Source organism: Mesorhizobium sp. M0011 (genome assembly GCF_040324155.1).
Lineage (GTDB): Bacteria > Pseudomonadota > Alphaproteobacteria > Rhizobiales > Rhizobiaceae > Mesorhizobium.
In genome coordinates this window covers 1-114213 of sequence record NZ_JAMYVQ010000018.1, presented here as the reverse complement: position 1 = coordinate 114213, position 114213 = coordinate 1, and the positions used below count along the sequence as shown (strand labels likewise).

Here is a 114213-nt window from a genome sequence, read left to right as displayed (position 1 = left end):
AGCCTGTAAGGCATTGACGGGTTGAAGATGATTGCCCACCAGTCGACCGCATGCGCCACGCCGTCGCGCATCTCGAAGCCGGCCGGCGTCTGCATCCAGGAATTGAGCGCGATGATCCAGAATGCCGAGACGGTGGTGCCGCCGGCGACCAGCACCGTCGCCAGCGTGTGGATGCGGTTGGAGACGCGGCGGAAGCCGAACAGCATGATGCCGAGGAAGGCCGCTTCGAGGAAGAAGGCGGTGAGGATTTCGTAGGCCAGCAGCGGCCCGGCGATGTTGCCGACCTTTTCCATGTAGCCCGGCCAGTTGGTGCCGAACTGGAAGCTCATGGTGACGCCCGAAACCACGCCCATGGCAAAGGACAGCGCGAAAACCTTCACCCAGGTGAAATAGGCGCGCATCCAGGCGGAATCGTTGGTCGCGTTGTAGCGCAGCTTGAAGAACAGCAGCACCCAACCCAGCGCAATGGTGATCGTCGGAAATAGAATATGGAATGAAATATTCGTGCCGAACTGGATACGCGAAAGTATGAGCGGGTCCATGATGGGCTCCGGCTGCTGCAAATACTCGCGAAGGATAGGCCCGAAGCGAGTTCACGTCAAAGCGGCGTCCTGCCGCGAGGCTGAACGCCACAGGACAATTTTGCCGGTTGCGTGCCGCGCAACTCCGGGCCTGTGCGCCGCACCTGCAACGGCCGGCCGGCACGATTGTCGAGAACTGTCAGCAGGGCATTGACTTGCGGTTGCAAGCACCGACATTCGGCCTATATCAGGGGACCTCTTTCAAGCAGCCGTTTTCATCCATGCCTTCCATCCTGTCCATTTCCGGGGTCTCCAAGACCTACGCAACCGGTTTCACCGCGCTCAAGGAAGTCAATCTCGACATTCAGCGCGGCGAGATCTTCGCGCTGCTTGGACCCAATGGCGCCGGCAAGACGACGCTGATCTCGATCGTCTGCGGCATCGTCAACCGTTCGTCGGGCACGGTCACCGTCGACGGCCACGACATCAACAAGGATTATCGCGCCGCGCGCGGTCTGATCGGGCTGGTGCCGCAGGAACTGACCATCGACGCCTTCGAGAGCGTCTGGGCGACGGTCAATTACAGCCGTGGCCTGTTCGGCAAGCCGGCCAACCCCGGCTTTGTCGAGAAGGTGCTGCGCGACCTGTCGCTGTGGGACAAGAAGGACGCCAAGGCGATCACCCTGTCGGGCGGCATGAAGCGCCGGCTGATGATCGCCAAGGCGCTGTCGCATGAGCCGCGCATCCTGTTCCTCGACGAGCCGACCGCCGGCGTCGACGTCGAGCTGCGCCAGGACATGTGGGCGATGGTGCGCCGGCTGCGCGAGGACGGCGTCACCATCATCCTCACCACGCACTATATCGAGGAAGCCGAGGCGATGGCCGACCGCGTCGGCGTCATCAATCGCGGCGAGATCATCCTGGTCGAGAACAAGGCCGAACTGATGCGCAAGCTCGGCCGCAAGCGGCTGGTGCTGGAGCTGCGCAATCCGCTGACGGCCGTTCCCGAGGCGTTCTCGCGCTATGCGCTGGAATTGTCGCCGGATGGCGGGCAGCTGACCTACACCTATGACAATCAGGCCGAGAGGCCCGGCGTCGCCTCGTTGATGCGCGATCTCGAGGCCGGCGGCATCCAGTTCCGCGATATCGACACGCAAAACTCTTCGCTCGAGGAGATCTTCGTCAATCTGGTGAGGAGGGAGCCATGAACCTGCGCGCCGCCATGAACCTTCGCGCAGTATGGGCGATCTACCGGATGGAAATGGCCCGTGCTTTCCGCACCGTGCTGCAGAGCATCGTCTCGCCGGTCATCTCGACATCGCTGTATTTCGTCGTCTTCGGCTCGGCCATCGGCTCGCGCATCACCGAGATCGACGGCATCAGCTACGGCGCCTTCATCGTGCCGGGTCTGATCATGCTGTCGCTGTTGACGCAGTCGATCTCCAACGCCTCCTTTGCCATCTATTTCCCGAAATTCGTCGGCTCGATCTACGAGCTTCTGTCGGCGCCGGTCTCCTATCTGGAGATCGTCATCGCCTATGTCGGCGGCGCCGCGACCAAGTCGATCATCCTCGGCCTGATCATCCTGGCCACCGCCTCGCTGTTCGTACCGCTGACCATCCTGCATCCGTTCTGGATGCTCGCCTTCCTGGTGCTGACGGCGGTGACCTTTAGCCTGTTCGGCTTCATCATCGGCATCTGGGCGAAGAGTTTCGAGCAGCTGCAGCTGGTGCCGCTGTTGATCATCACGCCGCTGACCTTCCTCGGCGGCAGCTTCTATTCGATCAACATGCTGCCCGAGATCTGGCGCACGGTGACGCTGTTCAACCCGGTCGTCTATTTGATCAGCGGCTTCCGCTGGAGCTTCTACGGCAAGTCCGACGTTTCGGTCGGCGTCAGCCTCGGCATGACGGTCGTCTTCCTGCTGGTCTGCATAAGCATCGTCGCCTGGATCTTCAGGACCGGTTATCGGCTGAGGAATTGAGCGGCGAAAGTACAGGTCTGTTGAGATTCAGGTCAGGCCGAGACGAAAATGGTGGATTCCGAGAACCGGAGCGGAGCGTACTTTTCGTACGTGAGCACCGGAAGCGCAGGAAGCCGCCATTTGCAGGCCGGCATCACCTGAATATCAGCAGACCTAGATCGCCTTGACCAGCCGCAGCAGCCCCAGCATCTCGACATACGTTCCCTTGCGGAAGGCGATATAGACCGGCTCTTCGACGCCGTGGAAGCGGCGCTTGAAGGCCGCCTGGCCCTGCAGGTTGAACCTGCGGCGGTTGACCCAGGGCGAAGAATAGGCGCGCTGGAAGGCATTGCGCCAGAAATCGCTTTCGGCAAATCCGCTCGGACCCACATCGACGAGCGGCGACAGGCCGAGCGTGACCACCGAGATGCCCTCTTCGCGAAAACGGTCGACGGCGAATTTGGTCAGGCCGACCTCGGCATGCGGTGAAGCGTCGAGATGCTTGCGCTTGAAGGCGGTGGTGTAGCCGATGACCTTGCCGTCGGCAAACAACGGGTCGAAGTCGAGCAAAGCGACCAGTTCGCCATCGGGACCGTGCAGGACGAAACGGCGCATGTCGGTGCCGAGATGGTCGGCGAAATGGCGGTTGAGAAAGCCCATCTCCCAGCGCTTGACGATGCGGTCGCCGCGCCAGTTTTCCGAAAGCCGGGCGATCTCGTCGAGGTAGATGGTGCGCTTGTCCTCTTCGAACGAAAAGCCTTTCTTCAGCAGCCAGCGCTCGGAGTAGCGCACGGTCTCGTTGCGCTTCCCGGAAAAATCATGCTCGGGCAGGGCGAGGCGGGTGTCGATGCCGAGGCGATTGACCTTGTAGCCAAGGCCGGCCAGCACGCGTGCGGTGTCCTCGCCGACCTGCACGAACCATGGGCTGCCGGCGGTCTCGACGAAGCGCTTGATGTAATCGGCCCGACGCGCCGGAGCCGCCATCGGGTCGCCGAGCGCGAAATGGTGCTTCATCTTGGTACCGAAGGCGATGTAGCCGTCGGCGTCGCCGAAATAGGAAAGCTTGCCTTGCACGGCGGTGGAATAGGCGAGCGAGAAGTCGCCATAGCGGCGCACCAGTGCCAGGCGTTCGACATGGGTCAGCGCCTGCCGCTCGACCTCGGGCGCGGCAGCCTCAAGGATCTTGTCGAAATGGAACCGCAAGGAGGGCATGGTCGAGATTCCGCGTGCCGCCTACAGCGCCGGCCGTCCAGGACGCGCCAAGGTGCTGTAACACTTTGATTCTGCGCATGACTCGAAAATCGGACTCGATTTCGGACATGCGCGTGGGGGATAACCGAGACCCGCCAGCCACCCAAGGCCTCGAATCAATCACATTGCCGCGACCTGATTACCGTTGATATCGCGCATATGCCATATAGAGCGCAACCGCGGCCCGGCGTTTGGCTCTAAATCGCATCGCTCGAAATTCGGCCGCGGTTTGCTGCAGGGATCCTGCGCGCGATCAAACGGTTACAGCGTCCTGCGAGCCTTGCGGCGGGACGTCCAATGGGATTCGAGTGAATGACGGATACGACAATCAGATCGGTTGCGGATCTGCCGGCCATGGTCGAGCCGGCAATCGTCGTCGGCGCCGGTGCTGCCGGGCTGGCCGCCGCGCATGCCTTGATGAACGCCGGCGTGCCGACGGCGATCCTGGAAAAGGAAAGCCGGCTGGCCGAGCCCTGGCACCGGCGCCACCAGCAATTGCATCTCAACACCCATCGCGATCTTTCTTCGCTGCCTGGTCTCGCCTTTCCCCCTGGCACGCCCGCCTTTCCGCAAAGGATGGTCGTCATCCGCCACATGAACGATTTCCAGAAGGAGAACCGGCTGCCGGTGCAGTTTGGCGTCGCGGTCGAAGAGATCACCTTCAAGGGCGATCACTGGGCATTGCGCACCAGCGCCGGACCGCGCTTCGCCCGCAATGTCGTCATCGCCACCGGCCGCGACAGGCAGCCATTCACCCCCGAATGGAAAGGCATGAAGGATTTCGCCGGGCGCATCGTTCATTCGGCGGATTTCGGTGACGCGCAAGCCTATGCGGGCCAAAGAGTGCTGGTCGTCGGCGCCGGCAATTCGGGTTTCGACGCGCTCAATCATCTGGCCGGCATAGACACGGCCGCCATCTGGCTGTCGGCCCGCAGCGGCCCCGCTTTGCTGCCCAAGCGGATTGCCAAGATCGCCGTGCATAGGCTTTCGCCGCTCATGGCGCGCCTGCCTTTGCGGATCGCCGATGCCGTGATGGCGGCAACGCAGCGGCTGGTTTTCGGCGACCTGACCAAATTCGGCCTGCCGCCCGCGCCTGCGGGCGGCGCCAGCCGCCTGACCTCGGACTATACCGCGATCGCCGCCGATGACGGCGCCGTCGGCGCCATCAAGGCCGGCAAGATCACCGTCGTGCCGGGCATACGGGAATTCACCCGCGATGGCGTGATCCTGGCCAATGGCAGCCTGATCTATCCCGACATCGTCATTGCCGCGACAGGCTACCGCACCGGGCTGGAGCCCATGGTCGGCAAGCTCGGCGTGCTCGACGCCAAGGGCGTTCCGCTCTTCAACGGTGGCCAAGCCGATCCAAAATTGCCCGGTCTGTGGTTCACCGGCATGCGGCCAAGCATTCGCGGCTGCTTCGCCAATGCCGGCATCCTGGCCAAGGCGATCGCCAAACGAATTGCAAGGTCGGCCCCGCACCAATCCAGCGCATCACGCTGATTTCGGTTCCAGCCGCCGGAAACCGACGGCTTCCATCAGCATGTCTTCTTCCACCATGCCGGCATTGTGCAGGGCGAGCAGGTTAAGCGCGATTTCCCGCGCGTCGGCGGAATCGGGATGTGCCTCGCGCCGCCGGCAGGCCTCGTCGAACACGCGCTGCAGCTTGGCGATATCGGCTGGCTTGAGCAAGCCACGGTCATAGACAGACTTCGACATGGCGATCTCCTGATAAAGACCTAGAGCGCCACGTTTAAATTGCCAATCTCTCCCGAGGCTTGACCGACTTCCCCCGTCGCCTCGTCATCCTGGGGCGGAGCAAGGAGCGAAGCGACGCGGCGCAGACCTCTGGAGCTGCTCCGCAGCCCAAGGGATACATGCCGCGGCTTCAAGGCGCAGCAGCGGCGCAAATTCTGCTCCGCTGCTGCCCATGCGAGTGGGCAATCAGACCGCGATCTTGCCGCCGCCTTGTCTGGTGATGGCGACCACCGACGGCCGCACCGGCATGTCGGGCTTGAAGTCGGGCCAGCGCGTCGACAGGTCCTCATAGTAAGAGGGGCGCCCGAACGCTTCCCAGTCCTCTCCGCCGTCGCCCGGATGCTGGACGGCGACGAAGGCGGTCTGGTCGTCGGGCGCAAACAGCGGACCGCACATCTCGGCGCCGATCGGCACGCGGAAGAACAGTTTCGAGGTCGCCCGCGCCGCCCCCTCGGTGTCCACTGCCCACAGGCCATCGGTGCGGCCGGTGGCCTTCGGCCCCTGTCCGTCGGTTGCGACCCAGAGACGCCCGGCCGAATCGACCGCGCAATTGTCGGGCATGCCGAACCAGCCATTGGCCGTCGTTGCTGTCGAGAAGGTGGCGCCGACATCGGCAACCGCCGGATCGCCGCATTTCAGCAGCACTTCCCACTTGCCCTTGGCGGCGGTGAAATCACCGCCGTCCTCGGCGATCTCGATGATGTGACCGAAGGCGTTTTCGGCGCGCGGGTTGGCGGCGTCGACCTGGTCGGCCTTGCGCTTCGAATTGTTGGTCAGCATGACATAGACCTTGCCGTTGACGCCATTGGGCTGGATGTCTTCAGGGCGGTCCATCTTGGTGGCGCCGAGCAGGTCGGCGGCGCGGCGCGTCTCGATCAGCACGTCGGCCTGGCTGGCAAAACCGTTTTCAGCCGTCAGCGGCCCCTGGCCGAAGACGATCGGCAGCCATTCGACCGTGCCGTCTTCGGCGAACTTGGCGACATGCAGCGTGCCATCGTCGAGCAGGTCCTTGTTGGCGGCACGATCGTTCGGATTGAACGCGGCCCTGGTCACGAACTTGTAGACATAGTCGAAGCGCTCGTCGTCACCGAGATAGAAGACGACGCGGCCGTCCTTGGCGACGATCGATTCGGCGCCCTCATGCTTGAAGCGGCCCATGGCGGTGCGCTTCCTCGGCGTCGAGGTCGGGTCGTTGACATCGACCTCGACGATCCAGCCGAAGCGGTTGGCTTCGTTGGGTTCCTTGGCGAGGTCGAAACGCTCGTAATGCGCCGCCCATTCATAGGCGCCTTCGGGAATGCCGAGACGCTTGTAGTTCGCGGCTTCCTTGTGGCCTTCCGGCAGCTCGCCGGAAAAATAGCCATGGATGTTCTCCTCGGCCATCACATAGGTGCCCCAGGGCGTGACGCCGCCGGCGCAATTGTTGAACGTGCCGAACACCTTGGTGCCGGACGGATCGGCATTGGTCTTGACGCGGTCATGGCCGGCAACCGGGCCGGACAGCGCCATTTCGGTGTTGGAGGTGATGCGGCGGTTGAGCTTGCCGTCGCGCACCACCTGCCATTTGCCACCGTCCTTGCGGATCTCGACGATGGTGCCGCCATGGGCGGCCATCTCGACATCGACCTGCTCCTTCGAGAGGGGTGCGACTTCGGCCGACTTCTTGCCGTCCTTTTCGACGATCTTCACGATGCCCGGGAACATCAGATGCGGATTGGTGTATTCGTGGTTGACCACCAGCAGGCCATGTTCGGCCGAGCCGTCGATCGGGATGTAGCCGACATAGTCATTGTTGTAGCCGAACTGTTTCGCCTGGGCCTCGGCCGACTGTTTCATCGGGTCGAAGTCGGGCGAATCGGCAAACAACGGATCGCCCCAGCGCAGCAGGACATCGGCATCGTAACCCGACGCGACATGGTGCTTGTCGTCGATGCCGGCCTCGAGTTCGTCGAACGCGAAGGCAGAGCCTTCCGCTGCCCTGGCCTCGTCGGCGCTGATCAGCGCCAGCGGGCTGACGGTGGCGGCGATGGCCGAGACGGCCAGCGAGCCCTTGAGGAAGCCGCGGCGCGAGAACCGCGCGGCGATGATCTCGCCCATGGTGCGGTTGTCGGAGGCGTTGATGGCCGGACCGTCGTTTTCCTCAAGCAGGCTGGTGCGGAATCGGGTGTCGGGGGAGCGAAGGTCAGTCATCGTGGCTTGCCTCTGGCTGTCGGGTTGGCTGGAGCGTGGGGTACCTGTTTGACCCCCCTTATAATCGCCGGGTCACATTTTCGTGACATCGGGAGGCCTTTCAGAGGCGACAGGCACTACGCGCAGCGCTGGCTCAGCATTCCCGAAGGCCGTGAACTGCTCCGGAATCGTCTTTTCGAGATGAAGGAGACCTTCGGCGGCATGTTTCGCCGCGCATCCATGACGTCAGTCGTTGCAAACGGATCAACGGACAAAGCCGGCTCGACAAGTCACCTCCGCCGCCCCCGGCGGAGGTGACTTGATGTTCGGCGTCTGCCGTCGTCAGGCGTCGGGAAAGCGAGTCTCCCGTTTAGCGATGGCGGTCGCGGCGCCGTTCATGCAAAGCTAATGTAGCATACGCTTGGGACTTTAGTCCAATCTTGCGCTTCCAAAGGTCCTGGTTGACAACCGCAACGGTCGGAGGTCGCTTCCGGGCGCCGCGTCTTTCGGCAATGTTGTTGCACTGCAACGTTGGGGTGGGGCGCGCCGGGCTCAGTCGTCGGAGATCAAAATGCACAGATCGGTCACGACCCGTTGTTGCCGGCTGGCGCTCAAATCGGCAGCGGCGCTGGCGTTGACGATTGCTCCCTACCAAATTGTCCTGGACGGCTCCGTTTCCGGCATCCAGACCGCCAGCGCATACGCCGGCAAAGGTGGCGGCGGCAACGGTGGTGGTGGTGGGGGCGGAGGCAACAGTGGGGGCGGCAACGGCGGCAATTCCGGCGGAGGCAATAGCGGGAACAGCGGCAACAGCAATGGGAATGGCAACAGCGGCAAATCAGGATCCAATCAGGGTAAGAGCGGGAGCCATGTCAATGCAAAGACCGGTGACAACGTCGACGTGACCGGCAACAAGATCACGGTCCGGCATCCCGACGGCATAACGGAAAAGCTCGAGAACGGTCGTTTCAGCATGAAGGACGCTCTCGGTCGCACGATCATCGACCGCCAGGCCACGCCGGCCGATGCCAATCGTCTCAAGGCCTTGTGAAGCTGGCCAACAGGCAACGGTCAGTTTTGCACGTCACCTCCGCCGCCCCCCGGCGGAGGTGACCTCGTTTTTGGCCAGCGTCCCCGTTTTCGGCACCGCAATGGCTGCAGTCCCGAGGCGCGACGCGCTTTTGCGCAATCCGGGACGGGAAACCGTTGCGCATTTCCCCGTACCTGGCCTGGAGCAATTCTAGGAAAAGTGTGAAGCGGTTTTCCGTCTAGAATCGCGTCAAAACAAAGAATTAGAGCAGCTCGCCGTTTCCGTGAAACGGTGAAATGCTCTAAGAAGGCCTGTCGCGGTCGCGCAACTCACGCATCATCAAGGCCGCTTCGGTGCGGTTTCGCACATTGAGCTTCGACAGCACCCCGGTCATGTGATGCTTGACGGTCTTCTCCTGCAGCTCAAGCCGCAAGGCGACTTCCTTGTTGCTCAGCCCCTCCGCCACCAGCCGCAGGATTTCCGTCTGCCGATCGGTGAGCTGCCGCAGCCGTTCCGCAATGCCGTCGGTCGGCTGCTGGGACTGGAGATCCGAAAGCAGCCGGGCCGACAGCGTCGGCGACAGATAGCTTTCGCCGGCTGCAACATTGCGCAGGATGTCGGCGAGCCCGCGCGACCCGACGCCTTTGAGGACATAGCCATTCACCCCTGCGTTCAGCGCCTTTGTCACATCGGCATTGGCCTCCGAAACGGTCAGCATGACGATCTTCTGGGCGGGATGGCTGGCGAGGATGCTTGCGACCGCGGTCAGCCCGCCGCCCGGCATGGAGATATCGAGCAGCAAGATGTCGGGCCGCACCGTCGTGGCGAGGCGTTCGGCATCCTGCGCCGTGGCGCCCTCGCCAACCATCTCGAAGCCCCCGATCTCCGACAGGCTGCGCGTCACACCTTCGCGAAAGAGGGGATGATCGTCGACAATGGCGATGCGGATGGTACCAGTCATGCTTGCTCCTCGACCGACAGACGGATCACCAAACGCGTACCTTGCGGCCCGGTCAAGGTTTCGAACTGTCCGCCAATGCTTTCGACCCGCTCCCTGAGGCCGGCGAGGCCGAGACCCTCGACCCGTGCCGCCGGATCGAAACCCGGCCCGCCGTCCGACACTTCGACAAAAAGCCTGCCACCTTTCATCCCGGCGCTCACTGCCTGATCCTTGCCTAGCCCGTGGCGATAGGCGTTGTTCAGCCCTTCCTGAACGAAACGATAGATGCTGATCTTCTCGGAAGCGCCGGGTTCCGGCAACTGTCCGGCCAGCGTCAGCGTCACCGACGTTCCCGTCCTCTGCTCGTGTTCCTTGACGGCCAGCCGCAGAATGTCGTTTGCGGCAGCCGTCTCGATCTGCGGAAGGACAAGGCCGGTGCAGATGCCGCGTATTTCACGCATCGCATCCTCCAGTGTCTTGCGGATCATCGCGACCTCGGTCGAACGGCTTACGCCCGAATGGCCATCGCTGGAAAATATCGGACTATCCATGCGCAGTGCCGCCAGGGCCACGAGTTGGGCCGGGCCGTCATGGAGGTCGGCGCCGATGCGGCGCAGATATCTTTCGTTGAGCGCGGTGGCGCGGCGAGAGGCCCGTTGCACGCGCAGTCGCAAGGCACTGTTTTGCGCCACCAAATCCTGCAGCTCCGACACCTGGCGGCGTAGCGCCCCACGCTGGTCGTCGATGGTGCGGCTGCCGCGCAGGACGATGCCCGACAGGAGCAGGAATGCCGCCAGGGTCGCGCCGGCCACGATCAGCCAGCTCGACCACAGAGCGGACGCCAGGGTGGCCTGGAAATCGTCGGCGATCTCATAGAACTCGGTGACCGCCACCACCTCGCCCGACCAGGGCTCGCGCACGGGATTGTAGATCTCCAGCAAGGGCAAGCGGGTAGCCTTCTCCTCGCGTTCATCATCATCGAATGTATTGAATTCAGCGACGACGTTGCCTTCGAAGGCGGAACGCAGATTGTCGCTCGGACCGAAGCGGCGGCCGATCAGGGCCGTCTCCTTGGCGTAGAGAACCGTCCCGTCGCGGCGCCAGAGCACGAACGATTCGAGGCGCTTGCCAAGCGCGCCCTGGCCAAGCGTCTCGTCCAGCGCCTGCTTGACGGACTCGCTGAGCTCCTGCTCCTTGCGCAAGTCGGGAAGCAGCGGCGCAATCACGCTGTCGACATAGAGCGCCGTCGTGGCGGCCGAATTGCGGATGACGCCGTCCCGGATCTGCGCCGTCACCCAGGTGCCGACCACCAACATGACAGCCAGCAGGCCAAAGCCGCCGGCAATGACGAATTGCAGGGCAAGGGAAAGCTCGCTCCAGCGCCGCACCAGGTTTTGAAAACTGCGAATCATGAGCCCCTGACCGCCCTTCGAACCGACAGATTGGGCGATGGTAGTACTTTGAGCTTCCGGCTTGCCATTGCCAAGAGCTTCGTTTGGTCGAGGTCGCTTGACGTCCCGGCGCGCTTGGGAAACAACGTCCGCGACACACGCGGCGGGAGCCGCTTCGAGAGGGGACGGAGCGTTGAGTTTTTCAGGATTGCTGCAGCTCGGCTTTTCGACGGTCATTTTCCTGCTGGCGGCGACAGCCGCCAAGCAATGGGGCCTGGCGCCGAGCCTTGGCAAGATCGCGCTGACGCTGGCACTCTATTCGCTGGGCAATCTGATCATGCTGCGGCTGATCCGCGAATTCGGCATGTCGGTGTCGTTCAGCCTTTCCGCCGTCATCCAGCTGGTCTCGGTGAACGTCGTGGCACTGGTCTTCTTCGGCGAGCGCGTCAATGCGCTGCAGGCGACCGGGATCATGCTGGCGATCGCAGCGGTGGCGCTGATCACGCTCGGACCCTATCTGCAAGGCCGGCTGTAACGGGCGAATTGCCGATGAAGAACGCCGCGAACGCTTTGCTCAACCGGGTTGAATTCCCGGTGCTGCTGGCCGGCCTGGTCATCGCCGCCGGCCTGTGGGGATTCGAGGAGCTGATGGAGATGGCGCGCGCCACCACGCCGCACGCCTTCGATACCGAAATCCTGCTCGCCTTCCGCCAGGCGGGCCGCCCTGACAGCCCGGTCGGCCCGCTGTGGCTGCAAGGGGCGATGCGCGACATCACCAGCCTCGGCAGCGGCAGCGTGCTGGTGCTGATCGTGACGGCGGTCATCGTGTATCTCCTGCTTATCCGCAGGCCGGCGACCGCCCTTTTCATCTTCGTGGCGGTGGCCGGGGGGCAGGTATTGTCGAGCCTGCTGAAAGCCGGCATCGACCGGCCGCGCCCCGAACTCGTCTCGCATCTCGTCAACGAAACGACGCTGTCTTTTCCGAGCGGCCACGCCATGCTGTCGGCGGTGACCTATCTGACGCTCGGCGCGCTGGCGGCACGCTTCCTGCCCGGTCGAACGACGAAGATCTATGTGCTGTCGCTGGCGGTGCTGACGACGCTGCTGGTTGGCGTCAGCCGCATCTATCTTGGCGTCCACTGGCCATCGGACGTGCTTGCCGGCTGGTGCGCGGGCTTCGTCTGGGCGATGCTTTGCTGGCTCGCTGCCCGGGCGTGGCAGCGATGGCGTGGGCAGCACCCGGACGGCGAGACTGGAGACTAGATCAGCCGGTTGATCAGCCCGGGAAAGTATCTGAAAAAATGGTCAGTCAATGCGCCGCGCCTTACGTCCCAGACGTTCATACTAATGCTTGAAACATCACAATGATGGTATTATACCTCATTTCTGCAGACTCAGACGGGGATTCCGGCCGATGATCACTGCCGCGCAGATGCGTGCCGCAAGGGCGCTGGCCGGCATCGATCAGAAGACGCTCGCCGAGCGCGCCGGCGTTTCGCTTCCGACCATCCAGCGCATGGAGGCGAGCGATGACGTGGTCAGGGGCGTGGTCGACACGCTGATGAAGGTCATCCAAGCTCTCGACGAGGCCGGGGTGGAGCTGATCGGCGAGAACCAGGCCAGCGAGCGCGGCGGCCGGGGCGTGCGCCTCAAGCCTGCCGTGCCGCGGGGTCCCAAGGCTGAGCCGGCATAAAGTCGCGACGGCGACCGCCGACAGCCCTGCCGACGATCCCGCCGCCTTTCAGGGTGCGAAAGGCAGTCCATGGATCAGACGCAGCGGGCAGTGCATGAACCGGCCCACAGGTCGGTAAAGCCGACATTTTCCGAATTGTTCACACCGAAGCTGGTGACGGTCTGGCGCGAGGGCTACACGTTCGCCGACTTCAAGGCGGACGCCATTGCCGGGCTGACGGTCGCCATCGTCGCGCTGCCCTTGTCGATGGCGATCGCGATCGCATCGGGCGTCGCTCCCGAGCGCGGCCTCTACACCTCGATCGTCGGCGGCTTCATCATTTCGGCGCTCGGCGGCAGCCGCTTCCAGATCGGCGGTCCGGCCGGCGCCTTCATTGTGCTGGTGGCAGCGACGGTTGCCCGTGTCGGCATCGATGGGCTGCTTTTGGCAACGATGATGGCAGGGGTCTTCCTGCTCGCCATCGGCTATCTTCGTCTCGGCACCTACATCAAATTCATTCCCTATCCGGTGACGGTCGGCTTCACCGCCGGCATCGCCGTCATCATCTTTTCAGGACAGATCGTCGAACTGTTCGGGCTGAAGCTTGCCGGCAAGGAGCCGGGACCGCTGGTGCCGAAGCTGATCGCGGTCGCCGAGGCGGCCGGCACCATCAACCCGGCGGCGACCTTGGTGGCGGTGTTGACCATCGTCACCATCGCCGGCCTGAAACGCTGGCGGCCGACATGGCCCGCAATGCTCATCGCCATCGGGCTGGCATCGCTGGTCGTGGCGCTTCTCTCGCTGCCCGCCGAGACGATCGGCACCCGCTTTGGCGGCATCCAGCGCAGCCTGCAAATGCCCGCTCTGCCACCGGTCAGCCTGGACAGGATGATTGACGTGCTGCCGGATGCCATCGCCTTCGCCTTGCTGGGCGCCATCGAATCGCTGCTGTCGGCGGTGGTCGCCGATGGAATGACCGGCCGGCGGCATCGCTCCAACTGCGAACTGGTGGCGCAAGGCTTCGCCAACATCGCGTCCGCCCTGTTCGGCGGCATCTGCGCCACAGGCACCATCGCCCGGACGGCGACCAATGTGCGGGCCGGCGCCCACGGACCGGTTTCGGGCATCGTCCACTCAGCCATCCTGCTCGCTTTGATGCTGGTGGCGGCGCCGCTCGCCAGCTACATCCCGCTCGCCGCCCTTGCCGGCGTGCTGGCGGTCGTGTGCTGGAACATGTTCGAGAAACAGGCCTTCGCCACCTTGCTGCGTGCCTCACGCGGCGACGCGCTGGTGCTGATGGCGACCTTCCTGCTCGTCATCTTCCGCGATCTCACTGAAGGCATCGTCGTCGGCTTCGTGCTGGGGTCGATCCTGTTCATCGACCGCATGGCCAAATCGATTGCGGTCGAGGCCGATCAGCCGCTGGTGCAGGAGGATGTCGCCGACAGCACCAACGCCTACGATGCCAGCGAGGCGACCGACGCCGACACCGTGGTCTACCGCATCTCCGGCGCTTTCTTCTTCGGCGCCGCGTCGACCGTCGGCACCGTGCTCGACCGCATCGCCGACCAGCGCAAAAACTTCATCCTCGATTGCTCGGCCGTACCGTTCTTCGATTCGACGGCGGCCAACGTCATCGAGGGCGCCGCCCACAAGGCGAAACGCGCCGGCGTCCGCTTCATCATATCAGGTGCCGCGCCGCAGATCCGGCGTATGCTGATCAACCACGGCGTCAAGCGCCCGCTGGTGACCTATGCCGCCTCGATCAAGGATGCGCGGGCGCAGCTGAAAGGGAAGCTGGAGGCAGAGTAGAAATCGGGATTTGCCGGTCGGCGGGCCACACAGGTGTCCGCCGGTTGAACGCAAACGTTTTGGCCCTGGGTTGACTCACGCACGGCGCGACGTGAACGGCCGCTTTGCGCCCTCGTTTCCGCCATTCAGACTATCGTTGCAGCTTCCCGAAAGCTGACGGTCTGCTAAGCCAGCACTAAGGCCTCGAATGGGGTGGTAGCAGGTTACGCCGCCGGTCAGCCCGCTGCCCAACGATAATAGTCGCGTTGATGTCAATGCGAGCCCCAAATATCATGCAAGTACTCCTGGGCTATCCGCCCGGGTGGTCGTGCCACCGTGCGCGGCGATGAACATGGCGACGGCCGACCGGCAATAGGATTCGATTTCGTTGTCGTCCTCTGCTCTCGCCTCATCGAAGCGTGCGATAATCAGGAGATCGGATCCTTTGATAAGCGCGGCAAACAGGCGGGCGGACCGGAGAGGATCGGTCACGTTCAGAACCGCCTTCGCGTGCAACTGACGCAACAGGGCCTCGATTTGGGCGATGACATGGGCGGGGCCGGCTTCGTAATGGAGCTTGCTTAACGACTTTTGATTCGTCTTGTCGGCCATGATCATGGCTTCGACACTGCGGACGTCCGGGTTCAACAGCGTGCGAAGCAGGGATGATCCCACCACCATGAGCTGATCTTCGGCCGAACCGTCGACGCCTTCAAAAAGGGCCTGTGGTGCAAACTGATGGCAGCGGGCCGCGATGGCCGCGCTGAACAGCGCCTCCTTGTTCTCGAAGTGCCGATAGATGCTGAGCTTGGATATCTTCGCTCTCTGGGCGACCTTGTCCAATGTCGTCGCATGAAAACCCAATTCCTCAAAGAGTTCGCACGCGGCGTCGACTATCGTTTGGCCAAGCGCCTCATTGGCGGGCCGGCCGCGCCGGCCCTGGCTGTTTTCGGTCACGACAATTCCAGTCCTTGACAGTATCATAATTCTTGAATTGCGATACCACGCAGTGTCAAAAATGTGCAAGCCAGGCCAAGCCATCCCTCATCCACACACGGAGCCCATCACCATGGATGACGTCATCATCATCGGCGGCAGCTTTGCCGGTCTCGCCGCCGCCCTGCAGCTCGGACGTGCCCGCCGCAAGGTCACCGTTCTCGATACCGGCCTGCCGCGCAACCGCTTCGCCGGCCACTCGCATGGTCTGCTCGGCCACGATCACAAGCCACCGCTGGACATCCTGGCCGAAGCGCGGAAGCAACTGGCGCGTTATCCCACGATCAGGCTGGTCAATGGCCGGGCCGACAGCATCTCCGGCACCATCGACGATTTCTCGGTCCTCACTGGCGATGGCGAACGCCTTGGGGCGCGCCGCCTGATCCTGAGTTATGGCGTCGCCGACCAGATGCCGGATGTTCCGGGCTTTGCCGAAAGCTGGGGCACATCCATTGTGCCCTGCCCCTATTGCGATGGCTTTGAAGTCGCCGACCAGCATTGGGGCCTCGTCTGGTCCGGCCCGCCGTCGCACAATTATGTCAGGCTGTACCACGACTGGACCGAAACATTGACGGTCTTCGCCGATGGTCACGACATTTCACCTGATGTTCGGGCCGATCTGGCGCGCCGCAACATACCTGTCGTTGATGGCCGGATCGCCGAAATCGCCCATCACCGGGGCCATATCACCACCGTTAATCTCGAGAGCGGCCGCAATGCCGCGGTCGACATCCTGTTCGCGCATCCGCGCAACAAGCCGTCCGCAAGCCTGCATGAATTAGTGGGCCTCGCCACGGTCAATACGCCCCTCGGCATCGCCATCAAGGTCGATGAGCGCCGCGAAACCAGCACAGCCGGCATCTATGCTGCCGGCGATCTTGCGAACCCGGCCATGGCCTCGGTCACCACGGCAATATCGCAAGGCGCGACGGCGGGTATCTCCGCCCAGCAGTCGATGCTGGTTTGAGAACACAGATTCCCCTCTCCGCACCGGCCTCCCTACGTCGTCGCCACCGTCGGCTGCCCGACAATACCAGCCAGTCTGCTGCCGGCCCCAATTGAGCCGTCGGTACGCCCGCAACCCGATGTCCGCTTTCGATGCCTCTCCACTAGAAGCTGACGGACTGCTACCGGCCCAAAGGCGACATCAAAATATCTGCTTGGCAATGTACGCTATTGGCGCTTGGCGGGCCGATCCGGGCGACGTCGTTTACTAGCCACAATAAGAGTTCGAGTTGGCCATCCTCGCCGATGAACGACAGGGGCTGTTGGCGAACGTCTCAGAGATCGGCCCTGAGGCACCGATCATGGCTCTCAGTCGAGCTTCAGCGCAGCCACTTCGCCCTCGTTCATCAACGGCACATAGAGGATCGACTTGCCGTCGGTGCCGATGTCGGCGCTGCCCGGTTTGAAATGCGCCAACGCTTCCGGCGCGCCGCCGGCTTGATAGCGGTAGAGCGTGCCGGTCATGTAGGCGGTGGCGTAGATGGTGTCGCCGATGGCTATGACGCCATCGAGATCGGCGAATTTCTGCGCGCCCGGCAAGGGCGAAACCACCTTGCTGGCGATGTCGACCGACAGCAGCCCACCCGGCTCCGCCGTGCTGAAGTCGGACTTGATGTCCTTGCCCCAGGAGGCGACGATCAGCCTGTCGCCATCGGCGAAGACGCCGTTGGGCGAAGCCAGCATCGGGTCCCTGACGAACAGTTCCGGCCGGTCGCTGTCGATGCGGTAGATGGCGTCGGCCAGCATATCGGTGACATAGACCTTGCCTGATTGGTCCGATGTCATGTCGTTCAGGAAAACAGCGTTCGGTACCGTGATGCTGGCGACGAGCTTGCCGCTAGCGAGGTCGACGACGCGAACCTTGGTGATGTCGGCGACATAGAGCTTGCCGCCCGCTATCGCCATACCCTTGGGCGCGTCCATGCCGTCGGTCCAGTGCCGGGTGACCGTCCTGCCGTCCACGGACAGCACGCTGAGATAGCCGTTGCCGTCGGCCTCGCCGGGATTGCCTGATATGTTGGAAACGATAAGGCGATTGTTGGCTGCGTCGAACAGTGCCGATTCCGGTTGTTCGAGGCCGGTGGCGCGCCAGAGTTCTCCAGCCTCGGCGGCAGGCGCGGCTGCGATGCCGATGACGGCGAGAAAGGCTGATGTGACGAGGGTGTTCATGGCTGCTCTCCTGTGATGACGGCGGAGAGCTATGATTTTCGATACTTTCCGGAAAGGCCGATAACCGCTAGTATCGAAAGTCGATACGAAACCCACGGCAAGAGGTGCATTCCATGAACGGCCTTATCTTCGACGCGTTGAAGCGGACGCTGAAGGCGAAGGGCGTCACCTATCGCGAGCTTGCCGAACGCATGGGGGTTTCCGAGCCGACGGTGAAGCGCATCTTCCACGAGCGCAACTGCAAGCTCGACCGGCTGGTGGAGATCTGCGCTGCCGCCGGTGTCGAGCTGGAGAACGTGCTCGGCTCGATGAACCGGGGGCCAGGGCCGGTCAACCACATCGCGCCGGAGATCGAACGCAGGCTCGCCGGCCGGCCGGCACTGCTGTTCATTTTCGTCATGCTGTCGGAAAAATTCACGCCCGAGGGCATCATGCGCTCGCAAGGCCTGAGCGAAGCCTCGATGTTCCTCTATCTGCGCGATCTCGAGGAGCTCGGCCTGATCGCGCTCGGCCGCGGGCTCACGGCGAGATTGCTTGTCGAGACGCCGATCCAGTGGAATTTCGAAGGGCCGCTGCGGCCGCTGTTCGAGATGACCAACAAGAACTTCATCGGCTGGGCGATCACCCATATCGACAAGGAAGCGACCTTCGTCAGCTTTAGCAGGCGGATGCGGCCGGAGACGGCGGAGATGGTGCGACGCGAGGCGCAGGACCTCGCCGATCGCGCCAAACTGCTGGCCCATCACGATCAGCACACGACGCCGGAAGACGGGCTGGTCGGCTACAAATGGACGTTTGCCTTTGGCGCGACGCCATTCCCGGCGATCATGCCGATCGGGCCGCACGCGCGAGATGCCGGTGCGAGAGCAACCGACCCGGCCGCCAAGACACGGCGGCCGCTGCCGGCCTGATCGGCCAATCGTCTCAGCACGATTGCATCTGGCGGCTGAGCTTGCCGCGCACGGCCCTGGCGGTGCCGATGGCCACCATTTTCGCCGCTGTCTTGCCGCCTGGGCCTGCCATGCGGCCGGCGATGCCGACCGCGCCATTGACCGCGCCCATCATCTTCATCTGCCCGGCCGTCTCGTTCATGCTGGCCCTGCAGTCCTGCATTTTCCTGGTCGCCTCGACTGCAGCCAGGGCCTCGCCAAGGCCCTCCGGCGAGTCCGGGCCGGCCGCCAGCTCCGCCAATTGCGCATGCTGTTCTGGCGTGATCGGCGGGCTGGCGGCCGTCTGGCTGCAGCTGGACGCCAGCAGGCAGATAAGCATCGCGATCGGGCTGCCCCGCCTGACACGTGCCGTGGTTGGAAAAATGCCGCGATGTTCGGCCTCAAGGCCGCCGCTCGGAGTTGCTTTTCCCGCCACCACTCGTTTCCTGTTGCCCAACATCCTATCGCCCCATCGCCGGGCCGAGGATGAGGCTGCGGATTTTTGGCGTCAGCGGCCTTACGACATCGGCGAAGGGGTCGCCCTCGGCCCGCAAAGCCATCAACCCTTCGACCTCTTCGTCGATGGCGGCGATGGTCTCTGTCTTCTGTGCGTCGGTCAGCTCCTTCATGCCGGATATGGCATTTTTGAGCTTGGCGAAAATGGCATCGAGTTCTGCGACCGGCATCGTCGCCAGGAACCCGCGCATGGTCTCGCCAAGCGCGATCTTCCAGCTGTCGGCGGTGAAACCGGCTGTGTCGATCAAGCCCCTGTCCGCGGCATCGCGCTCGTACCAGTCGGCGGCGATCTCCTCGTCATAGGCGAACTGACCGAATTCGGGCTGCAAGGCCTCGATCAGGCCGACGACCGCCGACGCATCCCGCGCTGTCAGCGCCAAGGCCTGCGGGCTGTCGAAGATCATGCCGGCAAGTGCGAGCGCGCCGGCCAGCCGGCGCATGGCTGCGAAACGCCGCTCAGCCATAACAATCCTCCGCAATGCCGGCCCGGGCACTGCTCGTCGCCTGGGACTGCAGAACCGAGCCGCCGATCGAGGCGGCCTGGCCGGCAATGACCCCACCATTGCCAGCCAGACCGCCAAGACCCCCCGCCATCGACAGGACACCGCCGAGCAGAGCCGCATTGGTCTGCGCCTTCGCCGCCTTCCTGGCGGCATCGGCGCAGGCCGTTTCCGTCGTCGGTTCGTTCTGGGCCTTCTTGCTGCCGGCCGCGCTCGCGATCGATGCCGGGTTGCTGTCGACCTGGCCCGTTTGGCAGCCCGCCAGGGCAATGGTAAGGGCCAGGAAAAGGCTCTTTTTCATGGTGCTGCTCATCATCGGGCAGCGCGCGGCGGCAGCTTGGCCTCGCGATGATCGGTCACCGTGTTGCCCAAGGCGATCGACAGCAGATAGACGCGCGGATTGAAGCCCGCCGCGGCCAGTGCCGACAGCGTCTTGAACAATTGCAAATGAAACATCGTGCCCCCTTGGATTGCCGCCAATGCGGTTCCGGTTTTGGAATCGCGCCGCAAACTAGGGGCATCGAAGGGGGTCAGCTTGGACAGAACGGCACTGAAAGCGGCCAAAACGGCCCGGGATTGACGTTTTGCAGGCCGCGGCGCATATGACCGCGCTCTTGGGCATGGGGGTGTCGATGACTGCGACGATGGGGCCGTCAGCTTCGTTCAGGCTGGCGACGGAGATGTTTCCGGAGCGGGATCGCGTCGAGATTACGCGCGAGGTTTACGGCCGCACCGTTCTGAGGGTGGACCTCGATCCGCTGGCGCCGGCGCAGATCGACATGCGGGTGCGCGCGTTGCCGGGCCTCGGCATCGCCACCGGCAGCTCATCGGAATTCCGGGTGCATCATACGTCGTCGCTGATCGACAACGACGACTTCGTTCTTCTGGCGGCCCTCGACGGGGGCAGTGTGATGAAGCATCGCAGCCGCGAGGAGGCGGTCGGCAGCGGCCAGGCGCTCATGATGAGCGGTGAAGAGGTTGGCCTCAACCTGATCGGCGCCGGCGGGTTCCGCTTCGTCAATCTCAGTTTTTCGCGCAAGCAGCTTTCGCCTCTGATCGGCGATCCGGCCGCGGTCCTTATGCGGCCCTTGCCGACCCAGAGCGGGGCGATGCGGCTGTTGCTCGACTATATCAGCTCGATCCAGGAGGTCGGAGACGAGTTGACCGCGGAGGCCTGCCACCTTGCGGCGACGCATGTCTTCGACCTTGCCGCACTCGCCATGGGCGCGACCAGGGATGCGGCCCAGATCGCACGCGGCCGTGGCGTCAGCGTTGCCCGCTTGCGCGCCATCAAGGCCGATATCGTCGCGCATGGTGGCCATGTCGACCTGTCGGCGCAGGACGTCGCCGCCCGCCACGGACTGTCGGCACGCTACGTCCGCAAGCTGTTCGAGAGCGATGGCACATCCTTGATTGATTTCATGATGAACCAGCGGCTGGCGCGCGCCCATCGCATGCTCGGCGATCCACGCCATGCCGGACGCAGCATCACCGCGATCGCCTACGAGGCCGGCTTCAACGACCTTTCCTATTTCAATCGGGCGTTCCGTCGGCGTTATGACGCTACTCCCTCGGACGTGCGCGCTGCGGCTTGCAAGCACTGACGCCAAAGCGCCGCCGACCGGCGCGCTCCCGGGCCGTCCACGCGGTTGGACTCATTTGATCGCGTCTATTCGGCGGCCTTCGCCCCGGGATCGGCAACCTTGTCATCCCAGGTCACCGCCCGGTAGTCGAAACCATATTCCAGCGTCGGCTTGACGATGCGGAAATAGGGCGACAGGTCGAAATCGCGCGGCGTGTAGAGCGAGTGGTGGCGGATGTGCAGGATCTCCTTGCGCGAGTAATTCGACTGCGCCGAGGCGCGGCCGGGCGCACGGGTGATCTCGGGCAGGATCGGATAGCGGATCTGGCCATAGGCCTCGGCGATCAGCGTAGAGCAGATCGCCCGTGTCGGGTCGCCGGAGCCGAAGGCCAGCATGCGGCGCCGCCAGCGCACCGGCACCGGCGGTGTCGGGAAGAAAAAACGCAGCATGTCGAAAATGTTCTTGAGGTCGTATTTCAGGCCGAGCCTGCCGATCATGAACGCGACGACCTTGTCGCGATCCTCCGGCGCCAGCCCGCTCGCCCGGCAGATGCGGGTGTTGTAGGTGCGGTAGCGCGACAATGGCACGGCGACGCAGCCTTCGCCGATCGTGACCTCGATCAGCCGCGGCCGCTCCGAGCCGTCTTGCGGCTCTGGCAAGGCGTCGCCGACATAGAAGGCCGCATGCGACCAGGTCGACTGGGTCAGGTATTTGATCGCCGCCGAGATCTTCTGGTTGCCCTCGATCAGCAGGATGTCGCCGGGCTCAAGCGTGCGGCGCAGCGTTTCGGCATCGGACGGTGTGTAGGGCTCGTAGCCGGAGGATTCTTCCTGCAGCCGGCCGGCAAGCCAGCGGCCAAGTCGATCCAGAAGCGTGTCGCCGGGCTCGGTCATGCCCCATGGCGATTAGCATGGGCGGGTAATGAGGGCTAGCGCACGCCTTTCCTCCCCCTGTCCGGACCGAGAGGAAGGCGCCAAGTCAGCTTGCCGTCGCAGCGGCCTCTTCCGGCGGCGCAGCCAGATCGTCACGCGCCTTGCGGGCCAGTTTGCGTGTCGAGCGTTTGGGACTGTCGCTGAACAGTTCGGCCGCCTCAGCAAGGCAGCTCTTCTTCAGCTGCTTCTCCGACCGTTTCAACAGCTTGCCCAGAAGTTTCGTGTCCTCGGGCAGCCCGAGCGGCTGGTCGTCGGCCTCGAGCAGCGCGCGCATCACCAGCACATCGTGCAGGTCGCCCAGCCGCTCGCCCAGTTCGTCGACCGCCTTGCGCCGGGCCTTGATCGGTGTCGGCCACAGCCTGCCGAGCAGCGACAGATGCATGCCGTGGGTCTTGGCCGCCTTGCGCAAATCGTGGAAATCATCGGCCGCGCCCCGCGATCCGGCCTTGTCGAGCGCCTTCCTGGCACGGCGCAGCGTGACGCGGGCACCTTCGGCAAGCACGTCGGCCGCCTGTTCCGGCTGGTCGGGCAAGGCCAGCGCTTCGATGCGTTTGAGGCCATCCTCGCAAGCGGCGGTCGCCGCGCCGATCGCCGCTTCGAGCCCGCTGCCTTCGTGCAGTTCATGCTGGCGCGCGATCAGCCTGTCGCGCGCAGCAGTAAGCCCATCGTCGGCGCTCTCCTTGGGAAAGCTCGCCGCCAGCCGGTCGATGGTCTCGATCAGCGCAGTCGCCTCGCGCGGACCGGCAAGCAGGCCGGCCACATTGCGATAGCATTGGTTCTCGGTCTCACAGAACGTTTCGTCGCCGGAACGAACAAGCCGCAGCAGGGCGCGGGCGCTCTTCAGTCGCTTGCGGCATTTGTGCAGCGCCTGTTCCGGGCGGCTCCGTGCGGCGTCAAGGTGATGCAGCGCCTTGCCGATTTCCTCGGCAAGGATACGCCTGACCTCGCCGGTCAGCGGCAGGCGCGGATCGATACGAAGGCTCATGCGGCGATCTCCGGTATCCCCCCAAGGGCGAGCGACGCGTTGTAGAACTTTGACTCGCCGGTGACTTCGCGGCCGAGCCAGTCAGGCAGCATTTCGTCCGGCACGTCCTCCGGCGTCTCAAGTTCGGCGATCACAAGTCCCGCAAGCGGACCGCCAAAGACATCGATTTCGTAGAGATAGCCACGGTGCCTAACATGGTGACGTGTCTTCTCGATGACACGTCCGATGGCGAAGTCCAGCATCTCCACCGCCTCCGACAGCGGGATCGAATATTCGAATTCGTCGCGTTCGCGCGCCTTGCTGCCGAATTTGAGCGTCAGCCTGGCGGAAGTGCCATCGCTGATGCGAATGCGCACCGTGCGCTCGGGGCCGGCAGCGAGATAGAACTGGAGAATGCGGATATCCGCCTCGGCCAGCTCCCGCCATGCGGTGCTGGTGACCAGGAATTTTCGTTCGACTTCCTTACCCATGGCCGCGCACTAAAGCGGTTGCCGCTATCCGTGGCAAGACGATGACATACACGGATTGACGTTCGTGAATTGACTTTAATCAATCGATTGATTAAAGTCGCGAAATGATCAAGCAGCCCGATGCCAAAAACCTTCGCCGCGAAGCATCTCCCGCCGAGATGACGCGCGCGGCCCTTGTCCAGGCGGCGCTGAAGCTGTTCGGAAGGCAGGGCTTCGATGGCACCTCGACGCGCGAGATCGCCGCCGAGGCGCAAGCCAATATCGGCTCGATCGCCTATCATTTCGGCGGCAAGGAGGGTCTTCGCACGGCCGCCGCCGACTTTATCGTCGAGACCATCCAGACGGTCGCCGGCCCGGCGCTCGGCAACGCGCAGGCGACCGCGCCGGTCGGTCCCGAGGCAGCGCAGGCGCAGCTCTTCGCGGCGCTGGAGCGAATGGTCGGCTTTGTCGTGGCCAGTCCGCAGGCCGGCGAGATCGTGCAGTTCATCCTGCGCGAACTTTCCCATCCAACGGCAGCCCTCGATCGTATCTATGACGGTGTCTTCGAGCCGAGCCATCGCCGGCTGTGCCAACTCTGGGAACAGGCAACCGGCGAGCCCGCCGAAAGCGAGGCCACAAGGCTCACCGTGTTCACGCTCATTGGCCAGGTCATCTATTTCCGCATCGGCCGCGAGGCGGTGATGCGCCGCATGGGCTGGAACGACATCGGCGCCGCCGAGGCGGCCAAGGTGGTGGCGGTCACATCGGGTAATCTCAAGGCCATATTGGCTTCCAAAAAGAGCAAAGCATGAAGGGGCAAAGACCATGAGCTTTCTGTGTTCGCTGCCGCTCGCCGCGCAGCTCTTCTCGGCCTGTGCCCCGGCAGCACCGCTGGCCGTCGGTTATGTCGAAGGCGACTACGTGCTTCTGGCGCCGATCGAGGTGGCGCAGGTCGAGACCGTCACGGTCAAGCGCGGCGACCGTGTCACGCCCGGCACCATCGTTGTGACGCTGGAAAGCGCCGATGCGAAGATCGCGGTGGCGCAGGCGCAGGCCGGCCTTGCCCAGGCGCAGGCGCAATTGGCCGACCTGCAGATCGGCAAGCGGCCGGAAGAGATCGCCGTGCTGAAGGCCGAGGTCGACATGGCCAGCGCCCAGGCCGCCGACGCCAAGCGCAAATACGACCGCGCCGCCGATCTGTTCAAGCGCGGTGCCGGCACGCAGGCGGATTTCGACACCGCGTCGGCCACGCTCGAAACGGCCAACGCGCAGGTCGGCCAGGCCAATGCCAATCTCGCCGTCGGCGGCCTGCCGGCACGCCCCGAGACGATCAAGGCCGCCGACAATCAGGTCAAGCAGGCGCAGGCTACCTTGGAGCAGGCTCAGTGGCGGCTGTCGAAACGGGTGTTGGCAGCCCCTTCGCCGGGCCGCGTCAACGATGTCATCCGCAATCCGGGCGATACATCAGGTCCGACCGCGCCTGTCATCTCGATCCTGCCCGACGGCGCGGTCAAGCTCAGCGTCTACATCCCGGAGAGCGCCTTCTCCTCGGTCAAGGTCGGCACCTTGCTCGGCGTCCATTGCGACGGCTGCGGCCCGGATGTGAAGGCGCGCGTCAGCTACGTGTCGCCCGATCCTGAGTTCACGCCACCGGTGATCTATTCGCTCGAGAACCGGCAGAAGCTGGTCTACCTGGTCGAGGCGCGGCCGGAGGGCGATGCCGGCCCGCTGCAGCCGGGCCAGATCGTCGATGTTGATCTCGCGGACAGTGCAAGATGAACGCCATCGACGTCCACGGCCTGGTCAAGCGCTTTGGCGACAAGACCGTCGTCGACCATGTGACGATGTCGGTCGCGGAGGGCGAGATCGTCGGCTTTCTCGGCCCCAACGGTTCGGGCAAGACCACCACCATCCGCATCATGTGCGGCCTGCTGACGCCGGACGAAGGCGAAGGCACGGTGCTCGGCTTCAACATCCGCACCGACAGCCTGCGCATCAAGCGCGAAGTCGGCTACATGACGCAGAAATTCTCGTTCTACGAGGATCTGACGATCGGCGAGAATCTCGAATTCGTGGCGCGGCTCTACCGGCTGAAGCCGGTCGAAGAGCATGTCGCGAGCACGTTGGAGGACCTCGGCCTGACGTCGCGCCGCAACCAGCTGACCGGCACCTTATCGGGCGGCTGGAAGCAGCGGCTGGCGCTGGCCGCCTGCATCATGCACAAGCCGAAATTGCTGCTGCTTGACGAGCCTACGGCCGGTGTCGACCCGAAAGCGCGGCGCGAGTTCTGGGACGAGATCCATCGCCTTGCCAGCGGCGGGCTGACCGTTCTGGTCTCCACCCACTACATGGACGAAGCCGAGCGCTGCCACCGCATCAGTTATATCTCCTACGGCAAGATGCTGGCCACCGGCACGGTCGCCGAGGTGGTGAAAAATGCCGGGCTGACCACGTTCGTCCTGCAGGGCCCGCGGCTCGATCAGGTCGCCGAAGCGCTTCAGGGCCGCCCCGGCGTCGACCAGGTGGCGCCTTTCGGCGCGACGCTGCATGTCGTCGGCTCCGACAAGAAGAAGCTCGAAGCCGCACTCGCCGACGTCGAGAAAGAGCACAAGGGCGTGAAAGTTTCGCCCGGCGAAACCAGCCTCGAGGACGTCTTCATCCAGTTCATGTCCGGGTCGAAGGACAACATGGCATGAACAGCGTCTTTTCCTTCGCCCGGCTTGGCGCTTTGCTGATCAAGGAATTCATCCAGATGCGGCGCGACCGCATCACCTTCGCCATGATGCTCGGCGTGCCGCTGATACAATTGGTGCTTTTCGGCTACGCCATCAACAACGACCCGAAAAGCCTGCCGGCGGCACTCGTGGCGACGAGCAACGATCCCTACACGCGTGCCATTGTCGCGGCGCTGCAGACCACCGGCTACTATCGTTTCGACCATGTCGCGCAAAGCGCCGCCGAGGCCGAATTCCTGATATCGCGCGGCGACGTCGCCTTCGTCGTCACCATCCCCGCCGATTTCGCCATGAGGGTGGAGAGCGGCAACAACCCGCAGATACTCATCGAGGCCGACGCCACCGACCCGGCGGTGGCCAGCGGCGCCATCTCGACGCTCGGCACCGTCGCCAGCCAGGCGCTGCTGAGGGCGCAAGGCACGCAGGAAGCCGCCGCCGAGGCCGCCAAGGGTCAGCTCGATGTCGTCGTACACCGGCGCTACAATCCCGAAGGCATCTCGCAATACAACATCGTACCCGGCCTGCTCGGCGTCATCCTGCAGATGACCATGGTGATGATGACCTCGATCGCGCTGACGCGCGAGACCGAGCGCGGCACGATGGAGAACCTGCTCGCCATGCCGTCCAGCCCGCTCGAGATCATGATGGGCAAGGTGCTGCCCTATCTGGCGGTCGGCGGCGTGCAGGTGGTGGTGGTGCTGGCGGCGGCGAAGCTGCTGTTCGCAATCCCCTTCACCGGGTCGATGTCGCTGCTGTTGACCGCCGTGCTGATCTTCGTGCTGGCGCTGGTGCTGCTCGGCTACACGATTTCGACCGTCGCCCGCACGCAGATGCAGGCGCTCCAGCTCACCTTCTTCTTCTTCCTGCCGTCGATCATGCTGTCGGGTTTCATGTTCCCCTATCGCGGTATGCCGGACTGGGCGCAAATCTTCGGCGAGATATTCCCGCTGACGCATTTCCTGCGCATCACCCGCGCCGTGATGCTGAAGGGCGCTGAACTACCGGCGGTGGCAGACGAGATCGGCTGGCTGGTGGTGTTCGTGGCCTTGTTTGCCGGCGTGGCACTGGTGCGGTTCAGGCGGACGCTGGATTAAGGTTGGAACCTATCGCCTTTGAGCGGCCACGTTTGACTAGCGATCCTTCCAGAGAATCAGGATCACGCCTATGATGTAAGAATGGGAAAGATCCAGAAGGCGCTACAGGAGCAAATCTCTCGACTACCGAGGCTGGCACTGCAGCCGATCTTGGAGCGCAAGCTCAAAGAGCAAAGCATTGATCTTCCCAAAGACGCCTTCGAGGTTCTTCTTGACCGCCTTCTCAGCGGCAAAGATGAAGACTTTACGTGGAGTGATGGGGATATTGAGAAGTCAGACGAGCTGCGCGACCTGAAACTCGTCTTCGACGACGCGGACGAAAAAGAGATTGAGAACTTCGCGACGCGGATGCAGTCGGTCATACCCGAGGTCGTTCAGTCGACGGTAGCAATGGGTGGCGCGCACCTGTTTAAGGCGATGAAAAAAAGCTGGGAGATTGACGGCGCTATCGAGCGTTTCCAGATGGATCAGTTTCAGGAGCGGCTTGAGGAGCGCTGGGGCGAAGGGCTGCAGCTCCTGCGCATGTTGCTCACCATGGTCCGGGGGATCGGACATGACACCGCCAAACGATATCACCGATCGAAGTCAAGGAACTATATCAATCGCAGGTTCGTTCTGGTGCGGCTGCATGTTCGAGCCTGCCAAGTGGCGGATGAAATTATTACTCTTATGGAAAACGGCTTCGCTGACGGTGCGATGGCTCGATGGCGAACGCTACACGAGATCGGGGTGGTAGCGACACTCATCGAAGACGGTGACGAAGAGTTGGCGCGGCGCTTCATTGATCACGACGTCGTCGAAGTGAAGAAGCAGGCGGACGACTGGGATGATAAGCAGGTTCCACTTGGCTATGCACCAATCGGGCCGCGCGAGCGAAAGAATATCGAGGAAGCATATGCTGGCGTGATAAGACGCCACGGTCAGAGCTTCCGCCACGACTACGGCTGGGCTGCTGACCACCTTAAGGACAAGAAGCCGGACTTCAAGAAATTGCAAGCGGCGGCAGACCAATCGGAGATGAACACCTACTATAAGCTAGCAAACTTCAACGTGCATGCAGGGGCCAGAGGCATGTTCTTTCGTCTTACGGATATGGGTGCCAATATACCGATCGCGGGGCGAAGCAATGCCGGACTTGTAGAACCTGGTCAGAACACAGCTTACACCTTGGTTCGCATCACCGGTGCACTTCTTGGCCGGCTAAGAGATTTGGACAGTCTGATGGAAATGAGTGCCCTAGTTGCTCTGCGCGACGCGATCCCGCGAACCCTGAATCGAGCAGACAAGAAGCTCCGCAGAGACGAGGCCGAAGTGCATCTGAAACGGAGCCACAAACGAGCCAAGAAAAAGAAGTAGTCCTGCGCCCTTGAACAGAGCAGCGAGACGGTTGTCGTCTAGCCGTTGAGCGAAGCTGGACCGCTGACGAACGGGCTCTTTCTGACATAGAATCGGAGCAGGCGGTCCGCATCTTTCGAAATGCCGATCCTGACGCTTTCCCCTATTTCGTCGGGTTCATGATCATCGCGTGCGAGCCATAGCTGGCCTTTGCGGCAAAGATCGAGCCCGTCGAGCGAACGATCGATCCGCAACGCCTGGGCCAGCCTTCCCGGTCCTCGCGCCAGGTCGCGCAGGCGCTCGATGCCGCGATTGAGCCGCATGATCGCAATGCCCTCGAGCGGCTCGAGCGCCCTGATCAGCACGCCGGTTCCGACCCCTGGCATCTCGCTCGAGACATTGAGCATGTAGGAGATGCCGTAGGCGAGATAGACATACGCATGCCCAGCGTCGAGAAACAGCGAACGGTTGCGCGGGGTCATCCCCCGGTAACCGTGTCCGGCAGCGTCACCGGTCACATAGGCCTCGGTCTCGACGATGCGGCCGCTGGCGATGCCTTCGGGCAGTTCGCGCACCACGATCTTGCCGATGAGGGTGCGGGCAAGGGACGCCGTATCGTCGGGCAGCTCGGAACGCGTGAGCGGACGGTAGATGACCATGCTCAGCGCGGCGACGATTTGGCGGCGCGCGTGGAGTGATCCAAGGCGGAGCCTGTCGCCAGATACTCCATATCAGATCCCCTTGGACATCGCCGTCTCAAGCAGCCGCCATGATCCCGGCATAAGTGCCGAAATCGACATTGCCGCCGGACAGCACCACGGCAACGCATTTGCCCGACAGTTCGATCTCGCCCGATGACAGTGCCGCCAGCGCCACGCAGCCGCCGGGCTCTACCACCAGCTTGAGATAGGCCATGGCGTCGCGCATCGCCTGCGCCGCCGCCTGGTCCGAGACAGCGATGCCGCCGGTGAGATTCCTGCGGTTGATCTCGAAGGTGATCACGCCAGGCTCGGCGGTCAGCAGCGCGTCGCAGATGGAGCTATGGCCGGGCTCGTTCGAAACCCTGGCACCGGCGGCCAGCGACCGGCGGGTGTCGTCGAAATGCTCGGGCTCCACGGCCCAGATCGCGGTGTCAGGCGAGGCGTCCTTGACGGCAACGGAGATGCCACTCGACAAGCCGCCGCCTCCACAGGGGACGATCACCGCGTCGAGGTCGACGCCAAGCACTTTTGCCTGGCGCATCAATTCGAGGCCGATCGTGCCCTGGCCGGCAATGATGGCCGGGTCGTCGAAAGGCGGCACCAGCACCATGCCCCTTTCCATGTAAGGGCGAACCACGGTCATGCGGTCGTCGCGAAAGCGGTCGAACGGCACCACCTCCGCCCCCATCTTGCGGACGTTAGCGATCTTCATCGCCGGCGCGTCCGAAGGCATGGCGATGACCGCCTCGACGCCGAACATCGCCGCCGACGCCGCGACGCCCTGCGCATGATTGCCCGACGAGAAGGCGACGACGCCCCGACTGCGTTCCTCCTCGCTCAGCGACGACAGCTTGTTGTAGGCGCCACGGAATTTGAACGAGCCGGTGCGCTGCAGCGTCTCCGGCTTGAACAGGATGCGGCCGCCGAAGCGCTTGTTCAGCTCCTGCGATTCGATCAAGGGGGTTTCGACGATCAGGCCGGAGAGACGTGCGGCGGCGGCGTGGATGTCGGCGATGCCGGGAGGGGATATGGCGGTCATGTGAGGTCCAGTGGACGGGGGTCTTCCCATGATGCCCGCAAAAAGATGTGGCGCACCAATGAAAAAATGTGACCGTCACAAAGTTTGGCGGGGCAACCGGCAACGCCACGGCGGCACGCCCGCCGCCGTCTCGCTCCGCTATGGCCGAGCGTCTCAACCGGGGCCCGCTGCCTGCGGCAGCTCCCCGGTCCGAATCCTTTGAAAGGTCCACCGGACCTTTCAATTCGCCTGCGGCGAACCGGGTTCTCACCCCAACAGCGTTCTCTGCCTCTTGCTCCCACCCAGCTTGCGCCAGTTGTTGAACCGGTGGCTGGCGGCGGCAAACGAGATCTTCATCTGCTGGGCGACCGAGTAGCGCGACTTGCCCTCGTCGAACATGCGGTAGCAGCACTCGACGCCTTCCTCGGTCAGTTTGCCATCCGGCGCCTTGTTGTGGGGATTGGCGGGGTCGAATTTCTCGACCTGCTGTTCGACCAGGCCCTTCAGGCGCTGCAGGTCGGCCTCGATGCTGGCGATGAGATCGAGAACGGGCTTTGGGTCATAGGGATGCGGAGGCTGTTTTGCCGTCATCTGCCGGTTCCTTGTTCTGGTTAGGTAAAATTATATAGGTGAACATTCACTGATAATGAAGGGCCAGCCCGGCTTACGAGCTTCAACAATTCTTGACCGCGACCGAGCGCGCAATTGACCGGAGGCGCTCAAAACCCTAGTTTAGAACTATTCTAAACTAGGGTGAATTCCTCATGCTTTCCCGTGTTTTCGGCTTCGGCCGCCGTCCCTTCGAATCGCTGTCCGAACAGGAGATCCTGGCGCTGGCCATTTCGTCCGAGGAGGATGATGGACGCATCTACCGCGCCTATGCCGACGGGCTGACGGAAAACTTCCCGCAATCGGCGAAAGTGTTCGAGGAGATGGCCGAGGAAGAGGATGGCCATCGCGATGCGCTGATCGAGCTTTTCCGCAAGCGGTTCGGCGAGCGCATACCGCTGATCCGGCGCGAACATGTGAAGGGTTATTACGAGCGCAAGCCCGACTGGCTGGTCCGGCCGCTCGGCATCGAGCACGTGCGCAGCCAAGCCGAGGCGATGGAGCGGCAAGCCTACCTTTTCTATGTCGAGGCGGCCAAGCGCACGGCAGATGCCTCGACGCGAAAACTGCTCGACGATCTGGCGGTGGCCGAACTGGGCCATGAGACCCTGGCGCAGCGGCTGGAGCAGAAACATGTACCGGGCGCCGTCAAGGCCGAGGAGGCCAGCGCCGAGCAGCGCCAGTTCATCCTTACCTATGTGCAACCAGGGCTGGCCGGGCTGATGGATGGATCGGTGTCGACGCTGGCGCCGATCTTTGCCGCTGCCTTTGCCACGCATGACACCTGGCAGACGCTGTTGGTCGGGCTTGCCGCTTCGATCGGCGCCGGCATTTCGATGGGCTTCACCGAGGTCGCTTCCGACGACGGCAAGCTGTCGGGCCGCGGCTCGCCGATCAAGCGCGGTTTGACCGTCGGCATCATGACGACGTTGGGCGGTCTCGGACACGCGCTCCCCTATCTCATTCCGAGCTTCTGGACGGCGACGGGTGTCGCTGCAGTGGTGGTGTTCTTCGAACTGTGGGCGATCGCTTTTGTCCAGAACCGCTACATGCAGACGCCCTTCCTGCGTGCCGCCTTCCAGGTGGTGCTGGGCGGCGCCCTGGTGTTCGCGGCCGGCGTGCTGATCGGGAATGCGTAACCGCAAAGCGCCCCCTCACCCAGCCTCCGCTTCGCTCGGCTGACCTCTCCCCGAGGGGAGAGGAGACTACCAGCGCCGGCGCCAACTCTTCTCCCCTGGGGGAGAAGGTGGCCGCGAAGCGGCCGGATGAGGGGGCGACGGCGCGGCGATCGGCTACCACTCACCCATTCACCGCCCGGCTATCCCTAGGCGCCTCGTCCCTCTCCGTCAGCCCATAATCCCTCACCACATGGGCGATGCGCAGTCGGTAGCCGGCAAAGATGCCGCCACGACCGGCCTGCTGCGCCTGCCGGTGTTCTTCGGTGCTGCGCCAGGCCTTGACCGCTTCCTCGTCGCGCCAGAACGACAGCGACAGGACGCGGTTCGGATCGGCCAGGCTCTGGAAGCGCTCGATCGACAGAAAGCCGTCGATGCCGTCGAGCAGCGGCCGCAGATCGGCGGCGATGCTCAGATATGCATCGCGCCTGCCCGCCGCCGGCTCGACCTCGAAGATGACGGCAATCACGGCAGCACCAGTTTCGCGTGCGGGCCCGAGACGTGCTTCAGGAACATGCGGTCCTCCTTGAGGATGAATCTTTCACGCTTGGCAAACTCGTAGTTTGCCTTGCCGGCGGGATGGGCGGCAAGTCGCGCGCGGTAGGCCTCATAGGCCGCCAGGCTGTCGATGTTGTAGGCGGCATAGGCCGTTGTCGCCGAGCCTTCATGAGGCGCGTAATAACCGATCAAATCGGCGCCGCAGCGTGGAATGGCCTGGCCCCAGTTGCGGGCGTACTCCTCGAAGGCCGCCTTGCCGAACGGGTCGATCTCATAGCGGATGAAGCAAGTGATGGTCATTGTGGTCTCCTCGGGATTGCGTCAATAGTTCGAGCCGCATCGAAACGTCCTGCCGCCCGATCTGCTAGGGCTGCCAGAAGGATTTCGCGCATTCGCGGCGCACGTCTTGCCGTGTAAGGCCAAGATCGCGCAGCTGATGATCGTCGATCTCGGCAAGGTCGAGGCGCTGCAGATGACGGTCATACCAGCGGGCCAGCAGCCGCGAACGCAACCAGGTGACGAACGGGAACGATTGTCGGCTGGGAAGCGCCGAGGGGAAAGCGGTTCGTGCGGCCATCGTCGTCTCCTTGATCTCACCTGAGAATAGTGATTATCTGACAAGGATGCTTCGATGAGGAACGAACCATGCGCGAAGGACCAGACATCGCCCGCATCGCCAGCCTGGTCGGCGACCCGGCACGGGCAAACATGCTGAATGCCCTGATGGGCGGCACGGCGCTGACGGCGAGCGAGCTGGCGCTCGAGGCCGGCGTCTCGCTGCCGACCGCCAGCTCGCACCTGGGCAAACTGATGGAAGGTGGGCTGCTCACGGTGGCGAGCCAGGGCCGGCATCGCTATTACGGCCTCGCCGGACCGCAGGTGGCGGGCATGATCGAAGCCATCACAGGTGTCGCGGAAGCCGTCGGTCCAAAGCGTGTGCGCCCGGGTCCGCGCGATGGCGCCATGCGCGTGGCGCGCGTCTGCTACGATCACCTCGCTGGCGAGCAGGCGGTGACGATGCTCGATCGGCTCGTCGCCAAAAACGTGCTGGTCCGCGACGAACAGGAGATCAGGCTCGGTCCTTCGGCCGCATCGCATTTCGCAGCGATAGGCATCGACGTCTACACCAAGCCGCGACGGCCGGTGTGCCGCGCTTGCCTCGACTGGAGCGTGCGGCGCTCACACCTGGCCGGCACACTGGGCGCCGCCATCCTCGACAAGATCCTTGCCGAGAAATGGGCGCGCCGCGAGAAGGACAGCCGCGCGGTGATCTTCTCGCCGCCGGGCAAGCAGGCGTTTGAGAGGGTGTTTTTGAGTTGAGGTGTTGGCGCTCGCTCACACCTTCACGAGGCTCCCCCCCGCTTCAACACCTTCCCCCGCCCGAAAAACTCCTTCCACGGATCGGCTTTCGCCAACTGCTTCAGCGTCGTCTTGTCGCCGATCGGGAAAGCGTTCGGCGTCAGCCCGGCCTCGATCTCGGCCCAGGTCACCGGCATCGACACGGTGGCCCCCTTCTTGGCGCGTGACGAATAGGGCGCGACCGTCGTCGAGCCCCTGCCGTTGCGCAGATAGTCGACGAAGATCTTTCCCGTGCGCGCCTTCTTCGACAGCGTCGCCGTGTAGCGGTCGGGGGCACCCTGCTCCAGCGCCCTGGCGAAATCATGGGCGAAGGTTTTGACCTCCTCCCAATCCGCCGCTGGTCTCAGCGGCACCATGACGTGAAAGCCCTTGCCGCCCGACGTCTTGACGAAGTTCGGCAGCGACAGCTCGTCGAGCTTGCCCCTGATATCAAGTGCCGCCTCGCGGACCGCCTTCACGTCGACACCTTCATCGGGATCGAGATCGAAGATGATCTGGTCGGGCTTTTGGATCTCATCGATCGTGCACCCCCAAATGTGGATCTCGACCACGCCATACTGGACCAGTGCGGCAACACCATCGAAATCCCGGATGTACAGGATCTCCTCGCCGTCACTAGGGTCCTTCATGCGGGCGATCTTGTCGCTCATGCCGGCCGAGGCATGTTTCTGGAAGAAACGCTGGCCACCGACACCGTCCGGCGCCCGCACCAAGCTGAGCGGCCGGTTGACGACAAACTGTTCCATGCGCGGCCAAACCTGCGCGTAATGGTCCAGCAGGCCCCGCTTGGAGATGTTTTCGTCCGGCCACAGCAGCTTGTCGGGATGCGAGAGTTTTACAGTGGTCGTCATCGATCTAGCGGCTTTGCCACCCGGTGCCGGCTTGGCCGTGCTCTCGCCTGTCGATGGCTTGCCTGTCGACGCTTTGGGCTTTTCCTGCACGACTTCCTCCGCCGCCTTGTCCTCGCGCAATCCCTGGAACGAGGCGTGGCGTATTATACGGTCCGAGGTCCAGCTGCGAAACTCCACTTCGCCGACAAGCTCGGGCTTGACCCAGACCAGGCCCTTTCCCTTCGGCACGGCGGTGGAGAAGGGCGATGTTTTTGCCGTCAATGCATCGAGTTTTGCCCTCAGCTCATTGGCGCCCTTGCCCGAAAAACCGGTGCCGACGCGGCCGGCATAATGCAGCTTGCCGCCCTCGTGGAAGCCGACGAGGATCGAGCGCAGTCCGCGCCCGGTCTTGTCGGACGGCAGGTAGCCGCCGATCACGAATTCCTGCCGCGCCGTGCATTTCGATTTGACCCAGGTCGGGCCGCGGCCGCTGCGGTAGGGTGCATCGGCACGCTTGGAGACGACGCCTTCCAGGCCCATGCGGCAGGCATGCTCCAGCATGATCTTGCCAGGTTCGGCGAAATGGTCGCTGAAGCGGACCGCGGGATTGTCGGACTGTTCGCCGAGCAGCTCCTGCAAGGCCTGCTTGCGCTCGACCAGCGGCTCGCGGCGCAAATCCCTTCCGTCGAGGCGCATCAGGTCGAACACGTAATAGACGAACCGATGCGTCCGCTTCGCCGACAGGTCCTGCTGCAGCAGCGCGAAGGAGGAAACGCCGCTGTCGGCGAGCACGACCACCTCGCCATCGATGATGGCGTCGCTGCACTTCAGCCCGGCCAGCTCCGCCACGATCTCGTTGCCGAATTTCTTCGTCCAGTCGAGGCCGGTCCGGGTCAGCAGCCGCACATCGGTGCCGGCTATCTGCGCCTGCATGCGATAGCCGTCGAACTTCACCTCATGCAGCCAGTCCTTGCCCGGCGGTGCATCGCGCTCCAGCGTGGCCAGCTGCGGCTCGATGAAGTCGAGGCGTTTGCCGGGTTTCGCTTTGCCGGCGGCCGGCTTGTTGGAATGCCATACTTTCGGCTTCTCACCCTTTGCGGACTTGCCCTCGCCGACCTCCTCGATGGTCAGGCCGGACTTCACCGATTCCGGCGCCTCCTTGAGAATATCCTCGCCAGGACGCGCTGCGGCATCGTCCGATTTGATCAGCAGCCAGTTGTCGCGCTTTTCACCCGCACGCGGCTTCAGCCGCACCAGATGCCATGCTCCATGCAGCTTGTGTCCCCTGAGCTCAAAGCTGATATGGCCCTTCTTCATCGCCTTGGCCGGGTCGATCTCGGGAGTCCAGGTGCCCTCGTCCCAAACGATAACCGAACCGCCGCCATATTCGCCCTTGGGAATGGTGCCCTCGAACGGCGCATATTCGATCGGGTGGTCCTCGACATGTACGGCGAGCCGCTTCTCATGCGGGTCGAGGCTCGGGCCGCGCGTCACCGCCCAGCTCCATAGCACGCCGTCATGCTCGAGCCGCAGGTCGTAATGCAGCCGCGTCGCGGCATGCTTGTGGATGACGAAGATGCCGCCGACCTCGCTCTTCTTGGCCAGGGCGACCTTGCCGGCCGGTTCAGCGGTCTTCTTGAAATCGCGCTTGGAATGATATTGTTCGAGGCTGGCCATCCGTTGGGTTCCTCAGGCCGATTTGCGTTTGGGCGCGCCGCCTTTCGGCTTGGCGCGTTTGGCCGCCGGCTTGGCTTTCGCCGACGAAGGCTTTTTCGATGACCCGGAGTCCGACAGGCTCTTCTTCAGCGCGTCGAACAGATTGACGACATTGGAAGGTTTGGGCGCCGCCTTGGCCTTGGGCGCCTTATGGCCGGCCTTCTTGGCGCGGATCAACTCCAGCAGCGCGTCCTCGTATTTGTCGTCGAATTTCGAGGGGTCGAACCTGGTCTTCTTCTTGTCGATGATCAGCTCGGCGAGATCGGTCATCTCCTGATCGGTCTTCACTGATTTGATGTCGCCGAACACGGTGTCCGGTTGGCGCACCGTGTTGTCGTAGCGCAGCGTCGTCAGCACCATGCCTTTGCCCAGCGGCTCGATCACCACCGGCCGTTCGCGGTGATAGAGCACGATACGCGCCAGCCCGGCCATCTTCTTGCCCGCCATCGCATCCCGGATGACGGCGAACGCTTCTTCCGACACCTCGTCGGCCGGCGCGACATAGTAGGGCGTGTCGAGATAAATCTGCTGGATCGAAGCTTTGTCGACGAAACCGTCCAGCGCCATCGTGTGCGAGGACTCGATCTGCACCGCCTCGATCTCGTCTTCCTCGATATGAACGAAATCACCATCGTCCAGTTCATAGCCCTTGATCTCGTCGTCCTCACCCAGCGGCTTGCCGGTTTCGGCATCGACATAGAGCCGCTTCACCGTGTTGCCGGTCTTGCGGTTGAGAATGCGAAACGAGACCCGCTCCGTGTGGGTGACGACATTGGTGAGTTCGACGGCACAGGTGACCAGCGAAAGCTTCAGATAGCCTCTCCAGGCCGGACGCGGCGCCATGATATCTTCCTTCCAGAACCAGATGAAGGTGAGAACGGGCGGACCGCGCTCCAGTTCCGCCGCGCGGGCGTTCAGATGCAAAGGGTCGTTTTCCCCGGCGCCAAGTCGCCAGCACGGAAATTTCGCGAGCGCGGCAAAAGTTGAAACAGAACCGCGCACGGGCGACATTCAAACGAAACATATGTGATGCAAAAGTCACATTGACCGGAATGCCGACGAACTGCACCGAAAGACCCCGAATCAGCCGCAATCCAGCCACGAAGCAAGGCATTTTCGACCAGATATTAACATCACGTTCACCGACTATTCACGCCTCGACGCTATGATGACCGCAATTCGGAAGGGACATCCGAAAATCGGGACAGGGACCAGGGTAATGAACTTCCTCGCGCACCTCATCGGCTATGCTGCCGCAATCCGCGAATTCATCGCGCCGACCTATCGGCCCGAGCGCTATTACATGCGCGGCCCCGGCCCGGCCTGCGCCCGCCGCGGCAACTCGCTGGGCGCGCACTGATCATGGCTTTCGAAAATCGCCACGACAGCCGGATCTGCAGGCCCGCCGCCTCTATCCGCGCCACCACCTATCGCGCCGAGCGTCCCGCTCTCGCCGACGGGCGCCGTGCGACATCGCCACGGCTTTGATCCCGACGCTGGCCGGCTTAGTGTCATAGGACACGAGCAGCCGAGGCCAGCGTGACCGACCATTCCCAACCCAGTCGACCCCAGTCAAATCGTCCCCTCGAAACAGTTCTCGACGCACGCCATCCATTGATCGTTTTCGATGGCGTCTGCGTGCTCTGCTCCGGTTTCGTGCGCATGGTGGTCAGGCTCGACCGCCAAGGCCGTTTCCGCTTCGCCACCGCGCAGTCGCCCTTCGGTGAAACGCTGTTCCGGAAGCATGGACTGCGCACGGACTCTTACGAAACCAATCTCGTCCTGATCGACGGCGTCGTCTTCACGCGGCTCGACAGCTTCGTCGCCGTCATGGCGGAACTCGGCTGGCCCTGGCGGGCGGCAAAAGCGCTGTTGCTGCTGCCGCGCCCGCTGCGTGATTGGCTCTACGATCGCATCGCCAAGAACCGCTATGCCCTGTTCGGCAGGAAGGACAGCTGCGAGATACCCGCACCCGAGCTGCGGGAACGGTTCCTTGGCTAGAAAACGTGGCTATGGAGAGCAGCGCGTGAAGCGTCTCATCGTTAACACCGACGGCTTCTGGCGGCTGCGTTGTCCATTTGGGTTGCCAAGGTGGCTGTGATCGCGGCCCACATTGTTCGAAGCTGCCGAGGGTAGCCGCTTCCGCATTCCCGGCGAGATTTCTCATCTGCTCTGAAGGCCGATCACGCATTATCGAGGTTGGCTCGTGCCATCCGGCCCGCACGGTTCCAGCACGATCGGTCCGCCTGCAGCCATGCCCAGTTCCCTGCAGCCCTGAACCGTGCACAGTGTCCAGCCGTCTCCGGTCGCGCCGGAAGCGGCGAGCACAACGCGTCGTTGTGGGTCGATCTCTGGCGCATAGCTCCACCAACCCTCCTTCAGCAGCGCGCCTTCCGGTGGCTCCATGCCGGCGCCCGAGCCCTTGATCCGGGCCTCGACCAGCTGCAGGCCGGAAGGCATCACTTTCCAGTCCTCCTCCCAGCGCGTCCGTTCCACCGAATGCGTCCAGGACAAAGTGAAGGCGGCGACGGAGAGCGTCACCGTCTTGCCGGCGGCCAGGATGCACAGGCTCATGCTTTAGCGGCCTGCCGTGAGCGAAAACAGTGCCAGCCGATCCAGGCCAGCGCCAGCACCCAGCCGGCCTCGTCGGTGAGCGGCACCGCAGCGACCAGAAGCACGCCGGCCGCGAAGGCGATGAGCCGTTCCCACAACGCCATGCGGCGGGCGAGAAAGCCGACGGCGGCGGCACCCCACAACACGATGCCCATGCACGCCTTGGCGACGATGTATGCGACCTCGGCGGGATAGCCGAACTGGGCGGCGATTGGCCCGGCGTCCTGCAGCATCAGCGCCGGCGTATAGACCGCCATGAACGGCACGACGAAGCCGGCAATAGCCAGCTTGGTCGCCTGGATGCCGATCTTGAGGCCGCTTTCCCTAGCCATCGGTGCGGCGGCAAACGCGGCCAGCGCCACCGGCGGCGTCAAATCGGCCATGATGCCGAAATAGAACACGAACATGTGGCTGACCAGCAGAGGCACGCCGAGTTCCAGCAGCGCCGGCCCGGCCAGCGACGAGGTGATGATGTAGTTGGGGATGGTCGGGATGCCCATGCCGAGCACCAGGCAGGTGACCATGGTCAACACCAGCGACAGGAACAGATTGTCCTGGCCGATCGAGATGATCCAGCCGATGAAGGTCGAGGCGATGCCGGTCAGCGTCAGCGTGCCGATGACGATGCCGACGATGGCGCAGGCAATGCCGACCGGCAGCGCGTTCTTGGCGCCTTCGGCAAGCGAGTCGACGCAGATTTGCAACGTCGCGCGGCCGCCCTTGAACGTGAAGCAGGCAACGATCAGTGCGGCGATCACCAGGCCGAGGAGGTTGACGCCGAACTTCATGAACGAAGCGGCGGCAAGCCCGAGGGCGATCCAGAAGACGATGCGGAAGGCGAGCGGTCCGATCGCCGCCGCCAGCGGCGTGCCGAGGATGAGCACGATGGTCAGCGCCAGGCCCATCGTGCCGGCGAAGATCGGCGTGTAGCCGGCAAACAGCAGGTAGATGAGCGCTGCCAGCGGCAGCACCAGCGGCCAGTGTTGCCGCACCGCGTCCCATGGATTGGGCAGGTCCGCCTTGGCCATGCCGTGCAGGCCGGCCTTGCCGGCTTCCAGATGCACCTGCCAGAAGCAGGCGCCGAAATAGAGCAGCGCCGGGATGATCGCCGCCTTGACCACCTCGGCATAAGGCACGTTCAGCGTCTCGGCCATGATGAAGGCGACGGCGCCCATCACCGGGGGCATGATCTGGCCGCCCATCGAGGAGGTCGCCTCGACGGCGCCGGCAAAGGCCGAGCGGAAGCCGAAGCGCTTCATCAGCGGGATGGTGAACTGGCCGCTGGCCACCACATTGGCGACGCCCGAGCCGGAAATGGTGCCCATCAGCGCCGACGACAGCACGCAGACCTGCGCCGGGCCGCCGCGCCATGTGCCGACAAGGCCCAGCGCGAAATCGTTGAACAGCGCGATCATGCCGGCACGTTCGAGGAAGGCGGCAAAGACGACGAAGATGAAGATGTAGGCGGCCGAGACATAGATCGGCGTGCCGTAGATGCCTTCGGTGCCGTAGGCGAAGGTGTCGACCAGCTGGGCGAAATCATAGCCGCGATGGATGAGCGGCGGCGGCAGATGGTTGCCGAAAAAGCAGTAAGCGAGAAAGATGAAGGCGATGACCGCCAGCGGCAGGCCCATCAGCCGCCGCGCCGCCTCGAAGACCAGCACCACCAGCACAGCGCCGACGATCAGGTCCGGCGTGGTCAGGAAGCCGGAGCGCCGGATGAGGTCGGTGTAGAACACCCAATTGTAGAGGCCGGTGCCGAAACCGAGCACGCCGAGCGTCCAGAACGCGGCTTTGGCCGGCATGCTTTTGGCGCGCAGATTGGCGATCAGGCCGAAGCCGAGCAGCAGCAGGAAGCCGACATGCATGGCCCGCACCACCTGGCTCGGAATGCTGCCATAGGCGGCGACATAGATCTGGAACACGGAAAAGGCGACAGCGATGAGAAAAGCGGCCTTGCCTGCAAGGCCGTCGCCGAAGCCCGGCGGCAGCCCTTCAACCTGCTCTTCGACGGCAGGGAGATGGAAGGTGGCGGATTTGCCGTCGGTTATTTCGCTCATCCGACGCACTTCAAAACAAGCGAATTGTGGCCTGGCGAGTACATCTCAGATAGCCGAGCCACCCACTCTACTTCAGCAACCCCTTCTCCTTGTAATAACGCTCGGCACCGGGGTGCAGCGGCACCGGCATGCCGTCGAGCGCCTTGGCCGGGTCGATCGCCTTGGCAGCGGCATGCGCCGCGGCAAGCTGGTCGAGATGGTCGAATATCAGCTTGGTCAACTGGTAGGCGGTCTCGTCGGAGACATCGGCGCGGGTGATGAGGAAATTGCCGACGGCGGCGGTCGCGACATCCTCGCTCTGGCCCTCATAGGTGCCCTTGGGAATGACCACCGAAAGATAGGGCGAGCCGATTTTGGCGACATCCTCGGCCGGCACCGCCACGACATTGATCGGCACCGAGGTGGCGAGGTCGCGGATCGAGGCGACGCCGAGCCCGGCCGATTGCAGCGTGGCGTCGAGCTGCCGGTTCTTGATCAGCTCGACCGATTCGGCGAAGGGCAGATACTCGACCCGGCCGAGATCCTCATATTTCAGCCCGGCGGCGGCGAAGATGGCGCGGGCGTTGAGCTCGGTGCCGGAGGCAGGCGCGCCGACCGACAGGCTCTTGCCCTTGAGATCGGCCAGCGTCTTGATGCCGGACTCCTGGCTGGCGACGATCTGGATATAATTGGGATAGATGGCGGCGATGCCGCGCAATTTATCGAGCTTGCCGGGGAAACCGGCCTCGGCATTGCCATCGGCGGCCAGCTTGACGGAATCGCCCAGCGCAAAGGCGATCTCGCCCTTGCCCTGCTGCAACAGATTGAGGTTTTCGACCGAAGCCTTTGTCGCCTGCACCTGGGTGCGTGCGCCTTCGATGCCCTTGCCGTAGATTTCCGACAGCGCCACGCCGAGCGGATAATAGACGCCGGATGTGCCGCCGGTCAGCACATTGATGAATTCCTGCGCCCTGGCTGAGATGGTGCCCAGGCCAAGCGAGAGCGCCACGGCGCCGGCTGCAACGAATTTCGTTTTGAAATTGAACATCGGATCTCCTCCCTGAAAATATCGACGACCGCACCGCCTCCTAGATGCGAACCGGGGCGAGTTTAGACAGCGAGCCGCAAATGCCAACCCGCAATTGCGCTCGTTAGACGAACGGTTGAGGGATCAGGAAACAGATGGCCGCTTGCATAAAAAGCCATCGGGGCCGAAAGTTTTTTGAGCAGCCTGTCGAAATCGGCCACTGCCGCGCGACATACGTCCGGCCTCGCAAGGACGCGGCCTTCGCAAAACGGGAGAAGACCATGCGATACATGATTTTGATCAATAGCGACGAAGCCGCATTGGCGAACACGCCGATCGAGAAGGCCCAGCAGATGAGCGCGGCCTATGGCGCCTATACCGAAGCGTTGAAGAAATCCGGTGCGTGGCTGGCTGGCGAAAGGCTGCGCCCGACCCAGGCCACCACCTCGGTGCGGATCGCTGACGGCAAGACCAACGTGATCGACGGCCCCTATGCCGACACCAAGGAGCAGCTTGCCGGCTTCTACATGATCGAGGCGGCTGACATCGATACAGCCATCGAATGGGCGGCACGCTGTCCGGCAGCCAGCACCGGCACGGTCGAATTGCGGCCGATCTGGGAAATGGCCGACTACATGCCCAAGAAATGACGGTGATGGACAGTCGCCCGGCAGAGCTACGGCAAGCTGGTCGCCTGGCTCGCGGCGCGCACGCGCGACGTGGCCGCCGCCGAGGACGCGCTGGCCGATGCCTTTGCCGCCGCCCTCGAGCGCTGGCCGCGAACCGGCGTGCCGGAAAAGCCGGAAGCCTGGCTGCTGGCGGTGGCGCGGCGGCGCCGTGTCGATGCGGTGCGGCGGCGGCTCACCAGCGAGGCCGGCCGCGAGCATCTCAAGCTGATTGCGCAGGAGGCGGAGGCACGCATGACCGAGGAAGATCTGCCCGACGATCGGCTGCGGCTGATGTTCGCTTGCGCCCATCCGGCGATCGAATCGAGCGTACGCTCGCCACTTATCCTGCAGACGGTGCTGGGGTTCGACGCCGCGACGATCGCCTCCGCCTTCCTGGTCTCGCCCGCAACCATGGGCCAGCGCCTGGTGCGCGCCAAGACCCGCATCCGTGAAACCGGCATTCCGTTCCGCGTGCCGGAGCGGGCCGAACTCGGCGAAAGGCTGGACGCGGTGCTGGAGGCGATCTACGCCGCCTTCGCCGAAGGCTGGTCCGACCCGGCGGGCACCGAAACGCGCCGCCGCAATCTGGCGACCGAAGGCATCTGGCTCGGCCGCCTGGTGGCTTCGCTGTTGCCGGAAGAGCCCGAGGCACTGGGCCTCTTGTCGCTGATGCTGTTTGCCGAGGCGCGCCGCACCGCACGGCGCGATGCGGCCGGCGACTTCGTGCCACTGGCGGAACAGGATTGCCTTCTATGGGACCGCGCCCTCATCGATGAGGCCGAGGCGCTGCTTTCCCACGCTGCGGCCAAGGGCGTCATCGGCCGCTACCAGCTTGAGGCGGCCGTGCAGTCCGCGCATGCGGCACGAAGGCTGACCGGCCGCACCGACTGGGCGGCGATCCAGGAACTCTACGACGCGCTGCTTTCGATCGCAGGATCGCCGGTGGTGGCGATAAACCGCGCGGTGGCGATCGCCGAGGCCGAGGGCGCAGTGGCCGGATTGGCGGCTCTTTACGTGCTGGGCGACGACAAGCGACTTGACGAGTACCAGCCCTATTGGGCCGCACGCGCCGGTCTCCTGGCCAGGCTTGGTCAGGTACCGCAAGCCTGCGAAGCCTATGACCGGGCGATCGGCCTCGAGCGCGACCCGGCGGTGCGCCGGTTCCTGCAGGGAAAACGGGCAGTGCTCAGAAATTGAGCTTCAGCCCGGCCACATCTCATGCGATGTGTTGAGCGTCCTCATCAGCGGATGGTCGCGCAGTTTCGACCACAGACGCTCGATGTCAGGCCAGGCCGCGCGCGCCCTATCGACGTCGGGATGCCAGGCCACCAGCATGACGAGATAGATGTCGGCCAGCGACAGTTGGTCGCCGACCAGCCAGTCACGGCCTTGGAGAGCGGCATCAAGAACGGCAAAGCCGCGGTCCATCTCGGCCACGGCCGCCTGCTTGACCGCCTTGGTGCCTTCGGGGTCGGCCGTGTAGCGGTATGCGTAGTAGAAACGCAGCACCGCCGAATAGAGCACACGACATGAATGCCATCCAGCGCAGGAAATCCGCGCGGGCAGGCGCATCGGCCGCCGGCGCCAAATTGGCATCGGGATGACGCTCGGCAAGCAGGATTCAGATCGCCGCCGATTCGGTCATCGAGCTTCCGTCCGGCAGGGTCAGCACCGGCACCTGGTTCAACGGACTGATGTCGAGGAAGGCGGGATCGGGCCGGTCGGTCTTCGGCACGTCGATCTGCTCAAATGGTACATTGGCCAGCGCCAGCGCCGCCTCGACCACGAAGCCGCCGCTGCCGGGACGGGTATAAAGCTTGTACATGAAATTCTCCCCCGGCCCGCGCAAAGCAGGCCGGGGGCGATATGAACCGGAAGCGGTGTCGCGCTCAAGCCGCCGATGGCGGCCACGGGCATTTTTTCAGCGGGCCAGCTTGGCCACGAAGAAGCGTCGGACTACGACCCCAGCCCCTCGAACAGGATCGTCGACAGATAACGCTCGGCGAAGGACGGGATGACCACCACAAGGTTCTTGCCCTTGTTCTCCGGCCGCGAGCCGACGACGATGGCCGCCTGCAGGGCGGCGCCCGAAGAGATGCCGACCGGCACGCCTTCGAGGCGGGCGACGAGGCGGGCATTGGCCACGGAATCCTCGTTCGACACTTTGACGATCTCGTCATAGATCGTCGTGTCGAGGATTTTGGGCGCAAAGCCGGCGCCGATGCCCTGGATCTTGTGCGGGCCGGGCTGGCCGCCCGACAGAACCGGCGAGGAGTCCGGCTCGACGGCGACGACATGCACGGAGGGCTTGCGCTTCTTCAGCACCTGGCCGACGCCGGTGATGGTGCCGCCGGTGCCGATGCCGGCGACGAAGATATCGACTGCGCCATGCGTATCGTTCCAGATTTCCTCGGCTGTCGTCGTGCGGTGGATTTCCGGATTGGCCGGATTCTCGAACTGCTGCGGGATGATCGCGTTGGGGATCGTCGCTGCCAGTTCGTCGGCCTTGGCGATGGCGCCCTTCATACCTTTCGGGCCTTCTGTCAGCACCAGCTCCGCGCCGAGCAGCGCCAGCATTTTCCGGCGCTCGATCGACATCGTTTCGGGCATCGTCAGGATCAGCTTGTAGCCCTTGGCGGCAGCGGCGAAGGCAAGCGCGATGCCGGTGTTGCCCGACGTCGGTTCGATCAGCGTGGTCTTGCCGGGAGAGATCTTGCCCGACGCCTCCAGCGCCTCGATCATCGCCACGCCGATGCGGTCCTTGACCGAGGCGATCGGGTTGAAGAATTCAAGCTTGGCGATGAGATTGGCGACGATGCCCTTTTCCCGAGCGAACTTGTCGAGCCGCACCAGAGGCGTATCGCCGATCGTGTCGGTGATGGAATCGTAGACGCGGCCGCGGCCGGGCACGCGGGCTGATGTGGGCTTGTTCATTGGTTTCGCTCCCAGAATTTCAGGCAAGTGGATTTGCGGGCAACATAGGACCTTCGACCGCGCAAGATAGACTGTCGATTGAAAATATCCGAGTGGGACCTGTGTCTAAAACAGTGCCGTCTCGGAAAAGCATTTCCCGCAAAGGCCTGTTTGCGAAATGCTTTGGCCGAAAGCCCGCTATTGGCGGGCGGCAATCGCTGCAGCGGCACCGACCATGAAGCCGGCAGCCGTACGGTTCAGCGCCTTGAGCGCGCGCGGCGATTTCAGGAACCAGCGCGCCTTGGCGGCCAGCGCCAGATACGGCACCAGCACCACCAGAAGCACGACGACCGTCAGCGCGACGAGAATGCCGTAGTCGGCCAGCGTAATGGTTTTCAGGTCGACGATGGTCGGCGTGATGGCGAGATAGAAGATCATCGTCTTCGGATTGCCGAGCGTGACAGTCAGGCCGGCGGCAAAGCTCGACAGCAAGCCGCCCTTGCCTTTTCTGGCCTCGACGGTCTCGGGCGTGATGCCGCTGTTCCAGAAGCGCCAGCCGAGGAAGGCGAGATAGGCGACGCCGAGCCATTTGATTGCCAGGAAAACCATGCCGAAACTCTGTGCAACGATGGCGAGGCCGAGCACCACGGCGGTCAGATAGGTGATGTCGCCAACCATCAGGCCAAAGGACATCGCCAGCGACGAGCGGAAGCCGGAGCCGAGCGCACGGGCGACCAGCGCGGTGATGCCGGGACCAGGAATCGCGGCGGCGATGCCGAGAGCGGCGCTGTAGGCGAGGAATCCGGTGAGGGTCATGGTTGCGGCCTTGCGCGACGCTGCTATCACGGCATCCTATCGCACAAAGCCCGGCGGGCGTGAATTCCCTGAAACTCGGATTCGATTGCACCACGCCTGTGCGAGTTGCGCTCAGGAACGACCGTCGCCATGGGTGACACGCCAGATGGTGCCGTTGCCGTCCTCGGTGACGATCAGCGCGCCATCCAGGGCCACCGCCACGCCGACCGGCCGCCCCCACACCTCGCCGTTTGAGACGACGAAGCCGGTGATGAAATCCTCATATTCGCCGGTTGGCTTGCCGTCCTTGAACAGCAACCGCACCACCTTGTAGCCGGTCCGGTTGCCGCGGTTCCATGACCCGTGCAGAGCGACGAAAGCATCGCCCTTGTATTCAGCCGGAAAGCTCTTCCCCTCGTAGAAGGCAATGTTGAGCGGCGCCGAATGCGCCTGCATCAGCACATCGGGAACGGTCGTTTTGCCGGCAAGATCGGGGCGCGCACCCTTGTGGCGCGGATCCTCATTGTCGCCGATGTAGTACCAGGGCCAGCCATAGAAGGCGCCCTCCTTGACCACGGTCGCGTATTCGGGCGGCACATTGTCGCCAAGCGCATCGCGTTCGTTGACGACGCACCACAGCGCGCCGGTCGCCGGCTGCACGGTCATGCCCGAGCAGTTGCGCAGGCCGGTGGCAACGATGCGGCCGCTCTTGCCATCGGGATCGAAGGCCAGCACATCGGCGCGGCCATCTTCGGATCCCCATGGCGCGCCGAGCGCCTGCGACGCCGCCCAGGCGTCGAGTCCGCCCTTCGGCTCCTGGCCCATGTCCTCGGCGACATTCGATCCCGAGCCGACCGACAGATAAAGCGTCTTGCCGTCCGGCGAAAAAGCGATGTCGCGGGTCCAGTGGTGATTGGCCGGGATGTTGTCGACGATGGTTTCTGGATCGCCGGAGGCCTTCAGGTCGCCATTGCGGTAGGCAAAACGCACGATGCTGTCGCTATTGGCGACATAGACCCATTGCGGGTCAGCGCCTGGCGGATAGAAGGCAATACCATAGGGCTGGTTGAGATTGCCGGCAAAGATGCCGTCCTGCGCAGGCTTCGCACTGCCTTCGGCCAGACGGTAGATGCGGACTTGGTTGGCCTCGCTGTCGGCGACGAACAGGTCGCCATTCGGCGCGACGCGCACGACGCGTGGATTGTCGATGCCCGATGCAACCAGCTCGGCCGAGAACCCCGGCGGCAGTTGCAGCTTCGCGTCTGCCGGCATGTCCGCAACGCCGGCGCTGTTCGAGGTCGACCGGGTGGCATAGGGCTTAGGCAGATCGTCCGGTCTGATCAGGCGGCGTGTGCCCGGCTTGTCCGCTCGCCAGTCGCCGAATGCGGCCGCGCCTTTGAGCACCGGATCGTCCGCCTGCTGGGCGAATGAAGCGGTCGAGAGAAACAGTGCGGCGGAAATTGCGGGGCCGGCAAAACGCATCATTCGGTCCTCCAATGTTTGGGCGTGAGAACAGGAACGAGCGGTCTCGTCGATCGTTCCACGGCACACGATGAGGTGGAGGAAGCTTCCGGTTTCCCGGCTCAGGTCCCGGCGGCGTAAAAATCGTCGTCGAGGCGTTTTTCCAACTCGACGAGGTCAGCCGGCAGCGGCAATCCCATGGCGCGCATTTCCTGCAGTTTTTCACGCAACTGCTCCTGGATCTCGTGCTGGTCCTCCGGCTGGTTGACCATCTCCTCCAGCAGCAGGCTGATCCGGGCCTTGAATTCTTCGAGCGCCATCGTCGTCTCCTCGGTTGGATCAGCTCAGCGCAGCATGCGGGAAATCAGCTGCGCCGTATAGTCGACCATTGGGACGATGCGCGCGTAGTTCAGCCGGGTCGGGCCGATGACGCCGAGCGCGCCGACGACGCGGGCATCCTTGTCGCGATAGGGCGCGACAACCAGCGACGAGCCCGACAGCGAAAACAGCTTGTTTTCCGAGCCGATGAAGATGCGCACGCCCGAGCCCTGCTCGGCGAGGTCAAGCAACTGGATAAGCCCGTCCTGCGTCTCCATGTCCTCGAACAAATGGCGCAGCAGTTCGATGTCGGCCTGGGCGGTGACGTTTTCGAGCAGATTGGCGCGCCCGCGCACGATGAGCCGTGCCGGCAGGCCACTGTCGGCGCCGGCCCACACCGCCAGCCCCTTCTCGACCAGGTCCTGCGACAGCGTGTCGAGCGCGGCCCTGGTCTCTTCCTTGATGCGGGCGATCTCGATCCGCGCCTCGGCAAGCGTTCGGCCGCGTATATGGGCGTTGAGGAAATTTGAGGCCTCGTGCAGTTGCGAGACGGTGATGCCGGCAGGCAGCTCGACGACGCGGTTCTCGACGTCGCCATTCTGCGACACCAGCACCGCCAGCGCCTTGGTCGGTTCGAGCTGGATGAATTCGATGTGCTTCAGCGCCACCTCGTTCTTGGCGGCCAGAACCAGGCCGGCGCCGCGCGACATGCCCGACAGCATCTGGCTGGCCTCGGTCAGCATGTGCTCCAGCGTCGCGCCCGAGCCGGACGCCCGAACCTGTGCCTCGATGGCGCGGCGCTCCTCGTCGGAAAGGTCGCCAAGCTCCATGAAGGCATCGACAAAGAAACGCAGGCCGGCCTGCGTCGGCAACCGGCCGGCCGAGATGTGCGGCGCGTAGATCAGGCCGAGATGCTCGAGATCGCTCATCACGTTGCGGATGGTCGCCGGCGACAGCGAGGACGGCAGGATACGCGACAGGCTGCGCGAGCCCACCGGTTCACCGTCCCTGAGGTAGGAATCGACAATGCGCCGGAAGATGTCGCGGGAACGCATATCGAGCGACTGAAGCGCGGGCGACTGCGAAGCGGGATCGACTGCCTTGGTCATACGGCCAAAAACCTCCGGCCCAACGATATAGACTTACACTGCACCCGCGCAACCCGGTGTCTTTGTGAGATCACCCGGTGTCTGTGTGAGATCACCCGGTGTCTGCGTCAGATCGTCAGGCCATTTTCCTTTGCGCCACGCGTCCCATGCGGTTACAAGCCGGCCAAGATTCCGAAAAATGACAAGAAAGCAGCCTGAATGCGCCCTTCCAAACGCCAATTCGACGAAATGCGTGCCATCTCCTTCGAGCGCGGCGTCTCCAAGCATGCCGAAGGCTCGTGCCTGGTGAAGTTCGGCGACACGCATGTCCTGTGCACGGCCAGCCTTGAGGAAAAAGTGCCTGGCTGGATGCGCAATTCCGGCAAGGGCTGGGTGACGGCCGAATACGGCATGCTGCCGCGCTCGACCGGCGAGCGCATGCGCCGCGAGGCTTCGGCCGGCAAGCAGGGCGGCCGCACGCTGGAAATCCAGCGGCTGATCGGCCGCTCCCTGCGCGCCGTGGTCGATCTGCAGGCGCTGGGCGAGCAGCAGATCACCGTCGACTGCGACGTCATCCAGGCCGATGGCGGCACCCGCACCGCATCGATCACCGGCGGCTGGGTGGCGCTGTATGACTGCCTGCGCTGGATGGAAGCGCGCCAGATGGCCAGTGTCGCCAAGGTGCTGAAGGACCATGTCGCTGCGATCTCCTGCGGCATCCATGACGGCCAGCCGGTCATCGACCTCGATTACATTGAGGATTCCGCGGCCGGCACCGACGCCAATTTCGTCATGACCGGCAAGGGTGGCATCGTCGAGATCCAGGGCACCGCCGAGGGCGAGCCTTTCTCCGAGGAGCAGTTCGCGGACTTGATGGGCCTGGCCAAGAAAGGCATTCAGCGGTTGGTGAGTTTGCAGCAGATGGCAGTGGCCTGAGGTTTCGAATGCCGAGCCAAGACACCCCCCTCTGGCCTGCCGGCCATCTCCCCCGCAAGGGGGGAGATCAGATGCTGTCTTGGCCTTCGCCAATAGTCAACGTTGCGCGAGAAATGCCGGCGAGGCCACAGCCAATCTCCCCCCTTGCGGGGGAGATGCCCGGCAGGGCAGAGGGGGGTGCCTCGTGATGCCCTCTGCCATCCTTGAATCAGCTCTCTACGTCAGCGACCTGACCGCAGCGGAAACCTTCTACACCGACATCCTCGGCCTCCCCCTCCTCGGCAAGGTGGCCGGCCGGCATCTCTTCTTCCGCTGCGGCCCCGGCGTGCTGCTCGTCTTCAACGCCGAGGCGACCAAAATCCCGCCGGCGTCCGACGCCAGGCTGCCGGTGCCGCCGCACGGCACGGTCGGGGAAGGCCATCTCTGCTTTGCGGCGGCCGCCGACGAAATCGTGCGCTGGAAAGCGCATCTCGAGGCGAAGCACATCGCTATCGAGAGCGAATTCGAATGGCCGCAGGGCGGCCGTTCGATCTATATACGCGACCCCTCGGGCAATTCGATCGAATTCGCCGAGCCACGAATCTGGGGCCTTTGATGCATTCTCTCGACGGAAAGAAGATCGTCGTCGCTAGCCATAATGACGGCAAGCTGCGCGAATTCGCCGACCTGATGGGGCCGTTCGGCTTCGAAGCCAAGTCGGCCAAGGAGTATGGCCTGCCGGAGCCTGACGAGACCGGCACCACCTTCGAGGAGAACGCCTACATCAAGGCGCTCGCCGCCGCCAAGGCGACCGGCCTGCCGGCGCTGTCGGACGATTCCGGCCTGTGCGTCGACGCGCTCGACGGTGCGCCCGGCGTCTACACCGCCAACTGGGCCGAGACCCCGGATGGCTCGCGTGATTTCGGCATGGCCATGCAGCGCACCGAAGTGGCGTTGCAGGAAGTCGGCGCGGCCTTGCCGCAACAGCGCAAGGGACGCTTCGTCGCCGTCATCTGCCTGGCGTTTCCCGATGGCGAGGCCGAATATTATCGCGGCGAGGCCGAAGGCACGCTGGTCTGGCCGCCTCGCGGCGAACTCGGCTTCGGTTACGACCCGGTCTTCCTCCCCGACGGCTTCGAAAAGACCTTCGGCGAAATGAGCGCCGAGGAAAAGCACGGCTGGAAGCCCGGCCAGCCGACGGCGCTTTCGCATCGCGCTCGCGCCTTCCAGAAGTTCGCCAAAGCGAGATTGGGCTCGCCATGAGCATGCTGCTCGACCGGACGCCCGGCTTCGGCGTCTATGTCCACTGGCCGTTCTGCGCGGCCAAATGCCCCTATTGCGACTTCAACAGCCATGTCCGCCACCAGCCAGTCGACCAGGAGCGCTTTGCCGCCGCCTTCGAGGCCGAATTGGCAACGATGCGCGAACGCACCGGGCCGCGCGAGGTGACCAGCATCTTTCTCGGCGGCGGCACGCCGTCGCTGATGAAGCCGGAAACCGTGGCCAGGGTTCTGGACGCCGTGGCGAAGAACTGGACTGTGCCTGATGGCATCGAGGTGACGCTGGAGGCCAATCCGTCCTCGGTCGAGGCCGAACGCTTTCGCGGCTACCGGGCAGCCGGCGTCAACCGCGTGTCGCTCGGCGTGCAGGCGCTGGATGACAAGGATTTGCGCTTCCTCGGGCGGCTGCACAATGTCGAGGAAGCGCTGCACGCCATCGGCCTCGCGCGGGAAATATTCCCAAGGCTGTCCTTCGACCTCATCTATGCCCGCCCCGGCCAGACGCCGGAGGCTTGGGCATCGGAGCTGGAACAGGCGATCGGCCATGCCGCCGACCATCTGTCGCTTTACCAGCTGACCATTGAGGAAGGCACGCCCTTCCACGCCCTGCACGCGGCAAAGAAATTCATCATTCCCGACAATGACCACGCCGCCGACCTCTATGCGCTGACGCAGGAGATTACATCGGCGCATGGTTTGCCGGCTTACGAGATCTCCAACCACGCAAGGCCGGGCGCCGAGAGCCGGCACAACCTCACCTATTGGCGCTATGGCGAATATGTCGGCGTCGGGCCGGGCGCGCATGGCCGCTTCGTCGAGAATGGTCGCCGCACGGTGACGATCGCCGAGCGGATGCCGGAAACCTGGGCCAATCTGGTCGAGGCCAAGGGCCATGGCGTCACCGGCGGCGAAATCCTGACGCGTTCGGAAGAGGCCGACGAATTCCTGCTGATGGGCCTGCGGCTCGCCGAAGGCATCGACCTCTCCCGCTACGAAGCGTTCTCCGGACGCGGCCTGTCGAGCGCGCGACTGTCGATGCTGCAGGGAGAGGGGCTGGTAGCGCCGATCGGCAATTCGCGCCTGCGCGCCACGCCGGCCGGTATGATCGTGCTCGACGCCGTAGTGGCGGACCTGGCGCGCTAACCCTTGAAGAACGTCCTCTTCGTATGCAGCCAGAACCGCTTGCGCAGCCCGACCGCCGAACAGGTGTTTTCAACGCGCCGGGATATCGAGGTGGCCTCGGCGGGGACCAACCACGATGCCGACACGCCGCTGACGCATTATCTGGTGGCGTGGGCCGACCTCATCTTCGTCATGGAAAAGGCGCACCGCACCAAACTGCAGAAGAAATTCAAGGCCAGCCTGAGGAAGGCCCGTGTTATCTGCCTCGATATACCTGACGAGTATGAATTCATGGATCTTGAGTTGATTAGCCTTCTGAAGGCACGCGTTTCACGGTATCTCGGTTGAGACGCCATCCGCAAAGGCCATCGGCATGAACCTGACCGTATCCTCCTGGCAATTCTGGGCCCTCCTCTCGGCTGCATTCGCGGCCCTGACGGCGGTCTTCGCCAAAGTCGGCATCGAGAACATCAATTCCGATTTCGCCACCTTCATCCGCACGGTCATCATCCTGATCGTGCTCGGTGCCATCCTGCTCGCCAGCGGCCAGTTCCAGTCGCCGGCTACAATCTCGGGAAAGACCTGGGCTTTCCTCGGCCTGTCCGGTCTGGCGACCGGCGCCTCATGGCTCTGCTATTTTCGGGCGCTCAAGATCGGCAATGCGGCGCAGGTGGCGCCGATCGACAAGCTAAGCGTCGTGCTTGTGGCGGTGTTTGGCGCGGCCTTTCTCGGCGAGCGGTTGTCCGGAGCGAATTGGCTTGGCGTCGCCCTTATCGCGGCGGGCGCGGTGCTGGTCGCCTATCGAGGCTAGTTGCGCGCCGTTGCGGGCATTCTTTGTTTCAAGACGGGTGATGAAGATGTCGAAGCGATTGGGCATCGTCCGGTCAGTGCTCCGTCGTGCTGTCTGGTTTGTTGCTGTCGGAATGCCTGCCCTTCGTCGGCGAGGTGCTCGCGGTCCGCTCTTTGGTCAGGCTGTTCTCGGTCTTGGCAGGCGGGCGCTTGGCCGTGGGCGCGGCACCGCGCTTGCGGCCGGCATAGTAAGGCTCGAAAGCGTCCTGTATCTTCAGGCTGTCCATCCTGTCCTCCTCCGGAATCAGGGGGCTAATCTGCCAACGCCGGTTTGGTTCCCCACTGTGGCAAAGGAAAGGCGAATTCCTTACATCGGCGTCAGCTTTTGCAAGCCCGCGTCAGCCGTGCCAAACAGGGCTGAATGGAGAAGTCATCGGTGACCGCAGAGACGAGCAAGCGCAGCTATGTGGTCGGGCAGACCGAGATCGCGGCACGGCCATTGGAGCCGGCGCTCTATCTGGTGGCGACGCCGATCGGCAATCTCGCCGACATCACGCTGCGCGCGCTGGAGACGCTGGCCGCGGCCGACATCGTCGCCTGCGAAGACACGCGGGTGTCGCGCGTGCTGCTCGAGCGCTACGGCATTCGCCGCCGCACCACGGCCTATCATGAACACAATGCCGGCGAGGCCGGGCCGAAGCTGATATCGGCACTTCAGGCCGGGCAGAGCGTGGCGCTGATCTCCGATGCCGGCACGCCGCTGGTATCCGATCCCGGCTACCGGCTGGTCGGCGAGGCGCTCGACCACGGCATTCGCGTCGTGCCGATCCCCGGCCCGTCGGCGCCGCTTGCGGCGTTGACCGCATCCGGCCTGCCCTCCGATGCCTTCATGTTCGCCGGATTTTTGCCGGTGAAGACCGGGCAGCGGTTGACGCGGCTGGAGGCACTGAAAGCCGTGCCGGCGACGCTGATCTTCTTCGAATCGCCGCGTCGGCTGGCCGAATCCCTCGGTGCCATGGCCGAAGCGCTGGGCGGCGAGCGAAAGGCTGCTATCGGCAGGGAATTGACCAAGACCTTCGAGGAGATGCGAACCGGCACGCTGCAGGCGCTGGCCGACCACTATGCTGCGGCCGATACGCCGAAGGGCGAGATCGTCGTCTGCGTCGGCCCGGCCGAGGCCAAGGCGGACGAGCCCGCCGATATCGACCGCCTGCTGCTGTCGCTCGCCGCCGAGATGCCGGCTTCCAAGGCGGCTGCGGAAGCCGCGAAAATGACCGGCGGCCAGAAACAGGCGCTCTATCGGCGGCTGCTAGAGCTCAGGGAGATTTCTGGAGAAAGCGACAGTGGCTGAGCGCCCGAGCTCCAGCCGCCTGAAAGCCTATCGACGCGGTCATCGCGGCGAATGGCTGGCGGCGGCAGCCCTGATGATGAAGGGCTACAGGATTCTTGCGCGCCGCCACCGCACACGCTTCGGCGAGATCGACCTGATCGCGCGGCGCGGCGATCTGGTGCTGTTCGTCGAGGTCAAGGCGCGCCGCACGCTGATGGAAGCCATGGAGGCGATCGGTCACGAATCGGAGCGTCGCATAGAAGGCGCGGCTGACATCTGGCTGTCACGCCAAGCGGACTACGGCAGATTGTCGATGCGCTTCGACATGGTCGCGGTGCTGCCCTGGCGCTGGCCGGTGCATGTCGAGAACGCGTTTTACGGAAGGAGTTAGAGGGGGCAGCCCTCCTTCATTCGTCATCCACGGGCGGAGCAGGAGCGAAGCTCCGTCGCGGAGACCCGAGGATCCATGCCGCGACCTCTAAGCGCCTCTACGGTGCAGGAATTGGGAGACTTTTCGCCGGATTTGGCGAGCTTGGCGATGGCTATTCTCGATCGCCGAACCCTCCGATCGACGTCACGGCATGGATCCTCGGGTCTGCGCTGCGTCGCTACGCTCCTTGCTCCGCCCGTGGATGACGAAGCGTAGGATCCGCTTCGCGGATCACTCCTCACCCCCAGATCATCAGCGCCACCAACCCGACACCGCCGACCACTAGCCGCCACCAGCCGAACAGCGCGTAGCCTTTGCGCGAGACGTAGTCGAGCAGGAAGCGTACGACTATGAGCGCCGTGACGAAGGCGGCGACGAAGCCGACGGCGATGATCGGCAGGTCGGCGCTGCTCAGCACGTTGCGGTTCTTGAACAGGTCGAAGGCGAAGGCGCCGACCATGGTCGGGATCGCAAGGAAGAAGGAAAATTCCGCGGCCGCGCGCTTATCGACGCCCAAAAGCAGGGCGCCGACGATGGTCGAGCCCGAACGCGATGTGCCGGGAATGAGCGACAGGCACTGGAAAAGCCCGATCTGCAGGTAAAGCCGGGTCGGGAAGCGCTCGACATCGCGGTAGACCGGCTTGAGGTTCATGCGGTCCACCGCCAGCAGTACGACGCCGCCGATGATCAGCATGATGCAGATCAGCCTCGGCGATTCGAACAGCACCGTCTTGATGAAATCATGCGCCAGCGCGCCGATGATCGCCGCCGGCAGGAAGGCGATCAGGATGCCGATGGCGAAATGCCGCGTCAGCCGGTCATGCGGCAGGTCGAGCAGCATCTTCCACAGCCGGCGGAAATAGACGCTGAGGATCGCCAGGATGGCGCCGAGCTGGATCAGGATCTCGAAGGCCTTGCCGGTCGAATGGAAGCCGAGGAAATGACCGGCAAGCAGGATATGGCCGGTCGACGACACCGGGATGAACTCGGTCAGCCCCTCCAGCAGGCCGAGCAGCAGGGCTTCGACGATGGTCTGGCTTTCCATGGCTACCTCGGCATTGGCGTGACGGCTGACAGAACGGCTTGCTTGTCATGGCGTGCAAGTCCCCCTATAGGTCGCAACACCCTGACGGCCCGCTAACCGGGCGGCCAAGACTTACCGGTGCGCCCTGCGATTCGCCAGTGCGCTTTATTATCGCGGAACCATGCTGACGCTTTTCCACCATCCCATGTTCGCCACCTGTCGCTTCGTCCGCCTCGCTTTCGGCGAGTATGGCGAGGAGTTGGCTCTGATCGAGGAAAAGCCGTGGACCCGGCGCAAGGAGTTCCTGGCGCTGAACCCGGCAGGCACACTGCCGATCCTGCTGGCCGAAGGCGACGTGCCGATCGTCGGCGCGACGGTCATATCGGAATATCTCGATGAAACGCGCGGCGTGCTGAAGCGCGACAAGCGGCTGTTCGCCGAAGACCCGATGCAGCGCGCCGAAATCCGCCGGCTGATCGACTGGTACCTCAACAAGGCTGAAAGCGAAGTCACACGCCATCTGGTGCGCGAGCGCGTGCTGAAGCCGGTGATGCCGGAAACCGCGGGCGGCGGTTCGCCCGATTCGGGCGCGATCCGTGCCGCCCGCGCCAACATCCGCCAGCACATGAAATACACCAACTGGCTGGCCGGCACCCGCCACTGGCTGGCCGGCTCGAGGGTCACCTATGCCGATCTCGCGGCCGCGGCAACGCTGTCGGTGCTCGATTATCTCGGCGAGATCGACTGGCGCGAGCACCCTGCTGCGCGTGAATGGTACACGCGGGTGAAGTCGCGCCCCTCCTTCCGGCCGCTTTTGACCGACCGCGTGCGCGGCCTGTCGCCGGTGTCGCATTATGCGGACCTCGACTTCTGACGCCGCAAAACTGCGCGCGCTGATCGACGCGGAGGCGCGTCGCGCCGGCTTCGATGCCGTCGCCGTCACCACCCCCGATGCGATCCCGCTGGCGCCGGCGCGGCTGGCCGAATTCGTCGCCGATGGCTTTCACGGCTCGATGGGCTGGATCGCCGAGACGCTTCAACGCCGTGGCGAACCGACGGTGCTGTGGCCGCAGGTGCGCTCGATCATCGTGCTGGCGATGAATTACGGGCCCGATCATGATCCGCGTGGCATGCTGGCCAAGCGTGATCGTGGTGCGATCTCGGTCTATGCGCAGAACCGCGACTATCACGAGGTGATGAAGGGTCGGCTGAAGGAAATCGCCGGCAAGCTCGTGGCGCGCGCCGGCGGCGACGTGAAGGTCTTCGTCGACACAGCGCCGGTGATGGAAAAGCCGCTGGCCGAGGCCGCCGGGCTTGGCTGGCAAGGCAAGCACACCAATCTGGTCAGCCGCGAACACGGCTCCTGGCTGTTCCTCGGCACCATCTTCACCACCGCCGAACTCGTGCCCGACCGCGCCGAGATCGATCATTGCGGCTCCTGCCGTGCCTGCCTCGACGCGTGCCCGACCGATGCTTTTCCGGCGCCCTACCGGCTCGATGCGCGGCGCTGCATTTCCTATCTCACCATCGAGAACAAGGGGCCGATCCCGCATGAGTTCCGTGAAAAGATCGGCAACCGCATCTATGGCTGCGACGATTGTCTTGCCGCCTGCCCGTGGAACAAATTCGCCAGGGCGGCTTCCGAAGCAAAACTCGTGGCGCGCGATGATTTGCGCGAGCCGCCGCTCGCCGACCTTTTGGGTCTCGATGACGCGGCCTTCCGCGCTTTCTTCTCCGGTTCGCCGATAAAACGCATCGGCCGCGACCGGTTCATCCGCAACGTGCTGATCGCCGCCGGCAATTCCGGCGATGCGTCGCTGTCTGGCGCAGTGCGTTCGCTGCTCAGCGATCCGTCGCCGCTGGTGCGGGGCGCGGCAATATGGGCGCTGGCGCGGCTGGTGCCGGACGCCGAATATTCCGAACGGGCCGCTGCCGGCCTGAACACCGAGAGCGACGAAGCCGTGCGCGACGAATGGCGTCTGGCACGGCCAACCAGGGCGAAGGCATGAGTGAAAAGCACATCTTCATCTTCGGCGCCGGCTATTCCGGCAGGGCTTTTGCTCGGGCCAACAAAGGCGCCGCGATGATCTTCGGCACGACACGCTCGCCGGAAAAATTCGAGACGCTACGGCAGGCCGGTATCGCGCCGTTCCTGTTCGACGGAGCGATGACCGGCGAAATCGGTGATGCATTGGGAAAAACAACGCATCTGCTGATTTCGATTGCCCCGGAAGAGGCCGGCGATCCCGTTTTGAATGCCGCGCGCGCGGCAATCGCTCAAATGCCTTTGCTGGAATGGATCGGCTATCTCTCTACGGTCGGGGTTTATGGCAATTATGACGGCGCCTGGGTTGATGAAACGGCTGAATGCCGGCCGGTGTCGAAGCGCTCGGTGATGCGAGTTGCCGCCGAACAGGACTGGCTGGAGCTGGGCCGCGAGATCGGCCGACCGGGGGCGATCCTGCGCCTGTCCGGCATCTACGGCCCCGGCCGCAACGCGCTGGTCAATCTGGAAAACGGCACCGCAAGGCGGCTGGTCAAGCCAGACCAGGTGTTCAACCGCATCCATTGCGAGGACATTGCAGGCTCCCTGTGGCAGCTCATCGAAGGAAACACAGGCGGCATCTTCAACGTCACCGACGATCTGCCGGCGCCGCCACAGGATGTCGTCGCCTATGCCGCTTCGCTGATGGGCATAGAGCCGCCGCCCGAGATTCCCTTCGACGCCGCCCAACTTTCGCCCATGGCGCGGTCCTTCTATGGCGAGAACAAGCGTGTCGCCAACGCGGCGATCAAGGCGGCGGGCTATTCCCTGCGCTTTCGCGACTACCGCGCCGCCTTCGATCATATGTGGGCAAGCGGCGATTGGCGTGACGGCGAAGCGCGCAGCCCGATGAAGCGCTGACGATCGAAGCCGCGGGCGCGGCGTGCTATGATTCGGCCTTGGGATTGCGGTGGAGAACCGGGTTCATGAAGACAGCGATGAGGCCATCTTTCGGCAAAACGCCCCTGTTGGCCGCTGCGCTCGGCCTGCTTGCCGTGCTTGGGTTAGCCGTTCAGCCGGCGAGCGCCGAGGAGCGGGCAAAAGACCTGTTCGGCGCCAAGAAACTGCCGGCCGCGACCGCGGCGCAGTCGATCGGATTCTATTCCAAGGGCTGTTTTGCCGGCGGCGTCGCCATTCCCTTGGACGGTCCGACCTGGCAGGTGATGCGGCCGTCGCGCAACCGCCGCTGGGGCCATCCGGCGATGATCGCGGTAGTCGAGAAATTGTCGCGCGACGCAGCGGCCGATGGTTGGCCAGGCCTGCTGATCGGCGACATTTCGCAGCCGCGCGGCGGCCCGATGCTGACAGGACATGCCTCGCACCAGATCGGGCTCGACGCCGACATCTGGCTGACGCCGATGCCCAGCCGCCCGCTGTCGATGGCGCAGCGCGAATCGATGAGCGCCACCTTGATGGTCGATGAGAAGACCCATCTGGTGAAGGACGCGCTGTGGACGCCAGCGCACACAAGGCTTTTGAAGCGGGCGGCGAGCTACAGCCAGGTCGAGCGCATCCTGGTCAATCCGGGCATCAAGAAAAAGCTCTGCGACACCGTCAAGGGCGACCGCTTCTGGCTGCGCAAGGTCAGGCCGTTCTGGGGCCACGACTATCATTTCCACATGCGCATCGGCTGTCAGCCCGGATCGCCCGGCTGCAAGGCGCAGGAAGCGACGCCGGACGATGACGGTTGCGGCAAGCCGCTGGCCTGGTGGTTCACGCAGGAGCCCTGGCGCCCCAACAAGAACCCGGATGCGCCCAAGGCGCGCGACCTGATGACGATGGCGAACCTGCCGAGCGAATGCCGCGCCGTGCTCGACGCGCCGGGGCCTTCGTCGGCCGAGGCGGCGACCTACCATGGCGGCGGCGTGCCGGTCGCGGCTGCCGCGCCCGAACCCGAAGCGCCCTCGTTGCCCGCCACCCCGGCCGCCGCCGGCTTGCCAAGCACGATGAACGCTTTCACGGCGACGCCCGAGATCGGCGTGCCGCTGCCGAGACCGCGGCCGCCTAGAAACTGACGATCACAGCTTATAGCTTACAGCTTATAGGCAGGCTCAATCGGTTCAGCGCCGCATTTTTGCGAAACCGTGGCGGTTTGGCCGCAGAGCCGGCCTCAGCGCGCCGCCGGGGTCGAAAACCGTTTCCCTTTTCAAACCCATGCGCTAGTCAACGGAAGAACGGCCAGATGCCGTCGGGGGCGCCGGAGACGGACGAGAGCATGCCACGCACAGGCGACGACGACACTTTGCTGCGGTTTCCGATCCTGATCGGCGACATCGGCGGCACCAATGCGCGCTTTTCGATCGTGCTCGACGCCAATTCCGAGGCTGGCGAGCCGACCATCGTCCAGACGGCAAACTACAACACCATCGACGAGGCGATCCAGGCGGCCGTGCTCGACCGCTCGTCGGTGCGTCCCAATTCGGCGGTGCTGGCGGTGGCTGGCCCGGTCGACGGCGACGAGATCGAGCTGACCAACTGCCCCTGGATCGTCAAGCCGAGGAAAATGTTCGCCAGCCTCGGCCTGAGCGACATCGTCGTGCTCAACGATTTCGAGGCGCAGGCGCTGGCCGTCGTCGCGCTCGGCGAGGAGCACATGGAAAAGATCGGCGGCGGCACGCCGGAGTCCAATGCCGGGCGCGTCGTGCTCGGTCCGGGAACCGGGCTCGGCGTCGCCGGGCTGGTCCATGCGCTGCACCACTGGATACCGGTCCCCGGCGAGGGCGGCCATATGGACATCGGCCCGCGCACACCGCGCGATTTCGAGGTTTTTCCGCATATCGAGAAGCTCGAAGGCCGCGTTTCGGGCGAGCAGATCCTGTGCGGGCGCGGTCTGGTCAATGTCTACCGGGCGGTGGCCAAGGCGGACGGCAAGGCGTCGCCCTTCACGACGCCGGCCGAGATCACTGCCGCGGCACTTGCGAAAACCGATCCGGTTGCCGAGGAAGCGCTGGAGATCTTCGTCACCTGCCTTGGGCGCACCGCAGGCGACCTTGCTCTGGTATTCATGAGCCGCGGCGGCGTGTTCCTCACCGGTGGCATCGCGCAGAAGATCGTGCCGGCGCTGAAAGCCGGCAATTTCCGGGCCGCTTTCGAGGACAAGGCGCCGCACAGCGCGATGATGCGCACCATGCCGGTCTATGTCATCACCCACCCGCTGGCCGCACTTCTGGGCCTTGCCGCCTATGCCAGGACCCCCTCGCTGTTCGGTGTCCAGACGGAGGGCCGGCGCTGGCAGGCCTGAAAGCCAGCGAAGCGCTCGCGCCCCCGCGACGAAGTTAATCAGGTGCGGGCATAGGCAATCAGGCCGCAGGGCGTTAAGAGGGGTGCCGAATTTGCAGCCCCGGTCCCACGAGGCGGAAAACCACAAAGCGCTCCCGATTTGACACTTCAAGCTCCAAACAAACAAAAAGCCCGGCCCGGCGAGGTCACAGCGGTGCTCCGCCGCATCCTCGCTGAAAACGGCAACGAGTATCGCTGGACCTATGTCGTCGCCGTCTCTTGCCTGCTGATCGTTTCCGGCACCACTGCCTTCACGGCGTGGATCATGGCCCCGATGATCAACCAGATCTTCTACGAACGACGCGGCGATATGCTCTGGTTGATCTGTGCCGGTTTCATGGGAGCCTCCCTGCTGCGCGGCTTCGCCGGTTACGGCCAAGCAGTCGCGCTGGCCAGTATCGGCAACAATCTGGTCGCGCGCTACCAGAAGCGCAGCTTCGACCATCTGATGAAGCTCGGCGTCAACTTCTTCAACGATACGCGTTCCGGTCGGCTGGCGGCACAGGTCAGCGAGAATGTCGGCGGCGTTCGCGATCTGCTGTCGCTGACACTGACCTCCATCAGCCGCGACGCGGTCACGCTGATCGCTCTCGTCGGCGTGATGATCTATCAGGATCCGGTGTTGTCGCTCAGCTCGCTGCTGATCGGCCCTCCACTGATCTGGGCCGTCGTCTATATCACCCGCCGACTGCGGCGTATCAACCGGGAATCCGTCCTGATCAATTCGCGGCTGAACGGGTCCGTGCAGGAAGCCACGCAAGGCATCGCCATCGTCAAGGCCTTCACCTTGGAGGCCGAGCTGGCGCGCCGCATCGGCATCATGGCGGACACGGCCGAGCAGCGTAACAACAAGATCGCCCGCGTCTCGGAGCGGCTGTCGCCGATTTCCGAGATTCTGGGCGGTCTCGCCATCACCTCCGTGCTTGCCTATTCCGGCTACCGGGCGCTGTATCTTGGGCAGCCGCCGGGCGCGGTTTTCTCCTTCATCACCGCACTGATCATGGCTTACGATCCGGCAAGACGCCTGGCGCGCACACAGGTGGGCATGGAACGTGCCCTGGTCAACGCGCGCATGATCTACGAGTTGCTCGACCTGGAGCCGAAACAGGGCGACGCACCCGATGCCGTCGAGGCGAGGATCACCACCGGCGAGGTGCGTTTCGACAATGTGACGTTCGGCTACAGCGCCGACATGCCGGTGCTTAGGGACCTGAGCTTTACCGCCGCGGCCGGCAAGGTGACGGCGATCGTCGGTGCGTCGGGCGCCGGCAAATCGACGCTGGTGGCGCTCTTGCAGCGCTTCTACGACGTCGACCGGGGCAGCATCGAGGTCGATGGCCAGGACATCTCGAAGGTAACCAAGCATTCGCTGCGGCAGTCGATCGCCTATGTGGCGCAGGCGCCCTATCTGTTCGAGGGCACGATCCGCGACAACATCCGCTACGGCCGTCTGTCGGCCACGGACGCCGAGATCGAGCAGGCGGCGAAACAGGCGGCAGCCGACGAGTTCATCCGCCAGCAGCCGCAAGGTTACGACACGCCGGTCGGCGAAGGCGGCTCGACCCTTTCCGGCGGCCAGCGCCAGCGCGTCTCGATCGCCCGCGCCATCGTGCGCCAGGCACCGATCCTGCTGCTCGACGAGGCGACATCGGCGCTCGACAACGAGGCGGAGGCGCGCGTCCAGGAAGCGCTGACCCAAGTCATGCAAGGCCGCACGACCATCGTCATAGCGCATCGGCTGTCGACGGTGGTCAATGCCGACCACATCATCGTGCTGGAAGAGGGACGGTTGGTCGAGGAAGGCACTCATGCGACGCTGATGGCCGACCCGGACAGCATCTATTCCCGCTTCCACCGCATCCAGGGCAAGAAGGGACTGGGGCTTGTCGAGGACCGCGAGCCGATCCAAACTCCGGTCCGGGCCACGCGTGCGAAGAAGACTGCTGTGAGGAGCACATGAGCGAAGCAGGCGATATGGGCCTGGTGGTGGTGGGCGCTGCCGGCCGCATGGGCCAGACGCTGATCCGCGCCATCCACACTGTCCCCGGCGCGCGGGTCATCGGCGCGGTCGAGCGTGCGGATTCACCCCATCTGGGCAAAGATGCCGGCGAACTCGCCGGCATTGGCCGCATCGATGTGGCGATCAGCGGCGATCCGCTGCCGGTCTTCGCCAAGGCCGATGGCGTGCTCGATTTCACCACCCCGGCCTCATCAGTGGAATTCGCCGGCTACGCGGCGCAGGCGCGCATCGTCCATGTCATCGGCACGACGGGCTGTTCAGCCGACGATAACGCGAAAATAGCGGCGGCGGCGCGCCACGCGACGATCGTCAAATCGGGCAATATGAGTCTCGGCGTCAATCTTCTGGCGGTGCTGGTCGAACAAGCGGCGCGCGCGCTCGACGCCGACGATTTCGACATCGAGATCCTCGAAATGCACCACAAGCACAAGGTCGATGCCCCGTCGGGCACGGCACTTCTGCTGGGCGAAGCCGCCGCTGCCGGTCGCGGCATCGCGCTTTCCGGCAATGACGTGCGGGTCCGCGACGGCCACACCGGCGTGCGCAAGACGGGCTCGATCGGCTTTGCCACGCTGCGCGGCGGCTCGGTGGTCGGCGACCACAGCGTGATGCTGGCAGGCACCGGCGAGCGCATCACGCTTGCCCACCATGCCGAGGACCGCGCCATCTTCGCCCGCGGCGCCGTCAAGGCGGCGCTTTGGGCGCGCGGCAAGAAGCCGGGGCTGTATTCGATGCGGGACGTGCTCGGCCTCAGCTGAGCGGCCAATCTGCCAACTTGCCCAACCTGAAGGGAGCAAACATGTCGAGAACCCTCGTGCTCGTGCGCCACGGCCAGAGCGAATGGAATTTGAAAAACCTGTTCACCGGCTGGCGCGACGTCGACCTGACCGAGCAGGGCCACGCCGAGGCCAAGGCCGCCGGCCAGAAGCTCAAGGCGCGCGGCCTGAAATTCGACATCGCCTTCACCTCGGCGCTGATCCGGGCGCAAAAGACCTGCCAGCACGTTCTCGACGCGGTCGGCCAGAGCGACCTGAAGACCATCCGCGACCAGGCACTGAACGAGCGCGATTATGGCGATCTCTCCGGCCTCAACAAGGACGACGCCCGCGAGAAATGGGGCGAGGAGCAGGTGCATGTCTGGCGCCGTTCCTACGACGTGGCGCCGCCCGCCGGTGAAAGCCTGAAGGACACCGGCGCCCGCGTCTGGCCCTATTACCTGCATGATCTGCAGCCGCATGTGCTGCGTGGCGGCACCGTGCTGGTCGCCGCGCACGGCAACTCGCTGCGCGCGCTGATCATGGCGCTCGACGGCAAGTCGGGCGAGGAGATCGTAAAGCTGGAACTCGGCACCGGCGTGCCGGTCATCTACCAGCTCAACGCCGATTCCACCGTCGCGTCCAAGGAAGTGCTGGACGACTGAGCCGGCGAACGGAGCAACCGCGAAAAAAGCGCGTTGACACACATCGCTTGCCCGCTTACATGAGCCCGCACCAGCCCAGATGGCGGAATTGGTAGACGCGCACGGTTCAGGTCCGTGTTCCGCAAGGAGTGGAGGTTCGAGTCCTCTTCTGGGCACCATCATTCGCTAAGCGATTGATGGTGAAACGTTTTTTGATGTCGCTCGGCAATTTGGCCCAGTTGTAACAGTCGCTGTTATAGGTGGGGCAGATTGCATGGCTGGAATGCCTGAGCGAATGATGTTGCGGGGCGGCACGTATTATTGCCGTGTCTGGGTGCCGACCGACGTGGCGCCAACCTTCGGCAGAACGCTGGTTGTGACCTCATTGCGCACAAAAGATCTTAAAATCGCCAAATCCAGGCTTGCCCGTAAGACGGTCGAATTGGAGGACCAGTTCGAACGTGTTCGGTCGGAAAGAGACACGGCGAATCACGTTTCGGGTTCGCAGCGAACAGAGGGTGACTTTTTCGCACTGGCGAAACGCTACGGCGCAGAGGTATCCGAGCGCGAAATCGTTGCGCAGGCGACTTTCTTCGAACAAGCAACCCGCGATCCCAAAGGGCTCTGGAGCGGCGATCTCATCATCTTGCCGACGGCTGCCGACTATGGACATGGCGAAGCAGACGCGTTCACCCACTTTGATCGTCTTGTCGCTGAGGGCAATCTCGACGCTGTAATCGCATATTTGCAGCGCTTTCGTGTGCGCAGGCGTGTCAAAGACCTAACGAACATGCGCGCAACGGGGAACCTGGCTGAGTTTTCGACTACCGCCGATCGCCTCTGTCCGGGATTGGGCGAAAGTCAAAGGCTCGTGTTCGCGCGACTGCTTCTGACCGAAGAGCTTCGTACGCTACAGTCCCTTCAGGATGAAAAGGTCCACGCAGTGCGATTCTCCGTCGCGCAAGGCGAACCCGATTGGGGCAGTCGACCAAGCAGTCCCGCTTTGTCTCACTCCACTGCATCGAAATCAGAATCCGTGTCGCTGAATGAGCTTTTCCAGCGCTGGGAAAAGGAAAGCGATCCGAGTGCAAGCACGTTGTCGTCGTGGCGTGGCATCGTGCGAAATTTGACGGCACACCTTGGCCACAAAGCTGACGACATCCGCTCAATCGAGTCGGGCGAGATCGTCGACTGGAAGGATGCCTTGGTAAAATCCGGAAAAGCGGCCAAGACAATCTCGAACGGGCATTTGGGTTGTGCCCGTGCATTGTTCCGGTTCGCCGTGGCGAACAAATTGATGGATGCGGATCCCGCAGAGGGTGTTCGCGTCTCTCGCAAACTGAAGCCGGGCACAAAGATGCTGGCATATGAGAACGATGAAGTTGCCCGGCTCTTGAAACTGGCATCTGCAGCCTCGGAGCCCTGGAAGCGATGGCTGCCTTGGCTTTCAGCAGCGACCGGATCGCGCATTGGTGAAATGGCGCAGCTGCACGGCAGTCATGTTTTCGAGCGCGACGGCATCTCTGTCTTGAAGATAGCACCCGCGACAGACGGCGGAAGCATTAAGAATGCCGAGAGTGAACGGCTCGTGCCGATCCATTCCAAGCTTATCCAGGATGGCTTCCTTTCTTTCGTCAAGGACCGTGGTGATGGCCCCCTCTTCTACAAGCGCACATCGGGCGACCCCAAGCGAAAGCACGCATCGAAGGGGCTCTCAAACCGCTTGGCGGCGTGGATAAGAGACAATGGGTTCACCGATCTGCGGAAAGCACCGAATCATGCTCTACGGCACTGGTTCAAGTCAGAGACTGCGAGACTCGGTATTCTCGATAGTGTGGCCGATGCGATTCAGGGCCACAGCGACGGAAGGGCATCGAGCGGATACCGTCACATAGCGTTGCAGGTGATGTCAGATGCAATTGAACAGATTGAACTGCCGCCGCGTCCCATCAAAACGTCGCCTTCGCGCTTCTAAATAGCCGTTTAGGGTCAGCTTGCGCCTACCAAAAGGTGCAGTTAGTTCATCTTCTCTGGATACCGAGCACCTCATGGTGTCAGGACGGCCACAGTTGGGAAGCCCGCATCGGGTTTTCCGGCTAATGCTCCAGGATGGCAAGGAGGTGTACATTGTCAGAAGGTGCCATCTACGTTGACGACTCGGGGAACCCCGGTGCCGAGTCCGGATCTGACTTTCTACCCTCATCGCGCAAATCTTGGACCGCCGTCGTTGTGCCGTCGGTGATCGCCGGGACCGTGCAGACGGCCATGGAGATCTTCCTTGCGGGCGTGCGTGATGAGTTCGGTGCCGAGGAACTGCACTTCACCGAGATCTACAGCCGCGAGGGTCCGTGGAGGTCGGTAAACGTTGACAGGCGCGTGGAGATGATTGCCGTCATGGCTAATCTGATGGGTCGGTACGGCCTCCCCATCGTGCACCAAACCGTCAGTGACCAAACACTACTCGATCATCCGGATATTTGGCGGTCCTTTCAGGGCCGACGCGTCGGCGACTGGAACTTGAAGGACATCTCCCACGTAGGGCTCCTGTTCCTCTGCTCGCAAGTTTCGAAGCACATCCGCACCATGAAGTGCGATAGCCCCCAGGACTTCCAACTTCCCTTCCCGCTTTACGTCGACGAAGGAATCATGCCAGCGGGCGGCGAGCGCAAGCTTCCGAACTGGTCGGACGTGATAAAGGGGCCGACGGCCTGCTTCTGCAGATCGACCGATGTGCCTGGTATACAGTTGGCGGACTTCGCCTCCTTCATCATCACCCGGTCGCAGTGGGTCGCAGTCAAACGGAATCCGGGTCCGACATTCGGCAGGGCAGACGAGCTAATCCTGCGCGCCGCGGCGGGACTCAACATACTGAACCTGCCAACGCGGTGGACGACGCCGGGCGAGCTCGGGCGGGAGAACTTTGAGGACTGGCTTTCAACGGACAGGGTTGCGAAGGGTCTCCCGCCACGACCCCCTGACCGCAAATGACTGCAGCCGAGCTAGAAAATACCGGAGAGGGGGAAGCAGCGTACAACGGCCTAGTCAAGCAGCAGAAGAAAAGCTGCCACGAGCAGGTCCGGCATTACCCTACCGCCATTGCAAGTACCTGAAATCGGCCAGCCAAGCGCCGTTCACGAATGAGAATGAATGTATCGGAACTTGCGCAAGAATGCTTGCTGAAGCGCTGGTGACATCGTGAGTGCAAGGCCGTAGTCCGCGACATAGATGTCAATGAGATCCTGAAGGCGATCCCGGTTCACATATCGCCGCTGAAAATCCATGGCTAAACTACCCGCGCTCCCCGCCCACACCTTCCATTTGTTCTTTGTCTGAGCTTCATGCACGAGAGCACATCGGACATCCTTGTAGAACGTAGTGGATTCTGCCGCGGACGTGACCACGGTCGAGAACGGCGCTTCGTTCACCAAAAAATCGATATAGAGGTCCTTTGTCTGACTGTACTCATCGTTCTGACCCCACCCCGCGCCGAGCCGATAATTCCAGCCGCGCTTAAGGGCCGCGAGGAATTCGATAAGGGCGCACTGGATGGTCAGAATAGTGAAGCCTTCGCCTTGGTAAGGCCCGTTCTGCAGCATGCGTATTGGGTCCAAGTAGCGGTTCCGGATTCGCGCCTGCAGACATGTCTCAAATGCGGCCGCCCAATCATGGGCAGTCGGGGCGCCGATAAGGATAGCTTCTATGACCGGCCAATCGTTTGGAAATCTCATCTGCTTAATTCTCGACAAAGCGTCCCTCCCGCAGCTGCGGCACAGTATCGGTGCATATAACACAAGCTGGGAAGCCGAGGATGCCGCTGAAGGCGTTAGATATGGTATCGCCGTCCCACGCAGCGCGCCGGCAGGCCTTCCACTGAAGGCGCATCTGTCGGGGCGATCACCGTTGCTATAGGCATCCTAAACCCAAGAAATGTCGGCCCGTTAATCAACCAGCCCGGTCGCCGCCATCTAACGAGGTCATGAACTTACCGCATGAGCCTGCGCGGAGAATACCCGTCGATACACTCGCGCCGCAATCGCGATTGCATCGTCTCCGGGGTTTGCGATACCTGTTGGCTCGGAGAAGGGCATCGGGGGACACGTGGCAGCGGTTGAGACCAGTGACGACGAGGTCGCGGCCGGCCGCGCAGCGGCAGACCGACTGGCGCATGACTGGGACGATCGTGACTGGATCCCGGAGGCGCCGACTGCGGGGTGGGCTCGGGCGGCGATAACCCGTCTCGGCGAAATTATCGCTGCGCAGCCATCGATCCTCCGGGCCAGCATGAAGGGTGCTGGCAGGGGCGCGAGCACCCTCAGCCCCCGCCCGTTTCAGGGCATCGTAGAGTGTCTTCAGAATGCGGACGACTTGGGGGCGAGCAGATTGTGTGTCGCCTACCGTTCGTTTCCCCGCCCCGAGCTGTTGATCGTCCACGATGGTTCAGCCGTCACCCTCGCGCATGTCGGCGCGATGCTGCTTCCGTGGCTGTCGACCAAGGATGGCGACCCCGAAGCGTCCGGCCGCTTCGGGATCGGCCAGCGCACTCTGGGGTCGCTCGGTGGCCCGATCGCAATACACGCCCCGCCGTTCCACTTCGTAATGGGAGACGACGGTCCAGAGCCTTGCGATCCAGAGGCTGACGTAGCGGGGGTCTACGACGCGGCGCGACGGGACACGATGCTGGTGATCTCCCTCTTTCCCACAGTCACCAGCGAGAGCGTGGCGGAGGCAGTCCGCGAACTCGACGTCGACGCGCTGATCTTCCTCAAGAGCATCCGTTCGCTTCAATTCCGGCACCTTGGTGATCCGTCCCAGGATCTGGAGTTTTCGGTCGACGTGAAAGCTGCCGGGAAAAACACGATTGCCTTCGTCGACGAGGAAGCGACGGTTGAATTGTCAGAGGTCCATATCATTGCTTCTGCCGATGGGCCTGATGCGCGGTCCTACCGTCGGTATTCGACCCGGCGCACGGTCAGGCGGGGCGAGAGGCGATCGAACAAAGCAACGGGCGACACAACGCCGATCGGCATATGCGTGCCCGCGGACGGAGTGCGGACGCTGCGCCTATACGATCGGATGCCGCTGCCTGTGTTCACTGGACTCACCATCGGTCTGAACGCGCAGTTCGATCCGGACTCTGCCCGATCAATGCTCCAGCCCAACAAGTGGAACGAGGCGAGGTTCGTCGACCTGAGTAGGCTCGTTGCCTGGGCGGCACTTCAGGCCTTTACCCTGGACACCGCCGCTGCGTGGAGCCACGTGCCACTGAAGACCGAGGCAGATCAGGGTGAAGGGTGGACCCAGACTAGGATCAAGGAACTTGTCGCCTCCTGCCATGACGAGCTACGAGAGCGGCTTGCGGTCAGCACGGGCGCAGGCACAACGGCCCTCTCGGATCTCGTCTATGAGGATGAGGAACTCGAGCCCCTGCTCACGGAGCAGGACGTCGAACGCCTTCGACCGGACAGTGTGGCCATGCCGCAGGCCGGTCGCGACTCCGATGGCCGGTGGCGCCTCGTACTCGACGAGCTAGGCCAGTCCGAGGGTGTGGGTCTCGTTGACGCACTCAACGTCATCGATGGGGACGAGGGACGGAGCCCGGGATGGTATGTCACCTTCGCGGCGCTTGCCGAGGCTAATGGGTTGACGCGGGAGTTCGTCTCGCGACCGGGCATTCTGCTTGAAGACGGCACCGCCACCGTCCGCCCTCAGCAGACGGACACCTGGGTGCTGGTGAAGCGCGGGTCGCCGGACGCGTTGGCGACGCGTCTGAAACTCGCCCGCAGGATCCATCCTGCCTATATCGAGCCGGAATCGCCGGCCTCGGCATTCGTCGGCAAGCTGGAGAACTTGGGCGTCCTGTTCGACGACCGGGACGCCGAGGCCGACGTGTTCGCAATCCTCGGGCGGGGGCCAGCCACGGGCGCCGATGCCGCGATGACAGTGCGACTGGAGGATGGCGATCTCCTCGCCTTGCGGGACGCCTGGATCCAGCTGCCCCGCGACCGTCATTCCGCTCTTGGCCCCCAGATCGGGCGTTGCGTGGAGCTTAAGGCGACTTGGTACGGTCCGGACGGTCGACGTGAGTGCGGCTGGGCTCGGCCCGTCGAGATGTACCTCCCTGCCACAATTGACCGCGAGGTGGACAGCTTCGCGAAGGCCGCGGGGCGCGCCCCTGGCTTGAAATGGGCCGACTCGGAATATGGCAGGCTTCTCAAGCACCAGGCGGGCCGCTCGGCCATCGGCGCGCAACGGCTTCTTGCTGCCTGGGGGGTCGCGCGCGAGCCCCGCCTCGTCAAACCGGCGGACGAGCGCGCGTTCTGGACCCGTGACACGACACCGGCAAGCCCAGTGGGACCCATGCAGACCGCCGATCAGCTGCAGGCGATCCGCGCCGCCCATCGGAACACGCATCTGATCGAGGATCACTGGTCTCCGGACGTGGACGCAGTGGCGGCCGACATAGCGAAGGCACCCGTCAAAACACGGCGTAAGCGCGGTATCGCGTTGCTGGCCACATTGAGCCGCGGATGGGAGAGACGATACTCCGAGGCCGCAACCGCTTTCCCGGCTTTTGCTTACAACGGCCACTGGAACCGCAGCCCGGAGGTGCGCGCGACATGGCTAGCGCGCCTGTCCGATGTAAAGTGGATGCCGGACGCGGGCAGCGGATTGCAGCGCCCCTCGGACCTCCAGCTGCAAGTTCTGGGAAATGCGCCGCGACCGAGCGAGCGATCAACTACGATCGCGAAATTCGACAGCCAGATCCAACGTTCAGGCATTCTGGCCGCGCTGGGTGTCAAGGCTGGACCGACCCAGCGCGATCTGGTCGCCCGCCTCCAGGCGCTCCGCAAGGAGCCCGTGTCGGTTGCCGTCACAGAGGAGGCGTCGGCAACCTACCAGCTGCTGGCCGCCTCGCTTCGCGACCGGAGCGAGGGTGTCCCTGAAGGACGGATGTCGGCAGCGCAGCTGCGAAACGCTTTCCGGGCTGGGTCCGATGGCCCCGGTCTACTGCTGGTCGGCAGGCAATGGAACTCGCCGGAGCAGGTTCTGAGGGGGCCTCCTATCTTTGGCTCCCGCAGGGCGTTCGCACCGCACGTCGATGGACTTGAGTCCCTCTGGAAGGTGCTGGGTGTCAATCTGCCGACGGTCGCCGACGCAATCGCGGTTCTCAAGGAGATGGCCGACGCCCCCCCGACGCCAGGCGATCTAGGCGTCGCAATCCGCGCGATCACTCTCGTCGCGGGCGCCGTTGGCGATATGTCCACCCAGCTTCGGACGACGCTACGGCGGCTGCCGCTTTGGACCGGTCGGGAGTGGACAAGAGGTCGCCCAGTCTACGCGCTAGAGGGTGAGGCGCTCTTGGCGAGCGCACCCGCTGATATGAGGGTCTGGCGACCCGGCCTGACTTCCTTCACGCTACTCGAGCCGCTTCTTGATTCGTTGGGTGTGGTGCGCCTGACCCCGTCCGACTTCCGGGCCGCCTCGACACCCGCCTACGGTATGGTGGAGGGGGAGGCGCTACGGCCGACCTTCTCGGGCGCCGTCTCGCTGCTGAAACAGGAGCTGGTCCGTGCAGACCAGGCCCTGTTCGACTCGCTGACGGTCGACTGGGACGAATTGCTTGCAGCGCCCATAGTGATCGATCCTGAGCTCTCAATCGTCGCGACGCTCGCATCTGGGCAGATCGCGTTGCCGGCCCGCGCGCACATGGGACGAGAGCCCCTGCGCCTCATAGTCAAGGATGCGAAGGATTTAGCCACGGCTGAGGGGGCTGGCGCCGCTGTCGCGTCTCTTTTTGCTGGTGACAGGCAGAAGTCGGCCTGGGCCTGGGCGGCGGTGTGGCCGCGCGCCATGGCCGGCGAGCAAGCGGAAGGTGCCGTACTGCCGAAGACGCACGCGGACCGCGGCGACGCGAAGGAACGGCTCGAGAAGCTCGCGAAGCAGGCTGCACAACGGAAGGGCAAAACGGACAAGGGGGAGCCCAAAAAGGGCGAGCAGACCAAGGCAACCCGCAACCAGCCGGTTCAGGTCCGCAAGCTGCGGGAGCTGGATGATCTGGAGCCATCGGTCGGCATGATCGTGAACGAAGGGGCGAAGCCTTCCGGTGACTTGGTATTCGCCAAGCGGCGCAAGACCAAGGAGCGCAAATTCACAACTGGAAACGGCAACCAAGAAAAGACCGGCAGCCCACCGGTCCGCACGGTGCTGCCTCCGAGCAGCGATCGAGAGAGGATGGCGCTCGACGCGGTCCGCCGGGCGCTGCGATTAGAATCGCAACAGCTCAACGACCTGCGCGCGGCACGAGGTTTCGGCGTAGATGCGATCGACGAGCTGCGGCAATGCTACGAGATCAAGATGAGCTCAAGCGCCGGGATGCCAACAGAGATCACACTGACTGCCAGCGAGGTCGAGGCAGCGCGGAACGATCCGGACTTCTTCCTCGCGATCGTCAGCGGGCTGGAGGATGGCGCCGGAGAGCTCCGCGTTCGCTTCATCTTCGACCCGTTGGGCACTCTTGACGTGAGGATACGTAGCGACCTGACGTTGACCGGTGTTGATAAGGCGGAGGCGCTGGAGTTCACCTTCCAAAAGCGGCGTCAAGAGGACGCGAAGGTCTGAGACGTTAGCGGCCGCTCAGGGATGCCGGGGAGTGACTCGATTTCTGGTCGATTGGCTGCCCGCCGGGCGCATAATGATCGAGCATACCGCGAAAGCCTGAAGCCACCCTCCACGAAATTCCATTTTCACCGTCATCGGTCAAAGTGTGGGATGATGCGGTTCACGATGACAGCCGATTCAACCTCAAGGAAAGGCAGGACCGCCCGCATAGCGCAAACGTATTCGACATCGGAATGCGTTTTTACCTGACTTCGGATTGCCCGCTCGAAGCGGGACAGAGAGACATCGTCAAGCAAGTACTGCAGGCGAAGCCGTTCGACCGGCTGCATATCTGCAGCTTCAAGACGATTGGAGCTGAGACGCAGTCGGAACTCGTCAACAGGGTTTTTCTGTTCGACCGGCTTGCACGCATTTGCAAAATTCAACCGCTGCATCACGTCCGTCAATTCCTGTGGCCGGGACACACCTGCGCGAGCTAGAATTTCAGTCTGCTCATCGGTGTATTCTCCAGAGCCTACGGTTTCTTCCATCAGAGTTTCCTTAATTATTAGCCGGCGCGGCGTCCCGCCGAGCGGAAATCGCGCTCCCGAGATCCAGGCCATTCAGAGTCGAGTTGTTGGAGGTTTCGACGAGACTGCCCCGCAGTGATCGTCAGGGGAAATATAGTCTAAAACGAAAGAGCCGTCACGCTATTTTGCGAGACGGCTCAAGTTAAGTGAGTATGACTCACGGGTATCTCCGTTGCTGAGCGTCCACGTTGGCAGACCTAGAGAGTTCCTTCCTGAAGCATTGAAAGAAGCCTGAGGGCGTCGTCCGTTGCAGGCGATGGCTGAAATGTCTCTGGATTGCGTGCAAATCGTTCTTTGACGAAACCGATGAGCGTTCTGTAAGCCCAGTCCTCCTTTTCCGGAGATTGCGCGAGGCCGGATGCTCTGCGGACCAGATACTCTCGTTGGCGAATGCCTATCGGAGCATCAGCGACTAGGAGGCTGCGCAGTTCAATAACTGCAATCCTCGCGTTTATTTTCGTTTTCAGATGGCTTGGTCGACGCAAGGATATCTCTCCAGATTTGTCCGCGAGATTGTGGGTGTAGTCGAGGTTTTGGTTTTGATGCGCGGGTCTGCTTTGCATAGCGAAAAAGCAGTCGACGCAGATCACCAGGCGACAGGTGCTGCAGTTACGCATGGTCGCATCCCATCTTTTTCGGTCCGCTCGCCATTTCGGTCAGGATCGCATGAAGGGCCTTTCCGGCGAGGCGGCTGTGAGCAGCATCGATGTAGTGCTTCTCCGTCATGGCGAAGGACGCATGGCCCAACAGGTCCTTGGTTACTCTGACATTTTGAGGATCGGCTGCCAGAATGAAATTCGCAACCGCATTGCGAAACCGATGTGGGCTAACAGCCGCGCCAAGCGCGCCATGCGTCCAACGGATAGTACGCCGCCGGATCATCTTGTCGGTCATCGCTCGCCCGATGGAAGTCCAAAGCCAGTCGTGATCTACTGCGTTCGGGAACGCGATGCGGAAGCGATCGAGGTATACATCCATCGCTTTCGACAAGCGCTCCGACAGCAAATACTCGTGAGCCCGACGGGTTTTGGTGAGGTCCTCCGTTACGGTGATTGCCCATAGCTCGCCGATCTTGCGAAGGTGTTCTTCGATTCGCAGCTGTGAAAAGGCCCGCCGCCGCATCGGGGCCTCGACAAGCGTTGCGATCAAAAGCCCATCCCGATACATCACCGCCGCACTTTTGGTTACGAACGCAGCGCGCTCGACCTTGGCTTTCGCCTTGTCCATCAGCCTAAGGCCGAGGGCATAGAGATCGCTGCTCAACACTATCGGATGCATTATTGGTTGTGCGGACCGATTTATCCGGCGAGCAAGGCGATATAGCCAATCCCAATCCACCTCAGGATACATGGAGCGGACCGTATAGAAGAGACGAGCAAGCTGATGAACGATCGTTGTGTCGCGGCAGTTCTCGCGGAGATACGCCACGTAGTCCTCGATACGTTTTCGCGTAAGCCGGTCCGGTGCGGGGCGTTCGAGACATTCCGGCTCCAGCAGATCCAGGAAGCCGAGCCACTGACCATAAGCGGCTTTACGTCCCTGTCGTGTTGCAGCGGATAGGTGAGATCCCGGTGTGTCGTCGAAGATATCGACGCTGGTAAAGCAAGCAGCCCAGACTTGGCGGTCTTGCTCAGGCCAGGAACAAAATGGGAGAGCAAAATTCAGGTGCTTAGTCATCTCTGCCTTCCTCATGCTGCCGACGCCTGGTTTTGCCGGCGGATCTGGTTGCGTTGCGCGCAGCAAGAGCCTGCCCGAGCAGAGTTTGATGATGTCGTCCGGCGCGAATTGTGTCGACGCCGGCATAGAAGGTCGCCGTAGTCGCCAGCGATTTATGTCCAAGCAAATGTTGGACAACGACATGCGCACCGGGATTGTTGTCGAGAATGAACTTCGCCGCCAGGTGCCGGAAGGCGTGTGGGTTCATGTGGATACCGACGTAAAGTTTGAAATAGCGCGCGATTAGATAACGCGTACTGCCCAAGACCTTCACGTCACCATCAACATTGCAGAACAAGAATTTTGGCCTGCCACCGAGCACCCGTGGAGCAATAACATCGCGATACTCAACCAATCGATCAACGAGCGGGGACGGGATCTCGTATTCCACGGCGGCACCCGTCTTGGTTTCTTCCGCCGAAAAGGCGAGCGTGGAAGTCCCGCCTTCACGGATTATAAGATGTTGATCGAAGGCGAGTGCGCACAGATTGCCAAGACGCACCGGCAGAAACATCAAAATGTTGATGCCAAGTGCGGCTTGGGCCTCAGCGAGCCGGTGTCGACCGTTCTTGGTGCTCGACCTCACGTCCGCCCACATGCGCTCGGGAGCAGTGAGCAGTCGATCCGTGAGTGTGCCTTCGTCGAATTGGGTGATCAAAAGCTTATTCTTGCGCGACATCTCGAACGCAATCCTGGGCATCTTGTTCTTGATGAGCCTCAGTTCAGCCAAGGTACCGGCATCGACCTTTACCCATTCGCTTGCAATCTGAAGGAGGTTTATGGCCATGCCGAAATTGTCATACGTCGGCTTGCCACCAGCCACTTCATAGCGACGCCGCAGAATGCTGCGAAATGCTTCGACGGTGACGAGATCTGCGAGCTTGCGAACCGAAGAAGGCTTGATGCCGGTTTCGACCAAGGCATTCGCAGCCAGATGGATTCGTCGCAACGCCACGTCGAGCGATGATTGCTTCAGCCGTACGGGGCGCGCATCGTCGGCGAACACGTCCTCGCCATGTGCCCACTTCGCAAAAGCATTCCAGTCAGCGAGAAAGCACTGCGGAAACTCCGACAGTGGTATCCGTGTCAGGCGAAGCCGCGATGGTGGCACGGTGACTTTTTGCAGTCCCCTGTTTGGGAATTTGTCGACGACATCGTTCCAGTATTTCGTCGTTGCGCGTCGAACCTGATACTGGTTTGGGCGAAGGGAGCTGGCAGCCATCTCTGTCATGACGCGGTCGATGACTGCGTCCTCGACAGCTTCAGGTTTCAGTCCATTCCGGTTGCACCAGTTCATAAGGCGTGAGAGCCCGTTCCGCTGGGCATCGGTCGTCAACGCATCGTAGATCGATACCCAAGCCGCATCCTTGGGCTGGCCCCGAGACACCGTCCGAACAATGCCAGGCGTCAGTTCGCTGATTGTGAGCGCTTTGAGGCACAGGCTCTTTGTATTGGCCAGTGTCTTGGGCCTGATCCCTAGGGCCGCGGGATGAATTGTTTCGAACAGAGCCGCAAGCCCGGGCACGGTGGCACCAATATCCTTGAGGCTTTTGCCGGACCAGTTTTCCAAACTACGAAGTGCCGCTGTCAGCGCATCGCGCTTTTCTACCGGGCCGAATCGGTCGTTGGCGATCGTTGCCCTCACATCAGCGAGGGTTGGGATAAGAACGGTAAATTGATTCATAGTCAGTTCTCCTTCAGTTGGGTTGCACGTTCAGTTCCCAAACGTGCGGTTGAAGGAGCGAATTTCGGGAACACCTCTTTCTACGAAACACACAAACTCATCGTAGAAAGACCATTCCCTGCAAGCGTCCGGACGGTATCCGCATTTGCCTGTTTGTCGCTCCTGACTGAGAGGGGCCCCCTTCAGTCGAGGCGAAGTTCGTCCGGCGCAGCGGTTAAGTCAAATTAAAGACGTTGTTAAGGTAAATCAGGAAACTACGCCATTTACCTTAGTGGTATATAGTTAATATCAACTAGACCTAAGTAATAGTGATATAGATATCAAACTATAGTTAGAAAAACTACTATGAAAACGCGAGTAAGACGTCAATCATTGAGCTTGCGGCCACTAAGTTTCCTTAGTCGACGGAAAAAGGGTCTGCGCGGGAGTCGACGGAAAAAGGGTCTGCGCGGGAGTCGACGGAAAAAGGGTCTGCGCGGGGCCGCAAATCATGGCGGTATAAAAGCCCCCATGATAGGATTCCCAGGTCCCCCGAGGTTAGTTTCTGGAAATGGCAGGAGAGCGATCAATGGGTTTATCGCGCACTCGTCATCCGCCCGTATTGGCCGCTTGCTCTGCCTTAGCGGATTGCAAGACAGTTCCTTGGCTTGTTCGAGTGCCAATGCTCTATCGACCTCCAACGAGATCGTGGCGCTAATCAACCGATCGAGACATCCGCTCCATTCAAGTAAATACAAAAGTTCGCCAGCGATGCTCCTGACGGTTGAGCGCATCGGATGCAACATTCTGACGCACAAGACAAAGCCCTTCACTCTTTGCAGCTGAGAGAACGATAGGGTCCGGATGCATATGTGCGAGGCCCGCTGGTTCATCAGGCACCGGATTTCTAAGGGCAATCGCCAGGGTGCCGTGCGGCTCGAGTAAGCTTGCCATTGCCGCGAAGCTCCGTCCTAACTGCTGCGCGGGTATCAGCATCAGCACCGCAGAGCACAAGATGAATGCGTAGCGTTTATTTTGGGCACGGACGCGTGCAAGATCAGGCAGCCGGTCGTCGATCCACTCAACTTTACCGTTGTTTTGCGCCAGCTGGCGAAACGCCGCAGATGGTTCGACGGCGGTAACCTCTAATCCGCGCGCAGCGAGTGCTCGGGCATCGCGCCCGCTACCCGCGCCTATGTCGAGTACTGCGGCACCAGCGGCCGGGAGAAAACCCGCGAGGTCGGGATGAACGCTGTCGAAGGTCACGCCGTCGTACCGTCGCGCGAAGGCACGCGCATGCCGATCATAGTACTCGACCGAGTCTTGAGATTTGGTGTGGGCTATCATGGCGTTTTGACTGCGCCGTCCACAGGCTCGTTCGCCGGAACTGCCGCATGTGGGGTACGTGGATTTGCGGATGGCAGTAGCTCCGCCGAGCCGGCTTGGGTGAAATATTTTTCTGGGCTCGCGCTCGCAACGAACGATCCGATCGCCGCCATTAGAAGAAGCAGGGAAAACAGGATGACGATTGTGAAATCGAACCTGACCTTGTGGAGATTGTCTAGCCTGCGAATATCGGCAAGCACGCTCTGCATGACAAGTCGCAGGCGCACCAAGGCGCCGATCATGATGAGATTGGCGAGGCCCGCGAAGACGAGGAGCATCGAGCGGGCGCTTAAGCTCATGTCAAAGCTTGCAACGGCGAACCACAGACCGCCCGTTAACGTCATGATGATCAGGGGCGACTGCCAAAGGAAACCGTTCAGGGAACGAAAATCCTGGCAGCGCTGGTCATAAATCACCGCGTGATCTACAGACATAGTCATGCCTCGCACAGCTCGTTTGTCGCAGCCTTATCATGAATTGCGCTACCGCGCGCGGGCGCTGCTGATATGAAGGCGGCACCCATCTATCTCGACGGATTCGCCACGCTGCCATTGGCGGATGAAGCCCGCGCGGCAATGTTGGGCGTCTGGGAACAGCCCGGGAATGCTGGATCCGCGAACGCTTCTGGCGAGCGCGCCGCGCGAATCATTTCCGATGCGCGCGCCGATGTCGCCGCGCTGATCGGCGCCACTGCGTCGGAGATTATCTTCACCTCCGGGGCGACCGAGGCGAACAACCTTGCTCTGCTCGGAGTTCCGGCTGCGGCGCGATCGTTGTCCGGGCGTCGTCGTATTATCGTGTCCGCGATCGAACATAAAGCGGTGCTGGAACCAGCTGCCGCCTTGGCGGGACAAGGATTTGAGGTCACGCTGGCGCCGGTAGACGCGAACGGCCGTCTTGACCTTGAAGCTCTGGCTGCGCTGCTCGATGAGAATGTTCTGTTGGTTTCGGTGATGCTCGTCAACAATGAGACGGGTGTAATCCAGCCGATCGCGGACGTTGCCGCCCTAGCCCATGGAGTCGGCGCATATGTTCATAGTGATGCGGCGCAGGCGGCCAGCAAGATTGCCATCGATGTGGCCGAGCTCAACATCGACTATCTCAGCCTGTCGGCCCACAAATGCTATGGCCCTATGGGCGTAGGCGCATTGTACGTAGCTGCCGGCATGCTTGCGCCCGCGCCGCTGATGCATGGCGGCGGGCAGCAATCCGGCGTTCGTCCCGGTACCGAACCTGTTCCTTTGATCGCCGGCTTTGGGGCCGCTGCCCGTGCGGCAGCGGATCAGTTGGTGAGTGGCGAAGCCGCCGGAGCGGCACGAATAAGCCGGTTACTCGACAGGCTGGCGAGCCATCAGATGCGCTTCACGCGTATCACGGGGGATCATGCGGTGGTGCCCGGCAGCGCCGCAATCGCGATCGAGGGGATCGATGGCGACAGCCTGTGCGCGCATCTAGCACGTGAAGTGTCGCTCTCCACGGGATCGGCTTGCAACAGCGGGCAAATCAGAATCTCGCATGTCCTTGATGCAATGGGATTTTCCGAGGATTTGGCACGATCCGTCGTCCGCATCTTCTGCGACCGGACTTTGAGCAACGCCGAAATTGACCGCGCGGCCGACGCCATTGTTGTGTCTGTTCAACGCTGCCGGCTTGCGACTGGCGAGGTTCACCAGTAGCCTTCTCTCATGAGACAAGGCGCGTTTGAGAATGATTCGAAAGGGCAGTTCGCGGGGCATGAGACTTTCCCGCTTCGGCTTCTGTGGCTGAAGAAGGCTTTTGATGCCGTAGCCGAGGGAGCGCCGTCTGGAACATTCCAGGAACAAGATGCTATCGCGCGCTTCGGTGTGGGGCGCAACATGGCAGCTTCGATCCGCTACTGGGCACTCGCATCGCACTTCTTCGAAGAGACCAACAAATACATCCGACCGAGTGCACTCGGCGCGCTCATACTTGCGGACACAGGGCTCGATCCTTATGTCGAACAAGCTTCGACCGTCTGGCTGACACATTGGCACATCGCCAGCACAGCGCACCTAACCACGACGACCTATTATGCCTTCAACGCCCTCACGACGATCGAATTTGACCCTGCTTCGTTGATCGAGGAACTTTTGACGTTGGTTTCCTTACGTGGATGGCGGGCGGCTCGGGGCACATTGAAACGCGACGTGGAAGTGTTCCTGCGCAGCTATGTCCGTCGCGGCGATGCCTTGAACGAGGATGCTGCCGAACCGCTACTCGCTGAACTCGGACTCATTCGGGAAACCCGTTTTGGTGGTTGGTATGAGTTTGTGCGCGGCCCTAAGCCGAGTCTTCACGACGGTATCTTTGCCTATGCGCTTGCGCAATTCTGGGAACGGCAAGGTGGATCGACGGCGCTTACGGCGGAACAAATCTCTTATGCGCCGGGTTCGCCGGGCCGGGTCTTCAAGCTTGACGAAGACAGCGTGATCACTCGACTGATGCGGCTCGACATACTCACAGATGAGGCGTGGCAATGGACGGACACGGCAGGGCTGCGCCAGATTCAGCGGCGCGCCGATATCGACCCATTGCGACTCGTCGAACTTGCCTATCCGCACCGTGCAATGGCTGAAGCGGTATGACCAAGCTTTCGAAAATCGTCGAAATCGAGCGTCGCTTTGCACGGTCGGCTCGCATCGATGCCGATCTGAACGGCACGCCCCCTCTGGTAGGCTATGTCATGCAGGCCAGTGTCGCTAAGGCGCTGACGACGCTTGCCGACAGCCAGATCGAAAGCCAACAAGGGGCTTTCACTTGGACCGGCCCTTATGGGGGTGGTAAGTCGAGCGCAGCTCTGCTGGTCGCCAATTTGATCGCAGGTGAATCTGAAAATCGCAAGATCGCGCAAAGGATTGCCGGCAAAACGCTCACGACCGTCTATCAAAAGGCTTTCCCGGAAGCCGCCGGTCCGTGGAACGTCGTCGCGGTGACCGGAAGTAGGATGCGTCTGCGTGACGCCATTGCCGATGCCGCCGCAATTACCTTCCGTTGGGCTAGCGACGCCCGACAGGACGCGGGCGCCAGCGATGAAGCACTGATCGCACAGATCAAGCGCTCAAGCGTTGCGCAGGGTAGCGGAACGTTGGTCGTGCTCGACGAACTCGGCAAGCTCCTTGAGCAAGAAGCGCTCGATGGGGGCGACGTCCATCTGCTCCAAGACATCGCCGAGCATGCGTCGCGTAGCGGCGGTCGATTAATTGTTATCGGGATCCTGCACCAGTCGTTCGAGCAATACGCCGCGCGTGCCGCGCGCGACTCTCGTAAGGAATGGGCTAAGGTCCAGGGTCGGTTCCATGATATTGCGTTCTTAAGTGGCACCGACGAGACCATTGCGCTGCTCGGCCGAGCGATATCCTGCACGATGCATCCCGACGTTGCGGAAGCCAATGCGCAAGCCGTTGCCAAGGCCGTCGCGCTACGCCGGCCAACAGACATCGATCTCCTGGCCCGCGCCCTGACGGCGACCTGGCCGCTGAACCCTGTCACGGCACTGCTGTTAGGACCGGTCTCGCGCGCCCGGTTCGCGCAGAATGAGCGCAGTGTCTTCGGATTTCTAAGTTCGGCAGAGCCCGCCGGGTTTCAGGAGTTTCTGCAAGCTGCCGAGGTAGGAGACGCGACCTACGATCCGGCCCGCCTTTGGGACTATCTGACGTCCAATTTCGGCATGGCGCTAGCCGGAGGCAATGATGGCAGCCGGTTCAGCCTCGCTTTTGAGGCGATTGAGCGCGCTGCAGTTAAAGGCGGGGATCTCCATGTGACCCTGACGAAGGCCGCCGCGGTCATCGAGTTCTTCCGCAACGGTTCGGGGTTGGCGCTCGACGACGATGTTCTCGCCCAGGCGGTACCTGGAACCGGCGCCGATAAGCGCCGCGACGCGATTACAGACCTGGTCGACTGGGCGGTGCTTATTCGGCAGCCGCGCCTCAAGGGGTATGCCCTGTTCGCGGGCAGCGACTTCGATCTCGAAGAAGCCATCGGTCGCTCGGTCACGCAGATCGACACAGCGCAACTTGAGGGCATCCCACAGCGGGTCGGTCTGGGGTTTGCGACGGCAAAACGACATTATTTCCAGACAGGAGCGCTGCGGACATTCGAGATAGGCCTCCACTTCGTTGGCGTAGACGACACAGTCGAGAGCGTCGCGGACAATATATTGACGAAACCGGCGCGAGCCAGCGGAACCCTTGCGCTCATCCTCGGCGATGGTTCGATCGGCCAGACTGAGATCGCCCCTCTCTGCAAGGCTGTAGCCAAGCGTCTGACGAAGAGCGGTCGGGTCATTGCAGTCGGCGGCGCCACCGATAGCTTCGCTCTTCGCTCTAGCGCAGCTGAGCTGATCGCAGTGGAGCGCGTCTTTCGCGATCATCCCCAGCTCGAGGGTGACCGTATTGCTCGGCGTGAAATTGCGGCGCGCCAGTCGCGGTGTATCGACGTCCTGCATCGGACCCTTGAAGCGGCGCTTGAGAGCGCAAAATGGTCGCTGTCGCCTAAGCCGGGCAAGGCTCTGCGCGAGCCCCTGGCATTGATCGCAAGTGCCTTGGCTGATGCAGGCTATCCGAGCGCGCCAATCCTCAGGAGCGAGCTGCTGCAGCGCGACCGTCCCTCTTCCAATTCCATGGCGGCGTTGCGCGACCTTGCTCACGCTATGGTTCGTCGGTTCGACAGTCGCGACCTCGGGATGAAGGGCTACCCAGCAGAACTGGGCCTTTATCTAACCGTAGTGAAGCCATTCGGCCTGCACCGCGAGATTGAGGCAGGCCGATTCGATTTCGCTCCCCCCGACGACAGTGAACAGGGGCGTTCGCTGCAGCCGGCTTGGGCGTTGATTGATACGGCGGCCGACCAGTCTCTGGAGGAGGTATACGTGCGCTGGGCGAGGGCGCCTTATGGCATCAAGGCCGGCGTGATGCCGGTGCTGGCGCTCTCCTACATGTTGGCGAAGCGCGACACCGTTGCGGTATACATTGACGGCGTGTTTCAAACCCTTATCGACGATGTCGCGGTCGACAAACTGCTGCAGCGCCCAGCCGACTTCAGGCTGCGCAAGATCGATCGCTCGGTCCGCGAGACCGCCTTTCTCAGTGGCCTCGCGCGCCATTTTGGCGTTAATCACCAAGGCGGGTCGCTTCCGGTCGCCCAAGCGCTTTACCGACGTTTCGAAGCGCTTCCGACGTTCGCAGCGCGAACCAATCGGCTGAGCGAAGATGCTCGCGTTGTTCGACGGATCATTCTCAAGTCGAGCGATCCCGAAGCGATGCTGTTTGACGATCTACCGGGAACCTTTGGCGATCGGCTAACGCCTGATCTGGTTGTTGGAGCGCTGGCCGAGTGCGAAGCGAGCTTCCCCGCGCTGATCGACGAGCTCCGTGTAGCGCTGGCCCGTGCACTCGGGGTTGATCCGCTGAATTTCGCTGGAATTGGAGAGCGCGCGGCGATCACACATGGGCTCACCAATGACTATAATTTCGAAGCATTCGCGGATCGCGCTGCGGCGCTCGAGGCGGGTAGTGGAGATATCGCGAGCCTGGTCAGCGTCCTACTCCATCGGCCGGCGCATGGCTGGTCTGATCGCGACCGAGAACAGGCGTTGACCGAAGTCGCACGCTATGGTCGTCGCTTCCGCGAACTGGAAGCACTGGCCGTTGTTCGTGATCGCCGGTCACATACCGAAGCGCTGGCGCTTGTCGTTGGCCTGGATCCATTGACGCCCCCCTTGATGCGCAGCTTCGTCCTGACCGACGTCGAGAAATCCGCGGCGGCGGGACTGGCCGATCGCGTACTAGAGATGCTGAGCGCAGATCGCACCGACAGGCGAATGCAGTTAGCGGCGCTCGCCCGAGCCGTGGCGAGCCTGGCTGCCGAAGAAGACCGGGAAGAAGAGGAAGCGGCATGACCCAAGAGCGACACATCTTGGGAATATCGGGCGGCCGGGACAGCGCAGCGCTCGCCGTCTATATGCGTCAATATCATCCCGCGCTGCCGATCGAGTATTTTTTCACAGACACAGGCAAGGAGCTGCCAGAAGTCTACGAGTTTCTCGATAAACTCGAGGGGTTTCTGGGCAAATCAATCAAACGGCTCAACCCTGATCGTGACTTCGATTTTTGGCTGTCGGAATATGGCAATTTCCTGCCGTCGCCGCGCACGCGTTGGTGCACTAAGCAGCTCAAGCTTCGGCCACTAGAGCAGTGGTTGAAGTCCGATCTCGATGCCGGCATCACCATTCACTCTTATGTCGCAATTCGTGCCGATGAGCCGAGCCGCGAAGGCTACAAGGCGACACATTCTAATATGCGTGTCCATTTGCCGTTGCGCGAAGCCGGGATCGATCGTGCCGGTGTCATCGAGATTCTAGACCAGGCCGATGTTGGCGAACCTGGCTATTACGGCTGGCGCTCGCGTTCCGGCTGCACCTTCTGCTTTTTCCAGCAAAAAATCGAATGGGTTAGGCTTGCCGAGCACCATCCCAAAAGGTTTGCTGAGGCAGTCGATTATGAAAAGACCGCCTTAAACGATGGCTCGCCATTCACCTGGAGTAATGGTGAGAGCCTTACCGACTTGATCAGTCCGAACAGGGTTGAACAGATCAAGCTCGATTATGAGAAACGGCGCGAGCGGTTAAGGCGCAATCGTCGGGTCAATCCCCTTTCAGCACGCACCCCGGAGACCATCGACGACGTCTACGGCATCGATGAAGATGCTGGTGGATGTGTCATCTGCCACAAATAGAGCGCGGCTCCTTCGGCGTCGTCCAGATGCTACGACTCTCAGGCGATTCGTATCGCTTTTATGTGTACTGGACTGAACTGAGGTGCACCTGATGGCTCGGGAACGCAAAGATTGGAGCACGCTTATTCGGTCGATCCGCCATAATCGGGCGGGTAATGCTCTCTTCTACAAGCCCGTCTGCGTCATCGCAGCGGTCGACTTAGCTGATCTTGGGCGGCTAGACAGCGAATTGCTCCATTCGGAACTCATCATCCGTCGTTTTGCCGACTATGTGGCCCCCACCTTCCCTGAACGAGCGTCGAATGGCTGGCAGCCCCTGTGGTTTCTCGCAAACGACGGCCTATGGACATTCGCTAAGAAGGGCAAACTACTCACGCGGCAATTGTTTGAGCGAGGCACCCGACCGCGCAGCAAGGAAAAGGCCTTAGATAAGTTCGACACGCAAGCAATCGCGCCTGCTTATCAAGCGCTTTGGGAAGATACGGCGCGCCGCAAGGAGTTGCGCGACCAGATGCTTCTGATGCTTGCAGACGACTCGGAAAGTCGCGCCCTGATCCGTCCACTATTCGATCCGGCCAATCTGACTAATCCCGACAAATGGCCAAGCGAGACTCATATCGAGGTTTACCTACGGGACGTGCGCGGCCAGCACGACTTGTTTCAGGAGGCGGCCGCCGAAGAGTACGTAGCCAGCAGCCGCCGTACTGCATCGGCCCGTGAGGCGTTGCTGACATTTGACGACAAAAGTCTACCCGAGGCTTCACCAGTCGGCCCGACATTCGATATCACTGGGGTAGCGCCGGTCCGCCTCCGTGTGGATGAGGAAGGTAAGGTCACGCAAGTCCAGGCGGATCTTTACCAACTGCTGGTCGCTAAATGCCTCGGCCTTGAGCCACTTGTCGCGGCGGCAAGCAATCGTGCCGCGCATATTGGACCGGCGCTTGGAGCGCTGATCGCGGCGCTAGGCAGTGGACCTGAACAGGCGAACGGCTACTTGATCTGGGCTTACGGCAACACGCTGCGGCGCCTTTGCGACGCCGACCTTCGTTCGCGGAGGAGCCATGACCCTGATTCACCGCCGCTTCCAGATCGTATTGGTGAATTGCTTACCGACTTGGTGGAGCAATTCAACGTTTACGCACGAATCGACCACTTATTTAGCACGCTAGACCACGCCCGCCTTGGGCCTGCGGGGCGCGCCGAGTTGCTTAACGAGCTTGAGGCTGGACGGGCGATTGTTGCGGCGGTTCGCAATACTCCCGGGATCATGGAGCAGGATGCCACTGAAATCTTGGACGTCGCCACCCAAACGGCGGAGGATGCCAAAAAATTGCCCGGCGTAAATGCTGACCAGGCAATCGTAAACGCCGTCGAGATTCAGCGCAATGGCGCTGGCGCGATTTTGCGGAACGCGCTCCTTGAGGTGAGAAAGGTCCTCACTAAGAGCAAAGGGGCGGCCAAACTGGTGCTCGAGGGCGCGCTTAAACAAGTTGGCGCGGAGGCCATTAAATTGGGGCCGCTTGCGAGTTTGGTATATGCAATGAAGGATCACTTCGTTGCTCTATGGCAAGGAAAGACGGGCTCTGACGCCATCAATTATGTCATCTCATTGATCCGAGATTTGTTCAGCTGATCCAGGCTAGCTCGCATTAGAGATGCGAATTGCATCGACCGCGGCCTCAATATCCTCGTCCGACAGGAAGGGTGCCTGAGCGTAGATGATGCCGGGCTCGCCTGACAGGCGAGCCGCGAGATGACCGAGGCCCAGCAGCTGTTCGGCGCCTTTAACCCCCAAGGCGATCTCAGACGTACCAACGCTCGAGACCTTGAGGATCAAGCGATTTCCGAGATTGTCTCGCAGCTGCATCGGCATCACGTTCGCATCAGGACGCTGCGCGGCGAAGATTAGATGGATGCCGGCGGCACGCGCCTTGACCCCCAGCCGTGAGACATTGGAGGAGACCGCCGCCTTATAATCCTCGGTCAGCATCCACTCCGCGAACTCGTCATGTACAAGGAATTTGAGGGGCAGCCGGTCGGACAATCCGGCTTTGGTGTTAAAGGCCCTGATGTCACGCGCGCCATGGGTGCGGAATAGCTCATATCGCCGCTCCATCTCGGCGACGAGCCCCTCCATCACTTCGATTGCTTGTCCCTGTTCGACGATGACCCCGCCTTGCAGATGAGGCAGTCGTTCGATCGCAACATAATCGACGCCCATCTTCGGATCGATCAGATGGATATGAGCGAGCACGCTTGGGTTAGTCGCGGCAATGTCGAGCAGCAGTGCTTGGATCAGCACCGATTTACCGCTACCGGTCGAGCCGGCCACCAGTGTGTGTGGTTCGTGTGGCTGGCCGCCGCCAAAGGCGCCGCCGAGGTTGAGGTAGAGGATGTCGCCGTCAAGCTCCTTCAGTCCGAGCACGAAGGAAGTGTTAACGCCAGCGGCGTTGCGATTGGTCTTACGGCGCGACCATACATCCCAGAGCGAAACGATCTGCCGCTGCGGCCGGGCGACCCCCACGACGATCTCGCCGGGAAGCGGGGAGATCGAAATCAGGCGCAGCCCGTGCGTCGTCAGCAAGGCTGATTGCCGGGCTTCGATATCTTCGACGCGCAGGCGGTCGCTGCCCATGAAACGTATCAGGGCCGCGTTCGGGGTCAGCCTTGTGCCGACGATTTTCGCTTGGAGACTGTAGCCAAGAAGGGCCGTTCGCAGCTTCTGTGCGGTCTGTTCAAGCCACGCCTGCTCGTCGGCAGAATCCTCGTGCGACCGTTCGGCATTTTTCTCGATCAGCGCCTCAAGCGTCAGGCCTGCCGGAGCAGTCGGTGACGCTTCAGGGGCGGGCATTGGAGACGGAGCGGCGAAGGTGCCCGCTGCACTTTCGACGTGCTGCTTTTCGGTATCAGCAGCATCGATCAGCACAGCGGCCACCGTATCATCACTTTGCCGGAACGTTGCAGCTTGTGCGTCCGGGATCGCCGGTCCCGATGGCAGAGGGGTTGTCGGAACTGTTGGGGGGGACGAGCCGTCATCGATGTCATCATCATCATCGTCATCTTCGACGACGATGATGATCGGTGTCGGCAGCGCGGCTTTGGGATCGATGGCGATCGCCTTGGTCCAGTCGACTCGCGGTGCAGGATCGCGGTAGCTTGGTTCATCCCAGAGGTGGATTTCTCCGAGCGCGCTTCGGACGGTGCCAAGAGGCGTCTTGGCCTCATAGGCCTTGATCAACTGCCGCAAGCCCTCGCGACTGAACGTCTCCTGCAAGCCGTTGGCGATGTCGGTGATCGCTTCCTGTTCACCCAGCGAACTGCCGTCGTCGGCAGGTCCGGAGACGAAAATGTGCGAATAGCCGCGCAGATCGATCGGGACGGAGCCCCAGCGGATGCCGTCGCGAACTCGCTCCAGCAGCGCGGCCTGCCCGAGCGCTGCGGTGCCGTCGAGAAGCAGATCGGCGATACGCGACAGCCACAGGTCGCGATCGAGGCGACCGGGATCGCCAAACAGCGCGTCGTCCATCCGAGTGACGGTATGCCGCAGCTGCTGGCGCGACTTGCGCGATGCTTCGGCCAGACCCGAAGCATCGACATATTTTGCCTCGGTGACGATCGCGCGAAGCGTTGCACTGCCGTCGGGCGTCGATGCCACTGAGAGCGCGAGGATATCGGCGATCCCTTCCTCACGCTGGCCGAGCCACTCGGCATAATCGTCGAGCAGGAACCAAGCGACGGTTGCGTTGCTGCCCAGTTCCTCGGCGACGAGCGCTCGGCTGAGTACGAGGCCGATCAGTTCGCCGGCCGAGACGCCGCGCTTGGCAGCGCGCAGGACGATATCGCCCGAGATGGCGGCGGCATCGTCGATCATACGCCGTGCCAATGCCGACAGTTTGTCTTCGCTCAAGCCGAGGGACAGCTCGGTGAGACGGCGCCGAACGAGCACATGGAGGATGCGCAATTCGGACGTCGACGAGACAACCATATTGCGGCCGTGCGTTCGCTGCCGCCGATAGCGAATGACGCTAATGCCCTGGGCCGCGAGCTGACGCTTGTCGAGCAAGTCATCATAGGTCGCGACCCATTCGGCGAGTGCATGCACCTCATCGAACATAGACTTGAGGCCATGGTCCTGAAACGAGATCTGCCGGGCCGGGAGATAATGCTCGTCGGCGCCATGCGACTGACGGCGAATGACGCCAGCGACCGCGTCGACATAGGCCCACCCCGCGTCCGGCTGACGCGGGCAGCTCAGATAGCTAGTCGCCTTGAGCTCGTCCTCGGCGGTCACACGTCGGTAGGACCAGCGCGCCGGCACATGCTCGAGCAATCCGGGATTGCGCGTTTCGGCAGGGACGGAGAACCAGGCTTCCTTTGCCTGGCGCGAGACCACGTCGTGAAGGAAGGCGACGTCGATCTCCCGGGTCTTCCCATCTCCGCCCGCGCCCCCACTATCGAGCATCACGCCGATGCGGAGCTTAGACATAAAGTTGCGCGAGGTCTCACTGACTACGACGGCGTCAGGGTCGCCCTCGGACCGGTCGAGTAGTTCGCCATAGACATGGCCCAGCCTCGACCGATCGCGATGCCGGACGAGGATATTGCAATGAACCTCATCTTGGTCCTGCACCGAGCTCAGCGCATTTACGGTGGCGAGCGGAAGGCCAGCGGCATCGCAATTGTAGAGCATGATACTGAGATTGGAGCGCTCGTGCGGCTGTAGATCTAGATAGCGTTCGATTAACCCTCGGATCTGGCGCGAAGCTTCGGCAGGATCGACGTCGGTCGATGCCTCGGACGGGTCACGGACAGGGCGTTCGAACAGGGAATACTCGTTGATGGTGCTGGTCTCGGCAAGGAGCACGGGCTCTGTGCCGTCGTAGCCCACGGCGATCTCGGGATAGAGTGGGTGGGCAAGCTCCTGCCGAAGGTCCGAGAAGAAGAGTCGGGAGTCGCCGAAGTTAACTTCGACATCGGAGAGCAGATAGTCAATTAAGCCGGTCAACGACCGCGACTTCACTGCTGTCCCCACAAGACGCATGGGATGCCACGGCGTGATGATAGCAGAGGGGGCTGCGCCCGTCACCATCACGGCGCCGATGCCGAGGACGGGCTCCCACAGATCGCGACGGCTGATATCTCCGCCGGCATGGGCACCCAGGCTGCGAAGCAACGCTGCATAGGCTCCAGCCTGTTCGAAGAAAACGGGCGAAGCATAGCCCGAGCTCTGCAACGCCATCAGGGCTTCGCTGTACTTTTCGACAAATACTCCCCAAGCCGCACCGATCGCCTGACCGCCCTCCGCGCTTATGCGCCCCGCGGAAACGGCGAGCCTGAGCTGCTTTGGCAAAAGCTTGGCAACATCCTCGCCGGCATTGGTGCGCGGAACAAATGAGCCCCCGTCCTGCCCGAAGGCGGGCTGCAGCGTGCCGATGTCGGTGAGGGACACTGACTGCAGCGCGCCTTTCTGGCTGACCGCAAGTCTGGCGACACTCGTTCGAACAAGCGGCCGCTTAAGCAAGCGGGCGAGATCGCTAGGCAACTCCAGACCGATCGCGTTGGACTGTGCCTGCCAAACCAACTGAACGACGGCCCGTTCCGCACTCGCGCCGGTGCCGACCTCGAGGATGATGTCGAATTTGATCTGAAGGCTCGCCCGCGAGACCGACACATTAGGCCGAAACTTCTTGCGGCGCTTGGCCCGCTCGAGCAGCGCCTCATATTCAAACAGATGGGGCACGTCCCAAGTGACCGCCGAACCCATTAGCGGCTTTAGGCCGCGGTAGCGCAGGCCGAAGGCGAGACCGATGTCAGCATTGACGTCGAGCCACTGCGCTCGGCTCCGCCGGGCAGATCTGATCGTCAGCTTGCGTCCATTGCCAAAGGGCGTGACTTGACCGAACAGACGCTCGATCGCGCGCAACAGACCGTCAGTGAAATCGCCGCATTCGATCGGTCGGCCGAAGATAAAGCGCTCCCACTTCACCCGAAGAGCCTTGTCCTGCGCGAGGTCGTCGCGATGGCTCTCGAAAAACTCGCGGTCATCATCGCGGGTTTCTTTAAGTGAGCGGGTTTTGAGAACCTTGAGATAATCGACGTCGGCATCGCTGAGCCGGCCCGGCAGCTCGAACTCGAAGAAGTTGACGGTCTCGTCGGGGAGTGTCGTCTTCTTCTGCTTGAGCCCGGAGAACAGCTGCAGAATGCTTTCGGCTTCCCACTCGAAATTCGACAATGCCTCTGCTTCGGGTCCCCAGCTGGGCGCGGCCTTCATGAAGGCCTCAATGGCTTCATAGGCTGCAGGGACGATGTCTTCGCGAACCTGCTCGAACTGCGAACGAAGCTCTTCACTTTCAATGATCTGGCGGTTGGAACGCTGCTTGGCGAGAAGCGGCTTCCGGTCCGTGACAAGCTTCTCGTACAGGCGCTTCCAGCGGCGGAACTGCTCGAGGTCCTTTTCGCGGAGACCCAGGAAATAGCCGCTGTCGCGCGGAAGATGGAGCGCCGGCAGAGCCCAACCCAAGGCTTCCGCGACGGGCTTGGATTGCTCATCGATGCATTGCCGCGTGAGGGCAACATAATGGGAGATTTGGTGCAGCGTCCAATCGTCGGCCTCGTTGAGCCCGCGTAGCGCCGCTTTCCAGGCGCCGAGCTGACTGTCCGGTAGGCCCAATCCGCTGCTGGCTGCGTCGACCCAGGGCTGTGGATCTTCGGTCAGCTGCTTAGCGCCGAGCAGCGTCACGTCCTGCAGCGATGCCCCTTGGTCGTCGTCGGTATTAGCCAAGAGCAGGGCGGACTTGTCGCACTCCGCATTGCGGATCGCGACGGTACGCTCGTCGGTCACGACGTGCCCTGGCAAGTCGTACGCCGCCACCAAGGCGCGTGGGATCGCGATCTTCAGGCGACGATCGGTCGTCGGATCTTTAAGCAAGGCGAAGGTGATCGCAGCGACCTGCTCACCTGTCAGCCGGTCGAGCAGGAAGCGGGCAACGCCGTCATCCTCGGCGATCGCGTCGAGCCGGAGGCGCAGTGACGTGGCGCCCGCGGCGCCGATCAATTCTGATGGTTTCACGCCGCTTCGGTCCGCTGAAATGGATTTTCGACATAGGCGCACGAGTCGGACAGACGCTTGAGTAGCCCGAGACTTGCGAGCCGCTCTTCGAGCCGTCGAGCGTTGTCTGAGAAGTCTTCTTGGTCGGCATTACCGCTCACGATCAGATCGCGCGCCTGAGCATCGCCGATAACTATCCCGTAGCGTTCGTAGAGGCGCGTTAGGAAGTCCTTGAACTCGATCCGGCGGTCGACACAACCGACGACTAGTGTCTTGAGGAGGCGATCGGTCGGCGCATAACGGACGCGGCGGCTCGAGCGGCGCGATGACAGACCGATGGCACGCGCCCAGGTTGCGTGGACTTTGCCTACGTGCTGTTTGTGTCGTGTGACCGCGCGATCGACGAGCTTGGCGACCAGCTGATCGGGCTCGCCAGCAATTTCTTCGCTATCGTCCGGATCGGGCCAGTCGAACGCCTTTTTGAGGATCTCTGCGGCGTTGAGCAACGGCTCGTCCGACGCGATGGCGACCCGCCATTCGGGCGTCTCGGTGGTGATGCGGATGAAGCGTTCGAGCGCCTGCTGCGGAGCCATATTATTGTGCTGGAAGGAATCGGCCGACAGATCGCGGACCACCGACTTCTTAGGAGAGACGATCTCACAAACTATAGTGATCGGATCACGGTCCAGCACCTCGCGGGAACGGTCAAGCTGATACAGGATCATATTCAGACCAGTGATCGACACCAGATGCGGGATCGCGTCATAGGCGGGTATAGGCAGCGCGAGAATTGCGAGCCAGTCTTCCGCAAGCCTGTCGAAAACGGGATGAGTCGAGCAAGGTAGGAAGGCGCCGCCGCGCTCCGCCCGGGCCAATTGCCGTTCGCCCTGCAAGGCGCGCACCATCCCGTCATAAGGAGCCGGATTTTCAAGGAATCGCTCGACAAGTCGGCTCCGCAGTTCACCGGCGCGGCTGCTGCGGCACAGCATCAAATAGAGGATTTCGCCAGTTCGCGCGAAGAAACGGCGGTCGGTCGAAATGCCGCCTTTCGCGCTGACGCTAACATCCTCGTAGAGCGCGCTGGGACCGAAGGGGAAGACGAACTTGGAACTCCAGCGCTTGTTGCTTGTCCCTTCGATGGCGGAGCCCTGGAGGAATTTTACGACAGCGGCGAAGTCCTGGAATTGCTCGAACCGCTCGCGCAGATAGGCGAAATCGGGAGCGTCGAGCCCTCCTGCGCTCTGCGTCATCTTCTCCAGCCAGAGCGCCCATGCGGCTTCATCCGAGCGGGTCTCGGCCTCGACGGTCATGATGTGCGGGTTATTGAAGATAAGGTTACGCAGCTTCAGCTGCACCTGCGGACGGTAGGAAAGGCTGTTGAGCGTGCCTTCATCGAGCGCACGGCCGGCGGAATGCTCGGCGAGCAGCACCGTCAGAAACTCCATGAAGGTTAGCCAGGGTGATTGCTCGTCATGAAGACGATGGCCCCAGATCGCTTCATCGACCCAGATCTGAGGACCAGTCTTGTCATCGAACAAGATGGGGCGGTTCAAAATCTCCATAGTCATACGCGCACCATCACACGCCGCTGGATAGCGCGTCCATCGCTGCCAAGCTCGATGAACCGCAGCACAAGCTCGCCATCGACAGCTTGATCATCGCCATCAAGTTCTCGACGCTTTTCGGTCTCGCGCAGGAGCCGTGCCTTGAACGCCAGAAAATCCTCATGGCATTCCAGCGAAAAGCTGCTGGGGAGCGCGCCTTCTGCAACCCGGCCCAGAAATTCGAAGCGTATCGGTGAGAGCGCTAGTTTGACTACCGGAATATCGTTGCCACGAACGAGGCGGACCGAAACGCAGAAGCCGCCGGCACCATCCGTGACGATACTGACCTCTTCTCCCGAAGCGCGCGGGACCGAGATTAGCTCATCTAGCAACGGACTGCGCTTCGATTGGGAATAGCTTCCCGACGTTGCCAGGACAAGTTCATCCTGATTCTGGACCAGCATGCCCGTGAAGATACGATTGAGGCCTCGCACGATCTGGCCAAGCGCCTGTCTGGGCAGCGCTTGCTTGGCGGCCAGCTTCTCGGCGACCTCGAGAAACAACCCGGCAAAACGGAACACAGTCAAATCCCAGAGCTGATAGCTTTCCGCTAGGGCATCGGGGAGCGTAAAGAACAGCCGCTGCCGCTGAGCTCGCAACGCCGAAAGGAATTGGCTTCGATCGGTACCCTCGTCCCCTTCGAGATAGGCCCGCTGCGCTTGCGCAAAGGCCGGTGTTGCGCCGTATATCGGATCAGAGAGAATGAGTTCGGCGTAAGCCTCAGCCTGTGCCGGATCATCTGCACCGTAGACGAGTAGATTGTCGACCCGGTTACTGGTTTCAGCGCCGATGCCAAAAAGGTTGAGCTTCTTGAACAGCTCAGTTTTCTCCGCGCGGCTCTGCTTGAGATTCTCGCCGAATATGTTGCGGTAGACGCTGGCTAGGTCGGCGCGCCCGCTTTTCTGGATGGCAGGCACATCGTCGCAGGACATGAGTCCATCGCGCGCGGCTGGGTGACCGAGTAGACTGTTGGCGACCAAGGCGAGAAGCTGGCGCACTGGAAAATGGCCCCCGTTGCGCTCGCTCAGTTCGATCAACGCCGCGAGGCGACGCTGGAAAGGATCGCCATCTTCCTCGCCCATGAGTCGACGGCGGTTTTCCAGGATCGGGCAAATCTGTCCATTGGCTCGCGAGGGGCAACTTTCGCAGCTGTCCCAACCTTCGTGTCGAGTAATCGCGTCAATAATATCGACTGTCATTCGAGCGGCGGGCGCCCGGCTCAAATCCTTTAGTTCCAGTCGCATCCCCGGGTCCGAGGTGGTGCCGGTGACAAGCAGATCCTCGACTACTTCAGCCAGCCGTTTGACGGGAGCGATATCGGGCGCCGTCTTTAGCTTCTCAAGCAGCTGTCCATGATTAGCGGCCAGGAGATATTGTGTCGACGAACCCGGATCGGCAACATCGCGTGCCACTGCCTCGACAAGCTCGGCGCCTTCGTCATCCATCAGCTCACTCAGGTCCTTGACAATGACGAGGCTACGTCCGTCGAAGTCAAGCCGTTGGATTTTTGCGCCTTGATTCCAGATTGCGCTGTCGCCGCCGAGCGCAATCCATACTTCGCGGCAGTGGTAGGTTTTGCCGTCGCCGGCGGTACCGGTAATAATCTGCGAGAGCGGGGCTACGCCGCGAAAGTTGGTAAGCAATGCCTCGAGAAACTGAGCGGGTAGGGTGATTGGGGCTATCTTGTGTTTCTTCAACGCCCGCTGGATAGACTCATCATACATGTTTCCGTTGGTGGGGATCGGGCCATAGTTCCGGAGGAATCGGACCCATGCCGCTGTAGACGGTATTATTGACAAGTACCCACCCCCCGCGTTTCTCTTCCCGTTCTAGACGAAGGCCAGAAGCGATCAACCTCAAACGCTGCGGCGATGCGATGTTTCGGAGGCTTAAGCCCCAACTCGCCTTCCCATGAGCGAATACATGGCGACTTTAGTAAATGGATCGCAATTGGAGGATTGGCAAAGCCAGATGTTAAATTTACCCCCCCCCCGCGCGCCAAGTGCCAAATGGGCGAGTACGGGGCTGCCGAGAGACCCCATGATTGAGATCACAGCAGTTGATGACGCCTAAGCCCAGGCGATTTTTGAGCGTCGTAACACGCAGCATAAAGGTGAGGTCAACCTCAACGCTGAATGATGTACTTCTTCAAGGAGCTCAAGGCGCCAAGTCGTTCAGAACCAGGATGACAAAGGAAATCCGAAATCATCATTCGCGATCTCACCAGGAAGTTCCGAGCCCTGCCCATCGCGTTGACACTGCGTCATAGATCTTGGTGCTACTGGACTGAAACCAATCCGCCCAGCCTGGGCTCAACATGGTAATTCCGAACCGTCGGCAATTCTTGGACCTCAACCCCCAAGCCCCCTTTCAAATAATATAGCCTCCGCCTCTCTACGCTTTATAAGTCCCCGCGCTTCCGGATTACCCTCCCAAATACGCTTCATTGAGCGGATTAGCGACGGAATTTGGCGAAAACTCGATCGGTCACCACTTTTCATTAGCTGCCTGATCTCGTACATTTCCCTTCGGCGGTCAATACTGCGCGAAACCTGGGATCCCCGGTTATAAACTATAGAGACCAGGGAACCAAAACATTCGTCGGAAAGCTTGTCGCAGTTGGGAAAGACGTTCTCGGTTTCCTTAGTTGGGTACGGCAAAAAATCGAGAAACTGTTTTCTGGCCGCCTCCCAATGTATCTCAACAACGCGGACTGATTTTAGAAAGCTCGCAGCTGCGGCACCTCCTAACCCGCAAGCTGGATAAAGCAGCTCGCGCCAATCTTGAGGCAACTCATGCCAATCTCGATCTATTGTGGATTTATTGGCAAATCTAAGATCGTATCCCACCCCGATGGTTACGCCCGATTCCCCCTTTGGCCAGATAGGGCGTCGATACTTCGCTTCGTATACCGTAGGGCTCGCGATTTCAAAGGCGACAATAAGATCGATAGCGGATGGCGGCAACTTGCGCATTGAAGGCGTTCCTTGACCAACACCCTTTGACGCATTGTGTTCTCGGTAAAGCCACGAGTTTTCGACTATGGAAGGATCGGCTGCGACTTCTCCAATAATTGTCTCCAATGTATCAGTTTGTGCGCTAGCTCGATCCCGAGAAAATAAGAGAGTGGTGGATGCCAGAGTCCCTAAGAAATGCCGCCTGTTCATATCATATCCTTCTGTGGATCGATCGGCCTTCTAACCCGATGAGGACCAGCGGAATTGAGGCACAGAGCAAGCTCAAGTCAACCAGTTTCTCTATCGAGATCAGCTGCGGATAATGCCTCAGTGATTAGGTATAGCGTTCTGGTGAACAAAACGGGGGATGGAGCTATGGAAAAATGTGTCAGCAGAAGTGTCATGAAAAGCCTAATCATGGCTGCCATTACGGTTATCGGACTCACGATGGCTGCGCAGGCGGAGCGACGTGTTGCACTGGTCTTTGGCGAAGGCCACTATAAAAATCTAGTAACTTTGAAGAGTCCTGTGAACGATGCTTATCGTATCGGTGCGGTATTGCGGAAACTGGAGTTCGATGTGTCCCTTGAGCCAGACCGCGATCTCCGCCGCATGCGGCGCGCCCTCGAAGATTTTCGCACAGACGCCGCTGGGGCCGACGTGGCAGTCGTGTTTTTTACTGGACATGGTGTCGAAATCGCCGGCGAGAACTGGTTGCTACCGGTGGATGCCGATGATTCCAGCCTCGACGCACTGAAGGCGTCGAGCCTGCCCTTGGAAGAGGTCCGCGGGACTGTAGCGACGGTTGGCAAAATTGGCCTGATCCTGCTCGACGCCTGTCGTGGCGATCCGTTCGGCACGGAGGTTTTAGATTCAAGCGTGGGGGCGATGGCCAAGCCGGGATTTGGCAGGGTGGGGCGGTCAGACAACATCCTTTTTGCCTTCTCGGCCGCGCCGGGCGAAACCGCATCCGACGGCGGTGACGAGGGGCAATCCCGCTTCGCTGTATCTCTAGCGAAGTATCTGCCGACCGAGGGACTAGAGATTCGTTCAGTTCTGACGCTGGTGCAGCAGGATGTCTATGATGATTCCGACGGAATCCAACTGCCTTATGTCGAGAGTGGCCTTCCTCGAGTGTTCTTCGCATCGAGCTCAAACGAAAAACTTCCGGAGCGGGAACGACTGCTGCTGGCCATGGCTAACGTCACGCCGAACATCCGTGACGAGATAGAGAAAATAGCCGCTGCAAATAAAATGCCATTGGCACCGCTGTACGGTGCATTAATCTCGGCTAATTTAGCCGGCCTTGAGTCAAAGCATAGGACGGGGTCATTAGTTGAGGTGGCCCGCTCATTTGTCACAACACGTGACCAATTGAAGCGCCTTTCATCCTTCGACCCAGAGGTGACGAAACTTCGGGAGAACGCTGAGAAGAGCCTCTCCCTAGGTGCATTCACGGAAGCCAGGCAGTCATTGGCAGAAGCCATCGCGGTGGATCGAGCGGCTGGTGATGCATTGGCCGGCAATCTCGTAGCGCGGCGCCTGTCCGAAGCCGCTTCCTATGTAAGCGACGCCGGCATAGCAAGGTCGCAGTTGGACTATCCTGCCGCTATCGCATCGCTTGAGTCAGCAGAAGCACTGCACAAGCAGATCGAGGCAGAAGATGTCCCTGATTCGGCTCAGAGCGATCGCACCTGGATCCTAGCTGACCTTGGTGACCTAAACAGAGCAACGGGGCATCCAGAAGCGGCACTCAGCGCTTACCAACGCATGCAGCACGCTGCCATGTTGCGCCTAGTGGCGTCGCCAAACCTCCCCGATGCCCAGCGGGATGTCTCGACTAGCCAGCAGAAAATTGGCGATGCTAAGATGCTGCAGGGCGATCTTGCCGGGGCGGCTGCGTCTTATCAGGCGAATGCCGCTACCTCAGCTCAACTTGCAGCGCTCACTCCGGGTAGTGCAGAGCGGCAGCGTGATCTGTCGATCAGCAAAGAAAGGCTCGGCAACCTGAATTTGGCGCAAGGCGACCTTGCCGGAGCACTTACAGCTTATCGGGGCAGCTTGGAAATCGCCAATCGACTGGCCGATCAGGATTTGGGCAACGCCGGGCTGCAGCGGGATTTGTCGATTGCTCAGGAAAGAATGGGCGACGTGTTGCTAGCGCAGAGCAATCTTTCAGAGGCGCTCGCAGCCTTTCAGGCATCCGTGAGGATCGCAACTCGGCTGGCCGCAGATGATGCGAAGAATCCCAATCTGCTAGGTGATCTTTCTGCCGGCCAAGATAGGGTTGGCGATGTAAGAATGGCCCAGGGCGACTTTGCCGGAGCACTGACCTGGTACCAAGCGAGCCTCGCCGTCAGAACTGCTTTGGCGGAACGGTATCCGAACAATCCAGGCCAGCAAAACGATGTAGGCTATAGCCATGAGAAGATCGCAAACCTGAAGGAAGCGCAGGGCGATCTTGTGGGCGCGCTGATATCCTATGAGGCTAGTCTTGCCATACGCCGTCAACTCGCGGCTAACAATTCTGATCCAGGTTGGAAGAGCGCTCTGTCTTTCACTCAAACGAAAATCGGCGACCTAAGGCTGGCGCAGGGTGATCTTGACGGGGCGCTGGCTTCATACCAAGCGAGTGCTGCAAACTTAACCCGATTTTTGGAGAATAATGCCGACAATCCCGATTGGCGCCGCGAGCTTTCGGCCCTGCAAGACAAGATTGCTGAAGTCAAAAAGGCGCGAGGTGGGTGATGCCATGCCGTTCGATCAAGCCGTAGTCCCAAACGGCGACGCTTACCGCCCCCGGCCCGGAATTCTGCGCGAGGGGGCGGACCTTTATTGCAGCTGTTCAATTAGTATACCACTCGGCGAGGGCACAGCGCTCAAAGAGAGCCTGCCGAGAGCTTTTCAGTCATTGCCTGCCAGCCGGCATTTGCCGTCCTTGACTGTAGCAGATTATGTGCTACTTAGAGTCAATAGCTGGTGATCTTTATCAAGCGTATTCAAATAGATAGAGCAGGATTTGCCTTATTGTGGCGAGTCCTCTTCTGGGCACCAAATTCCCGTTTCGAACCATTCGACGGTTCAGAAACTTAGAGAAAAGCCCGGTTCGCCCGGGCTTTTTTCGTCTGGCGCTTCGGCGCGCCGACTGGTTGTCCACCACCCACGTATGAGCCAATATCTATTACACGGGTATGTTGTGCTGGCTTTTGTCAGTAAAGTGCACGCATGAGCAGCTACCTCAACGTAAGCGCAGATGATGTCCAAAACCTTTCAGACTCCGACCTTCGAGAGCTCATTGCTCGCCTTGCACAGGCGGACGTGAGGTCAGCGGGATTTTCAACCAATGCTGTAACATGGGGCGGCGACCAGCGTGCTGAAGACGGTGGCATCGACGTACGCGTTGCACTCGGAGCCCTAGAGAAAATCTCCGGGAACATACCCGCATCTCAGACAGGTTTTCAGGTTAAGGCTGATAATTTCGCGAGTGCGGATATCGTTAAGGAAATGATGCCAAAGGGGGCAATTCGGCCATGTATTTCGGAACTCGCAGTAAGCAAAGGGGCCTACGTAATAGTTTCCTCTAAATCGTCAGTCGCGGATAGCGCACACAAGCGCAGATTGGTGGCCATGAATAAATGCCTGTCGGAAGCTGGATTGGCGGGCAAAGTGACAGTCGAGTTTTATGACCGCAGACGAATCGCCACATGGATTGAAAAATACCCTTCACTTGTTGCGTGGGTGCGTGAACTCAGCGGGCGCAGCGCGCAGGGATGGCAATCCTTTAGCGCTTGGGCTCACCGTGAAACCGATGTGAACGCAACGTATGTACTCGATGAAAAAGCCAAGGTGCTCGGACCGGATGCAAGCGATGGTATCACGGTTGCCGCAGCAATCGATCGCATTCGGCGCGACCTCGACAAGGAGAGGGCTTCAGTTCGTATCACCGGATTATCCGGTGTAGGCAAGACCCGCCTTGTGCAAGCTCTTTTCGACGAGCGACTGACTACGTCAAGCCCGCCCCTCAACCGCAACGAGGTCCTGTATACGGATCTTTCCGACGATCCGCACCCTGCCCCAATACACCTAGTCGAAGCGCTGCAGGCCAGAGAGGACCGTGGCCTGCTAGTAGTCGACAATTGCGGCTTCGATCTTCATCAACGCCTTACCGAGAAGGTACAGCAGCCAAACAGCAAGCTCTCGCTCTTAACCGTTGAATACGACATTCGAGAACATATCCCCGAGGGCACGAGTTCCTATCGGCTAGAGCCGTGCTCTGATGAGTTGATAAGGCGGCTTGTCAGCGATAGGTATCCGAGCCTGACACGCCAAGACATTGAAACGCTCTCGGACTTCTCAGGGGGGAATGTTCGTGTCGCCTTCGCTCTCGCTGAAACGTCGTCCGTCGGCGGTCAACTGTCGAAGCTTGAAGACGAGCAACTTTTTATCCGCCTTTTCCAACAAGCGAAGGCCGAAGACAATGAATTGCTAAGGGCCGCAGAGGTCTGCTCGATGCTCTATTCGTTTGAAGGCGAACTGGACGGGGGAGACGATGCGGAATTACCTATGCTGGCAGCCCTCGCTGGAATGTCCTTCAACCGGCTCTATGCTCATGTTGAGGAACTGAAAAGGCGCGGGTTAGTTCAGCAGCGAAGCCGCTGGCGGGCCGTGCTTCCGCATGCGATTGCCAATCGCCTCGCGCAAAGGGCATTTCAGAACTTCCCCATTCAAACGCTCCAAAGAACTTTTGTCGATGAGACGAGCAAAAGAATAGCCCGATCCTTCTCTAGGAGACTGGGATATCTGCACGACGAAAAGGTCGCAAGAACGATAGCGTCCGAGTGGTTAGGTCCCGATGGCTTGCTTGGAAAGCCTGACACACTGAACGAGTTGGGCCAAGATATGTTCGGCAACATAGCTGCTGTCGATCCGAGCGCAGCAGTAGCCGCAATTGCGCGATCTACAGGAAATCCAGATTTTCTTTCAACTAGAAATGGCGTTCGCTCAAAATTTGTTCGAGTACTGAAGTCGGCCGCCTACGACCCCGATCTCTTCGGAAAATGTGTTACTACACTGATGCTTTTCGCGAAGGCGGAAGGGGCTGGCTACAATCAGAACTCCGCCAATGAAGCGGTTAAATCGCTGTTTTTCGTTCAGTTTTCAGGAACGGAAACTCCTCATCCGGCGCGGGCAGCGTTAGTTCGGCGCTGCCTCTCGTCAGAAGAGGCCAGTCAGTGTGAATTTGGGCTGACGTTTCTCGGCGCAGCCCTCAAGACCTCAAACTTCATGCCCTCGCAAACCTTCGATTTCGGCGCTCGCTCTAGGAGCTACGGCTGGCATCCAAGAACTCAGGATGACGTACAAAAGTGGTTCTCGTGTTTTATTGAGATAGCTACGGAATTTGGAACTGCGAGGACCAGTGTTGGTGCAAGGGTAAGATCGATATTCGCCGACAAATTTCCGGGGCTTTGGTCGCGCACCGGAATGTTAGAAAAGCTTGAAGTCGCGGCCAATGGTTTCTTTTCGATTGACGGTTGGCCTGAGGGCTGGCGTGCCGTGAAAGCGACCATTCGTAGGGAGGCGGGTGGAAAGGCGTCTGAACGCTTGCTTGCCCTTGAAGCTGCGTTAGCACCAATCGACCTTGTGACGGAAATACGAGCGAAAGTACTGACGCGGGGCCAGTTTCCGGCGGACGATCTAGTGCTGGGTAGTGACTTGACCCCCTCAGGGCGTCATCGGCTTTGGTCGGAAACCATGCGCCAGCTCGGACGACGGGCAGGGACAGACCGAGACGCAATTTCACAACTAGTCTCAGACCTGACTATCAATTTCCGAGGGGAAGGTTGGAGCTTTGGTGTCGGTGCGGGAGAGACAATTGATGACCCCATTTCCTACTTGGAGGAAGTCAAACAAGCGATTTGCCGCTCGGGTAGTGATCTGAGTTTTGGATTCATACGCGCCTTTTTACATGGCGCCGGAAAAATGCACTCCTCCGCAATTTCCAGATTTATGGATATGGCCGTGAGTGACGTACTATGGGGTCCATATTTTCCAGCACTACGACGAGTGTCGAGCTGAATGAAGACGCCGTCAAAAGGCTGATCTTGTCCGCCGATTTAGGACTAACCCCTACCTTTCGCTTCGACAGTTTGGGAGGAGGGATGGTCACAGAGTCACTATCCGCGGAGCAGATTCGTCGCCTAATTCATGCGATTTCTGCAGCCAACGACGGTCAAAAGCATGCAGCTCATATTCTAGCAATGGTCATTCATCTCGCCGACGACAAATCTGAGGACTACAGGCGGGAGCTTCGCAACACTTGCAGGCGATTCCTTTGCAGCCTCGATTGGGACCAAGACATACGAGACGACCATCATTTCGAAACAGTTTGCAGCTTTGCCTTCAAGGGGATTGACGCTGAATCAGATGCCTTGGAGATAGTGCGTAAACTTCGAAGCAAGTTCAGCCGATATGAATATTATCGTCTACCCGGTCTCCTAAATCCGATGTTTGAACATCATGCGTACGCGCTACTAGACGAGATATTTGAACCAGACAGCGATGGTGGATATCGAACCGCCGGCGCCATTATCAGCGCGACTGCTTGGGATTATCATCAGCGGCCGATAAATTCTGCGCCACCAGAAGTCGTGGTTCTTTGGTGCTCAGCGGATTTCGCTACCCGCGTTCCTTTTATTGCCCAGCATTGCACCATTTTTGATCAAGATCGGGATGAAAGCACAAAGGGTTGGAGTCCACTGGCTTTGTCATTGATCGATTGTGCAGAAGATCGGTTAGGAATATTTCGTATTTTTGTAGATCGAATAGAGCCAACGAGTTGGTCGGGGTCACGCGCTGTGCTTGTCAGGTCTCGCGCCGCCCTGCTCGATCAACTTCAAGGGAGGCATAGAGACATTCCTCTTAAAGAAATCAGCGAAACAAAAGCCCGCCTGGAGGAACAGGCCGCCGAATATCAGAGACATGAACGGCAACAGTATCGCGATTGGGACGAGCGTTTCGAGTAGCCGCACACGAAAACACGGAATTGCGATCAGAATTTCAAATTCCCTTAGAAAGCCGCTCGATCTGATTTACAGATCCAAAGAGAACCTCCCCTCCCGGCCAGTCCCCTCACAAACCGCTTCAAACTCCGCGCCCGCTTCGCTACGCTCAATCATGGCTCAATCCACCACCCAGATCTTCGGTGCCCGCCGCGACCAGGCGTTCCCCACGCTGGCCGAGGTGGACATCGACCGCATGCGCCGGTTCGGCGAGGCCAGCGCCTATGCGGCCGGCGAGAACATCGTCACGGCAGGCGATGTGGCGCCCGGTCTGATCGTCGTGCTGTCGGGCAGCGTGGATATCACCCAGGACGGGGGGCTCGGCCGGCACGAGACGATCGTCACGCATGGCCCAGGCAGTTTTGTCGGCGAGCTGGCGCAGCTTTCGGCCCGTCCTTCGCTGGTCAATGCGCAGGCCGCCGAACCGGTGGAGGCATTCGTCATCGCCTCGCAGCGGCTGCGCGACCTCATGGTGCAGGAGGCCAATCTCGGCGAGCGTATCATGCGGGCGCTGATCCTGCGCCGCGTCGGGCTTTTGGAGAGCGCCACCAGCGGGCCGATCATCATCGGACCCCAGGACAATGCCGACGTGTTGCGGCTGCAGGGTTTCCTCGCCCGCAGCGGCCAACCGCACCGCGTGCTCGATTCAGACAGCGATCCCTGCGCCAAAACCCTGGTAGAACGCTTCGAGGTCGATCCGCACCACCTGCCGATCGTGCTCTGTCCAAACGGCAGGCTGCTGATGAACCCGGGTGAAAAGGACCTCGCCCGCTGCATCGGCCTGCTGCGGCCGATCGATGCCGATACGGTGTATGACGTGGCCATCGTCGGCGCCGGCCCGGCAGGGCTGGCGGCGGCGGTCTATGCGGCATCCGAAGGCCTGTCGACGATCGTGCTCGATTGCCGTGCCTTCGGCGGACAGGCCGGCGCCTCCTCGCGCATCGAGAATTATCTCGGTTTCCCCACGGGCATTTCGGGCATGGCGCTGATGGCGCGCGCCTACAACCAGGCGCAGAAATTCGGCGTCGAAATGGTGATCCCGGACGAGGCGAAGCTTTTGAGCGCTGCCGCCGACGCGTCAGGCGCCCGCTATCTGCTCGATGTCGGCGACGGCGAGACCGTGCGCGCGCGCAGCGTGGTGATCGCCAGCGGCGCGCGCTATCGCCGCATCGACATCGCCAATCTGGCGCGGTTCGAGGGAACGTCCGTGCATTATTGGGCGTCGCCCATCGAAGGCCGGCTTTGCGCGGGCCAGGAAGTGGCGCTGGTCGGCGCCGGCAATTCGGCCGGACAGGCGGCCGTCTATCTGGCCAGTCATGCGCGGAAAGTGGCGCTGCTGGCGCGCGGCGGCAGCCTCGATGCCAGCATGTCGCGCTATCTGGTCGAGCGCATCCGGGCGCAGCCGAACATCGAGGTGCTGACCGGGACCGAAATCGAGGCTCTGGAGGGCGAAGAGGGCAATCTTGCAACAGTGCGCTGGCGCAACCGCGCCAGCGGCGCGGAAACCACGCGCTCGATCCGCCATCTCTTCCTCTTTATCGGCGCCGATCCGAATACCGATTGGCTGGCGAACTGCGATGTGGCGCTGGACGCCAGAGGTTTCGTGCGCACCGGCTCGGACATAGGATCGGCGCAGATGGAGACCAGCCGCAGCGGCGTGTTCGCCATAGGCGACGTCCGCGCCGGCTCGGTCAAACGTGTCGCGGCGGCTGTCGGCGAGGGCGCCCAGGTGGTCGCGGCATTGCATGCATATCTCGCGCGCGGCAACGCCGATACACCTCGAATGGCAGGAGAGCATCATGGATGAATGCAGACATACGCGCGACATCAGGAAGGTGACGCCGAGCGCCCTCGGCTGCGAGGAATGCCTGCAGAGTGGGTCGCAATGGGTGCATCTGCGGCTCTGCCGCACCTGCGGCCATGTCGGCTGCTGCGACGACTCGCCCAACCGCCACGCCACCAAGCATTTCCACGCCACCAAGCATCCGATCATCGAGGGCTACGATCCGCCCGAAGGCTGGGCATGGTGCTATGTCGACGAGGTTTTTATCGAGCTTGGCGACGATGTGACCCCGCAGAACGGTCCGATCCCGCGCTTTGTTTGAGCGACGCCAGATGGCGAAGGAATCCCGAGGCGCGATCCATCCGGGCTTTCTTGGCGGCAGCCTCCCTGCTGAACGGCTTGGCAGTCAGTCGGCGAAATATAGATATTCCAGCCAGCCGGCCAGCACGATCGAGGCCGCCCAGATACAAACAATGATCACCGCCGCGCTACGGCTCACGGGCCTGTCAGCGGCAAGGGCAGCGGCCTCCCTGTGTTCCGCCATCACCTCGGGCGGTATCATCCTGACCACGGCAAGGACGCCCAAAGGGACAAGGATCACGTCGTCGAGATAGCCGATCACCGGAATGAAATCGGGAATCAGGTCGATTGGCGACAAGGCATAGCTTGCAACACACACGGCAAGCGCCTTGGCGTACCAGGGCGTTCGGGGATCGCGAGCGGCGAGGTAGAGCGCATGCACATCCCGCTTGATCGTTCGGGCCCACTCATTCAGTGCCATCGGATGATTTTAGCGCCAAATGAAAACCGCCGATAGCGCACGCCTCCGAGAGTGTCTCGAAGAACCGATGACCGCTGGTTTACCGCACGGAGCCGGTGACGGTCGGGTCGATCATGCTGGGAACGGACTTGCGTTCGTTTCCGGCAAGCGCCGCTATGATCAGCAGGCTGGCAACCACCGGGACAAATAGGATGGCGACGCGAGCTTGCACGTAAAAGATGGCGCGCCATTCATTGCGCTTGTCGGGGCTGTTGCTCATCATACTCACTTTGTCGGTCCCCCACGCGGTGACATAGCCGCGAACGGTTAAACAACTCCTTCCGACTTCGTTAACCCGACGGAATTGAGGCGAAATTCCCAGGCGATCCCAGAGATGGCGATGCCATGCCAGGCTTCAGTTCAGCCCGATAAGCCTGGCGCCCTGCCGGAACAGCGTCACGGCGTCCGGCTCGAAGCGGAAGGTGCCGATGAAATCGTCGGCGCAATAGTCCGGCCTTGTCTTGCGAATGGCGGCGGCGAAGCCGCGCGCCTCGTCGAGCCGTCCGGCCAACGCTAGGCAGTGTGCGGCGATCGCCAGTATGATGGCGTGGGCGTTGGGCCGCGCCGCCGCCTTCAGCGCCCATTCGGCCGCTTCCTCGAACTGGCCGAGCCGGACATGCGCCATGGCGCGTGCGCCCAGCATGCCGAACAGCAGCGGGTCGAACGGGCTGAGATGGCGCGAATGATCGGAAGAGCCTATCGCCGCTCGCGGGTCGCCCGACTGCGAATGCACGAAGGACAGCGCGTAGTGGCCGAGCGCGAAGTTGGGGCTGAGATCGACAGCCCGTTCCAGTTCGAGTAGCGAACCGTCCTGCTCGCCGCGCAGCCACAGCGCCCGGCCCATTGCCCAATGCGCGGCCGGATTGTGGTCGTCGACCAGCAGGCTGTGTCCGGCGCTCTCGAAGGCCAGCGCGCTTTCGCGGTCGCGGTCGCCCCAGCGCTGGAAGGCGTTCTGCCAGTGGGTGAAGGACAGGCCGGCATAGGCGCGGGCAAAGGTCGGGTCGAGCTGCAAGGCCTGGGCAAAGAAATGCCGCGCCTGCTCGTTTTCGGCCTGGGTGAAGCGGTACATGTGCCAGAGTCCGCGATGGTAGGCCTCCCAGGCGTTGAGCGAGCTGGGCGCCTTCAGCATGGCGCGGTTGCGCTCGACTGTTTCGATCTCGGCCGAGATCGAGGAGACGATGCTGTTGCCGATGTCGTCGAGCACGGAAAAGATGTCATCGGGCCTGCGCTCGAAGGTCTCGGCCCAGACGATCCTGGCGCTGCGCACCTCGATCAGTTCGACGCTGACGATGAGGCGGCCGGACGGGCTGCGCACGGTGCCGGTGGCGACATAGTCGACATTCAGCCGGCGGCCGGCATCCTCGGGCGCGATGTTCTGCTCTGCCAGCGCAAACACCGATCCGCGCGCGATGACGAAGAAGTCCCTGAGCTTGGCCAGGCGGGTGATGATGTCGTGGGTGAAACCGTCGGCCAATCCGCCGCGTGCGCCGCCGACCTCCTCGACAAACGGCATCACCGCCAGCGAAGCATGGCTGGGCTCGACCGGGCCGGGTGCGGTCGGCGTGGCCACCAATGGCGATAGTGTGGACAGGCAGGCCGTCCGAAGCGAGATGCCCGACTGTCGGTCACGGATCGCCCGCCAGGCCGCGCGAAGCGGTGCGAAATCCAGTTCTTCCGATTTGAACAACTGTTCTGCCGCCGCCAGATGCTCTTCAGCCGCGCCGATCTCGCCGCGTCCGGTCAGACCTGACAACAGTGCCGCATGTGCACGCCGGTCGAACGGCGCCAGTTCCACCCATGTGTCGAGATGGGCGATCGCCTCGTCGCTGTCTGCCGCCAGGCTGCCGACGAGTTGCTCCAGCACGGCGACGTGGCACGAGTGGAAGCGGCGGCGCTGCGCGGTCAGCCAGCTGTTGAAATGCGGGCTGCGCTCGAGCTCCAGCCCGTCGAGGAAATCGCCGGCAAATAGTCTGGCCAGCGCCCGCAAGCGCTCGACATCAAGGGTGCCGAGCCCTTGCGTGGCGGCCTGGCTCACCTCCAGCGCATCGACCGGGCAATCGCTCAGATCGAGTGCGACCGTGTCGCCCTGTGTCGCGACCCGGTGTCGGCCCAGCGCGTTGAGCGCGCTCCGCAGCTTGCTCAGGCACCAGCGCAGTTCGCCCCTTGGGTCGTTCGGCACATCCCACAACAACTCGCACAGGCGACTGCGGCCGACCGGATGCGGCGCCAGCGCCAGATAGGCGAGCAGCGCGCGCAGCTTGCGTGACGCAGGCAGGGTAACCGGAGCGCCGTCGTGGGAGATCATCAGCGGCCCGAGCAGGCGCACGGAAAGGACCGGCATCTCGACGTCCAGCCTCGATCGGTTGGATTCCACGTGCGTTTCCACGCCTGCTCCCACGCTGGCCTGTCGGCCTCTCCTGTATCACCAAACACGACACGGCGCATCCGGCAGCGGATTTCAGCGCCCGATACAGCCATTGCCGCTGTGCGGCATGTCAGTCCTAGCGCGGCAAGGTCACCAAACCTCGCCGCCCAACCCGCTGGCTTGTAACCGGCCCGTGAAGACAAAACACGATGACAATCAGGGAGACCAAGATGTTGCAGCAGCAGAAGATCAGAACCACGGCCGGGCGCGGCCGCCTGTTCGACAGCATTCTCGACACCGTCGGCGACACGCCGGTGGTTCGCATCAACAATCTCGGACCGTCCCACGCGACGATCTACGTCAAAGCCGAGTATTTCAATCCCGGCGCCTCGGTGAAGGACCGGCTGGCGCTCAACATCATCGAGGAGGGCGAGCGCAGCGGTGCGCTGAAGCCGGGCCAGACGGTGGTCGAGGCGACCAGCGGCAACACCGGCATCGGCCTCGCCATGGTCTGCGCGCAAAAGGACTATCCGCTGGTCGTCACCATGGCCGACAGTTTTTCGGTCGAGCGCCGCAAGCTGATGCGCATGCTGGGCGCCAAGGTGGTGCTGACGCCGCGCGCCGAAAAAGGTTTCGGCATGTACAAGAAGGCGGTGGAACTGGCCGAGGCCAATGGCTGGTTCCTTGCCCGCCAGTTTGAAACAGCGGCCAACGCCGCCATCCACGAGGCAACGACGGCGCGCGAGATCGTCAATGATTTCGCCGGCTCGCGGCTCGATTGCTTCGTCACCGGCTATGGCACCGGCGGCACGGTGGTCGGCGTGGCGCGCGTGCTGCGCCGCGAGCGTCCGGAAACCCGCATCGTGCTCTCCGAGCCGGCCAACGCGCAGCTCATCGGCAGCGGCAAGGTGCAGCAGCGCGGCACCGATGGTGCCCCGGCCGCCAGCCATCCAGCCTTCGAGCCGCACCCGATCCAGGGCTGGACGCCGGATTTCATCCCCAACGTGCTGCAGGAGGCGATCGACACCAGCCTCTATGACGAGGTGATGCCGATCGCCGGGCCCGAGGGCATCAAATGGGCCAGAGAATTGGCGCGGAAAGAGGGCATCTTCACCGGCATTTCCGGCGGCGCCACCTTCGCCGTGGCGCGGCAGGTCGCGGAGAAGGCGCCGGCCGGCGCGGTGATCCTGTGCATGCTGCCCGACACCGGCGAGCGCTACATGTCGACACCGCTGTTCGACGGCATCGAGGCCGAGATGGATGCCGACGAGACTGCCCTGTCGCGCTCGACGCCCGGCTGTCAGTTTCCCGCGGCTTGACGGAGATCCGTCATGGACGCCATGCAAGAAAACCCCGGCCTGGTGGCCGAGGAAACGCTCGATCCCCTGGACTGGGCCGATGTGCAGGCCCTGTCGCACCGGGTCATCGACGATGCGGTCGATTATCTCCGCGATGTGCGCGACCGCCCGGTCTGGCGGGAGATGCCGGCCGATGTGAGAAAGGCCTTCTCGGCGCCGCTGCCGCGCTCCCCGGCGCCGCTGGATGCTGTCTATGCCGAGGTGTCCCGCACGGTGATGTCCTATCCGATGGGCAATATCCATCCGCGCTTCTGGTCCTGGTATATGGGGTCGAGCAACTTCACCGGCGCGCTCGGCGATTTCCTGGCGGCTATCCAGGGCTCGAACCTCGGCGGCGGCAACCACGCCGCCGGGCTGATGGACAGCCAGGTGGTGAACTGGTGCAAGGAGATGCTGGGCTTTCCAGCTTCTGCCGGCGGCACGCTGGTCAGCGGCGGCTCGATGGCCAACATCATAGGGCTGACCGTGGCGCGCAACGTCAAGGCCGGCATCGACGTGCGCGAGCACGGTGTCGCCGCCATCGAAAAGCCGCTGCGCTTCTACGGCTCGGAGCAGATCCACTCGTGCCACCGCAAGGCGATGGAGGCACTCGGCCTCGGCAACCGGGCACTGCGCCGCATCCCGACCGATGCCGGGCTGCGCATCGATATCAATGCCTTGCGTGCGGCGATCACCGAGGACCGCGCCGCAGGGTTCAAGCCGGCCTGCGTCATCGGTACGGCCGGCACGGTCAACACCGGGGCGATCGACGATTTGCAGGCGCTTGCGAAGCTGGCACATGAGGAAGACCTCTGGTTCCATGTCGACGGCTGCATCGGCGCGCTGATCGCGATTGCGCCTGAAAATGCCCATCGCGTCGCCGGCATCGAACGGGCGGATTCGGTCGCGCTCGATCCCCACAAATGGCTGCACGCGCCGTTCGAAGTCGGCTGCGCCCTGGTCAGGGATGCCGCCGCGCATCGCGGGGCCTTCGCTGTGACGCCGGAATATCTGGAATCGACGCCGCGCGGCCTCGCTTCCGGCGAATGGTTGCACGACTACGGCCTGCAGACGTCGCGCGGTTTTCGCGCGCTGAAGGTGTGGATGGCGCTGAAGCAGCATGGCGTCGAAAAATTCGGCCGCCTGATCGACCAGAACATTGCCCAGGCCGTTTATCTTGCCGGCTTGATCGAGGCCGCGCCGCGGTTGCAGCTGGCGGCATCGCCGACCGTCAACATCGTCTGCTTCCGCTATCAGCCCGGTCTGACAGGCGAGGCTCTGAAGGCGCTCAACACGGAGATCATGCTGCGGCTGCAGGAACAGGGCATTGCGGCCCTTTCGGACACCACGGTGCATGGCGAGCACTGGTTGCGCGTGGCGATCACCAACCATCGCACACGGCGCGAGGATCTCGACCTTCTGGTGCATGAAACGGTGCGGCTGGGGCATGACATCGCAACGCAGGGTTCCGCGCCTTCCTAGTTACGGGCAGGCATGCGATTCTGCCGCGATGATTCGGGAGATCCAGGCCGTGACGCTGTTTCGTATGGTTGCACTGGCAGCGCTGGTCTTCACCGCCCCGGCGCAGGCCGCCGACATGGCCTTTTTCGTCAAGAACCTGCGCAAGGAATCTGTCGCGGTCGAGCTGTTCAGCCGCGACCGTGAGACGGTCTGGCCGGGCAACGACAAGGTGTTCCTGATCGAACCCGAGTCGCAGAAATCCGTGCCGCTGTCCTGCAATCAGGGCGAACATATCTGCTATGGCGCCTGGGTTGACGGCAATGACAGCCTCTCGGCCGGCGTCGGGCCGGACAATGACCAGCCCTGCGACACTTGCTGCTTCATCTGCGTGGAACACTCGACCGAGACGATCGATCTGGTGCCGTAGAGCGCGGAAGTTTCGTTGGACCCAAATTAAGTCGGGGATCGGCCCGTCCGGTCCACTTCCGCGATTCAGCGCTGCATGCAATGGTCGCCCCGCGGCCGGGTGGGCCGCTTATTCGGGGGTTATCATGTTTCATGCCTATGCGCGCCGCATGCTGGCCGCGCTGTCCTTCGTCATGCTGGTTGCGTCGGCGGCGCATGCCGACGATGTCACCTTCGCCATCAAGAACAGCCATCCCAATGCCATGCGCGTCGAGCTCTACAGCCAGGATCGCGACTATGTCTGGCCGGGCGAGGACAAGGACTATGTCCTCGACGACGGCGAGACCAAGCAGCTGCCGATATCCTGCAACGCGGGCGAATCGATCTGCTACGGCGCCTGGGTCGATGGCGACGAGGGCACCTATTGGGGCGTCGGTCCAGGCAATACGGAAAAATGCGAGGATTGCTGCTACACCTGCAACGGCGGCGAGACCGAAGAGATCGAACTGGTCCCCTGACCGGTTTGCCAGCTTGACGGTCTTCGGACCGGAAGCCATAGCCTGTGCAAATACCCAGCGCGCGACGCCTCGACCTGTTCAGACGCGACGCGCTTCAGGCAAAAGGAGCTCAGCTATGGCCGGCATGGTCGAAAGCGACAAGATCGACGTCGGGTTTTCCGGCAAGCGCTGCATCCATTCGCGCAACTGCGTGCTCGGCGATCCGCACGTCTTCGTGCCCAACGCGCCGGGCCAATGGATCCATCCCGAGGCGGCCAGCGTCGAGAAGATCGTTGCCATCGCCGAAAGCTGCCCCTCGGGCGCCATCACCTACATCAGGAAGGATGGCGGGCCGCAGGAGCAGCCGCCGGTGGTCAACACCGTGCGGCTGCGCGAAAACGGCCCGCTGGCGGTACACGCCGAGATCGTGCTCGACGGCGAGACTTCTTATCGTGCCACGCTCTGCCGCTGCGGCGCCTCGGAAAACAAGCCGTTCTGCGACGGCAGCCACAACAAATCCGGTTTTGCCGCCACCGGCGAGCCGCCGCTGAAGGACACGCTGGCGCTGGAGGCGAGGAATGGCCCGCTGAGAGTGACGCCGACCGCCAACGGCCCGCTCAAGCTAGAGGGCAATCTCGAGATCGTCACCGGAACCGGCCACACGGTCGACCGCACACAACGCGCCTTCCTCTGCCGCTGCGGCCATTCCGCCAACAAGCCGTTCTGCGATGGCACGCACAAGAAGGTCGGGTTTGTGGGGTAGCTGTTTTGGCCGGCGGGACAGCACCCCCTCTGTCCTGCCGGACATCTCCCCCGCAAGGGGGGAGATTGGCAGTTTCCGCCGGCGGCGCCCTTTTCGGCATTGAAGATTGGCGAAAGCGGGGATGACATCCAATCTCCCCCCTGTTTGGACCGGAGACATCGCGAACAGGTGTGCGAGGACATCGCGAACAGTTTGGCGTGCTTTGCGCCGGGAGGTTCGCGATGCCATTTGGGA

The 114213-nt window shown here is 62.2% G+C and carries 102 protein-coding genes, 1 tRNA gene and 2 pseudogenes (1 of these 105 only partly in view); 57 read left to right on the top strand and 48 right to left on the bottom strand.

The window, feature by feature from the left end; translation table 11 throughout:
- On the bottom strand, positions 1-542 hold the beginning of the coding sequence (locus NKK51_RS20090; protein ID WP_352554369.1) for a cytochrome ubiquinol oxidase subunit I. 820 nt of this gene lie to the left of the window's left edge; only the first 542 of its 1362 coding nucleotides appear in the window; its start codon is at positions 540-542; its stop codon lies off the left edge, out of view.
- Between the two features lie 260 nt (positions 543-802).
- Here NKK51_RS20090 and NKK51_RS20085 point away from each other — a divergent pair, with 260 nt between their 5' ends.
- Complete coding sequence (locus tag NKK51_RS20085) at positions 803-1729, top strand: ABC transporter ATP-binding protein (protein WP_352554368.1); 927 nt, start codon at positions 803-805, stop codon at positions 1727-1729.
- A gap of 14 nt (positions 1730-1743) precedes the next feature.
- Positions 1744-2505, top strand: coding sequence for an ABC transporter permease (locus NKK51_RS20080; protein ID WP_128305642.1), 762 nt, complete (start codon positions 1744-1746; stop codon positions 2503-2505).
- A 153-nt stretch (positions 2506-2658) separates the two neighbouring features.
- Here NKK51_RS20080 and NKK51_RS20075 read toward each other — a convergent pair whose 3' ends face one another.
- On the bottom strand, positions 2659-3696 hold the full coding sequence (locus tag NKK51_RS20075) for a phosphatidylglycerol lysyltransferase domain-containing protein (RefSeq protein ID WP_352554367.1): 1038 nt from the start codon (positions 3694-3696) through the stop codon (positions 2659-2661).
- 351 nt (positions 3697-4047) lie between these two features.
- Between NKK51_RS20075 and NKK51_RS20070 the strand changes: the two genes are divergently transcribed.
- A complete protein-coding gene (locus NKK51_RS20070; RefSeq protein ID WP_352554366.1) occupies positions 4048-5238 on the top strand; it encodes a flavin-containing monooxygenase in 1191 nt (396 codons plus the stop codon).
- Here NKK51_RS20070 and NKK51_RS20065 read toward each other — a convergent pair.
- Positions 5230-5454, bottom strand: coding sequence for a hypothetical protein (locus NKK51_RS20065; protein ID WP_013528677.1), 225 nt, complete (start codon positions 5452-5454; stop codon positions 5230-5232). The genes NKK51_RS20070 and NKK51_RS20065 overlap by 9 nt on opposite strands.
- Before the next feature lie 225 nt (positions 5455-5679).
- Positions 5680-7683, bottom strand: a complete 2004-nt coding sequence (locus NKK51_RS20060) for a PhoX family protein (RefSeq protein WP_352554365.1) — start codon at positions 7681-7683, stop codon at positions 5680-5682.
- Between the two features lie 550 nt (positions 7684-8233).
- Here NKK51_RS20060 and NKK51_RS20055 point away from each other — a divergent pair.
- Complete coding sequence (locus NKK51_RS20055) at positions 8234-8713, top strand: hypothetical protein (RefSeq protein WP_352554364.1); 480 nt, start codon at positions 8234-8236, stop codon at positions 8711-8713.
- Positions 8714-8993: 280 nt separating this feature from the next.
- On the opposite strand, the gene NKK51_RS20050 is transcribed toward NKK51_RS20055, so the two are convergent.
- Together NKK51_RS20050 and NKK51_RS20045 are read right to left on the bottom strand one after the other, a co-directional pair.
- The gene (locus NKK51_RS20050) at positions 8994-9653 is read right to left on the bottom strand and encodes a response regulator (protein ID WP_023813468.1); all 660 of its coding nucleotides are present in this window, start codon (positions 9651-9653) and stop codon (positions 8994-8996) included.
- Positions 9650-11044 (bottom strand): sensor histidine kinase, encoded by a 1395-nt coding sequence (locus NKK51_RS20045; protein WP_128305315.1) that lies wholly within the window; start codon positions 11042-11044, stop codon positions 9650-9652. The genes NKK51_RS20050 and NKK51_RS20045 overlap by 4 nt, the downstream gene beginning before the upstream one ends.
- A gap of 172 nt (positions 11045-11216) precedes the next feature.
- Here NKK51_RS20045 and NKK51_RS20040 point away from each other — a divergent pair, with 172 nt between their 5' ends.
- The 4 genes from NKK51_RS20040 (at position 11217) to NKK51_RS20025 (ending at position 14507) form a co-directional block, all read left to right on the top strand.
- Positions 11217-11558 (top strand): hypothetical protein, encoded by a 342-nt coding sequence (locus NKK51_RS20040; protein WP_013528672.1) that lies wholly within the window; start codon positions 11217-11219, stop codon positions 11556-11558.
- Positions 11559-11572: 14 nt separating this feature from the next.
- On the top strand, positions 11573-12286 hold the full coding sequence (locus NKK51_RS20035; protein ID WP_023813471.1) for a phosphatase PAP2 family protein: 714 nt from the start codon (positions 11573-11575) through the stop codon (positions 12284-12286).
- A 151-nt stretch (positions 12287-12437) separates the two neighbouring features.
- On the top strand, positions 12438-12716 hold the full coding sequence (locus tag NKK51_RS20030; RefSeq protein ID WP_352554363.1) for a helix-turn-helix domain-containing protein: 279 nt from the start codon (positions 12438-12440) through the stop codon (positions 12714-12716).
- 69 nt (positions 12717-12785) lie between these two features.
- Entirely contained in the window at positions 12786-14507 is a 1722-nt protein-coding gene (locus NKK51_RS20025) for a SulP family inorganic anion transporter (protein WP_352554362.1), read from the top strand.
- Positions 14508-14777: 270 nt separating this feature from the next.
- On the opposite strand, the gene NKK51_RS20020 is transcribed toward NKK51_RS20025, so the two are convergent.
- The gene (locus NKK51_RS20020) at positions 14778-15449 is read right to left on the bottom strand and encodes a TetR/AcrR family transcriptional regulator (RefSeq protein ID WP_502895366.1); all 672 of its coding nucleotides are present in this window, start codon (positions 15447-15449) and stop codon (positions 14778-14780) included.
- 106 nt (positions 15450-15555) lie between these two features.
- On the opposite strand from NKK51_RS20020, the gene NKK51_RS20015 reads away from it, so the two are divergent.
- Positions 15556-16449: an NAD(P)/FAD-dependent oxidoreductase gene (locus tag NKK51_RS20015; RefSeq protein WP_352554361.1), complete on the top strand. Its 894-nt coding sequence runs from the start codon at positions 15556-15558 to the stop codon at positions 16447-16449.
- A gap of 347 nt (positions 16450-16796) precedes the next feature.
- Here NKK51_RS20015 and NKK51_RS20010 read toward each other — a convergent pair whose 3' ends face one another.
- A complete protein-coding gene (locus NKK51_RS20010; RefSeq protein WP_352554360.1) occupies positions 16797-17657 on the bottom strand; it encodes an SMP-30/gluconolactonase/LRE family protein in 861 nt (286 codons plus the stop codon).
- A gap of 113 nt (positions 17658-17770) precedes the next feature.
- On the opposite strand from NKK51_RS20010, the gene NKK51_RS20005 reads away from it, so the two are divergent.
- On the top strand, positions 17771-18568 hold the full coding sequence (locus NKK51_RS20005) for a helix-turn-helix domain-containing protein (protein WP_128305308.1): 798 nt from the start codon (positions 17771-17773) through the stop codon (positions 18566-18568).
- Between the two features lie 13 nt (positions 18569-18581).
- Here NKK51_RS20005 and NKK51_RS20000 read toward each other — a convergent pair whose 3' ends face one another.
- The 4 genes from NKK51_RS20000 to NKK51_RS19985 are packed head-to-tail and all read right to left on the bottom strand — an operon-like array spanning position 18582 to position 20058.
- Positions 18582-19022 (bottom strand): hypothetical protein, encoded by a 441-nt coding sequence (locus NKK51_RS20000; RefSeq protein ID WP_352554359.1) that lies wholly within the window; start codon positions 19020-19022, stop codon positions 18582-18584.
- 25 nt (positions 19023-19047) lie between these two features.
- Positions 19048-19566: a hypothetical protein gene (locus NKK51_RS19995; protein ID WP_352554358.1), complete on the bottom strand. Its 519-nt coding sequence runs from the start codon at positions 19564-19566 to the stop codon at positions 19048-19050.
- On the bottom strand, positions 19559-19903 hold the full coding sequence (locus NKK51_RS19990; RefSeq protein ID WP_352554357.1) for a hypothetical protein: 345 nt from the start codon (positions 19901-19903) through the stop codon (positions 19559-19561). The genes NKK51_RS19995 and NKK51_RS19990 overlap by 8 nt, the downstream gene beginning before the upstream one ends.
- 11 nt (positions 19904-19914) lie before the next feature.
- Entirely contained in the window at positions 19915-20058 is a 144-nt protein-coding gene (locus NKK51_RS19985; protein WP_224697488.1) for a hypothetical protein, read from the bottom strand.
- A 146-nt stretch (positions 20059-20204) separates the two neighbouring features.
- Between NKK51_RS19985 and NKK51_RS19980 the strand changes: the two genes are divergently transcribed.
- Positions 20205-21206, top strand: coding sequence for a helix-turn-helix transcriptional regulator (locus NKK51_RS19980; RefSeq protein ID WP_352554356.1), 1002 nt, complete (start codon positions 20205-20207; stop codon positions 21204-21206).
- 65 nt (positions 21207-21271) lie between these two features.
- Here the strand turns inward: NKK51_RS19980 and NKK51_RS19975 are convergent, their stop codons facing one another.
- The 3 genes from NKK51_RS19975 to NKK51_RS19965 form a co-directional block, all read right to left on the bottom strand.
- Complete coding sequence (locus NKK51_RS19975) at positions 21272-22078, bottom strand: C40 family peptidase (RefSeq protein WP_128305306.1); 807 nt, start codon at positions 22076-22078, stop codon at positions 21272-21274.
- 85 nt (positions 22079-22163) lie between these two features.
- The gene (locus tag NKK51_RS19970) at positions 22164-23102 is read right to left on the bottom strand and encodes a CHAD domain-containing protein (RefSeq protein WP_352554355.1); all 939 of its coding nucleotides are present in this window, start codon (positions 23100-23102) and stop codon (positions 22164-22166) included.
- Positions 23099-23572, bottom strand: a complete 474-nt coding sequence (locus tag NKK51_RS19965; RefSeq protein ID WP_352554354.1) for a CYTH domain-containing protein — start codon at positions 23570-23572, stop codon at positions 23099-23101. Before NKK51_RS19965 ends, NKK51_RS19970 begins: the two co-directional genes overlap by 4 nt.
- 104 nt (positions 23573-23676) lie before the next feature.
- Between NKK51_RS19965 and NKK51_RS19960 the strand changes: the two genes are divergently transcribed.
- From NKK51_RS19960 to NKK51_RS19940, 5 genes are all read left to right on the top strand, one after another.
- Complete coding sequence (locus NKK51_RS19960; protein WP_352554353.1) at positions 23677-24363, top strand: CerR family C-terminal domain-containing protein; 687 nt, start codon at positions 23677-23679, stop codon at positions 24361-24363.
- A gap of 13 nt (positions 24364-24376) precedes the next feature.
- Positions 24377-25330, top strand: coding sequence for an HlyD family secretion protein (locus NKK51_RS19955; RefSeq protein ID WP_352554352.1), 954 nt, complete (start codon positions 24377-24379; stop codon positions 25328-25330).
- Positions 25327-26247 (top strand): ABC transporter ATP-binding protein, encoded by a 921-nt coding sequence (locus NKK51_RS19950; RefSeq protein ID WP_352554351.1) that lies wholly within the window; start codon positions 25327-25329, stop codon positions 26245-26247. The genes NKK51_RS19955 and NKK51_RS19950 overlap by 4 nt, the downstream gene beginning before the upstream one ends.
- Positions 26244-27380, top strand: a complete 1137-nt coding sequence (locus NKK51_RS19945; protein WP_352554350.1) for an ABC transporter permease — start codon at positions 26244-26246, stop codon at positions 27378-27380. The genes NKK51_RS19950 and NKK51_RS19945 overlap by 4 nt, the downstream gene beginning before the upstream one ends.
- A gap of 81 nt (positions 27381-27461) precedes the next feature.
- On the top strand, positions 27462-28736 hold the full coding sequence (locus NKK51_RS19940; protein WP_352554349.1) for a DUF5677 domain-containing protein: 1275 nt from the start codon (positions 27462-27464) through the stop codon (positions 28734-28736).
- A 38-nt stretch (positions 28737-28774) separates the two neighbouring features.
- On the opposite strand, the gene NKK51_RS19935 is transcribed toward NKK51_RS19940, so the two are convergent.
- The 3 genes from NKK51_RS19935 to NKK51_RS19925 all read right to left on the bottom strand — a co-directional run bounded on the left by NKK51_RS19935 (position 28775) and on the right by NKK51_RS19925 (position 31025).
- Complete coding sequence (locus tag NKK51_RS19935; RefSeq protein ID WP_352554348.1) at positions 28775-29374, bottom strand: DNA-3-methyladenine glycosylase; 600 nt, start codon at positions 29372-29374, stop codon at positions 28775-28777.
- Positions 29375-29471: 97 nt separating this feature from the next.
- Entirely contained in the window at positions 29472-30455 is a 984-nt protein-coding gene (locus NKK51_RS19930; RefSeq protein WP_352554347.1) for a threonine/serine dehydratase family protein, read from the bottom strand.
- Positions 30456-30701: 246 nt separating this feature from the next.
- The gene (locus tag NKK51_RS19925; RefSeq protein WP_024502197.1) at positions 30702-31025 is read right to left on the bottom strand and encodes a hypothetical protein; all 324 of its coding nucleotides are present in this window, start codon (positions 31023-31025) and stop codon (positions 30702-30704) included.
- Between the two features lie 173 nt (positions 31026-31198).
- On the opposite strand from NKK51_RS19925, the gene mbfA reads away from it, so the two are divergent.
- The gene (mbfA, locus tag NKK51_RS19920) at positions 31199-32182 is read left to right on the top strand and encodes an iron exporter MbfA (protein WP_352554346.1); all 984 of its coding nucleotides are present in this window, start codon (positions 31199-31201) and stop codon (positions 32180-32182) included.
- Between the two features lie 160 nt (positions 32183-32342).
- Here mbfA and NKK51_RS19915 read toward each other — a convergent pair whose 3' ends face one another.
- From NKK51_RS19915 to NKK51_RS19905, 3 genes are all read right to left on the bottom strand, one after another.
- Entirely contained in the window at positions 32343-32687 is a 345-nt protein-coding gene (locus NKK51_RS19915) for an antibiotic biosynthesis monooxygenase family protein (protein ID WP_023813494.1), read from the bottom strand.
- Entirely contained in the window at positions 32684-33016 is a 333-nt protein-coding gene (locus tag NKK51_RS19910) for an NIPSNAP family protein (RefSeq protein ID WP_023813495.1), read from the bottom strand. Before NKK51_RS19910 ends, NKK51_RS19915 begins: the two co-directional genes overlap by 4 nt.
- Positions 33017-33080: 64 nt before the next feature.
- Positions 33081-33293, bottom strand: coding sequence for a DUF1127 domain-containing protein (locus tag NKK51_RS19905; protein ID WP_023813496.1), 213 nt, complete (start codon positions 33291-33293; stop codon positions 33081-33083).
- A 68-nt stretch (positions 33294-33361) separates the two neighbouring features.
- On the opposite strand from NKK51_RS19905, the gene NKK51_RS19900 reads away from it, so the two are divergent.
- Positions 33362-34036 (top strand): ArsR/SmtB family transcription factor, encoded by a 675-nt coding sequence (locus NKK51_RS19900; RefSeq protein WP_352554345.1) that lies wholly within the window; start codon positions 33362-33364, stop codon positions 34034-34036.
- 23 nt (positions 34037-34059) lie between these two features.
- On the opposite strand, the gene ligD is transcribed toward NKK51_RS19900, so the two are convergent.
- Positions 34060-36582, bottom strand: coding sequence for a DNA ligase D (gene ligD, locus NKK51_RS19895; RefSeq protein ID WP_352554344.1), 2523 nt, complete (start codon positions 36580-36582; stop codon positions 34060-34062).
- 12 nt (positions 36583-36594) lie between these two features.
- Positions 36595-37464 (bottom strand): non-homologous end joining protein Ku, encoded by an 870-nt coding sequence (gene ku, locus NKK51_RS19890; protein WP_352554384.1) that lies wholly within the window; start codon positions 37462-37464, stop codon positions 36595-36597.
- 376 nt (positions 37465-37840) lie between these two features.
- Between ku and NKK51_RS19885 the strand changes: the two genes are divergently transcribed.
- On the top strand, positions 37841-37981 hold the full coding sequence (locus NKK51_RS19885; protein ID WP_023813501.1) for a hypothetical protein: 141 nt from the start codon (positions 37841-37843) through the stop codon (positions 37979-37981).
- Positions 37982-38160: 179 nt separating this feature from the next.
- Positions 38161-38622, top strand: coding sequence for a thiol-disulfide oxidoreductase DCC family protein (locus NKK51_RS19880; RefSeq protein ID WP_502902475.1), 462 nt, complete (start codon positions 38161-38163; stop codon positions 38620-38622).
- Positions 38623-38811: 189 nt separating this feature from the next.
- On the opposite strand, the gene NKK51_RS19875 is transcribed toward NKK51_RS19880, so the two are convergent.
- The 3 genes from NKK51_RS19875 to NKK51_RS19865 form a co-directional block, all read right to left on the bottom strand.
- Complete coding sequence (locus NKK51_RS19875; RefSeq protein WP_352554342.1) at positions 38812-39195, bottom strand: DUF1850 domain-containing protein; 384 nt, start codon at positions 39193-39195, stop codon at positions 38812-38814.
- Positions 39192-41294 carry a TRAP transporter permease gene (locus NKK51_RS19870; RefSeq protein ID WP_352554341.1) on the bottom strand — a complete coding sequence of 701 codons (2103 nt, stop codon included), beginning with the start codon at positions 41292-41294 and terminating at the stop codon, positions 39192-39194. The genes NKK51_RS19875 and NKK51_RS19870 overlap by 4 nt, the downstream gene beginning before the upstream one ends.
- Before the next feature lie 67 nt (positions 41295-41361).
- Positions 41362-42321, bottom strand: coding sequence for a TAXI family TRAP transporter solute-binding subunit (locus NKK51_RS19865; RefSeq protein WP_352554340.1), 960 nt, complete (start codon positions 42319-42321; stop codon positions 41362-41364).
- Between the two features lie 260 nt (positions 42322-42581).
- On the opposite strand from NKK51_RS19865, the gene NKK51_RS19860 reads away from it, so the two are divergent.
- Together NKK51_RS19860 and NKK51_RS19855 are read left to right on the top strand one after the other, a co-directional pair.
- On the top strand, positions 42582-42950 hold the full coding sequence (locus NKK51_RS19860; RefSeq protein ID WP_031213674.1) for a YciI family protein: 369 nt from the start codon (positions 42582-42584) through the stop codon (positions 42948-42950).
- Positions 42951-42965: 15 nt separating this feature from the next.
- Positions 42966-44165 (top strand): annotated as a pseudogene (locus NKK51_RS19855) (RNA polymerase sigma factor); the annotation flags it as partial.
- A 3-nt stretch (positions 44166-44168) separates the two neighbouring features.
- On the opposite strand, the pseudogene NKK51_RS19850 reads toward NKK51_RS19855, so the two are convergent.
- The 6 genes and pseudogenes from NKK51_RS19850 to hrcA all read right to left on the bottom strand — a co-directional run bounded on the left by NKK51_RS19850 (position 44169) and on the right by hrcA (position 49564).
- A pseudogene (locus NKK51_RS19850) lies at positions 44169-44793 on the bottom strand (glutathione S-transferase family protein).
- Positions 44794-44924: 131 nt separating this feature from the next.
- Entirely contained in the window at positions 44925-45902 is a 978-nt protein-coding gene (cysK, locus tag NKK51_RS19845; protein ID WP_352554339.1) for a cysteine synthase A, read from the bottom strand.
- A gap of 177 nt (positions 45903-46079) precedes the next feature.
- Positions 46080-46697: a LysE family translocator gene (locus tag NKK51_RS19840; protein ID WP_352554338.1), complete on the bottom strand. Its 618-nt coding sequence runs from the start codon at positions 46695-46697 to the stop codon at positions 46080-46082.
- Between the two features lie 111 nt (positions 46698-46808).
- Positions 46809-48161, bottom strand: coding sequence for a PQQ-dependent sugar dehydrogenase (locus NKK51_RS19835; RefSeq protein ID WP_023814155.1), 1353 nt, complete (start codon positions 48159-48161; stop codon positions 46809-46811).
- Between the two features lie 98 nt (positions 48162-48259).
- Positions 48260-48457 carry a hypothetical protein gene (locus NKK51_RS19830; RefSeq protein WP_023814156.1) on the bottom strand — a complete coding sequence of 66 codons (198 nt, stop codon included), beginning with the start codon at positions 48455-48457 and terminating at the stop codon, positions 48260-48262.
- 24 nt (positions 48458-48481) lie between these two features.
- Positions 48482-49564 carry a heat-inducible transcriptional repressor HrcA gene (gene hrcA / locus NKK51_RS19825; protein WP_023814157.1) on the bottom strand — a complete coding sequence of 361 codons (1083 nt, stop codon included), beginning with the start codon at positions 49562-49564 and terminating at the stop codon, positions 48482-48484.
- A gap of 198 nt (positions 49565-49762) precedes the next feature.
- Between hrcA and rph the strand changes: the two genes are divergently transcribed.
- From rph to NKK51_RS19795, 6 genes are all read left to right on the top strand, one after another.
- A complete protein-coding gene (gene rph, locus NKK51_RS19820; RefSeq protein WP_013528632.1) occupies positions 49763-50479 on the top strand; it encodes a ribonuclease PH in 717 nt (238 codons plus the stop codon).
- A gap of 184 nt (positions 50480-50663) precedes the next feature.
- Positions 50664-51074: a VOC family protein gene (locus tag NKK51_RS19815; RefSeq protein WP_023814158.1), complete on the top strand. Its 411-nt coding sequence runs from the start codon at positions 50664-50666 to the stop codon at positions 51072-51074.
- Complete coding sequence (gene rdgB / locus NKK51_RS19810; protein ID WP_023814159.1) at positions 51074-51721, top strand: RdgB/HAM1 family non-canonical purine NTP pyrophosphatase; 648 nt, start codon at positions 51074-51076, stop codon at positions 51719-51721. The genes NKK51_RS19815 and rdgB overlap by 1 nt, the downstream gene beginning before the upstream one ends.
- On the top strand, positions 51718-52881 hold the full coding sequence (gene hemW / locus NKK51_RS19805) for a radical SAM family heme chaperone HemW (RefSeq protein WP_023814160.1): 1164 nt from the start codon (positions 51718-51720) through the stop codon (positions 52879-52881). The genes rdgB and hemW overlap by 4 nt, the downstream gene beginning before the upstream one ends.
- Before the next feature lie 3 nt (positions 52882-52884).
- Positions 52885-53208: a low molecular weight protein tyrosine phosphatase family protein gene (locus NKK51_RS19800; protein WP_023814161.1), complete on the top strand. Its 324-nt coding sequence runs from the start codon at positions 52885-52887 to the stop codon at positions 53206-53208.
- 25 nt (positions 53209-53233) lie between these two features.
- Entirely contained in the window at positions 53234-53671 is a 438-nt protein-coding gene (locus tag NKK51_RS19795) for an EamA family transporter (protein WP_023814162.1), read from the top strand.
- A gap of 73 nt (positions 53672-53744) precedes the next feature.
- Here the strand turns inward: NKK51_RS19795 and NKK51_RS19790 are convergent, their stop codons facing one another.
- Positions 53745-53936 (bottom strand): hypothetical protein, encoded by a 192-nt coding sequence (locus NKK51_RS19790; protein WP_023814163.1) that lies wholly within the window; start codon positions 53934-53936, stop codon positions 53745-53747.
- A gap of 134 nt (positions 53937-54070) precedes the next feature.
- Between NKK51_RS19790 and rsmI the strand changes: the two genes are divergently transcribed.
- Together rsmI and NKK51_RS19780 are read left to right on the top strand one after the other, a co-directional pair.
- Positions 54071-55000 carry a 16S rRNA (cytidine(1402)-2'-O)-methyltransferase gene (rsmI, locus tag NKK51_RS19785; RefSeq protein ID WP_031213910.1) on the top strand — a complete coding sequence of 310 codons (930 nt, stop codon included), beginning with the start codon at positions 54071-54073 and terminating at the stop codon, positions 54998-55000.
- On the top strand, positions 54993-55370 hold the full coding sequence (locus tag NKK51_RS19780) for a YraN family protein (protein WP_023814165.1): 378 nt from the start codon (positions 54993-54995) through the stop codon (positions 55368-55370). Before rsmI ends, NKK51_RS19780 begins: the two co-directional genes overlap by 8 nt.
- A 277-nt stretch (positions 55371-55647) precedes the next feature.
- On the opposite strand, the gene NKK51_RS19775 is transcribed toward NKK51_RS19780, so the two are convergent.
- Positions 55648-56454 carry an undecaprenyl-diphosphate phosphatase gene (locus tag NKK51_RS19775; RefSeq protein ID WP_023814166.1) on the bottom strand — a complete coding sequence of 269 codons (807 nt, stop codon included), beginning with the start codon at positions 56452-56454 and terminating at the stop codon, positions 55648-55650.
- 160 nt (positions 56455-56614) lie between these two features.
- Here NKK51_RS19775 and NKK51_RS19770 point away from each other — a divergent pair, with 160 nt between their 5' ends.
- The 11 genes from NKK51_RS19770 (at position 56615) to NKK51_RS19720 (ending at position 68163) form a co-directional block, all read left to right on the top strand.
- On the top strand, positions 56615-57307 hold the full coding sequence (locus NKK51_RS19770) for a glutathione S-transferase family protein (RefSeq protein ID WP_023814167.1): 693 nt from the start codon (positions 56615-56617) through the stop codon (positions 57305-57307).
- Positions 57288-58442 carry a tRNA epoxyqueuosine(34) reductase QueG gene (queG, locus tag NKK51_RS19765; protein ID WP_023814168.1) on the top strand — a complete coding sequence of 385 codons (1155 nt, stop codon included), beginning with the start codon at positions 57288-57290 and terminating at the stop codon, positions 58440-58442. Before NKK51_RS19770 ends, queG begins: the two co-directional genes overlap by 20 nt.
- Positions 58439-59338 carry an SDR family oxidoreductase gene (locus NKK51_RS19760; RefSeq protein ID WP_023814169.1) on the top strand — a complete coding sequence of 300 codons (900 nt, stop codon included), beginning with the start codon at positions 58439-58441 and terminating at the stop codon, positions 59336-59338. The genes queG and NKK51_RS19760 overlap by 4 nt, the downstream gene beginning before the upstream one ends.
- A 65-nt stretch (positions 59339-59403) precedes the next feature.
- Complete coding sequence (mepA, locus tag NKK51_RS19755) at positions 59404-60492, top strand: penicillin-insensitive murein endopeptidase (protein ID WP_352554337.1); 1089 nt, start codon at positions 59404-59406, stop codon at positions 60490-60492.
- Positions 60493-60692: 200 nt separating this feature from the next.
- Positions 60693-61718, top strand: coding sequence for a glucokinase (locus NKK51_RS19750; RefSeq protein ID WP_352554336.1), 1026 nt, complete (start codon positions 60693-60695; stop codon positions 61716-61718).
- A 138-nt stretch (positions 61719-61856) separates the two neighbouring features.
- Positions 61857-63716 (top strand): ABC transporter ATP-binding protein, encoded by a 1860-nt coding sequence (locus NKK51_RS19745; protein WP_352554335.1) that lies wholly within the window; start codon positions 61857-61859, stop codon positions 63714-63716.
- Positions 63713-64534: a 4-hydroxy-tetrahydrodipicolinate reductase gene (dapB, locus tag NKK51_RS19740; protein WP_023814173.1), complete on the top strand. Its 822-nt coding sequence runs from the start codon at positions 63713-63715 to the stop codon at positions 64532-64534. The genes NKK51_RS19745 and dapB overlap by 4 nt, the downstream gene beginning before the upstream one ends.
- Positions 64535-64575: 41 nt before the next feature.
- The gene (locus tag NKK51_RS19735) at positions 64576-65196 is read left to right on the top strand and encodes a 2,3-bisphosphoglycerate-dependent phosphoglycerate mutase (protein ID WP_023814174.1); all 621 of its coding nucleotides are present in this window, start codon (positions 64576-64578) and stop codon (positions 65194-65196) included.
- A 73-nt stretch (positions 65197-65269) separates the two neighbouring features.
- Positions 65270-65354, top strand: a tRNA-Leu gene (locus NKK51_RS19730).
- 95 nt (positions 65355-65449) lie between these two features.
- Complete coding sequence (locus NKK51_RS19725) at positions 65450-67150, top strand: DUF6538 domain-containing protein (RefSeq protein ID WP_352554334.1); 1701 nt, start codon at positions 65450-65452, stop codon at positions 67148-67150.
- A gap of 152 nt (positions 67151-67302) precedes the next feature.
- On the top strand, positions 67303-68163 hold the full coding sequence (locus NKK51_RS19720; protein ID WP_352554333.1) for a DUF3800 domain-containing protein: 861 nt from the start codon (positions 67303-67305) through the stop codon (positions 68161-68163).
- Between the two features lie 143 nt (positions 68164-68306).
- On the opposite strand, the gene NKK51_RS19715 is transcribed toward NKK51_RS19720, so the two are convergent.
- Positions 68307-68771 carry a hypothetical protein gene (locus NKK51_RS19715; RefSeq protein ID WP_352554332.1) on the bottom strand — a complete coding sequence of 155 codons (465 nt, stop codon included), beginning with the start codon at positions 68769-68771 and terminating at the stop codon, positions 68307-68309.
- A gap of 502 nt (positions 68772-69273) precedes the next feature.
- Between NKK51_RS19715 and NKK51_RS19710 the strand changes: the two genes are divergently transcribed.
- On the top strand, positions 69274-73794 hold the full coding sequence (locus tag NKK51_RS19710; protein ID WP_352554331.1) for a hypothetical protein: 4521 nt from the start codon (positions 69274-69276) through the stop codon (positions 73792-73794).
- A 131-nt stretch (positions 73795-73925) separates the two neighbouring features.
- Here the strand turns inward: NKK51_RS19710 and NKK51_RS19705 are convergent, their stop codons facing one another.
- The 6 genes from NKK51_RS19705 to NKK51_RS19680 form a co-directional block, all read right to left on the bottom strand.
- A complete protein-coding gene (locus tag NKK51_RS19705) occupies positions 73926-74324 on the bottom strand; it encodes a hypothetical protein (protein ID WP_352554330.1) in 399 nt (132 codons plus the stop codon).
- Between the two features lie 236 nt (positions 74325-74560).
- Entirely contained in the window at positions 74561-74980 is a 420-nt protein-coding gene (locus tag NKK51_RS19700) for a hypothetical protein (RefSeq protein WP_352554329.1), read from the bottom strand.
- Positions 74973-76040 carry a tyrosine-type recombinase/integrase gene (locus NKK51_RS19695; RefSeq protein WP_352554328.1) on the bottom strand — a complete coding sequence of 356 codons (1068 nt, stop codon included), beginning with the start codon at positions 76038-76040 and terminating at the stop codon, positions 74973-74975. The genes NKK51_RS19700 and NKK51_RS19695 overlap by 8 nt, the downstream gene beginning before the upstream one ends.
- A complete protein-coding gene (locus NKK51_RS19690) occupies positions 76033-77763 on the bottom strand; it encodes a tyrosine-type recombinase/integrase (RefSeq protein WP_352554327.1) in 1731 nt (576 codons plus the stop codon). The genes NKK51_RS19695 and NKK51_RS19690 overlap by 8 nt, the downstream gene beginning before the upstream one ends.
- Positions 77764-78486: 723 nt before the next feature.
- Positions 78487-79089 (bottom strand): class I SAM-dependent methyltransferase, encoded by a 603-nt coding sequence (locus NKK51_RS19685; protein WP_352554326.1) that lies wholly within the window; start codon positions 79087-79089, stop codon positions 78487-78489.
- Positions 79086-79562 (bottom strand): hypothetical protein, encoded by a 477-nt coding sequence (locus NKK51_RS19680; protein ID WP_352554325.1) that lies wholly within the window; start codon positions 79560-79562, stop codon positions 79086-79088. Before NKK51_RS19680 ends, NKK51_RS19685 begins: the two co-directional genes overlap by 4 nt.
- Before the next feature lie 72 nt (positions 79563-79634).
- Between NKK51_RS19680 and NKK51_RS19675 the strand changes: the two genes are divergently transcribed.
- From NKK51_RS19675 to NKK51_RS19655, 5 genes are all read left to right on the top strand, one after another.
- The gene (locus NKK51_RS19675; protein WP_352554324.1) at positions 79635-80804 is read left to right on the top strand and encodes a cysteine desulfurase family protein; all 1170 of its coding nucleotides are present in this window, start codon (positions 79635-79637) and stop codon (positions 80802-80804) included.
- 9 nt (positions 80805-80813) lie between these two features.
- Positions 80814-81734 (top strand): DUF4007 family protein, encoded by a 921-nt coding sequence (locus NKK51_RS19670; RefSeq protein WP_352554323.1) that lies wholly within the window; start codon positions 80814-80816, stop codon positions 81732-81734.
- Positions 81731-85045 carry a hypothetical protein gene (locus NKK51_RS19665; RefSeq protein WP_352554322.1) on the top strand — a complete coding sequence of 1105 codons (3315 nt, stop codon included), beginning with the start codon at positions 81731-81733 and terminating at the stop codon, positions 85043-85045. Before NKK51_RS19670 ends, NKK51_RS19665 begins: the two co-directional genes overlap by 4 nt.
- Positions 85042-85881, top strand: a complete 840-nt coding sequence (locus NKK51_RS19660) for a phosphoadenosine phosphosulfate reductase family protein (protein ID WP_352554321.1) — start codon at positions 85042-85044, stop codon at positions 85879-85881. Before NKK51_RS19665 ends, NKK51_RS19660 begins: the two co-directional genes overlap by 4 nt.
- Before the next feature lie 91 nt (positions 85882-85972).
- Complete coding sequence (locus tag NKK51_RS19655; protein WP_352554320.1) at positions 85973-87514, top strand: hypothetical protein; 1542 nt, start codon at positions 85973-85975, stop codon at positions 87512-87514.
- A 6-nt stretch (positions 87515-87520) separates the two neighbouring features.
- Here NKK51_RS19655 and NKK51_RS19650 read toward each other — a convergent pair whose 3' ends face one another.
- The 4 genes from NKK51_RS19650 to NKK51_RS19635 all read right to left on the bottom strand — a co-directional run bounded on the left by NKK51_RS19650 (position 87521) and on the right by NKK51_RS19635 (position 97700).
- A complete protein-coding gene (locus NKK51_RS19650; protein WP_352554319.1) occupies positions 87521-92950 on the bottom strand; it encodes an FtsK/SpoIIIE domain-containing protein in 5430 nt (1809 codons plus the stop codon).
- The gene (locus NKK51_RS19645) at positions 92947-94497 is read right to left on the bottom strand and encodes a hypothetical protein (RefSeq protein ID WP_352554318.1); all 1551 of its coding nucleotides are present in this window, start codon (positions 94495-94497) and stop codon (positions 92947-92949) included. Before NKK51_RS19645 ends, NKK51_RS19650 begins: the two co-directional genes overlap by 4 nt.
- Entirely contained in the window at positions 94494-96257 is a 1764-nt protein-coding gene (locus tag NKK51_RS19640) for a hypothetical protein (protein ID WP_352554317.1), read from the bottom strand. Before NKK51_RS19640 ends, NKK51_RS19645 begins: the two co-directional genes overlap by 4 nt.
- A 627-nt stretch (positions 96258-96884) precedes the next feature.
- The gene (locus tag NKK51_RS19635) at positions 96885-97700 is read right to left on the bottom strand and encodes a DUF8812 domain-containing protein (protein WP_352554316.1); all 816 of its coding nucleotides are present in this window, start codon (positions 97698-97700) and stop codon (positions 96885-96887) included.
- A gap of 192 nt (positions 97701-97892) precedes the next feature.
- On the opposite strand from NKK51_RS19635, the gene NKK51_RS19630 reads away from it, so the two are divergent.
- The 5 genes from NKK51_RS19630 to NKK51_RS19610 all read left to right on the top strand — a co-directional run bounded on the left by NKK51_RS19630 (position 97893) and on the right by NKK51_RS19610 (position 106653).
- Positions 97893-100238: a caspase family protein gene (locus NKK51_RS19630; protein ID WP_352554315.1), complete on the top strand. Its 2346-nt coding sequence runs from the start codon at positions 97893-97895 to the stop codon at positions 100236-100238.
- Positions 100239-100715: 477 nt separating this feature from the next.
- Entirely contained in the window at positions 100716-103565 is a 2850-nt protein-coding gene (locus NKK51_RS19625; RefSeq protein ID WP_352554314.1) for a hypothetical protein, read from the top strand.
- Positions 103566-103648: 83 nt separating this feature from the next.
- On the top strand, positions 103649-104512 hold the full coding sequence (locus NKK51_RS19620; protein WP_352554313.1) for a hypothetical protein: 864 nt from the start codon (positions 103649-103651) through the stop codon (positions 104510-104512).
- 151 nt (positions 104513-104663) lie between these two features.
- Positions 104664-106355: an FAD-dependent oxidoreductase gene (locus tag NKK51_RS19615; RefSeq protein ID WP_023814176.1), complete on the top strand. Its 1692-nt coding sequence runs from the start codon at positions 104664-104666 to the stop codon at positions 106353-106355.
- Complete coding sequence (locus NKK51_RS19610; RefSeq protein ID WP_023814177.1) at positions 106348-106653, top strand: UBP-type zinc finger domain-containing protein; 306 nt, start codon at positions 106348-106350, stop codon at positions 106651-106653. Before NKK51_RS19615 ends, NKK51_RS19610 begins: the two co-directional genes overlap by 8 nt.
- An 84-nt stretch (positions 106654-106737) precedes the next feature.
- Here the strand turns inward: NKK51_RS19610 and NKK51_RS19605 are convergent, their stop codons facing one another.
- The 3 genes from NKK51_RS19605 to NKK51_RS19595 form a co-directional block, all read right to left on the bottom strand.
- Positions 106738-107112, bottom strand: coding sequence for a YkvA family protein (locus tag NKK51_RS19605; protein WP_031213913.1), 375 nt, complete (start codon positions 107110-107112; stop codon positions 106738-106740).
- A gap of 79 nt (positions 107113-107191) precedes the next feature.
- Positions 107192-107374: a hypothetical protein gene (locus NKK51_RS19600; RefSeq protein ID WP_013528612.1), complete on the bottom strand. Its 183-nt coding sequence runs from the start codon at positions 107372-107374 to the stop codon at positions 107192-107194.
- 132 nt (positions 107375-107506) lie between these two features.
- Positions 107507-109492, bottom strand: a complete 1986-nt coding sequence (locus NKK51_RS19595; RefSeq protein ID WP_352554383.1) for a BTAD domain-containing putative transcriptional regulator — start codon at positions 109490-109492, stop codon at positions 107507-107509.
- Positions 109493-109746: 254 nt separating this feature from the next.
- Here NKK51_RS19595 and NKK51_RS19590 point away from each other — a divergent pair, with 254 nt between their 5' ends.
- The 5 genes from NKK51_RS19590 (at position 109747) to NKK51_RS19570 (ending at position 113979) form a co-directional block, all read left to right on the top strand.
- The gene (locus tag NKK51_RS19590; RefSeq protein WP_352554382.1) at positions 109747-110835 is read left to right on the top strand and encodes a PLP-dependent cysteine synthase family protein; all 1089 of its coding nucleotides are present in this window, start codon (positions 109747-109749) and stop codon (positions 110833-110835) included.
- Positions 110836-110847: 12 nt separating this feature from the next.
- A complete protein-coding gene (locus NKK51_RS19585; protein ID WP_352554312.1) occupies positions 110848-112335 on the top strand; it encodes a pyridoxal phosphate-dependent decarboxylase family protein in 1488 nt (495 codons plus the stop codon).
- Positions 112336-112384: 49 nt separating this feature from the next.
- The gene (locus NKK51_RS19580; RefSeq protein WP_127296991.1) at positions 112385-112741 is read left to right on the top strand and encodes a hypothetical protein; all 357 of its coding nucleotides are present in this window, start codon (positions 112385-112387) and stop codon (positions 112739-112741) included.
- A gap of 124 nt (positions 112742-112865) precedes the next feature.
- A complete protein-coding gene (locus NKK51_RS19575; RefSeq protein ID WP_352554311.1) occupies positions 112866-113237 on the top strand; it encodes an RES family NAD+ phosphorylase in 372 nt (123 codons plus the stop codon).
- A 115-nt stretch (positions 113238-113352) separates the two neighbouring features.
- A complete protein-coding gene (locus tag NKK51_RS19570) occupies positions 113353-113979 on the top strand; it encodes a CDGSH iron-sulfur domain-containing protein (RefSeq protein ID WP_352554310.1) in 627 nt (208 codons plus the stop codon).
- Positions 113980-114213 lie beyond the last annotated feature (234 nt).

Excerpts from the sequence above, each read along its gene's own strand:
- dapB (WP_023814173.1), top strand. The coding sequence starts at position 63,713 with ATGAGCGAAGCAGGCGATATGGGCCTGGTGGTGGTGGGCGCTGCCGGC.
- hrcA (WP_023814157.1), bottom strand. The coding sequence starts at position 49,564 with ATGACCAAGGCAGTCGATCCCGCTTCGCAGTCGCCCGCGCTTCAGTCG.
- NKK51_RS19870 (WP_352554341.1), bottom strand. The coding sequence starts at position 41,294 with ATGAGCGAAATAACCGACGGCAAATCCGCCACCTTCCATCTCCCTGCC.
- NKK51_RS19690 (WP_352554327.1), bottom strand. The coding sequence starts at position 77,763 with ATGAATCAATTTACCGTTCTTATCCCAACCCTCGCTGATGTGAGGGCA.
- NKK51_RS19695 (WP_352554328.1), bottom strand. The coding sequence starts at position 76,040 with ATGACTAAGCACCTGAATTTTGCTCTCCCATTTTGTTCCTGGCCTGAG.
- NKK51_RS19875 (WP_352554342.1), bottom strand. The coding sequence starts at position 39,195 with ATGAGCCTGTGCATCCTGGCCGCCGGCAAGACGGTGACGCTCTCCGTC.
- NKK51_RS19675 (WP_352554324.1), top strand. The coding sequence starts at position 79,635 with ATGAAGGCGGCACCCATCTATCTCGACGGATTCGCCACGCTGCCATTG.
- NKK51_RS19885 (WP_023813501.1), top strand. The coding sequence starts at position 37,841 with ATGAACTTCCTCGCGCACCTCATCGGCTATGCTGCCGCAATCCGCGAA.
- NKK51_RS19865 (WP_352554340.1), bottom strand. The coding sequence starts at position 42,321 with ATGTTCAATTTCAAAACGAAATTCGTTGCAGCCGGCGCCGTGGCGCTC.
- NKK51_RS19830 (WP_023814156.1), bottom strand. The coding sequence starts at position 48,457 with ATGGCGCTCGAAGAATTCAAGGCCCGGATCAGCCTGCTGCTGGAGGAG.
- NKK51_RS20030 (WP_352554363.1), top strand. The coding sequence starts at position 12,438 with ATGATCACTGCCGCGCAGATGCGTGCCGCAAGGGCGCTGGCCGGCATC.
- NKK51_RS19605 (WP_031213913.1), bottom strand. The coding sequence starts at position 107,112 with ATGGCACTGAATGAGTGGGCCCGAACGATCAAGCGGGATGTGCATGCG.
- NKK51_RS19735 (WP_023814174.1), top strand. The coding sequence starts at position 64,576 with ATGTCGAGAACCCTCGTGCTCGTGCGCCACGGCCAGAGCGAATGGAAT.
- NKK51_RS19705 (WP_352554330.1), bottom strand. The coding sequence starts at position 74,324 with ATGGAAGAAACCGTAGGCTCTGGAGAATACACCGATGAGCAGACTGAA.
- cysK (WP_352554339.1), bottom strand. The coding sequence starts at position 45,902 with ATGAACAAGCCCACATCAGCCCGCGTGCCCGGCCGCGGCCGCGTCTAC.
- NKK51_RS20035 (WP_023813471.1), top strand. The coding sequence starts at position 11,573 with ATGAAGAACGCCGCGAACGCTTTGCTCAACCGGGTTGAATTCCCGGTG.
- NKK51_RS19945 (WP_352554350.1), top strand. The coding sequence starts at position 26,244 with ATGAACAGCGTCTTTTCCTTCGCCCGGCTTGGCGCTTTGCTGATCAAG.
- NKK51_RS19715 (WP_352554332.1), bottom strand. The coding sequence starts at position 68,771 with ATGCTGCAGAACGGGCCTTACCAAGGCGAAGGCTTCACTATTCTGACC.
- NKK51_RS20015 (WP_352554361.1), top strand. The coding sequence starts at position 15,556 with ATGGATGACGTCATCATCATCGGCGGCAGCTTTGCCGGTCTCGCCGCC.
- NKK51_RS19680 (WP_352554325.1), bottom strand. The coding sequence starts at position 79,562 with ATGTCTGTAGATCACGCGGTGATTTATGACCAGCGCTGCCAGGATTTT.
- NKK51_RS20045 (WP_128305315.1), bottom strand. The coding sequence starts at position 11,044 with ATGATTCGCAGTTTTCAAAACCTGGTGCGGCGCTGGAGCGAGCTTTCC.
- NKK51_RS20010 (WP_352554360.1), bottom strand. The coding sequence starts at position 17,657 with ATGAACACCCTCGTCACATCAGCCTTTCTCGCCGTCATCGGCATCGCA.
- NKK51_RS19725 (WP_352554334.1), top strand. The coding sequence starts at position 65,450 with ATGGCTGGAATGCCTGAGCGAATGATGTTGCGGGGCGGCACGTATTAT.
- NKK51_RS19790 (WP_023814163.1), bottom strand. The coding sequence starts at position 53,936 with ATGGACAGCCTGAAGATACAGGACGCTTTCGAGCCTTACTATGCCGGC.
- NKK51_RS19635 (WP_352554316.1), bottom strand. The coding sequence starts at position 97,700 with ATGAACAGGCGGCATTTCTTAGGGACTCTGGCATCCACCACTCTCTTA.
- ku (WP_352554384.1), bottom strand. The coding sequence starts at position 37,464 with ATGGCGCCGCGTCCGGCCTGGAGAGGCTATCTGAAGCTTTCGCTGGTC.
- NKK51_RS19965 (WP_352554354.1), bottom strand. The coding sequence starts at position 23,572 with ATGGGTAAGGAAGTCGAACGAAAATTCCTGGTCACCAGCACCGCATGG.
- NKK51_RS19775 (WP_023814166.1), bottom strand. The coding sequence starts at position 56,454 with ATGGAAAGCCAGACCATCGTCGAAGCCCTGCTGCTCGGCCTGCTGGAG.
- NKK51_RS19700 (WP_352554329.1), bottom strand. The coding sequence starts at position 74,980 with ATGCGTAACTGCAGCACCTGTCGCCTGGTGATCTGCGTCGACTGCTTT.
- NKK51_RS20085 (WP_352554368.1), top strand. The coding sequence starts at position 803 with ATGCCTTCCATCCTGTCCATTTCCGGGGTCTCCAAGACCTACGCAACC.
- NKK51_RS19960 (WP_352554353.1), top strand. The coding sequence starts at position 23,677 with ATGATCAAGCAGCCCGATGCCAAAAACCTTCGCCGCGAAGCATCTCCC.
- NKK51_RS19860 (WP_031213674.1), top strand. The coding sequence starts at position 42,582 with ATGCGATACATGATTTTGATCAATAGCGACGAAGCCGCATTGGCGAAC.
- NKK51_RS19595 (WP_352554383.1), bottom strand. The coding sequence starts at position 109,492 with ATGCCGGTCCTTTCCGTGCGCCTGCTCGGGCCGCTGATGATCTCCCAC.
- NKK51_RS19910 (WP_023813495.1), bottom strand. The coding sequence starts at position 33,016 with ATGACCATCACTTGCTTCATCCGCTATGAGATCGACCCGTTCGGCAAG.
- NKK51_RS19925 (WP_024502197.1), bottom strand. The coding sequence starts at position 31,025 with ATGACGGCAAAACAGCCTCCGCATCCCTATGACCCAAAGCCCGTTCTC.
- NKK51_RS19625 (WP_352554314.1), top strand. The coding sequence starts at position 100,716 with ATGAGCAGCTACCTCAACGTAAGCGCAGATGATGTCCAAAACCTTTCA.
- NKK51_RS19905 (WP_023813496.1), bottom strand. The coding sequence starts at position 33,293 with ATGGCCGCACGAACCGCTTTCCCCTCGGCGCTTCCCAGCCGACAATCG.
- queG (WP_023814168.1), top strand. The coding sequence starts at position 57,288 with ATGCGGACCTCGACTTCTGACGCCGCAAAACTGCGCGCGCTGATCGAC.
- NKK51_RS19770 (WP_023814167.1), top strand. The coding sequence starts at position 56,615 with ATGCTGACGCTTTTCCACCATCCCATGTTCGCCACCTGTCGCTTCGTC.
- NKK51_RS19760 (WP_023814169.1), top strand. The coding sequence starts at position 58,439 with ATGAGTGAAAAGCACATCTTCATCTTCGGCGCCGGCTATTCCGGCAGG.
- NKK51_RS19935 (WP_352554348.1), bottom strand. The coding sequence starts at position 29,374 with ATGGTCATCTACCGTCCGCTCACGCGTTCCGAGCTGCCCGACGATACG.
- mepA (WP_352554337.1), top strand. The coding sequence starts at position 59,404 with ATGAAGACAGCGATGAGGCCATCTTTCGGCAAAACGCCCCTGTTGGCC.
- NKK51_RS19615 (WP_023814176.1), top strand. The coding sequence starts at position 104,664 with ATGGCTCAATCCACCACCCAGATCTTCGGTGCCCGCCGCGACCAGGCG.
- NKK51_RS20070 (WP_352554366.1), top strand. The coding sequence starts at position 4,048 with ATGACGGATACGACAATCAGATCGGTTGCGGATCTGCCGGCCATGGTC.
- NKK51_RS20080 (WP_128305642.1), top strand. The coding sequence starts at position 1,744 with ATGAACCTTCGCGCAGTATGGGCGATCTACCGGATGGAAATGGCCCGT.
- NKK51_RS19940 (WP_352554349.1), top strand. The coding sequence starts at position 27,462 with ATGGGAAAGATCCAGAAGGCGCTACAGGAGCAAATCTCTCGACTACCG.
- rdgB (WP_023814159.1), top strand. The coding sequence starts at position 51,074 with ATGCATTCTCTCGACGGAAAGAAGATCGTCGTCGCTAGCCATAATGAC.
- NKK51_RS19995 (WP_352554358.1), bottom strand. The coding sequence starts at position 19,566 with ATGGCTGAGCGGCGTTTCGCAGCCATGCGCCGGCTGGCCGGCGCGCTC.
- NKK51_RS19660 (WP_352554321.1), top strand. The coding sequence starts at position 85,042 with ATGACCCAAGAGCGACACATCTTGGGAATATCGGGCGGCCGGGACAGC.
- NKK51_RS19970 (WP_352554355.1), bottom strand. The coding sequence starts at position 23,102 with ATGAGCCTTCGTATCGATCCGCGCCTGCCGCTGACCGGCGAGGTCAGG.
- NKK51_RS19620 (WP_352554313.1), top strand. The coding sequence starts at position 103,649 with ATGGTCACAGAGTCACTATCCGCGGAGCAGATTCGTCGCCTAATTCAT.
- NKK51_RS19685 (WP_352554326.1), bottom strand. The coding sequence starts at position 79,089 with ATGATAGCCCACACCAAATCTCAAGACTCGGTCGAGTACTATGATCGG.
- NKK51_RS20025 (WP_352554362.1), top strand. The coding sequence starts at position 12,786 with ATGGATCAGACGCAGCGGGCAGTGCATGAACCGGCCCACAGGTCGGTA.
- NKK51_RS19930 (WP_352554347.1), bottom strand. The coding sequence starts at position 30,455 with ATGACCGCCATATCCCCTCCCGGCATCGCCGACATCCACGCCGCCGCC.
- mbfA (WP_352554346.1), top strand. The coding sequence starts at position 31,199 with ATGCTTTCCCGTGTTTTCGGCTTCGGCCGCCGTCCCTTCGAATCGCTG.
- NKK51_RS19665 (WP_352554322.1), top strand. The coding sequence starts at position 81,731 with ATGACCAAGCTTTCGAAAATCGTCGAAATCGAGCGTCGCTTTGCACGG.
- NKK51_RS19795 (WP_023814162.1), top strand. The coding sequence starts at position 53,234 with ATGAACCTGACCGTATCCTCCTGGCAATTCTGGGCCCTCCTCTCGGCT.
- NKK51_RS20050 (WP_023813468.1), bottom strand. The coding sequence starts at position 9,653 with ATGACTGGTACCATCCGCATCGCCATTGTCGACGATCATCCCCTCTTT.
- NKK51_RS19585 (WP_352554312.1), top strand. The coding sequence starts at position 110,848 with ATGGACGCCATGCAAGAAAACCCCGGCCTGGTGGCCGAGGAAACGCTC.
- NKK51_RS20055 (WP_352554364.1), top strand. The coding sequence starts at position 8,234 with ATGCACAGATCGGTCACGACCCGTTGTTGCCGGCTGGCGCTCAAATCG.
- rph (WP_013528632.1), top strand. The coding sequence starts at position 49,763 with ATGCGCCCTTCCAAACGCCAATTCGACGAAATGCGTGCCATCTCCTTC.
- NKK51_RS20065 (WP_013528677.1), bottom strand. The coding sequence starts at position 5,454 with ATGTCGAAGTCTGTCTATGACCGTGGCTTGCTCAAGCCAGCCGATATC.
- NKK51_RS20005 (WP_128305308.1), top strand. The coding sequence starts at position 17,771 with ATGAACGGCCTTATCTTCGACGCGTTGAAGCGGACGCTGAAGGCGAAG.
- NKK51_RS19590 (WP_352554382.1), top strand. The coding sequence starts at position 109,747 with ATGTTGCAGCAGCAGAAGATCAGAACCACGGCCGGGCGCGGCCGCCTG.
- NKK51_RS19950 (WP_352554351.1), top strand. The coding sequence starts at position 25,327 with ATGAACGCCATCGACGTCCACGGCCTGGTCAAGCGCTTTGGCGACAAG.
- NKK51_RS19655 (WP_352554320.1), top strand. The coding sequence starts at position 85,973 with ATGGCTCGGGAACGCAAAGATTGGAGCACGCTTATTCGGTCGATCCGC.
- ligD (WP_352554344.1), bottom strand. The coding sequence starts at position 36,582 with ATGGCCAGCCTCGAACAATATCATTCCAAGCGCGATTTCAAGAAGACC.
- NKK51_RS19840 (WP_352554338.1), bottom strand. The coding sequence starts at position 46,697 with ATGACCCTCACCGGATTCCTCGCCTACAGCGCCGCTCTCGGCATCGCC.
- NKK51_RS19750 (WP_352554336.1), top strand. The coding sequence starts at position 60,693 with ATGCCACGCACAGGCGACGACGACACTTTGCTGCGGTTTCCGATCCTG.
- NKK51_RS19975 (WP_128305306.1), bottom strand. The coding sequence starts at position 22,078 with ATGACCGAGCCCGGCGACACGCTTCTGGATCGACTTGGCCGCTGGCTT.
- NKK51_RS19575 (WP_352554311.1), top strand. The coding sequence starts at position 112,866 with ATGTTTCATGCCTATGCGCGCCGCATGCTGGCCGCGCTGTCCTTCGTC.
- NKK51_RS20060 (WP_352554365.1), bottom strand. The coding sequence starts at position 7,683 with ATGACTGACCTTCGCTCCCCCGACACCCGATTCCGCACCAGCCTGCTT.
- NKK51_RS19645 (WP_352554318.1), bottom strand. The coding sequence starts at position 94,497 with ATGACTATGGAGATTTTGAACCGCCCCATCTTGTTCGATGACAAGACT.
- NKK51_RS19630 (WP_352554315.1), top strand. The coding sequence starts at position 97,893 with ATGAAAAGCCTAATCATGGCTGCCATTACGGTTATCGGACTCACGATG.
- hemW (WP_023814160.1), top strand. The coding sequence starts at position 51,718 with ATGAGCATGCTGCTCGACCGGACGCCCGGCTTCGGCGTCTATGTCCAC.
- NKK51_RS19990 (WP_352554357.1), bottom strand. The coding sequence starts at position 19,903 with ATGAAAAAGAGCCTTTTCCTGGCCCTTACCATTGCCCTGGCGGGCTGC.
- NKK51_RS19900 (WP_352554345.1), top strand. The coding sequence starts at position 33,362 with ATGCGCGAAGGACCAGACATCGCCCGCATCGCCAGCCTGGTCGGCGAC.
- NKK51_RS19600 (WP_013528612.1), bottom strand. The coding sequence starts at position 107,374 with ATGATGAGCAACAGCCCCGACAAGCGCAATGAATGGCGCGCCATCTTT.
- NKK51_RS19980 (WP_352554356.1), top strand. The coding sequence starts at position 20,205 with ATGACCGCGCTCTTGGGCATGGGGGTGTCGATGACTGCGACGATGGGG.
- NKK51_RS19640 (WP_352554317.1), bottom strand. The coding sequence starts at position 96,257 with ATGTATGATGAGTCTATCCAGCGGGCGTTGAAGAAACACAAGATAGCC.
- NKK51_RS20075 (WP_352554367.1), bottom strand. The coding sequence starts at position 3,696 with ATGCCCTCCTTGCGGTTCCATTTCGACAAGATCCTTGAGGCTGCCGCG.
- NKK51_RS19955 (WP_352554352.1), top strand. The coding sequence starts at position 24,377 with ATGAGCTTTCTGTGTTCGCTGCCGCTCGCCGCGCAGCTCTTCTCGGCC.
- NKK51_RS19985 (WP_224697488.1), bottom strand. The coding sequence starts at position 20,058 with ATGTTTCATTTGCAATTGTTCAAGACGCTGTCGGCACTGGCCGCGGCG.
- rsmI (WP_031213910.1), top strand. The coding sequence starts at position 54,071 with ATGGAGAAGTCATCGGTGACCGCAGAGACGAGCAAGCGCAGCTATGTG.
- NKK51_RS19570 (WP_352554310.1), top strand. The coding sequence starts at position 113,353 with ATGGCCGGCATGGTCGAAAGCGACAAGATCGACGTCGGGTTTTCCGGC.
- NKK51_RS19610 (WP_023814177.1), top strand. The coding sequence starts at position 106,348 with ATGGATGAATGCAGACATACGCGCGACATCAGGAAGGTGACGCCGAGC.
- NKK51_RS19835 (WP_023814155.1), bottom strand. The coding sequence starts at position 48,161 with ATGATGCGTTTTGCCGGCCCCGCAATTTCCGCCGCACTGTTTCTCTCG.
- NKK51_RS19670 (WP_352554323.1), top strand. The coding sequence starts at position 80,814 with ATGAGACAAGGCGCGTTTGAGAATGATTCGAAAGGGCAGTTCGCGGGG.